The sequence below is a fragment of the Thermohalobaculum xanthum genome (genome assembly GCF_016623495.1).
Lineage (GTDB): Bacteria > Pseudomonadota > Alphaproteobacteria > Rhodobacterales > Rhodobacteraceae > Thermohalobaculum > Thermohalobaculum xanthum.
In genome coordinates this window covers 1-111,147 of sequence record NZ_JAEHHL010000005.1, presented here as the reverse complement: position 1 = coordinate 111,147, position 111,147 = coordinate 1, and the positions used below count along the sequence as shown (strand labels likewise).

The 111,147-nt window shown below is 69.0% G+C and carries 107 protein-coding genes and 1 riboswitch (1 of these 108 only partly in view); of the genes, 43 read left to right on the top strand and 64 right to left on the bottom strand.

Features of this window, described 5'->3' with window-relative positions; genetic code table 11:
- From H0I76_RS09565 to H0I76_RS09535, 7 genes are all read right to left on the bottom strand, one after another.
- Positions 1 to 607, bottom strand: partial view of a PHP domain-containing protein gene (locus tag H0I76_RS09565; protein WP_200609644.1) — the 5' portion only. It extends 317 nt beyond the left edge of the window; only the first 607 of its 924 coding nucleotides appear in the window; the start codon lies at positions 605 to 607; the stop codon falls past the left edge of the window.
- A gap of 109 nt (positions 608 to 716) precedes the next feature.
- Complete coding sequence (locus tag H0I76_RS09560) at positions 717 to 3,809, bottom strand: efflux RND transporter permease subunit (RefSeq protein WP_200609643.1); 3,093 nt, start codon at positions 3,807 to 3,809, stop codon at positions 717 to 719.
- On the bottom strand, positions 3,809 to 4,906 hold the full coding sequence (locus H0I76_RS09555) for an efflux RND transporter periplasmic adaptor subunit (RefSeq protein ID WP_325166428.1): 1,098 nt from the start codon (positions 4,904 to 4,906) through the stop codon (positions 3,809 to 3,811). The genes H0I76_RS09560 and H0I76_RS09555 overlap by 1 nt, the downstream gene beginning before the upstream one ends.
- Positions 4,907 to 5,114: 208 nt before the next feature.
- Positions 5,115 to 7,964, bottom strand: coding sequence for an aminomethyl-transferring glycine dehydrogenase (gene gcvP, locus H0I76_RS09550; protein WP_200609641.1), 2,850 nt, complete (start codon positions 7,962 to 7,964; stop codon positions 5,115 to 5,117).
- Between the two features lie 7 nt (positions 7,965 to 7,971).
- On the bottom strand, positions 7,972 to 8,331 hold the full coding sequence (gene gcvH / locus H0I76_RS09545; RefSeq protein ID WP_200609640.1) for a glycine cleavage system protein GcvH: 360 nt from the start codon (positions 8,329 to 8,331) through the stop codon (positions 7,972 to 7,974).
- 49 nt (positions 8,332 to 8,380) lie between these two features.
- Entirely contained in the window at positions 8,381 to 9,523 is a 1,143-nt protein-coding gene (gcvT, locus tag H0I76_RS09540) for a glycine cleavage system aminomethyltransferase GcvT (RefSeq protein WP_200609639.1), read from the bottom strand.
- 146 nt (positions 9,524 to 9,669) lie between these two features.
- Positions 9,670 to 9,758, bottom strand: a riboswitch (glycine riboswitch).
- A gap of 118 nt (positions 9,759 to 9,876) precedes the next feature.
- On the bottom strand, positions 9,877 to 10,749 hold the full coding sequence (locus tag H0I76_RS09535; RefSeq protein WP_200609638.1) for a MurR/RpiR family transcriptional regulator: 873 nt from the start codon (positions 10,747 to 10,749) through the stop codon (positions 9,877 to 9,879).
- An 88-nt stretch (positions 10,750 to 10,837) separates the two neighbouring features.
- On the opposite strand from H0I76_RS09535, the gene H0I76_RS09530 reads away from it, so the two are divergent.
- The 9 genes from H0I76_RS09530 to H0I76_RS09490 all read left to right on the top strand — a co-directional run bounded on the left by H0I76_RS09530 (position 10,838) and on the right by H0I76_RS09490 (position 24,521).
- On the top strand, positions 10,838 to 11,668 hold the full coding sequence (locus H0I76_RS09530) for an N-formylglutamate amidohydrolase (RefSeq protein ID WP_200609637.1): 831 nt from the start codon (positions 10,838 to 10,840) through the stop codon (positions 11,666 to 11,668).
- Positions 11,668 to 12,204 (top strand): TRAP transporter small permease subunit, encoded by a 537-nt coding sequence (locus H0I76_RS09525; RefSeq protein WP_200609636.1) that lies wholly within the window; start codon positions 11,668 to 11,670, stop codon positions 12,202 to 12,204. Before H0I76_RS09530 ends, H0I76_RS09525 begins: the two co-directional genes overlap by 1 nt.
- Entirely contained in the window at positions 12,204 to 13,526 is a 1,323-nt protein-coding gene (locus H0I76_RS09520) for a TRAP transporter large permease (RefSeq protein WP_200609635.1), read from the top strand. Before H0I76_RS09525 ends, H0I76_RS09520 begins: the two co-directional genes overlap by 1 nt.
- A 90-nt stretch (positions 13,527 to 13,616) precedes the next feature.
- Positions 13,617 to 14,651 carry a TRAP transporter substrate-binding protein gene (locus H0I76_RS09515; protein WP_200609634.1) on the top strand — a complete coding sequence of 345 codons (1,035 nt, stop codon included), beginning with the start codon at positions 13,617 to 13,619 and terminating at the stop codon, positions 14,649 to 14,651.
- Between the two features lie 112 nt (positions 14,652 to 14,763).
- Positions 14,764 to 16,128 carry a glutamine synthetase family protein gene (locus H0I76_RS09510; RefSeq protein ID WP_200609633.1) on the top strand — a complete coding sequence of 455 codons (1,365 nt, stop codon included), beginning with the start codon at positions 14,764 to 14,766 and terminating at the stop codon, positions 16,126 to 16,128.
- Between the two features lie 135 nt (positions 16,129 to 16,263).
- A complete protein-coding gene (locus tag H0I76_RS09505) occupies positions 16,264 to 17,652 on the top strand; it encodes an aldehyde dehydrogenase family protein (protein WP_200609632.1) in 1,389 nt (462 codons plus the stop codon).
- Positions 17,649 to 18,794 carry an iron-containing alcohol dehydrogenase gene (locus tag H0I76_RS09500; RefSeq protein WP_200609631.1) on the top strand — a complete coding sequence of 382 codons (1,146 nt, stop codon included), beginning with the start codon at positions 17,649 to 17,651 and terminating at the stop codon, positions 18,792 to 18,794. Before H0I76_RS09505 ends, H0I76_RS09500 begins: the two co-directional genes overlap by 4 nt.
- 286 nt (positions 18,795 to 19,080) lie before the next feature.
- A complete protein-coding gene (locus tag H0I76_RS09495) occupies positions 19,081 to 20,481 on the top strand; it encodes a hypothetical protein (RefSeq protein WP_234455234.1) in 1,401 nt (466 codons plus the stop codon).
- A gap of 521 nt (positions 20,482 to 21,002) precedes the next feature.
- Complete coding sequence (locus H0I76_RS09490; RefSeq protein ID WP_200609630.1) at positions 21,003 to 24,521, top strand: error-prone DNA polymerase; 3,519 nt, start codon at positions 21,003 to 21,005, stop codon at positions 24,519 to 24,521.
- 24 nt (positions 24,522 to 24,545) lie between these two features.
- On the opposite strand, the gene H0I76_RS09485 is transcribed toward H0I76_RS09490, so the two are convergent.
- Positions 24,546 to 25,472, bottom strand: a complete 927-nt coding sequence (locus H0I76_RS09485) for a DMT family transporter (RefSeq protein ID WP_200609629.1) — start codon at positions 25,470 to 25,472, stop codon at positions 24,546 to 24,548.
- A 166-nt stretch (positions 25,473 to 25,638) separates the two neighbouring features.
- Between H0I76_RS09485 and H0I76_RS09480 the strand changes: the two genes are divergently transcribed.
- From H0I76_RS09480 to H0I76_RS09470, 3 genes are all read left to right on the top strand, one after another.
- Entirely contained in the window at positions 25,639 to 27,267 is a 1,629-nt protein-coding gene (locus H0I76_RS09480; protein WP_200609628.1) for a long-chain-fatty-acid--CoA ligase, read from the top strand.
- A 134-nt stretch (positions 27,268 to 27,401) separates the two neighbouring features.
- Positions 27,402 to 28,802 carry a YjgN family protein gene (locus H0I76_RS09475; RefSeq protein WP_200609627.1) on the top strand — a complete coding sequence of 467 codons (1,401 nt, stop codon included), beginning with the start codon at positions 27,402 to 27,404 and terminating at the stop codon, positions 28,800 to 28,802.
- The gene (locus tag H0I76_RS09470; protein ID WP_200609626.1) at positions 28,802 to 29,932 is read left to right on the top strand and encodes a M48 family metallopeptidase; all 1,131 of its coding nucleotides are present in this window, start codon (positions 28,802 to 28,804) and stop codon (positions 29,930 to 29,932) included. The genes H0I76_RS09475 and H0I76_RS09470 overlap by 1 nt, the downstream gene beginning before the upstream one ends.
- 13 nt (positions 29,933 to 29,945) lie before the next feature.
- Here H0I76_RS09470 and H0I76_RS09465 read toward each other — a convergent pair whose 3' ends face one another.
- Positions 29,946 to 30,878 carry an MBL fold metallo-hydrolase gene (locus H0I76_RS09465; protein ID WP_200609625.1) on the bottom strand — a complete coding sequence of 311 codons (933 nt, stop codon included), beginning with the start codon at positions 30,876 to 30,878 and terminating at the stop codon, positions 29,946 to 29,948.
- Positions 30,879 to 30,939: 61 nt separating this feature from the next.
- Here H0I76_RS09465 and H0I76_RS09460 point away from each other — a divergent pair, with 61 nt between their 5' ends.
- Positions 30,940 to 32,280, top strand: coding sequence for an ATP-binding protein (locus tag H0I76_RS09460; protein WP_200609624.1), 1,341 nt, complete (start codon positions 30,940 to 30,942; stop codon positions 32,278 to 32,280).
- Between the two features lie 15 nt (positions 32,281 to 32,295).
- Here the strand turns inward: H0I76_RS09460 and H0I76_RS09455 are convergent, their stop codons facing one another.
- From H0I76_RS09455 to H0I76_RS09435, 5 genes are all read right to left on the bottom strand, one after another.
- Positions 32,296 to 32,637: a tRNA-binding protein gene (locus tag H0I76_RS09455; RefSeq protein WP_200609623.1), complete on the bottom strand. Its 342-nt coding sequence runs from the start codon at positions 32,635 to 32,637 to the stop codon at positions 32,296 to 32,298.
- Positions 32,638 to 32,722: 85 nt separating this feature from the next.
- Positions 32,723 to 33,187 carry a phasin family protein gene (locus H0I76_RS09450; RefSeq protein ID WP_200609622.1) on the bottom strand — a complete coding sequence of 155 codons (465 nt, stop codon included), beginning with the start codon at positions 33,185 to 33,187 and terminating at the stop codon, positions 32,723 to 32,725.
- A gap of 137 nt (positions 33,188 to 33,324) precedes the next feature.
- On the bottom strand, positions 33,325 to 34,140 hold the full coding sequence (proC, locus tag H0I76_RS09445; RefSeq protein ID WP_200609621.1) for a pyrroline-5-carboxylate reductase: 816 nt from the start codon (positions 34,138 to 34,140) through the stop codon (positions 33,325 to 33,327).
- A gap of 147 nt (positions 34,141 to 34,287) precedes the next feature.
- The gene (locus H0I76_RS09440; protein WP_200609620.1) at positions 34,288 to 34,791 is read right to left on the bottom strand and encodes a type III secretion system chaperone family protein; all 504 of its coding nucleotides are present in this window, start codon (positions 34,789 to 34,791) and stop codon (positions 34,288 to 34,290) included.
- Positions 34,792 to 35,118: 327 nt separating this feature from the next.
- Positions 35,119 to 35,364 (bottom strand): accessory factor UbiK family protein, encoded by a 246-nt coding sequence (locus H0I76_RS09435; RefSeq protein ID WP_200609619.1) that lies wholly within the window; start codon positions 35,362 to 35,364, stop codon positions 35,119 to 35,121.
- 157 nt (positions 35,365 to 35,521) lie between these two features.
- On the opposite strand from H0I76_RS09435, the gene lgt reads away from it, so the two are divergent.
- The 4 genes from lgt to H0I76_RS09415 are packed head-to-tail and all read left to right on the top strand — an operon-like array spanning position 35,522 to position 39,375.
- Positions 35,522 to 36,400 (top strand): prolipoprotein diacylglyceryl transferase, encoded by an 879-nt coding sequence (gene lgt / locus H0I76_RS09430; RefSeq protein WP_200609618.1) that lies wholly within the window; start codon positions 35,522 to 35,524, stop codon positions 36,398 to 36,400.
- Between the two features lie 59 nt (positions 36,401 to 36,459).
- Positions 36,460 to 37,446, top strand: a complete 987-nt coding sequence (locus tag H0I76_RS09425; protein ID WP_200609689.1) for a class I SAM-dependent methyltransferase — start codon at positions 36,460 to 36,462, stop codon at positions 37,444 to 37,446.
- On the top strand, positions 37,443 to 38,195 hold the full coding sequence (pgeF, locus tag H0I76_RS09420; RefSeq protein WP_200609617.1) for a peptidoglycan editing factor PgeF: 753 nt from the start codon (positions 37,443 to 37,445) through the stop codon (positions 38,193 to 38,195). Before H0I76_RS09425 ends, pgeF begins: the two co-directional genes overlap by 4 nt.
- Before the next feature lie 34 nt (positions 38,196 to 38,229).
- A complete protein-coding gene (locus H0I76_RS09415) occupies positions 38,230 to 39,375 on the top strand; it encodes a M24 family metallopeptidase (RefSeq protein WP_200609616.1) in 1,146 nt (381 codons plus the stop codon).
- 61 nt (positions 39,376 to 39,436) lie between these two features.
- Here the strand turns inward: H0I76_RS09415 and H0I76_RS09410 are convergent, their stop codons facing one another.
- Positions 39,437 to 39,937: an Lrp/AsnC family transcriptional regulator gene (locus H0I76_RS09410; protein ID WP_200609615.1), complete on the bottom strand. Its 501-nt coding sequence runs from the start codon at positions 39,935 to 39,937 to the stop codon at positions 39,437 to 39,439.
- Between the two features lie 108 nt (positions 39,938 to 40,045).
- Between H0I76_RS09410 and H0I76_RS09405 the strand changes: the two genes are divergently transcribed.
- From H0I76_RS09405 to H0I76_RS09395, 3 genes are all read left to right on the top strand, one after another.
- Positions 40,046 to 41,065 (top strand): mitochondrial fission ELM1 family protein, encoded by a 1,020-nt coding sequence (locus H0I76_RS09405; protein WP_200609614.1) that lies wholly within the window; start codon positions 40,046 to 40,048, stop codon positions 41,063 to 41,065.
- 70 nt (positions 41,066 to 41,135) lie between these two features.
- Positions 41,136 to 42,104 (top strand): thioredoxin-disulfide reductase, encoded by a 969-nt coding sequence (gene trxB, locus H0I76_RS09400; protein WP_200609613.1) that lies wholly within the window; start codon positions 41,136 to 41,138, stop codon positions 42,102 to 42,104.
- The gene (locus H0I76_RS09395) at positions 42,101 to 42,823 is read left to right on the top strand and encodes a class I SAM-dependent methyltransferase (RefSeq protein WP_200609612.1); all 723 of its coding nucleotides are present in this window, start codon (positions 42,101 to 42,103) and stop codon (positions 42,821 to 42,823) included. The genes trxB and H0I76_RS09395 overlap by 4 nt, the downstream gene beginning before the upstream one ends.
- 588 nt (positions 42,824 to 43,411) lie before the next feature.
- Here H0I76_RS09395 and parC read toward each other — a convergent pair.
- From parC to H0I76_RS09355, 8 genes are all read right to left on the bottom strand, one after another.
- On the bottom strand, positions 43,412 to 45,739 hold the full coding sequence (gene parC, locus H0I76_RS09390; protein WP_200609611.1) for a DNA topoisomerase IV subunit A: 2,328 nt from the start codon (positions 45,737 to 45,739) through the stop codon (positions 43,412 to 43,414).
- Positions 45,740 to 45,820: 81 nt separating this feature from the next.
- The gene (cueR, locus tag H0I76_RS09385; protein WP_200609610.1) at positions 45,821 to 46,225 is read right to left on the bottom strand and encodes a Cu(I)-responsive transcriptional regulator; all 405 of its coding nucleotides are present in this window, start codon (positions 46,223 to 46,225) and stop codon (positions 45,821 to 45,823) included.
- Between the two features lie 23 nt (positions 46,226 to 46,248).
- The gene (fmt, locus tag H0I76_RS09380) at positions 46,249 to 47,163 is read right to left on the bottom strand and encodes a methionyl-tRNA formyltransferase (RefSeq protein ID WP_200609609.1); all 915 of its coding nucleotides are present in this window, start codon (positions 47,161 to 47,163) and stop codon (positions 46,249 to 46,251) included.
- Between the two features lie 6 nt (positions 47,164 to 47,169).
- A complete protein-coding gene (def, locus tag H0I76_RS09375; RefSeq protein ID WP_200609608.1) occupies positions 47,170 to 47,709 on the bottom strand; it encodes a peptide deformylase in 540 nt (179 codons plus the stop codon).
- Positions 47,710 to 47,778: 69 nt separating this feature from the next.
- Positions 47,779 to 48,171 (bottom strand): hypothetical protein, encoded by a 393-nt coding sequence (locus H0I76_RS09370; RefSeq protein WP_200609607.1) that lies wholly within the window; start codon positions 48,169 to 48,171, stop codon positions 47,779 to 47,781.
- Complete coding sequence (locus tag H0I76_RS09365; protein WP_200609606.1) at positions 48,171 to 48,536, bottom strand: hypothetical protein; 366 nt, start codon at positions 48,534 to 48,536, stop codon at positions 48,171 to 48,173. The genes H0I76_RS09370 and H0I76_RS09365 overlap by 1 nt, the downstream gene beginning before the upstream one ends.
- The gene (locus H0I76_RS09360; RefSeq protein WP_200609605.1) at positions 48,533 to 48,922 is read right to left on the bottom strand and encodes a hypothetical protein; all 390 of its coding nucleotides are present in this window, start codon (positions 48,920 to 48,922) and stop codon (positions 48,533 to 48,535) included. The genes H0I76_RS09365 and H0I76_RS09360 overlap by 4 nt, the downstream gene beginning before the upstream one ends.
- Before the next feature lie 45 nt (positions 48,923 to 48,967).
- Positions 48,968 to 49,504 carry a hypothetical protein gene (locus tag H0I76_RS09355; protein ID WP_200609604.1) on the bottom strand — a complete coding sequence of 179 codons (537 nt, stop codon included), beginning with the start codon at positions 49,502 to 49,504 and terminating at the stop codon, positions 48,968 to 48,970.
- 229 nt (positions 49,505 to 49,733) lie between these two features.
- On the opposite strand from H0I76_RS09355, the gene H0I76_RS09350 reads away from it, so the two are divergent.
- Positions 49,734 to 50,714, top strand: a complete 981-nt coding sequence (locus H0I76_RS09350; protein WP_200609603.1) for an HpcH/HpaI aldolase/citrate lyase family protein — start codon at positions 49,734 to 49,736, stop codon at positions 50,712 to 50,714.
- A 60-nt stretch (positions 50,715 to 50,774) separates the two neighbouring features.
- Here the strand turns inward: H0I76_RS09350 and H0I76_RS09345 are convergent, their stop codons facing one another.
- Positions 50,775 to 51,284, bottom strand: a complete 510-nt coding sequence (locus tag H0I76_RS09345; RefSeq protein ID WP_200609602.1) for an OmpA family protein — start codon at positions 51,282 to 51,284, stop codon at positions 50,775 to 50,777.
- Between the two features lie 232 nt (positions 51,285 to 51,516).
- Here H0I76_RS09345 and H0I76_RS09340 point away from each other — a divergent pair, with 232 nt between their 5' ends.
- Complete coding sequence (locus tag H0I76_RS09340) at positions 51,517 to 52,476, top strand: acetyl-CoA carboxylase carboxyltransferase subunit alpha (protein ID WP_200609601.1); 960 nt, start codon at positions 51,517 to 51,519, stop codon at positions 52,474 to 52,476.
- 24 nt (positions 52,477 to 52,500) lie between these two features.
- Here H0I76_RS09340 and H0I76_RS09335 read toward each other — a convergent pair whose 3' ends face one another.
- The 4 genes from H0I76_RS09335 to H0I76_RS09320 all read right to left on the bottom strand — a co-directional run bounded on the left by H0I76_RS09335 (position 52,501) and on the right by H0I76_RS09320 (position 55,786).
- The gene (locus H0I76_RS09335; RefSeq protein ID WP_200609600.1) at positions 52,501 to 53,331 is read right to left on the bottom strand and encodes a methyltransferase domain-containing protein; all 831 of its coding nucleotides are present in this window, start codon (positions 53,329 to 53,331) and stop codon (positions 52,501 to 52,503) included.
- Positions 53,332 to 53,469: 138 nt separating this feature from the next.
- Complete coding sequence (locus tag H0I76_RS09330; protein WP_200609599.1) at positions 53,470 to 54,192, bottom strand: lysophospholipid acyltransferase family protein; 723 nt, start codon at positions 54,190 to 54,192, stop codon at positions 53,470 to 53,472.
- A gap of 8 nt (positions 54,193 to 54,200) precedes the next feature.
- A complete protein-coding gene (locus tag H0I76_RS09325; RefSeq protein ID WP_200609598.1) occupies positions 54,201 to 55,109 on the bottom strand; it encodes a cell division protein FtsX in 909 nt (302 codons plus the stop codon).
- Entirely contained in the window at positions 55,109 to 55,786 is a 678-nt protein-coding gene (locus H0I76_RS09320) for a cell division ATP-binding protein FtsE (protein ID WP_200609597.1), read from the bottom strand. The genes H0I76_RS09325 and H0I76_RS09320 overlap by 1 nt, the downstream gene beginning before the upstream one ends.
- 146 nt (positions 55,787 to 55,932) lie before the next feature.
- Here H0I76_RS09320 and H0I76_RS09315 point away from each other — a divergent pair, with 146 nt between their 5' ends.
- On the top strand, positions 55,933 to 57,255 hold the full coding sequence (locus H0I76_RS09315) for a zinc-ribbon domain-containing protein (protein ID WP_200609596.1): 1,323 nt from the start codon (positions 55,933 to 55,935) through the stop codon (positions 57,253 to 57,255).
- A gap of 105 nt (positions 57,256 to 57,360) precedes the next feature.
- Here H0I76_RS09315 and H0I76_RS09310 read toward each other — a convergent pair whose 3' ends face one another.
- The 4 genes from H0I76_RS09310 to argH all read right to left on the bottom strand — a co-directional run bounded on the left by H0I76_RS09310 (position 57,361) and on the right by argH (position 62,915).
- A complete protein-coding gene (locus tag H0I76_RS09310) occupies positions 57,361 to 59,982 on the bottom strand; it encodes a TIGR02302 family protein (RefSeq protein WP_200609595.1) in 2,622 nt (873 codons plus the stop codon).
- A gap of 87 nt (positions 59,983 to 60,069) precedes the next feature.
- The gene (lysA, locus tag H0I76_RS09305; RefSeq protein WP_200609594.1) at positions 60,070 to 61,338 is read right to left on the bottom strand and encodes a diaminopimelate decarboxylase; all 1,269 of its coding nucleotides are present in this window, start codon (positions 61,336 to 61,338) and stop codon (positions 60,070 to 60,072) included.
- Between the two features lie 45 nt (positions 61,339 to 61,383).
- Positions 61,384 to 61,518 (bottom strand): hypothetical protein, encoded by a 135-nt coding sequence (locus H0I76_RS19590; RefSeq protein ID WP_267913301.1) that lies wholly within the window; start codon positions 61,516 to 61,518, stop codon positions 61,384 to 61,386.
- On the bottom strand, positions 61,515 to 62,915 hold the full coding sequence (gene argH, locus H0I76_RS09300; protein ID WP_200609688.1) for an argininosuccinate lyase: 1,401 nt from the start codon (positions 62,913 to 62,915) through the stop codon (positions 61,515 to 61,517). Before argH ends, H0I76_RS19590 begins: the two co-directional genes overlap by 4 nt.
- Positions 62,916 to 62,975: 60 nt before the next feature.
- Between argH and H0I76_RS09295 the strand changes: the two genes are divergently transcribed.
- Both H0I76_RS09295 and H0I76_RS09290 read left to right on the top strand, forming a co-directional pair.
- Positions 62,976 to 63,665 (top strand): TlpA disulfide reductase family protein, encoded by a 690-nt coding sequence (locus tag H0I76_RS09295; RefSeq protein ID WP_200609593.1) that lies wholly within the window; start codon positions 62,976 to 62,978, stop codon positions 63,663 to 63,665.
- Entirely contained in the window at positions 63,662 to 64,147 is a 486-nt protein-coding gene (locus H0I76_RS09290; RefSeq protein ID WP_200609592.1) for a YbaK/EbsC family protein, read from the top strand. Before H0I76_RS09295 ends, H0I76_RS09290 begins: the two co-directional genes overlap by 4 nt.
- Positions 64,148 to 64,170: 23 nt before the next feature.
- On the opposite strand, the gene H0I76_RS09285 is transcribed toward H0I76_RS09290, so the two are convergent.
- From H0I76_RS09285 to H0I76_RS09275, 3 genes are all read right to left on the bottom strand, one after another.
- On the bottom strand, positions 64,171 to 64,764 hold the full coding sequence (locus H0I76_RS09285; RefSeq protein ID WP_200609591.1) for a cytochrome b: 594 nt from the start codon (positions 64,762 to 64,764) through the stop codon (positions 64,171 to 64,173).
- 91 nt (positions 64,765 to 64,855) lie between these two features.
- On the bottom strand, positions 64,856 to 65,434 hold the full coding sequence (locus H0I76_RS09280) for a YceI family protein (protein WP_200609590.1): 579 nt from the start codon (positions 65,432 to 65,434) through the stop codon (positions 64,856 to 64,858).
- Between the two features lie 148 nt (positions 65,435 to 65,582).
- A complete protein-coding gene (locus H0I76_RS09275) occupies positions 65,583 to 66,458 on the bottom strand; it encodes a 3-hydroxybutyryl-CoA dehydrogenase (RefSeq protein ID WP_200609589.1) in 876 nt (291 codons plus the stop codon).
- Between the two features lie 231 nt (positions 66,459 to 66,689).
- On the opposite strand from H0I76_RS09275, the gene H0I76_RS09270 reads away from it, so the two are divergent.
- On the top strand, positions 66,690 to 67,553 hold the full coding sequence (locus H0I76_RS09270; protein ID WP_200609588.1) for an NYN domain-containing protein: 864 nt from the start codon (positions 66,690 to 66,692) through the stop codon (positions 67,551 to 67,553).
- A 183-nt stretch (positions 67,554 to 67,736) separates the two neighbouring features.
- On the opposite strand, the gene H0I76_RS09265 is transcribed toward H0I76_RS09270, so the two are convergent.
- The 7 genes from H0I76_RS09265 to H0I76_RS19415 form a co-directional block, all read right to left on the bottom strand.
- Complete coding sequence (locus H0I76_RS09265) at positions 67,737 to 68,666, bottom strand: electron transfer flavoprotein subunit alpha/FixB family protein (protein WP_200609587.1); 930 nt, start codon at positions 68,664 to 68,666, stop codon at positions 67,737 to 67,739.
- Between the two features lies 1 nt (position 68,667).
- Complete coding sequence (locus tag H0I76_RS09260; RefSeq protein WP_200609586.1) at positions 68,668 to 69,429, bottom strand: electron transfer flavoprotein subunit beta/FixA family protein; 762 nt, start codon at positions 69,427 to 69,429, stop codon at positions 68,668 to 68,670.
- Between the two features lie 274 nt (positions 69,430 to 69,703).
- The gene (locus H0I76_RS09255) at positions 69,704 to 70,651 is read right to left on the bottom strand and encodes a lytic transglycosylase domain-containing protein (RefSeq protein WP_200609585.1); all 948 of its coding nucleotides are present in this window, start codon (positions 70,649 to 70,651) and stop codon (positions 69,704 to 69,706) included.
- Positions 70,627 to 71,199 carry a cob(I)yrinic acid a,c-diamide adenosyltransferase gene (locus H0I76_RS09250; RefSeq protein WP_200609584.1) on the bottom strand — a complete coding sequence of 191 codons (573 nt, stop codon included), beginning with the start codon at positions 71,197 to 71,199 and terminating at the stop codon, positions 70,627 to 70,629. The genes H0I76_RS09255 and H0I76_RS09250 overlap by 25 nt, the downstream gene beginning before the upstream one ends.
- A 3-nt stretch (positions 71,200 to 71,202) precedes the next feature.
- Positions 71,203 to 71,403 (bottom strand): twin transmembrane helix small protein, encoded by a 201-nt coding sequence (locus H0I76_RS09245; RefSeq protein WP_200609583.1) that lies wholly within the window; start codon positions 71,401 to 71,403, stop codon positions 71,203 to 71,205.
- A 73-nt stretch (positions 71,404 to 71,476) separates the two neighbouring features.
- Positions 71,477 to 72,313, bottom strand: a complete 837-nt coding sequence (locus H0I76_RS09240; protein ID WP_200609582.1) for an SDR family NAD(P)-dependent oxidoreductase — start codon at positions 72,311 to 72,313, stop codon at positions 71,477 to 71,479.
- Between the two features lie 98 nt (positions 72,314 to 72,411).
- Positions 72,412 to 72,717, bottom strand: a complete 306-nt coding sequence (locus H0I76_RS19415; RefSeq protein ID WP_234455231.1) for an HNH endonuclease — start codon at positions 72,715 to 72,717, stop codon at positions 72,412 to 72,414.
- A 122-nt stretch (positions 72,718 to 72,839) separates the two neighbouring features.
- Between H0I76_RS19415 and H0I76_RS09235 the strand changes: the two genes are divergently transcribed.
- The 3 genes from H0I76_RS09235 to H0I76_RS09225 are packed head-to-tail and all read left to right on the top strand — an operon-like array spanning position 72,840 to position 75,585.
- On the top strand, positions 72,840 to 73,892 hold the full coding sequence (locus H0I76_RS09235; RefSeq protein ID WP_200609581.1) for an amidoligase family protein: 1,053 nt from the start codon (positions 72,840 to 72,842) through the stop codon (positions 73,890 to 73,892).
- A gap of 26 nt (positions 73,893 to 73,918) precedes the next feature.
- Complete coding sequence (locus H0I76_RS09230; RefSeq protein WP_200609580.1) at positions 73,919 to 75,199, top strand: TIGR03862 family flavoprotein; 1,281 nt, start codon at positions 73,919 to 73,921, stop codon at positions 75,197 to 75,199.
- Positions 75,196 to 75,585 (top strand): acyl-CoA thioesterase, encoded by a 390-nt coding sequence (locus H0I76_RS09225; protein WP_200609579.1) that lies wholly within the window; start codon positions 75,196 to 75,198, stop codon positions 75,583 to 75,585. Before H0I76_RS09230 ends, H0I76_RS09225 begins: the two co-directional genes overlap by 4 nt.
- Before the next feature lie 6 nt (positions 75,586 to 75,591).
- On the opposite strand, the gene H0I76_RS09220 is transcribed toward H0I76_RS09225, so the two are convergent.
- The 7 genes from H0I76_RS09220 to H0I76_RS09190 all read right to left on the bottom strand — a co-directional run bounded on the left by H0I76_RS09220 (position 75,592) and on the right by H0I76_RS09190 (position 81,959).
- Positions 75,592 to 76,512, bottom strand: coding sequence for an aminotransferase class IV (locus H0I76_RS09220; RefSeq protein WP_200609578.1), 921 nt, complete (start codon positions 76,510 to 76,512; stop codon positions 75,592 to 75,594).
- 72 nt (positions 76,513 to 76,584) lie between these two features.
- Positions 76,585 to 77,685 carry a branched-chain amino acid ABC transporter substrate-binding protein gene (locus tag H0I76_RS09215; protein ID WP_200609577.1) on the bottom strand — a complete coding sequence of 367 codons (1,101 nt, stop codon included), beginning with the start codon at positions 77,683 to 77,685 and terminating at the stop codon, positions 76,585 to 76,587.
- Positions 77,686 to 77,768: 83 nt separating this feature from the next.
- Positions 77,769 to 78,110, bottom strand: a complete 342-nt coding sequence (locus tag H0I76_RS09210; RefSeq protein ID WP_200609576.1) for a DUF6867 family protein — start codon at positions 78,108 to 78,110, stop codon at positions 77,769 to 77,771.
- A gap of 1 nt (position 78,111) precedes the next feature.
- Positions 78,112 to 78,840: an ABC transporter ATP-binding protein gene (locus H0I76_RS09205; protein WP_200609575.1), complete on the bottom strand. Its 729-nt coding sequence runs from the start codon at positions 78,838 to 78,840 to the stop codon at positions 78,112 to 78,114.
- On the bottom strand, positions 78,837 to 79,709 hold the full coding sequence (locus H0I76_RS09200; protein ID WP_200609574.1) for an ABC transporter ATP-binding protein: 873 nt from the start codon (positions 79,707 to 79,709) through the stop codon (positions 78,837 to 78,839). Before H0I76_RS09200 ends, H0I76_RS09205 begins: the two co-directional genes overlap by 4 nt.
- A 1-nt stretch (position 79,710) precedes the next feature.
- Complete coding sequence (gene livM / locus H0I76_RS09195; RefSeq protein WP_234455230.1) at positions 79,711 to 81,024, bottom strand: high-affinity branched-chain amino acid ABC transporter permease LivM; 1,314 nt, start codon at positions 81,022 to 81,024, stop codon at positions 79,711 to 79,713.
- Positions 81,024 to 81,959 carry an ABC transporter permease subunit gene (locus H0I76_RS09190; protein WP_200609573.1) on the bottom strand — a complete coding sequence of 312 codons (936 nt, stop codon included), beginning with the start codon at positions 81,957 to 81,959 and terminating at the stop codon, positions 81,024 to 81,026. Before H0I76_RS09190 ends, livM begins: the two co-directional genes overlap by 1 nt.
- A gap of 216 nt (positions 81,960 to 82,175) precedes the next feature.
- On the opposite strand from H0I76_RS09190, the gene H0I76_RS09185 reads away from it, so the two are divergent.
- The 8 genes from H0I76_RS09185 (at position 82,176) to H0I76_RS09150 (ending at position 90,228) form a co-directional block, all read left to right on the top strand.
- The gene (locus H0I76_RS09185; protein ID WP_200609572.1) at positions 82,176 to 84,113 is read left to right on the top strand and encodes an acyl CoA:acetate/3-ketoacid CoA transferase; all 1,938 of its coding nucleotides are present in this window, start codon (positions 82,176 to 82,178) and stop codon (positions 84,111 to 84,113) included.
- Positions 84,114 to 84,137: 24 nt separating this feature from the next.
- Positions 84,138 to 84,755 carry a peptidylprolyl isomerase gene (locus H0I76_RS09180; RefSeq protein ID WP_407704263.1) on the top strand — a complete coding sequence of 206 codons (618 nt, stop codon included), beginning with the start codon at positions 84,138 to 84,140 and terminating at the stop codon, positions 84,753 to 84,755.
- 141 nt (positions 84,756 to 84,896) lie between these two features.
- Positions 84,897 to 85,958 carry a tRNA preQ1(34) S-adenosylmethionine ribosyltransferase-isomerase QueA gene (gene queA, locus H0I76_RS09175; protein WP_200609571.1) on the top strand — a complete coding sequence of 354 codons (1,062 nt, stop codon included), beginning with the start codon at positions 84,897 to 84,899 and terminating at the stop codon, positions 85,956 to 85,958.
- Positions 85,959 to 86,059: 101 nt separating this feature from the next.
- Positions 86,060 to 87,337, top strand: a complete 1,278-nt coding sequence (locus H0I76_RS09170) for an MFS transporter (protein WP_200609570.1) — start codon at positions 86,060 to 86,062, stop codon at positions 87,335 to 87,337.
- Entirely contained in the window at positions 87,334 to 87,900 is a 567-nt protein-coding gene (locus H0I76_RS09165) for a DUF924 family protein (RefSeq protein ID WP_200609569.1), read from the top strand. The genes H0I76_RS09170 and H0I76_RS09165 overlap by 4 nt, the downstream gene beginning before the upstream one ends.
- A gap of 249 nt (positions 87,901 to 88,149) precedes the next feature.
- The gene (lpdA, locus tag H0I76_RS09160) at positions 88,150 to 89,541 is read left to right on the top strand and encodes a dihydrolipoyl dehydrogenase (protein ID WP_200609568.1); all 1,392 of its coding nucleotides are present in this window, start codon (positions 88,150 to 88,152) and stop codon (positions 89,539 to 89,541) included.
- A 152-nt stretch (positions 89,542 to 89,693) separates the two neighbouring features.
- Positions 89,694 to 89,864: a hypothetical protein gene (locus H0I76_RS09155; protein WP_200609567.1), complete on the top strand. Its 171-nt coding sequence runs from the start codon at positions 89,694 to 89,696 to the stop codon at positions 89,862 to 89,864.
- Positions 89,865 to 90,039: 175 nt separating this feature from the next.
- Positions 90,040 to 90,228 carry a hypothetical protein gene (locus H0I76_RS09150; RefSeq protein ID WP_200609566.1) on the top strand — a complete coding sequence of 63 codons (189 nt, stop codon included), beginning with the start codon at positions 90,040 to 90,042 and terminating at the stop codon, positions 90,226 to 90,228.
- Between the two features lie 130 nt (positions 90,229 to 90,358).
- Here H0I76_RS09150 and ftsH read toward each other — a convergent pair whose 3' ends face one another.
- The 9 genes from ftsH to ybgC form a co-directional block, all read right to left on the bottom strand.
- Entirely contained in the window at positions 90,359 to 92,281 is a 1,923-nt protein-coding gene (gene ftsH, locus H0I76_RS09145) for an ATP-dependent zinc metalloprotease FtsH (RefSeq protein WP_200609565.1), read from the bottom strand.
- Between the two features lie 102 nt (positions 92,282 to 92,383).
- On the bottom strand, positions 92,384 to 93,757 hold the full coding sequence (gene tilS / locus H0I76_RS09140) for a tRNA lysidine(34) synthetase TilS (RefSeq protein ID WP_200609559.1): 1,374 nt from the start codon (positions 93,755 to 93,757) through the stop codon (positions 92,384 to 92,386).
- A gap of 1 nt (position 93,758) precedes the next feature.
- A complete protein-coding gene (gene ybgF / locus H0I76_RS09135; protein ID WP_200609549.1) occupies positions 93,759 to 94,643 on the bottom strand; it encodes a tol-pal system protein YbgF in 885 nt (294 codons plus the stop codon).
- Between the two features lie 68 nt (positions 94,644 to 94,711).
- Complete coding sequence (gene pal, locus H0I76_RS09130) at positions 94,712 to 95,209, bottom strand: peptidoglycan-associated lipoprotein Pal (protein ID WP_200609547.1); 498 nt, start codon at positions 95,207 to 95,209, stop codon at positions 94,712 to 94,714.
- A 118-nt stretch (positions 95,210 to 95,327) separates the two neighbouring features.
- The gene (gene tolB / locus H0I76_RS09125; protein WP_407704262.1) at positions 95,328 to 96,701 is read right to left on the bottom strand and encodes a Tol-Pal system beta propeller repeat protein TolB; all 1,374 of its coding nucleotides are present in this window, start codon (positions 96,699 to 96,701) and stop codon (positions 95,328 to 95,330) included.
- Positions 96,698 to 97,801 (bottom strand): hypothetical protein, encoded by a 1,104-nt coding sequence (locus tag H0I76_RS09120; protein WP_200609545.1) that lies wholly within the window; start codon positions 97,799 to 97,801, stop codon positions 96,698 to 96,700. The genes tolB and H0I76_RS09120 overlap by 4 nt, the downstream gene beginning before the upstream one ends.
- 93 nt (positions 97,802 to 97,894) lie before the next feature.
- Positions 97,895 to 98,347: a protein TolR gene (tolR, locus tag H0I76_RS09115; protein ID WP_200609543.1), complete on the bottom strand. Its 453-nt coding sequence runs from the start codon at positions 98,345 to 98,347 to the stop codon at positions 97,895 to 97,897.
- Between the two features lies 1 nt (position 98,348).
- Entirely contained in the window at positions 98,349 to 99,119 is a 771-nt protein-coding gene (tolQ, locus tag H0I76_RS09110; RefSeq protein ID WP_200609541.1) for a protein TolQ, read from the bottom strand.
- A 219-nt stretch (positions 99,120 to 99,338) separates the two neighbouring features.
- The gene (gene ybgC / locus H0I76_RS09105; protein ID WP_200609539.1) at positions 99,339 to 99,737 is read right to left on the bottom strand and encodes a tol-pal system-associated acyl-CoA thioesterase; all 399 of its coding nucleotides are present in this window, start codon (positions 99,735 to 99,737) and stop codon (positions 99,339 to 99,341) included.
- 91 nt (positions 99,738 to 99,828) lie between these two features.
- Between ybgC and H0I76_RS09100 the strand changes: the two genes are divergently transcribed.
- Positions 99,829 to 100,251 (top strand): cysteine rich repeat-containing protein, encoded by a 423-nt coding sequence (locus tag H0I76_RS09100; RefSeq protein WP_200609537.1) that lies wholly within the window; start codon positions 99,829 to 99,831, stop codon positions 100,249 to 100,251.
- A gap of 7 nt (positions 100,252 to 100,258) precedes the next feature.
- Here H0I76_RS09100 and H0I76_RS09095 read toward each other — a convergent pair whose 3' ends face one another.
- Genes H0I76_RS09095 through ruvC form a run of 4 tightly spaced genes read right to left on the bottom strand, consistent with a single transcriptional unit; the run spans position 100,259 to position 103,178 of the window.
- Entirely contained in the window at positions 100,259 to 100,933 is a 675-nt protein-coding gene (locus H0I76_RS09095; RefSeq protein ID WP_200609535.1) for a hypothetical protein, read from the bottom strand.
- Positions 100,926 to 101,972, bottom strand: coding sequence for a Holliday junction branch migration DNA helicase RuvB (ruvB, locus tag H0I76_RS09090; protein ID WP_200609533.1), 1,047 nt, complete (start codon positions 101,970 to 101,972; stop codon positions 100,926 to 100,928). Before ruvB ends, H0I76_RS09095 begins: the two co-directional genes overlap by 8 nt.
- 10 nt (positions 101,973 to 101,982) lie before the next feature.
- Positions 101,983 to 102,678, bottom strand: coding sequence for a Holliday junction branch migration protein RuvA (gene ruvA / locus H0I76_RS09085; protein ID WP_200609531.1), 696 nt, complete (start codon positions 102,676 to 102,678; stop codon positions 101,983 to 101,985).
- The gene (gene ruvC / locus H0I76_RS09080; protein WP_200609529.1) at positions 102,675 to 103,178 is read right to left on the bottom strand and encodes a crossover junction endodeoxyribonuclease RuvC; all 504 of its coding nucleotides are present in this window, start codon (positions 103,176 to 103,178) and stop codon (positions 102,675 to 102,677) included. Before ruvC ends, ruvA begins: the two co-directional genes overlap by 4 nt.
- 243 nt (positions 103,179 to 103,421) lie before the next feature.
- Between ruvC and H0I76_RS09075 the strand changes: the two genes are divergently transcribed.
- Entirely contained in the window at positions 103,422 to 103,640 is a 219-nt protein-coding gene (locus H0I76_RS09075; protein ID WP_200609527.1) for a DUF1127 domain-containing protein, read from the top strand.
- Positions 103,641 to 103,730: 90 nt separating this feature from the next.
- Here the strand turns inward: H0I76_RS09075 and H0I76_RS09070 are convergent, their stop codons facing one another.
- Positions 103,731 to 104,606, bottom strand: coding sequence for a 50S ribosomal protein L11 methyltransferase (locus H0I76_RS09070; protein ID WP_200609526.1), 876 nt, complete (start codon positions 104,604 to 104,606; stop codon positions 103,731 to 103,733).
- Positions 104,607 to 104,726: 120 nt separating this feature from the next.
- Positions 104,727 to 105,380: a peptide-methionine (S)-S-oxide reductase MsrA gene (gene msrA / locus H0I76_RS09065; protein WP_200609524.1), complete on the bottom strand. Its 654-nt coding sequence runs from the start codon at positions 105,378 to 105,380 to the stop codon at positions 104,727 to 104,729.
- A 194-nt stretch (positions 105,381 to 105,574) separates the two neighbouring features.
- Here msrA and H0I76_RS09060 point away from each other — a divergent pair, with 194 nt between their 5' ends.
- From H0I76_RS09060 to H0I76_RS09045, 4 genes are all read left to right on the top strand, one after another.
- A complete protein-coding gene (locus H0I76_RS09060; RefSeq protein WP_200609522.1) occupies positions 105,575 to 107,959 on the top strand; it encodes an ATP-dependent helicase in 2,385 nt (794 codons plus the stop codon).
- 114 nt (positions 107,960 to 108,073) lie between these two features.
- Positions 108,074 to 109,459: a TrkH family potassium uptake protein gene (locus tag H0I76_RS09055; RefSeq protein WP_325166427.1), complete on the top strand. Its 1,386-nt coding sequence runs from the start codon at positions 108,074 to 108,076 to the stop codon at positions 109,457 to 109,459.
- A gap of 67 nt (positions 109,460 to 109,526) precedes the next feature.
- Complete coding sequence (locus H0I76_RS09050) at positions 109,527 to 110,300, top strand: sterol desaturase family protein (protein WP_200609518.1); 774 nt, start codon at positions 109,527 to 109,529, stop codon at positions 110,298 to 110,300.
- A gap of 14 nt (positions 110,301 to 110,314) precedes the next feature.
- Complete coding sequence (locus tag H0I76_RS09045) at positions 110,315 to 111,088, top strand: class I SAM-dependent DNA methyltransferase (protein WP_200609516.1); 774 nt, start codon at positions 110,315 to 110,317, stop codon at positions 111,086 to 111,088.
- Positions 111,089 to 111,147 lie beyond the last annotated feature (59 nt).

Sequence of the window (111,147 nt, the reverse complement as noted above, 5' to 3'; positions counted from 1 at the left end):
CGCCGAAGTGGTCGGGCTCGGTGAAATGCGCGTCGTCGGTCGCGATCGCGGTCAGCGCCCGCCCCTCGCTCAGCAGAAGATCGAGCATGTGGAACCCGTCGCCGCGGTCGCAGCCCACGGCGCAGCCGTGGTTGTAGATCTCGACCGCGTGGGCGGCGTCGATCGCGCGGGCCTCCGCCTGCGTCAGGCCTGACCACTGCGGATGGGCGATGGCGACGAAGGCGCCGGCCTCGCGGGCGCGCCGCGCCAGGTCGGCCGCGCTCTCCTGCCCCTCGACGGGATGGAAGCCGGGCGCGTGAGGCGGCGCGAAATCGGGCGGCAACCCGACGGCAACAAGATGCCACAGATCGCCATTCGCCATCGCTCCGGAATGGACCTCGGCGCCAAGGAGCGTGGTGAAGCCGTTGGTGCGAAACGGCGTGGTGTCCGCGATGGGGTAGCCGAACGCGCCGATGAAGTGGTCTGTCAGCGCGAGAAAGTCATATCCCTCGGCCCGGTAGCGGCGGCAGACCTCCTCGGGCGGCAGCGCGCCGTCTGACAGGGTCGAATGGGTGTGCAGATTGCCGCGCCAGAAGCGGCCCGGGCGGGAGAAGAGGTTGAGAGGCATGCGTCCCTCGCGTGATGACCGGGCTTCCTCGAACACCCGACCGATGTCGGATCAGTGACACTCCGGGCGCGGGACGACGATCGCGCCGCGCCCGGCCGCAGCGGCCCGATCACTCCCCCGGTGCGGAAACGCCCAGCTCACGCTCGAGCGCGCGCTCGACCGCGCTGCGGGGCGGCGTGAAGCGCGCGAACAGGTCGTAGAGAACCGGCGTCACGAACAGCATCAACGTGGTCGAGAGCATGAGCCCCGCAATGATCACGCTGCCGATCGCGATCCTGCTCTCGGCGCCCGCCCCCGAGGCCAGCACGAGAGGCATGGCCCCGAGCACAGTGGAGACGGCGGTCATGACGATGGGCCGCAGGCGGAGCACCGATGCCTCGATCACGGCGTCGCGCACGGTGCGGCCCTGGTCGCGGAGCTGGTTGGCGAACTCGACGATCAGGATCCCGTTCTTCGCGATGAGCCCGATCAGCAGGATCGCGCCGATCTGGCTGTAGACGTTGATCGAAAGCCCCCCGGCCGCCATGGCATAGACTGCCCCGGCAAGACCGGTCGGCACCGTCAGCATGATCACGGCCGGATGGACGAAGCTCTCGAACTGAGCGGCGAGCACCAGGAAGACGATCAGCAGCGCCATCGCGAAGACCATGCCCGCGCCGGCCGAGGTGTCCTTGAAGGTTCGCGACTGCCCCTCGTAGCCCAGCTTCGCCTCGGGCGGCAGCGTCTCGCGCGCGGCATCCTCGAGAAAGACAAGCGCCGACCCAAGATCGTAGCCGTCCTGCAAGGCCGCCGAGAGCTGGATCGAGGGCAGGCGATCATAGCGCCGCAGGGACGGTGCCGCCGCGTTCTCGGTCAGGGTCACCAGCGCGCCAAGCGGCACCAATGTCTCGCCATCCCCGGCGCGAATGAAGATGTTGGCGATGTCCGACGGGACGCGCCGGTCGTCGTCCTCGGCCTGGACCAGCACCGGGTATTCACGCCCGCGACTGACGAAGCTCGTGACCTCGCGCGAGGCCAGCATGGTCTGGAGCGTCGCCGCGATCACTTCGACCGAGATGCCGAGATCGGCCGCCCGCATCCGGTCGATCGTGATATCGAGTTGCGGAAGGTTCTCCTCGAAATCGATCTCGGGATTGACCAGGCCCGGGTTCTCCTCGGCCTTCGCCAGAAGCGCGTTGGCCCATTCCTTGACGCTCTCGAAATCGGGCCCGCCGATCACGACGCGCACCGGCGTCGAGTTTCCGCGCAGGCCGAGGCCCGCGGGCGTCACCGGGAAGCCGCGTGCGACCGTGACTTCCCCCATGCGGGGGGCGATGTCGCGCACGATCGCGCCCACGTCCCGGCTCCGCTCGTCCCAGGGGGCGAGCCTCAGCACGACGAAGGAGCGGAACGCGCGGCCCCAGCTGCCGCTGAAGGTAAAGACCGTGGCGATCTCGCCCGACTGGCGCAGCGGCTCGACGATGCGCTCGACCTGCCGGGCGGCAATGTCGGTATGCTCGAGCGTCGAGCCCTGCGGCGCCGTGAGCGGCACGAAGGCGACGCCGCGATCCTCGCGCGGGGCGAGCTCGCGCGGGAGCCCGCCATAGAGCGGCCAGGCCCCCGCCGTCACCGCCACGGCAATGGCGATCACCACCAGCGGCATCCGGATCGCGCGGGTCAGCAACCAACGATAGACGCGCTGCACCATCGGCTCGGTGGGCGTCGAGCCGGCCGACGGGAGCGCCCTGTGGGGACGCAACAGCTTCGAGGCCAGCGCCGGGCACGCGGTCAACGCGACGAAGGTCGAGATCGCGACCGCCCCCGCCATGACCCAGCCGAACTCGATGAAGAGGCGGCCGACCTGTCCGGGCAGGAAGGAGAGCGGAACGAAGACGGCGATCAGCGTGACCGAAGTCGCGATCACCGCGAAGGTGACCTGCTCGGCGCCGCGCAAGCTGGCGGCGAGAACACTCTCGCCAAGCTCGATGCGGCGCTGGATGTTCTCGAGCACGACGATGGCGTCGTCCACCACAAGGCCGATCGCCAGCAAGAGTGCCAGCAGCGTGAGCGTGTTGAGCGAGAAGCCCCATGCCCCGATCAGCATGAAGCAGCCGATCAGCGCCACGGGGATCGTGATCGCGGGGATCATCGTCGCGCGCAGGCTGCGCAGGAACAGAAGGATCACGAGAACGACCAGGACAAGGGATATGCAGAGCGCGATTCCGACCTCGCGGATCGAGGCGCCAACGAACAACGCATCGTCCGAGCCGACCTCGATCGCCATCCCCTCGGGCAGGCTGCCGTCGAGGCTTTCGATCTCCGCCCGCACGGCCTTCGAGATCGCCAGCGTGTTCGACTGGCTCTGGCGCAGGATCGCCATGCCGACGGCCTCGACCCCGTTGTTGCGCACGATCGTCGAGTCGTCCGCCACGCCCGGGGCGATCCGCGCGACATCGGCCAGACGCACGGGGTAGCCGGCGACCCGGTCGATGACGATGTCCCGGAAGTCGTCGATCGACTTGATGCGGCTGTTGAGGCGGACCGAGAGCTGCCGGGCCACGGACTTCACGTCGCCCGCGGGAAGCTCGAGATTGTTCCGCAGCAGTGCCGCCTCGACATCGGCGACGGTGAGATTGCGCGCGGCAAGCGCCCGCCGGTCGATCCAGATGCGCACCGCGAAGGGGCGCTCGCCATAGATGTCGACATTGGCGACACCATCCAGCGTGGCGAGACGATCGGCGATGAAACGGTCGATGTAATCGGTGATCTCGGCGGTGGTCATCCGGTCCGAGGTGACCGCAAGCCGCATCACCGGATCGGCGTTCGCGTCGCTCTTGACGACCTGCGGCTGGTCCGCCTCCTCGGGCAGCTCGCCGAGCACGCGGCCGACCGCGTCGCGCACGTCATTCGCCGCCGCGTCGATGTCCTTTCCGGCGACGAACTCGATCGTCGTCTGGCCCCTGCCCTGGCGGCTTTCGGAGCTGATCGTACGAATGCCCGAAATCGAGGCGACCGCGCCTTCGATCACCTCGGTGATGTCGGTGTCGATGACCTCGGGGGCCGCGCCACGGTAGGTGGTGGTCACTGTCACCACCGAGGTGTCGACATCCGGCAGCTCGCGTATCGGCAGGCTTTGCAGCGCGGCGATGCCGAAGACGACGATCAGCAGGTTTGCGACCGCGGCAAGGACCGGGCGGCGGACCGAGATGTCCGAGAGGCGCATCAGCCGCTCCCCGCCGGATCATGTTGCGCGGTGTCGAGCGGATCGCCCAGAACACGGACCTGGGCCCCGTCGCGGATGCGCTGGAGGCCGCGCGTGACCACCGCCTCCTCGCCCGTCAGGCCATCGGTCACGGCGATCAGCCCGTCCTGGCGCTGTCCCGAGACGATCTTGCGCCGAACCGCGCGGCCATCCTCGACGACGAAGACGAAGGTGTCTGCGGCCTGCACGAGCACCGCCTCCTCGGGCACGACAAGCGCCTCGGCTTCAGCAAGCGTGAGCGTGAGCGACATGAACATGCCGGAAGGGAGCACGCCTTCAGGGTTGGGGATGATGGCGCGCACCCGGAACGAGCGGCTGACGGCGTCGATCCGGCTGCCGATCGCGGCGACGCGCCCGTGGAAGATGCGCCTCGGGAACGCCGCGCTGCGCGCGGAAACGAGCTGGGCCGCGGCGATCTCGGAGAAGAGTGTCTCGGGAAGCGAGAATTCGACCTCGACCTCCGAGAGATCGTCCAGCGTGGTCAGGACCGTCTCGTCGTCGACCCGTGCACCGAGATCGACATCCGTGAGGCCGACGACCCCCGAGAACGGCGCGCGGATCACGCGGTCCGAGAGCCGTCTTCGCGTGCGCTCGACCGCGGCCTCGGCAGCGGCGCGCTCGGCCGTCACCTGCTCGAGCGCGGCCAGCGCGACGGCATTCGTGCGCTGCAGGCGGCGCGTGCGCTCGATCGCCTGGTCCTTCTCGACCAGCAAGGCCTCGGCCTCGGCGAGGTTCGCGCGCTCGATGTCCGAGTCGAGGCGCACGAGGACCTGGCCTGCCGCGACTTTCTGGCCCGGCGTGAACGCGATCTCTTCGACGCGGCCAGAGGCGAGGGGCACGATCTCGATGGACTGGCGTGCCCGAGTGCTGCCAACCGCCTCGACCGTGCGGCTCAGGCGCCGGCGCTCGACAAGCGCGACTTCGACCGGCACTTCGCGATTGCCGGCCGAGGTGCTGGCCGCCGTCTCGGATGCAAGATGCGTGCGATATGCCTCGTACCCTCCGGCACCGACGATGCCCAGAAGGACAAGCACGAGGAACTGTTTCCAGATTGGCACGCGCACCCCGCCACATGATGAAGCGCCACCGCGCTCCATGCCAGAACGTCCGCAAAGCCGCGGTCCGTCGCGAGACGGCGAAAATCAAGCTAATCCACCTTCGTCGCGCCGTCGATACATGATGGCAGCATCATGCGACCGGCGTGGTTTGGCCGTTTCTGCGCGGCCGGGCACGGCGACGGGTCGGCCGTGCCCGGCCGGGAAGGCGTCACTCGGCGGCTTCGGCGTAGTTCTCGACCGGCGGGCAGGAGCAGATCAGGTGCCTGTCGCCGTGGACGTTGTCCACCCGGTTGACCGGCGGCCAGTACTTGTCGACGCGAAACGCCCCGGGCGGGAAACAGGCCTGCTCGCGGCTGTAGGGACGATCCCACTCGCCGACCAGGTCCTCGACCGTGTGAGGCGCGTGCTTGAGGGGGTTGTTGTCCTTGTCGATACGCCCTTCCTCGATGTCCCGGGCCTCCTCCCGAATGGCGAGCATCGCCGTGATGAAGCGGTCGATCTCGGCCTTGGTCTCGCTCTCGGTCGGCTCGATCATCAGGGTTCCGGGCACGGGCCAGCTCATGGTCGGCGCGTGGAAGCCGCAGTCCATCAGACGCTTGGCGATGTCGTCGACCGTCACCCACGCTGTCTGGGAAAGCGGTCGGGTATCGACGATGCACTCATGCGCGACGTATCCCTCGGGCGAGTGGTAGAGGATATCGTAGGCACCGGCCAGGCGCTTTGCGATGTAGTTGGCCGATAGGATCGCGACCTTGGTCGCCTGCGTCAGCCCCTCGCCCCCCATCATCAGGCAATAGGCCCACGAGATCGGCAGGATCGAGGCCGAGCCCCAGTTCGCGGCCGAGACCGCGCCCGCGTCGCCGGTTTCGGGCCGGCCGGGGAGATAGGGCTCGAGATGTGACTTCAGCCCGATCGGCCCCATCCCCGGCCCGCCGCCGCCATGCGGAATGCAGAAGGTCTTGTGCAGGTTGAGATGGCTGACATCCGAGCCGATGTCCCCGGGCCGCGCGAGCCCGACCAGCGCGTTGAGGTTCGCGCCGTCGAGGTAGACCTGGCCGCCATGCTCGTGCGTGATGTCGCAGATGTCGCGCACGGTCCGCTCGAACACGCCATGCGTCGACGGATAGGTCACCATGCAGGCGGCCAGATTGGCCGAATGCGCCTCGGCCTTCGCACGGAAATCGTCGACGTCGATGTCGCCGTTGTCGGCAGCTTTGACGACGACGACCTTCATCCCCGCCATCACCGCGGAGGCGGGGTTGGTGCCGTGCGCGGAGGTCGGGATCAGGCAGATGTCGCGGTGCCCCTCGCCCCGGGCCCGGTGGTAGGCTCGGATCGTGAGCAGGCCCGCATACTCGCCCTGCGCGCCCGAATTGGGCTGCATCGAGATCGCGTCGTACCCGGTGATCTGACAGAGCTTGGCGGAAAGATCGGCGATCAGTTCGCGGTAACCGGCAACCTGGTCCTCCGGCACGTAGGGGTGGATGTCCGAGAACTCGCGCCAGGTGATCGGCATCATCTCGGCGGTGGCGTTGAGCTTCATCGTGCATGACCCGAGCGGGATCATGGCCCGGTCGAGGGCCAGGTCGCGATCGGCGAGACGGCGCATGTAACGCGTCATCTCGGATTCGGCCCGGTTCATATGGAAGATCGGATGCTCGAGATACGCCGAGTCCCGCAGCATCGCGCTGGGCAGGCGATACTCGGGCGTCATGTCGGCGTCCCTGAAGTCGCCGCCGAAGGCGCGCCAGACCGCCTCGAGCGTGTCGGGCCGGGTGCGCTCGTCGAGCGAGATGCCGATGCGGGTCGAGCCGATCTTGCGAAGGTTCACGCCCTCGCGGCGCGCCGCCTCGAGCACGACCCCCTGCACGGCACCGACATCGACCGTGATGGTGTCGAAGAAGACCGCGGGCTCGACCGTGTATCCGAGCCGCTCAAGTCCCTTCGCCAGCCGCACGGTCTTGCGGTGAATGCGCTGCGCGATCGCCTTGATGCCCTCGGGACCATGGAAGACCGCGTACATCGATGCCAGAACCGCGGGCAACGCCTGCGCGGTGCAGACATTCGACGTCGCCTTCTCGCGCCGGATATGCTGCTCGCGCGTCTGCAGCGCGAGGCGGTAGGCGCGATTGCCCCTGGCGTCGATCGAGACGCCGACAATGCGGCCGGGCATCGCGCGCTTGTACTCGTCCTTCGTGGCCATGTAGGCGGCATGCGGGCCGCCGAAGCCCATCGGCACGCCGAAACGCTGGGTCGAGCCGACCGCGATGTCGGCGCCCATCTCTCCCGGCGACTTGAGCAGCGCGAGGGCAAGCGGATCCGCCGCCATGCAGGCGATCGCGCCGGCCTCGTGCAATGCGGCGACCGGCGCGCTGAAGTCGTCCACATGGCCCAGGGTCCCGGGATACTGGAAGAGCGCGCCGAAGACGGCGGACGCATCGAGATCGGCGAAGGGGTCGCCGACGATCACCTCGATGCCGAGCGGCTCGGCCCGGGTGCGAACCAGCGCGATGTTCTGCGGATGACAGTGATGATCGACGAAGAAGGCCGTGGCCTTGGACTTCGCGAGCCGATGCGCCATCGTCATCGCCTCGGCCGCGGCGGTGGCCTCGTCGAGGAGCGACGCGTTGGCGACCGCGAGCCCCGTGAGGTCGCTTACCATCGTCTGGAAATTGAGCAGAGCCTCGAGCCGGCCCTGGGCGATCTCGGGCTGGTACGGCGTGTATGCGGTGTACCAGGCGGGGTTCTCGAGAATGTTTCGCTGGATCGCAGGCGGGGTGACGGTGTCGTAATACCCCTGCCCGATCAGCGAGGTGAGAACCTGGTTCTTTTCCGCCACGCGGCGCATGCGGAAGAGCATCTCGCGCTCCGAGAGCGCCTTGCCCCATGCCAGCGGCTTCTCCTGGCGGATCTCGGACGGCACGACCCGGTCGATCAGCGTGTCGAGGCTGTCCGCCCCCACCGCGGCCAGCATCTCGGCCATCTCGGAGGGCGAGGGGCCGATATGCCGCCGGTTCGCGAAGTCATAGGGAAGGTAGTCGGTCAACTCGAAGGTCATTGCGCCCTCACGCGATCATCGCCTTGTAGGCCGCTTCGTCCATGAAACCGTCGATGCTGGCACCCTCCGCGGGCTTGATCCGGAAGAACCAGCCCTTGCCGAGCGGGTCGCTGTTGACCAGCGAGGGATCGTCAGCGATGGCCTGGTTCACCTCGGTAATGGTGCCGTCGATCGGCGCGAGGATGTCAGAGGCGGCTTTCACGGATTCGAGGACGACGATCTCGTCGCCTTTCTTCACCTCGCGGCCCGTCTCGGGCAGCTCGACGAAGACGATGTCGCCAAGCTGCTCGGTTGCGTAGTCCGTAATCCCGACAGTCAGCGCATCACCCTCCGGGCGCAGCCACTCGTGCTCCTCGGTATACTTCATGATCGGCATCTCCTCAGGCTGTGGTTTTTCTCGTTAGATGGTTGGCAGGTCAGCTTTTCTTGTACCCGTTGGGCACGAAGGGCATCGGCGCGACGGAAAGCGCAAGGCGGCGACCTCGCACTTCGGCGAAGACGCGGGTGCCCTCGGCGGCGAGCCCCGCGGGCACGTAGCCCATCGCGACCGGCGCGCCGAGGCTCGGGCCGAAGCCACCGGACGTGACAATCCCGATGCTGTCACCGCCCTCTTCCGCGGCGAAGAGCGGCGCGCCCCCGCGCACCGGCGCGCGTCCCTCGGGCAACAGGCCCACGCGCAGACGTGCCGGTTCCGCATCGAGCTCGGCAAGAATGCGCGCCGCGCCGGGAAAGCCGCCCTCGCGCGCGCCGCCCGTGCGCCTGGCCTTCTGGATCGCCCAGGTCAGGCCCGCCTCGACGGGCGTCGTCCCGCGGTCGATGTCGTTGCCATAGAGACAGAGCCCGGCCTCCAGGCGGAGCGAGTCGCGCGCGCCAAGGCCGATGGGTTCGACCGCGGGGTCGGCGAGCAGCGCCTCGGCCAGCCGCATCGCGCCGTGGTCCGGCACCGAGATCTCGAAGCCGTCCTCGCCGGTATAGCCCGAGCGCGAAACGAGGCAGGGCAGACCAAGGATCTCGACCTCGCGCACGTCCATGAAGCGCATCTGCGCGGTGTCGGGCGCGAGCCCGGCCAGGACATTCCCCGCCTCGGGCCCCTGCAGCGCCACCAGCGCGCGGTCCGTCAGCATCGAGACCTGACAATCGGCGCCGAGCCCCTGTTGCAGATGGGCGAAGTCGGCCGCCTTGCACGCGGCGTTCACCACCAGGACCAGCCGGTCGCCCAGGTTCGCGACCATCAGGTCGTCGAGGATCCCGCCGTTGTCATCGGTGAACAGCGCATAGCGCTGCCGGCCGACGCCAAGGCCGAGGATGTCGACCGGCACCAGCCGCTCGAGGGCGCGCGCCGCATCCGAGGTGTCGCCCGAGCGCGCCGTCACGACGATCTGCCCCATATGGGACACGTCGAACAGGCCCGCCTTCGCCCGGCAGTGCTGATGTTCGGCCATGATGCCGGCGGGATAGTTCAGCGGCATCTGGTACCCGGCAAACGGGACCAGCTTAGCGCCGAGGCGGCGATGCAGCTCGGTCAGCGGTGTCGGCAGGCCTTCGTCGGTGTCAGTCATGGGCGCCCTCTCCACGGTAGAATGCCAGGATGCACCGGGGCGATCGTTCCATCACCCCACGCCCAGCCCCGTCGGCGCCCCCTCTGTCCTTTCGCCTGAGATCGCTATCCCTTCGGCGGACGCTTGCGCGCCTCTCTCCAGAGTCTCGCGTCCCACCGGTCCTTTTGCCTGAGAGTTTCCGAGGCGCGGTTGCTCCTTCGGCACCGGATAATCCGGCTTCTCCCGGGGGGATGTCGCGAAGCCTACCCAGCACATTCCGGCTGATCAAGACGGATCGTGTCCGCGGGACGATCTCGCGGGAATGTGACTCGACCGGGCCGGAACGCGCCATGGCGGCGGCGCCCCGCCGCGCTTCAGACGAATTTCCTGAACAGCCGCGTTTCATCGAAGATCTGCTCCAGCGTCTCCATCCGGGTCTTCGCATCCTGCCAGTCGAGGTCCTGGACGGCCGCGATCAGCGCCTCGACGACCATCAGGATCGCGACGGAACTGTCCCAGGCGGATGGTGCCTCGATATGCGCCGAGAAACGGTGGCGCGCGATCTTCCCGATTGGCGAGCCCCACTGGTCGGTGAACAGCACGACCTCGGCACCGCGCCCATGCGCCATCTCGGCGAGGCGCAGCAATGCGTTCTCGTAGCGACGGATGTCGAAGACGACGACCGCGTCCCCGGGCCGCACGTCAAGCAGGTAATGCGGCCAGACACCGGGTGCGGCGCCCAGCTGGCTGACATCCGGGCGGATCACCTGGAGATGATTGAACATGTAGTCCGCCAGCGAGCGCGTGATACGGCCGCCGGTGATCAGGACCTTGCGGCGGGTATCGGCAAGACAGGCGGCAGCGGCGTCGAAGGTCGCCGGGTCGATCTGCGCGAGGGTCTGGCGAAGGTTGGACTCGACGGCCTCGGCGAAACGGCCCAGGATCGGCGATCCCGGCGCCCCCTCGGTCCAGCTTTCCCGCTTGCGGATCGGATCCGAGATCTTGGCCGCCACCTCGCGGCGCAACGCCTCCTGGAACTCCACGAAACCCTCGAACCCCAGCTTTCGGGCAAGCCGCATCACCGTCGGCCCGGAGACCTGCGCACTGGAAGCCACCTGCGTGATCGATGCGAGGCCGGACACGGGATAGCCGTCCAGCAACGCGTGGGCGACCTGGCGCTCGGCCCGGGTGAGGCTGTCGAGACGGCTGCGCAGCAACTCCTCGATGCTTTGCGGCTTTCGACGCATCCATCGACTCCCCATCGCACGGGCGTCGTTCGGCGGCCCGCTTGAAATAATGTTGACAGACAATTTTGCGGTGAACAATCCTTTTCAAATGCTGACCGATGTCTCGCAAGATTCGCGCCTGCTGAGCCCGGAGGAAGGACCGGCTGTCGAGGTCATCAACCCGGCGGGACGGGGCGCGATCGTGCTGGTCTGCGAACATGCGTCGAACCGGATCCCGCACCGGCTGGGCGATCTCGGCCTCAGCGCGGAGGCGCGCCTCAGCCATATTGCCTGGGACCCCGGCGCACTTCCGGTAGCCATGCGGCTCAGCAAGGAGTTCGATGCGCCCCTCGTCGCAGCCCGCTTCTCGCGCCTCGTGTTCGACTGCAACCGCCCGGCCGAGCGCGCAGACGCCATGCCCGAGCGCAGCGAGATCTTCGATGTGCCGGGCAACCGCGCCCTGACCGCCCCCGACCGTGCGCAGCGCGTGCGCGAGATCGCCGAGCCCTTTTGCGAGACGCTCGCCGGTGTCATCGACGATCGCGTCGCGGCCGGCAGGCCCACGGCCCTTGTGACCATCCACAGCTTCACACCGGTCTATTTCGGCCAGGCGCGCAGCGTCGAGCTGGGAATCCTGCACGACGCGGACAGCCGCCTCGCGGATGCGATGCTGGTGCATGCGGCGTCCGAAACCGGGCTGCGAACCGAGCGCAACGAGCCCTACGGGCCTGCGAGCGGCGTCACCCACACGCTCAAGGCGCATGCCCTGACACGCGGCCTGCCAAATGTGATGATCGAGATCCGCAACGACCTGATCGCCGATGCCGCGGCCCAGGGTCGTGTCGCGGCCGGGCTCGCGCGCGCGCTGCGCCCGGCACTGAGGGAACTCGGCCTGGACGCCGGGACTGCCGCCGGCGCGGCGAAGCAGGGAGAGGCATGATGCCGGGCTGGATGCTCGCCTATGTCCGCCATGTCGAGCGGCTGAACCGCATCGTCGGGCGGTTCGCGATGTATCTGCTCTTCGTGATGATGGGGATCCTGCTCTGGTCCTCGATCTCCAAGACCTTCTTCGTGCCGGCGCACTGGACGCTCCTGATGGCGCAGTTCACGATGACGGCCTATTTCATCCTCGGCGGGCCCTACTCGCTCCAGCTTGGTTCGAACGTGCGGATGGACCTGCTCTACGGCGCATGGTCGCCGCGGACCAAGGCCTGGGCCGACGCGCTGACGGTGGCGACGCTGATCTTCTACCTCGGCGTCCTGCTCTATGGCGGGATCTCCTCGGCCACCTACGCCATCCAGTATGGCGAGGAGAGCCGCGGCCTCTGGCGCGCGCCGATGTGGCCGATCAAGACGATCATGTGCCTTGGCGTCCTCCTGATGATCCTGCAGGCGGTCGCCCTCTTGATCCGCGACATCGCCACGCTCCGAGGCGAGACACTGCCCGACAGCCATGCCATGCAGGAGGCGCGCTGATGTCCTACGACATGATCGCGCTGATGATGTTCGCCTCGATGATGCTGATGCTGATGACGGGGCAGCGCGTCTTCGCGGCCATCGGCTTCGTCGCGGTGGTCGCCTCGCTCGCGCTCTGGGGCACGGGCGGCGGCGAGATCGCCTTCTCGGCGGCGATGAAGCTGATGAAGTGGTATCCGCTGCTGACGCTGCCGATGTTCATCTTCATGGGCTACATCCTGTCCGAGAGCCGGCTGGCCGACGACCTCTACCGCATGTTCCATGTCTGGTTCGGGCCGGTGAACGGAGGGCTGGCAATCGGCACGATCGGGCTGATGGTACTGATCTCGGCCATGAACGGGCTGTCGGTCGCAGGCATGGCGATCGGCGCCACCATCGCGCTGCCCGAGCTTCTGCGCCGCGGCTATGACAAGCGCATGGTGACGGGCGTGATCCAGGCGGGATCGTCGCTCGGCATTCTCGTGCCGCCCTCGGTCGTGCTGGTGCTGTACGCCATGATCGCGCGCCAGCCGGTCGGGCAGCTCTGGCTTGCGGGGGTGTTCCCGGGCCTGCTGATGGCCTCGCTCTTCATCCTCTATATCGTCATCCGCTGCCGGCTGCAGCCGAGCCTCGGGCCCGCCCTGCCGGTGGGAGAGCGCGACGTGCCGATGGCCGAGAAGGTCCGCCTGCTCGGCGCCGGCATCCTGCCGCTGGTCATCTTCGGCGCGATGATGGTGCCCTTCATCAACGGCTGGACCTCGCTGGTCGAGAGCTCGGCCATCGGGGCGCTGACGGCGCTGGCGGCGGCGATCGTAAAGGGCCGCCTGACGCGGCAGGTCTTCGAGACCAGCGTGCGCCAGACGCTCGCCATCTCGTGCATGTTCATGTGGATCATCCTGGCCGCGCTCTGCTTCGGCGCCGTTTTCGACGGTCTGGGGGCTGTGCGCGCGATTGAGGGCTTCTTCCTCGACAGCCTGGGCCTCGGTCCCTGGGAGGTGCTGATCCTGATGCAGCTCAGCTACCTGCTCATGGGCACCTTTCTTGACGACACCGCGATGCTGGTGATCGTCGCACCCCTCTATGTGCCGCTGGTCGGCAGCCTCGGCTTCGACCTGATATGGTATGGCGTGCTCTACACCATCACCTGCCAGATCGCGTATATGACGCCACCCTTCGGCTACAACCTGTTCCTGATGCGCGCCATGGCGCCGCCCGAGATCACGATCATCGACATCTACCGCTCCATCGTGCCCTTTGTCGGGGTGATGCTGCTGGCGCTGGTGCTGGTCATCGTCTTCCCGGAGATCGCGCTCTGGCTGCCCAACCATGTCTACGGAAAGTGACCAGAACTCCGACAGGAGCGCATAACCCGGCACAGACCGGGACGAGGAAACGGGCGAGGGCCCGCAAATGACAGAACGGAGGTTGAGACCATGACCACGAGACGCAAGTTCATCGCCGGCGCAGGCGCCGCCGGGGCCGCGACGCTGGCCGCGCCTGCCGTCCACGGGCAATCGCCGATCCGCTGGCGGCTGCAGACCTATGCCGGGCCGGCGCTGGCCGAGCACGTGATCAAGCCCGCGATCGACAGCTTCAACAAGATCGCAGCCGGCCAGATGGAGATCGAGCTCTATTATGCCGACCAGCTGGTGCCGACGGGCGAGCTGTTCCGCGCCATGCAGACCGGCACCATCGACGCGGTGCAGTCGGACGACGACTCGATGGCCTCGCCGACCGAGGTGACCGTGTTCGGCGGCTATTTCCCCTTCGCCTCGCGCTACTCGCTCGACGTGCCGGTGCTGTTCAACCAGTACGGCCTGGCCGAGATCTGGGACGCCGAATACTCGAAGGTCGGGATCAAGCACATCTCGGCCGGGGCCTGGGACCCCTGCCACTTCGCCACCAAGGACCCGATCAACAGCCTCAAGGACCTCGAGGGCAAGCGCGTCTTCACCTTCCCGACGGCAGGCCGGTTCCTCGCGCAGTTCGGCGTCGTGCCCGTCACCCTGCCCTGGGAGGACATCGAGGTCGCCGTCCAGACGGGCGAGCTCGACGGTATCGCCTGGTCGGGCATCACCGAGGACTACACGGTCGGCTGGGCCGATGTGACCGACTGGTTCCTGACCAACAACATCTCGGGCGCCTGGTGCGGGTCGTTCTTCGCCAACATGGACCGCTGGAACGAACTGCCCGCGAACCTGCAGGAGCTTCTGAAGGTCACCTTCGACAGCTCGCACTACTATCGCCAGTGGTGGTACTGGGGCGGCGAGGCGGCGCTGCGCGTCAACGGCACCAAGATGAAGCTGACCACCATTCCGGACGAGGAATGGGCCGTCGTCGAGGGCAAGGCGCGCGAGTTCTGGGACGAGATCGCGGCCGAGTCCGAGGTCAAGGCCAAGGTCGTGCAGATCCTCAAGGACTACAACGCTGCGATGGAGAAGGCGGGGCGCCCCTACCGCTACACCTGATCCCCGCCCCCTCGCCCGCCACGCGGGCGGGGGCCGATATCCTGCCTTCCCCGCCCGCGGGGAAGGCCACGGCATCACGCCGACCAACCGATCCGATACCCAGGGTGTTCACATGCCAGGCAAGCTGAGCCTCGACGAATTGAAAGCGGCGGTGGCCGCGGGCGAGATCGATACCGTGCTCGCCGCACAGGTCGACATGCAGGGCCGCCTGATGGGCAAGCGCTTCCAGGCCGAGTTCTTCCTGGAGAGCGCCGTCGAGGAGACCCATGCCTGCAACTATCTCCTGACCGTCGACATGGAGATGGAGCCGGTTCCGGGCTACCGGTCGGCGAGCTGGGAGAAGGGCTACGGCGACCACGTCCTCAAGCCCGATCTCGGGACGCTGCGGCGGGTGCCGTGGCTGCCGGGCACCGCCCTGGTGATCTGCGACACGCTCGACCACCACACCCACGAGCTGATCCCCCATGCGCCGCGCTCGGTGCTCAAGCGCCAGGTCGCGCGGCTCGAGGCGATGGGCATGCGGGCGATGGCGGCGACCGAGCTTGAATTCTACCTGTTCCGCGACAGCTTCGAGCAGGCGCATGCCAAGGGCTACCGCGGTCTCGAGCCGGTGTCGCCCTACAACGAGGACTATCACATCTTCCAGACCTCGAAGGAGGAAGAGGTGATGCGGGCGATCCGCCTGGGCCTCAACGGCGCGGATGTGCCGGTCGAGAATTCGAAGGGCGAGGCCTGGGCCGGGCAGGAGGAGATCAACATCCGCTACGCCGACGCCCTGACCATGGCCGACCGCCATGTCGTGGTGAAGAACGGCATCAAGGAGATCGCCTGGTCGAAGGGCCATGCCGCCACCTTCATGGCGAAGTACGATTACGAGGCCGCGGGCAGCTCGAGCCACGTGCACCAGTCGCTCTGGTCACACGAGGGGCAGCCCCTGTTCCATGACCCGTCGGCCGAGCACGGGATGTCGGCCCTGATGCGCAACTATCTCGCCGGCCTGCTCACGCATGCGACCGAGTTCACGCTCTTCCTTGCGCCGAACATCAACTCCTACAAGCGGTTCATGGTCGGGACCTTCGCGCCCACCAAGGCGGTCTGGTCGACCGACAACCGGACCGCGGGCTACCGGATCTGCGGCCTCGACACCAGGGCCGTCAGGGTCGAGTGCCGCGTGGGCGGCGCGGACCTCAACCCGTATCTCGCGATCGCTGCGCAACTCGCGGCAGGGATCGCCGGGATCGAGGCGAAGCTCGACCTCGAAGCCCCGTTCAGCGGCGACGCCTATCACGGGGAGGGCCGCGAGATCCCGCGGACCCTGCGCGACGCGACGGCCGCGCTCGACGGCTCGGCCATGCTGCGCGCGGCCATGGGCGACGACGTGGTCGACCACTACGTCCACGCGGCCAAGTGGGAGCAGTTCGAGTACGACCGACGCGTCACGGACTGGGAGATCGCGCGCGGCTTCGAGCGCTCCTGACACCGCGCGCCCCGCGGGCCGAACGGATCTCGCGGCGCCCTGGCGTCAGAAGGCGGTCTTGACCGGGGACGCCGAGCAGGATTTCAACGCGGCACCGGACCCACGGTGCCAGAACCCCACGGAGCGCGACGCGCCATGACCACCATCCTGAAATGCATCTCTCCCATCGACGGCTCGGTCTACGCCGAACGCCCCGTCGCCGACGTGGCCGCCGCCCGACGTGCCGTGGCTGGCGTCCGATCGGCACAGAAGGCATGGGCCGCCCGACCGCTTGCCGAGCGCATCGCGCTGGTCGAGGCCGGTGTCGAAGCCCTCGTCGCCATGAAGGACGAGGCCGTGCCGGAACTCGCGCACATGATGGGGCGCCCGGTGCGATACGGCGGCGAGTTCGGGGGCGTCGTCGAACGCGCCGCCTACATGGGCTCGATCGCGGCCGAGGCGCTGGCGCCGCTGGTGGTCGAGAACTCCGCCCGTTTCGAGCGCCGCATCGAGCGGGAGCCGCATGGTGTCGTCTTCGTCATCGCCCCCTGGAACTATCCCTATCTGACGGCGATCAACACGGTCGCGCCGGCCCTGATCGCGGGCAATGCCGTGGTGCTCAAGCACGCGACGCAGACCCTGCTGGCGGGCGAGCGCATGGTGCGTGCCTTCACCTCGGCGGGCATTCCGCAAGACGTCTTCATCAACCTCTTCCTCGACCACCTGACCACCGAGGCGCTGATCGCCGAGCGGGCCTTCGACTTCATCAACTTCACCGGCTCGGTGAATGGCGGCAGGGCGATCGAACGCGCCGCGGCCGGCACCTTCACGCCGCTGGGGCTGGAGCTGGGCGGCAAGGACCCCGGCTATGTCATGGAGGACGCCGACATCGACTGGGCGGCCGACGTGCTGATGGACGGGGCGATGTACAATTCGGGCCAGTGCTGCTGCGGCATCGAACGCATCTATGTCCACCGCTCGCGCTTCGACGAGTTCGTCGCCAAGTCGGTCGAGATCGTCTCGCGCCTCAGGCTCGGCAGCCCGCTCGACGCCGAGACGACCCTCGGGCCGATGGCCAACGCCCGCTTCGCATCAGAGGTGCGCGCCCAGACGGCCGAGGCGGTGGCGGCCGGCGCGACCCCCCTGATCGACCCCGCGCGCTTCCCGCAGGATGACGGCGGCACCTATCTGATGCCGCAGATCCTGACCGGCGTGAGCCACCAGATGCGCGTCATGCGCGACGAGAGCTTCGGCCCCGTGGTCGGCGTGATGCCGGTGGCGGACGATGACGAGGCGATCAGCCTGATGAACGACTCGCCCTACGGCCTCACCGCCTCGCTCTGGACGGCCAATGCTGACCGCGCGGCCCGGATCGGAGGGCGGCTCGAGACCGGAACCGTGTTCATGAACCGTGCCGACTATCTCGACCCCGCGCTGTGCTGGACCGGATGCAAGGACACCGGGCGCGGCGGCGCGCTGTCGGTCATCGGCTTCCACAACCTGACGCGTCCCAAGTCCTACCACCTGAGAAAGGCACTGACATGACCCTCCGGGCCAACTGGTCCTATCCGACCGCCATCCGCTTTGGCGCCGGCCGCATCGCCGAACTGCCCGAGGCCTGCGCCGCCGCCGGCATCAAGCGGCCGCTTCTGGTAACCGACCGGGGCCTTGCGACGCTTCCCGTGACGGCGAGAACGCTCGACATCCTCGATGGCGCGGGGCTTGGCCGCGCGATGTTCCCGGAGGTCGACCCGAACCCGACCGACAAGAACCTCGCCGCCGGCATCGAGGCCTTCAAGGCCGGCGGGCATGACGGGGTGATCGCCTTCGGCGGCGGCTCGGGCCTCGATCTCGGCAAGCTCGTGGCCTTCCAGGCCGGGCAGAGCCGGCCGGTCTGGGACTTCGAGGACATCGGCGACTGGTGGACGCGTGCCGATGCCGCGCGCATCGCCCCCAACATCGCCGTCCCGACGACGGCGGGCACGGGATCCGAAGTTGGGCGCGCGGGCGTCGTCACCAATTCCGAGTCCCATGTGAAGAAGGTGATCTTCCACCCGAAGATCCTGCCGTCGGTGGTGATCGCGGATCCCGAGCTTACGGTCGGTATGCCCAAGCCCATCACCGCCGGCACCGGCATGGATGCCTTCGCGCACTGCCTCGAAGCATATTGCAGCCCGTTCTATCACCCGATGAGCCAGGGCATCGCGCTGGAGGGAATGCGGCTCGTGAAGGAATACCTTCCCCGCGCATATGCCGACGGCACCGACATCGAGGCGCGCGCGCAGATGATGTCGGCTGCCGCGATGGGGGCGGTCGCCTTCCAGAAGGGTCTCGGCGCGATCCACTCGCTGAGCCATCCGCTCGGCGCCCTCTACAACACCCATCACGGCACGACCAACGCGGTGGTGATGCCGCCGGTGCTCCGCTTCAATCGACCCGCGATCGAGGAGAAGATCGAGCGGGCGGCCGCCTATCTCGGGATCACCGGTGGTTTCGACGGGTTCTACGACTGGGTGATGCAGGCCCGGGCGCAGCTCGGCATCCCGGCCAACCTGACCGCCATGGGCATCGGGTCCGAGAAGTTCGACCAGATGGCGCAGATGGCGATCGTCGACCCCACCGCCGGAGGAAACCCGGTCGAGCTCACGCTCGAAGCAGCCCGCCGGCTCTACGACGAGTGCAAGTGAGCGATCCGGGACGGGCACCCGCGAGGGCCCGTCCCGACCCCCACGCCCGACCCCTCGTGCTCGGGCGGCATGGCGCCGGCGGCGCACCCGGCAGAGCGCTCCCGGCGCGCCGGCCGGGTCGGGAACGGAAAGCTGCTTTTCGTCATTCTTGCTTGCCTGCGCCGGCACAATCCGAAAAGTGGGGTGGATCCTCGACCCGGCGCCGGAGACGCTGCGTGATGCGGCCCCCATCTTCTTGCAATGCTGACGGCGCCCGGCGCGGCCACGCCTTCGCGCTGCCGGCGAAATGACCTCGGGCCCGTCCCACCGCACCGACGCCATTGTCGGCGCCATGCTCGCGGTGCTGCTTGGCCTGATGATGGCCACCGAGTGGCATGGTCCCGCATTGTTCGGCCGCGCCGCCGAGGTGATGGTGCTGCCGGTCGTCGCCCTGCTGTGCCTGAATGTCGGTTGGACGCGGCGGATCTTCGTCGGGGTGGCGCTCGCGCTTGCCGGCATCGCCGCCGCCACACGGGACGACTGGCTCGCGATGGTGGCGACGGCGCTGCACACGGCGGCCTTCATCGCCGCGTTCTTCACGGCACTGGCCTCGCTCAGGAACGCCTCGGCCAGCTCGGCATCGATCCAGACCTGCGGGCGGTTCCTGTCCGATCAGCCGCCCGGCCGGCGCTATGCGGCGCTGACAATGGGTGGGCATCTCTTCGGCATGCTGCTGAACTATGGCGCGCTGGTCTTGCTGGGAACCCTGGCCGAGGCGAACGCCGCGCGCGAGCGCGATGCCGAGATCCGCGGCCACCGGATCCGGCGCATGCTGCTCGCAATCCAGCGGGGCTTCGTCTCTACCCTGAGCTGGTCGCCACTCGCCTTCGCCATGGCCATCTCGACCAAGCTGGTGCCCGGCGCCTCCTGGGCCGCGGCGGTCGGCCCCTGCCTTGTCAGCGCGGCGATCCTCGCGGGCACCGGATGGGCGCTCGACACGATCTTCAAGCCGCGCCTGAGCCACCCACCCCCGCCACGCACGCGCCCGGAAGGCAGCTGGGCGAGCCTCTGGCCGCTGCTCGCGCTCCTTGCTGTGATCGCGGTCACGGTGGGCAGCCTTCACCTCGCCACCGGAATCCGCGCGACGGGGGTCGTGATGGTCGTGGTGCCGCTGCTCTCGCTCGGCTGGGTCGTGATCCAGAACCTCGATCACCGGCCTTTCGCGACCGCCGCGCGACGGGCGCTCGACTACTCGCGGCGCGATCTTCCCGCCTATCGCGGCGAGCTGGTGCTTCTCTTGATGGCGGGCTTCATCGGCACGCTGGGCTCGCAGCTGGTCGCGCCGCTCGTCAGCGAGGCGGGCGTGAACCTTGACGCCGTGGCGGGCTGGCAGATCCTCGTGGCCCTGGTCTGGCTGATCCCGCTGACAGGCCAGCTTGGCATGAACCCGATCCTCTCGGTCTCGCTGGTCGCGCCGATCCTGCCGCCCGCGGCGCAGATGGGGCTCACGCCGGCCGATGTGATCGTGGCGATCACGGCCGGCTGGGCGCTGAGCGGTGCAAGCTCGCCCTACACGGCAACGACGCTGCTGATCGGGGCGCTGGGCAAGGTGAGCGCGCGCACGGTCGGGCTGAGATGGAACGGCGGCTACACGCTGGTCTGCGGTGTCCTGCTCTCGATCTGGGTCGGGCTGCAGGCCGTGCTCTGAGGCGCGCCCACCCCGGCCGGATTCTTGACGGGGGTCAAAGACTCGGGCGGCGGGACGGGTAATCTTCAAGACACGGTATCGGCACGGTACGAGGGCGCAGGCGCCCCGGTCTCCCGCCCGCCGGAACGCCCGAGGCGCCGCCCCCCGCGGTGCGCAGGGTGGCTGTCGGGACAAGGGGTTGCGCCCGATGTGGTCCACCGGCCTTCCGGGCACATTACGGCCCGGACACCGCCGGGCGGCGATGCCGATTGCGCCCCGCCGGATCCCCCTCTTGGCGGGGCGCAATTCCCTCCCGCAGACGTCACCTCGCCACGCGCCCGGCGCCGGGACTGCTTTCACGCGTGAAACTGTACTTAAATAATTGATATATAAATGTTTTACGGAGAGCAGCTTCGCCTTTCTCCATGCAACAACCATGCATGTGGGTCCACCACCATGAGCTGGTAGGGGCTTTCGCCCCTTGGCAGCCGCCACGACAACCGGCCGTTGCCGACTCGGCGGGAATAGAACATATCAAGAACATGTCCGATTTCGCCGAGCTGGTCACCACCACCAACTTCACCTTCCTCACCGGGGCGAGCCATCCCGAGGAGATGGTCGAGCGTGCGGCCGAGCTGGGTCTTTCGGCCATCGCCATCACCGACCGCAACTCGGTCGCGGGGGTGGTGCGCGCGCATGTGCGGCTGCGCGAGCTGGCGCGCGAGGCGGCTGCCGCGAACACACCCCCGGGCACGCCGGAACACCCTCCCGCGCGCAAGCCCTCCGGCGTCACCCCCGCGGATGTGCAGGCCCATGCCGTCCGGATCCGCTCGCAGCACCGGGTCGACCCGTCCTCGCGCCTGCCCGAGGGCCGCCTGCCGGCACAAGGGACGACGCGCTCGGCACAGGCCGCCGGGTCGGGACCCGTGACGGAACCAGGGGCGGGGCCGAAGGCGGAACCAGAGACGGGGCCGGTGATCCGCTCGGTCCCGCGGCTGATCACCGGCGCGCGCCTGAGCTTCACCGACACCGGCCACGAGGTCGTGGCACTGGTGCGCGACCGCGCGGCCTGGGCGCGGCTGTGCCGGCTGCTGACGCTGGGCAAGCGGCGGGCGGTCAAGGGGGAGTGCCAGCTCTCGCTCGCCGATCTCGAGACCTGGGGCGAGGGGCTTTTCCTGCTGATCCTGCCCCCCGACCCGCTGGGCCGCGGGGCGGACGCGGACGAAACGGTCGGCCTGGCGCGGCGCCTGGCGCGCCGGTTCGCGGGCGCGGTCCACCTGGGTGCGCATCCCCGCTATGACGGGCGCGACATGGCGCGCTTCGACGCGCTCGCGCAGCTTGCCGCCGAGGCCGGCGTCGCGCTAGCCGCCACCGCCTTTCCGCTGATGCACCGCGCCAGGCGCCGGCGCCTGGCCGACGTGCTGACCTGCATCCGCGAGCGCCTGACGGTCGAGACGCTGGGCTTCAAGGCCCTGCCCAACGCCGAGCGCCGCCTGCGCGCGGCCGACGAGATGACCCGATTCTTCTGCCGCCACCCCGACGCCGTTGCCGCCGCCGGGCGCATCGCCGCGGCCTGCCGCTTCTCGCTCGACGAGCTCAGCTACGACTATCCCGACGAGGGCGATGGCGAGTCCCCGCAGGCCCGTCTCGAGCGGCTGGCCCGCGCCGGGCTTGAATGGCGCTATCCCGACGGCGTGCCCGCCCATGCCCGCGACCTGGTCGAGCGCGAGCTCGCGCTGATCGGCAAGCTGGGCTACGCGCCCTATTTCCTGACCGTGCACGACATCGTCACCTTTGCCCGCGGCCGCGGCATCCTGTGCCAGGGCCGGGGCTCGGCGGCGAATTCCGTGACCTGCTATGCGCTGGGCATCACCGAGATCTCGCCCGAGACCATCACCATGGTGTTCGAGCGCTTCGTCTCGGAGGCACGCAACGAGCCGCCCGACATCGACGTCGATTTCGAGCACGAGCGCCGCGAGGAGGTGATCCAGCACATCTACGAGCGCTATGGCCGCCACCGCGCCGGGCTCTGCGCCACCGTCATCCATTTCCGCGCCCGCGCCGCCATCCGCGAGGTGGGCCGCGCCATGGGACTGTCCGAGGACGTGACCGCCGCGCTGGCCGGGCAGGTCTGGGGCTGGTCGCGCGAGAGCATAACCCCTGCCCGCCTGGCCGAGATCGGGCTCGACGCCGCCGACCGGCGGCTGATGCAGACCCTGGGGCTGGTCGAGGAGATCATCGGCTTCCCTCGCCACCTGAGCCAGCATGTCGGCGGCTTCGTCATCACCGCGGGACGCCTGGACGAGCTGGTGCCGGTCGAGAACGCGGCGATGGAGGAGCGCACCGTCATCGGATGGGACAAGGACGACATCGACGCGCTGGGCATCCTCAAGGTCGACGTGCTGTCGCTGGGCATGCTGACCTGCATCCGCAAGGCCTTCGACCTGCTGCGCAGCCATGTCGGCATCGACCACCGTCTTGCGACCCTGCCGCCCGACTGCCCGAAGGTCTACGAGATGCTGTGCCGGGCGGATTCCCTGGGCGTCTTCCAGGTCGAGAGCCGGGCGCAGATGAACTTCCTGCCCCGGATGCAGCCGCGCAGCTTCTATGACCTGGTGATCGAGGTCGCGATCATCCGTCCCGGCCCGATCCAGGGCGACATGGTGCATCCCTACCTGCGCCGCCGCGCAGGGGAGGAAGCGGTCGAGTTCCCCTCGGAGGAGCTGCGCGAGGTGCTGGGCAAGACGCTGGGCGTGCCGCTGTTCCAGGAGCAGGCGATGCGCATCGCCATCGTCGCCGCCGGCTTTTCCGCCGACGAGGCCGACCGGCTCAGGCGGTCGCTGGCCACCTTCCGCCGGACCGGGACGGTCGGCAGCTTTCGCGAGCGCTTCGTCGGCGGGATGCTGGCGCGCGGCTACGAGCCCGACTTCGCCGAGCGCTGCTTCAACCAGATCGAGGGCTTCGGCGAGTACGGCTTTCCCGAGAGCCACGCGGCCTCGTTCGCGCTCCTGGTCTATGCCTCGGCCTGGCTCAAGTGCCACCACCCGGCGATCTTCGCCTGCGCCCTGCTGAACGCGCAGCCGATGGGGTTCTACGCGCCCGCCCAGATCGTGCGCGACGCGCGCGAGCACGGGGTCGAGGTGCGGCCCGTCTCGGTCAACCACTCGCACTGGGACTGCACGCTGGAACCCACCGCGCGCGGCGGCTTCGCGCTGCGGCTGGGCTTTCGCCAGATCAAGGGCCTGCCCGAGGAGGACGGCCGCTGGATCCCGGCGGCGCGCGGCAACGGCTATCCGGATGTCGAGAGCCTGTGGCGCCGCGCCGGGATCGGGCGGCGATCGATCGAGCGGCTGGCCCGCGCCGACGCCTTCGCCGCGGGCGGTGTCGATCCGCCGCTATCCCGGCGCGAGGCGCTGTGGGAGGCGCGGGCGCTGTCGGGCGACAAGCCGCTGCCGCTGTTCCCCGAGGGCGAGGGCCTGCGCGAGCCGGCCGCGCGGCTGCCGGCCGAGGCGCCGGGCGAGGCGGTGGTCGAGGATTACCGCGCCCTGCGCCTGAGCCTCAGGGCGCACCCGCTGGCGCTGCTGCGCGAGGGCCTGAAGGGATCGGCCCGGGCGGAGGACCTGCGGATGGTCTCGGCCCGCTCGCGGGTAACGGTCACGGGCCTCGTGATCACGCGCCAGCGGCCGGGCACCGCCTCGGGCGTGATCTTCGTGACGCTGGAGGACGAGACCGGGGTCGCCAATGTCATCGTCTGGCCGCGGGTCTACCAGCGCTTCCGCCGGGCGGTGATCGCGGGTCGGCTTTTGCGAGTGAGCGGGCGGCTCGAGCGCGAGGGGGCCGTGATGCACCTGATCGCCTGGCGCATCGAGGACCTCTCGGCGCGGCTCGACGAGCTCGGCCTGGCGGGGCCGGTATCGGACGGGCGCGGCGACGAGGCGCGCCGCCCCGTGCCGGGAGGGCCCACGGCCCCGGGCGCCGGCCTGCCCGCCCGTGCCACGCCGCGCCCGCGCCACCCGCGCGAACAGGCCAAGGCGCTGTTCCCCAGCCGCGATTTCCACTGAGCGCGCGGCGGCGCGACGCGGCGATCAGGCAGGGGCCGGACGCCGCAGACCGGACCACATCGCCATGATCCCGGCGAAGACGATCAGCCCCATGCCGAAGGCCACGCGCAGCGACAGCACCTCGCCCCACAGCAGCCACGAGATCAGCGGCGCCCAGACCAGGAAGCTGAAGTCGAAGATGCCGATGAAGCTCGACTCGGCACTGCGGTAGCCCACCGCGATGCAGGTGGTGGCGGCGATCCCGCTGGCGCCGATCAGCAGCGCCAGCGCAAAGGCCGTGGCATCGGGCGCAATCCAGGGCCGAAGCGCGAAGTCCGCGCCCTCGACCCCGCCGAAGGCCGCCTCGAGCACCGGCAGCCCGGCAAGGCCGCAGCCCCCCAGCAGGATGAAGCCCACGAACTGCCAGAACGACATGCAAAGCGCGCTCTCGCCAGCGCACTGACGCCGGGTCCAGATCACGCTGAGCGCATAGAACGCGCCGCCCGCCAGCGCCACCATCGCCATCGGCCGGATCGGCTGGGTCCCAACCCCCAGCACGATGCATACCCCGACGAAGCCCAGCGCCGCCCCCATGATCCGCCGCGGACCGACCCGCTCGCCCAGGAGCGCCGCGGTGAAGAACGCGACCCAGAGCGGCGAGGTGAAGAGCCCCGCAGCCGCGATCGAGATCGACACCGACGGCACCGCCGCGAAATACATCATCAGTGCCACGATCGACAGCAGGCTGCGAACCGCGATTCGCCATGCCGAGACCGGCATGATCAGCCGCAGCCGCCCGAAGGCCAGCACCGCGAGCAAGACCGCGGGCAGCACCATGCCCGCGCGCATCACCTGGAACTGCCAAAGCCCCATGCGGTCGGCCACAAGCGGTATGAAGTTGTCGCTGAACGCGATCAGCGCCATGCCGCCCGCAACCCACATCGCGGCCCCGGCGGCCGTTCTTTCCTGCATCGCCTGGCACCCCCGCCTGTGCGCACCGGCCATTGACCGGCCCGCACGCTCCACGCCCCCACGCGGCCTTTTTTGGGCGTCCGCCCGCCCGCGCGCAAGCACGGACTTGAGGGCAACGGTCCGCCTGCTAGAGTTCCGAAAAAACACGAGGCTGGAGAGGAACGCCATGCAGGGTCTGATGCAGGACTGGCCGTTGCGCGTCACCGCGATCATCGATCACGCGGCGCGCTACCACGGCGGGCGTGCCGTCGTCAGCCGCTCGATCGAGGGGCCGGTCACCCGCACCACCTGGGCGGGCGTCCGCCGCCGCGCGCTGCAGGTGGTGCAGGCGTTCAGGCGCCTCGGCATCCGGCCCGGCGAGGTGGTCGGCTGCATGGCCTGGAACACCGCGCGCCACATGGAGGTCTGGTACGGCGTGCCGGGCATGGGCGCGGTGCTGCATTCGCTCAACCCGCGCCTGGCGCAGGAGCAGCTGGCATACATCGCCGACCATGCCGAGGACCGCTGGCTGATCTGCGACCCCGACCTCGCGCCCGTCGTGGCGGCGCTGGCGCCGAAGCTTCCCAAGCTGCGCGGCGTGATCGTCCTGACCGACCGCGCCCACATGCCCGAGGAGCTGCCCGACGCGCTGTGCTACGAGGAGCTGCTGGCGGCCGAGGACGGCGACGCCGGCTGGCACCGGGGCGACGAGCGCGACGCCTGCGGCATCTGCTACACCTCGGGCACGACCGGGCACCCCAAGGGGGTGGTCTACGCGCATCGCTCGAACGTGCTGCACGCCATGGCGATGATCCAGCCGGACATGCTGGCGCTGAGCTCGCGCGACGTGATGATGCCGGTCGTGCCCCTGTTCCACGCGAATGGCTGGTCCACCGGCTTCTCGGTGCCGATGGCGGGCGCGGGCATGGTGCTGCCGGGGCGGATGATGGACCCCGCCAGCCTCTACGGGATGCTCGAGCAGGACGTGACCATCACCGCCGCGGTGCCGACGGTCTGGCTGCCGCTGCTGGCCTATCTGCGCGAGCAGAAGCTCGACCTGCCGCATCTCGACCGCGTGGTGATCGGCGGATCGTCCTGCCCGCGCGCCGTCATCGAGGCCTTCCAGCACGACTACGGGGTGCAGGTGCTGCACGCCTGGGGCATGACCGAGACCTCGCCGCTGGGCACTTTCGCCTCGTTCAAGCCCGAGGTCGTCGCCATGCCCGAGGACGAGCGCATCAACGTCCAGATGAAAGTGGGCCACCCGCCCTTCACGGTCGAACTGTGCATCCGCGACGATGCCGGCGACGACCTGCCTTGGGACGGCGAGACCCAGGGGCGGCTGCAGATCCGCGGCCCCGGCGTGCTGCGGCGCTATCTCAAGCAGGACGCGGATACGATCGATGCCGATGGCTGGTTCGATACCGGCGACGCGGCCACCATCGACGCGCTGGGCTACGTGCGGATCACCGATCGCTTCAAGGATGTGATCAAGTCAGGCGGCGAATGGATCAGCTCGATCGAGATGGAGAATGCCGCCGTCAGCCATCCCGACGTCGCCGAGGCGGCGGCGGTGGGTGTGCCCCATCCGAAATGGGACGAGCGCCCGGTTCTTTGCATCGTGGCCAAGCCCGGCCGCGATCCCGGCGTCGAGGAGATCCTCGATCGCCTGCGCCCGCATTTCGCGAAATGGCAGATGCCTGACGACGTCCTGTTCGTCGACGAGATCCCGCACACGGCGACGGGCAAGATCTCGAAACTGACGCTGCGCCGGCAGCTCGAGGAGGCGGGCTATCGCCTGCCCGACCAGCGCTGAGCGCCGGGTCGGCGGCACCACATGGGGCGCGTGCCGCGGGCGCCGGGATGCAATTCGCGCGCGGCTGACCCGATTTCCGCCACAGTGATGCGGCACGAATGACGCCATAATTCGCGGCCCTGAAGGAGGCAGCCTTGGGCGAGGATAAGGAGCAACCCCGCCGCAGGTCCTGGGACCTCGACCAGTATCACACGTCTCGCGGGCAGCAGGAGACGCCGTCCGATCCGTTCGGGCGTCGCACCCGCGAGGAAGAAGTCGACGAGAAGGCGTTGCTCGCGGCGCTCTACGGCGACAAGAGCATCCGCGCGCGCTATCGCGATGATGGCTCGTTGCTCCTGCTGGCCCTGAAGACCGCGCTTCTGTCGGTGCTGACGCTGGGCATCTACCGCTTCTGGATGGTGACGCATCTGCGGCGCTATTTCGCCAGCGCGATCCGGGTCGACGGCGATGCGATCGAATACACCGGCACCGGCATCGAGAAACTGCTGGGCTTCCTGCTGGCGCTGGTGGTGCTGGCCGTCTATCTGGGGCTGATCAACACCGGCCTCGCCTTTCTCAACCTCAGCTTCTTCCAGGGCAACCCGCTCGCGCTGAACGTATCGCTGCTGGCGCTGGTGCCGTTCTGGTTCTGGGCGAGCTATCGCGCGCGGCGCTACATGCTGTCGCGCCTGAGGTGGCGCGGCATCCGCTTCGGCGTCGAGCCGGGGGCGTGGGGCTACACCTGGCGCTCGCTGCTGTGGGGGCTGCTGACCATCGTCACCGCCGGCCTGGCCCTGCCCTACATGCATTTCAAGCAGGCGAAATACGTGACCGACCGGACCTGGTTCGGCGACCAGAGGTTCGAGCAGGAGGGCTCGTGGCTGGGGCTGATGGTCTGGTGGTCGTGGATCTACGTGACCGCCCTGATCTTCGCGCTGGTGACCTGGGGCATGGTGATCGAGGCCGAATACAGCGAAGACTTCACCGAGGGCGCCGTCAGTATCATGATGATGCTCTGGTTCGTGGTCGCGTCCTTCATCGTCTTCGCCTACCAGATCAGCAGCTTCCGCTACCTGTGGGACAACCGCGTGCTGGGCGAGTCGACGCTCGGCAACGACGTCTCGATCCTCAGGGTCTTCGGCATCACCGTCGGCGGCTACATCGCGACCTCGCTTGCGACCCTGGTCGCGGTCGCGATCGTCGGGGCGGCCGTCGCGGGCCTGTGGATCGTCCTTGGCGGGCCGTCGGCCGCAGCCCTTCTTGCCATGGCCGAGAGTCGGGCTGGTGCCGGGGCCGAGGCGTCCGGGTTCTCGCTGGGCGCGGCAACAGTGCCTCTTGTCGCGATCGTCGTGATCGGGTTTCTGACCATCAATGCGATTGTCTACGCGCTGACCCAGCTGTTCCTGGTGCAGCCCGTGCTGCGGCGGAAGGTCGAGGCCATGCAGATCGAGAACCCCCACGCTCTGCGCAGCGTGGCCCAGCGCTCGCACGACGAGGCGACCGAGGCGGGCGGCTTCGCCGACGCGCTCGGCCTCGACGTCGGCGCGGGCGTCTGATGGCGGAATCCACGCGCTACGCGCTGCTCGAATCGGACGGGCGGTATTTCGACGGCCTGTCCTCGCGCCCGCGCGAGGTGATCCTGGGCTTTCGCGAGCGCTCGCTGATCATCCGCACCATGCGCGACGAGGTGCTGACCCACTGGCCGCTCGCCAGCCTCAGGGCGGTCTCGGCCCGCCACGACCGCCCCGTGCAGATCGTGCCAAACCTCGAGAGCGACGAGCGGCTCGTCGTCTCGGACGAAACCATGATCGAGGCGATCACCACGGTCTGCCCCGACCTCTACCATCGCCCCGTCGATCATCGCGGCATGCGCCGCGCGATCGTCTGGGGCCTGGGCGCGGTCGGCGCGGTGCTGGCGATGGTCTTCGTGCTGATCCCGGCGCTGGCGGGCCAGCTTGCGCTGATGATCCCGCCCGAGCGCGAGCGCGCGTTGGGCGATGCGCTGGTGGGGCAGCTCACGCAGATCCTCGACCTGGGAGGAAGCACGTCGCGCTTCTGCATCGAGGCCGAGGGACGCGAGGCGCTCGACCGGATGGCGGCGCGGCTGGGCGGCGGCGCCAGGCTGCCCTACCCGCTGCGGCTCGACGTGCTCGACCACGGCATGATCAACGCCGTGGCGCTGCCCGGCGGTCGGATCCTGGTCTTCCGAGGCCTGATCGATTCGGCCGCGACACCCGAGGAAGTGGCGGGCGTGCTGGCCCACGAGATCGGCCACGCGATCCATCGCGACCCGACGGTGGTGACGCTTCGCGCGGCGGGCACGGCGGGCCTGCTGGGCCTGCTGATCGGCGACATCTTCGGCGCCAGCGCCATCGCCGCGGCAAGCGACGCGGCGCTGAACGCGAGCTACCAGCGCGAGGCCGAGGCCCGCGCCGACGAGGTCGCCCTGCAGCTGCTGGCCGAGGCCGGGCTGCCGAGCCGGCCATTCGCGCAGTTCTTCGAGCGGCTCGAGGCGCAGCACGGCAGCACGCCGCTGGCGCTGCGCTACTTCGCGTCGCATCCCGAGCTGGCCGAGCGCGCCGGGCGGGCTGCGGCGGCCGACACCATCGGCGACGGCGCCTTCACGCCAGCGCTGAGCGACCGCGACTGGATCGCGCTCAAGGGCATCTGCAGCACGCGCGGCTGAGGCCGCCACCCGGTCAGGCGGGGCGGAACTCGGCATCGGCCGAGAGCGGCCCGGCGACATCCACGCGCCCCTCGGCAAGAAGACCCAGCAAGGTCGCCAGGACATTACGCGCGGCCGCTGGCAGCAGCTTCGGATCGGTGTCGTGGTAGACCGCAGCGGCGAGGCTTTTCGCCGTGCCACCGCCAGCGGCGCCGAGAGCCGCCAGGATCGCCTCCTCGCGCGCCGCGCGATGCGCGATCAGATGCGCAAGAAGCGGCGCGGGCGCCGTTACCTCGTGGCCGTGCCCCGGCAGGTAGAGACGGTCGCCCCCGCGCGCGGCCAGCCGCCGCAGGGTCGCCATCTGCGCAGCCATGTCGCCCTCGGGCGGCGAGACCAGCGTCGTCGTCCAGCCCATCACCGCATCGCCGGTGAACAGCGTGCCCGTGCCCTCGAGCGCGAAGGCCAGGTGGTTCGACAGGTGCCCGGGCGTGTGCAGCGCGGTGAGCCGCCAGCCCGGCCCGGTGACGCTCTCGCCCTCGGCCAGCAGCCGGTCGGGCGCGAAGCCGCGATCGGCCCCCTCGCCGCCACCGAGGTCGAAGCCCGCGGCCTGCAGCTCGCGCATCGCCGCGCTCATCCCCGCCCCGTGCGGGCCGAAGGCGCAGACCGGCGCCCCCGTGCGCGCTGCAAGGCGCCGCGCGCCCGGGCTGTGGTCGACATGGCTGTGGGTCACGAGGATCGCCGCCACCGCCTCGCCCGGCTCGAGCGCGCCGAGGATCGCGTCGAGATGCGCCGGATCGTCGGGCCCGGGGTCGATCACAGCGACCTCGCCGCGGCCGACGATGTAGCTGCGCGTGCCCGTGAAGGTCATCGGCGAGGGATTGGCGCAGGTCACGCGCCGCACCCCCGGCGCGACCGGCTCGGCAAGGCCATGGACCACATCGGGCCGCAGGTCGAAAATCGCGCTCATCGCGGCCGTACCCTTTCCGCCTCTTGCCCCGGGCGCCCGCCGCGCCCTAGCGTCGGGCAAGATGAAGCGCATCTCGGCCACACTCAAGAAGTTCACCCCGCGCAGCCTGTTCCGCCGCGCGCTGATGATCCTCGTGCTGCCCATCCTGCTGCTGCAGGTGGTGGTGGCGGTGCTGTTCATCCAGCGCCACTACGACGGCGTGACCGGCCAGATGGCCACCGCGGTCGCGCGCGAGATCAGGTTCGTGATCAGCCAGATCGAGAACCTGCCCGATGTCGATGCCGCCAACGAGATGCTGGCGACCATCGCAATCCCCCTGGGCTTCGACTTCAGCCTGCGTCCCGACGACCGGGTCGAGCCCGACGCGGTGCGCGCCCTCTATGACGTCACCGGCGGGGTCATCGAGGAGACGCTGAAGGACGAGTTGCGCCGGCCGATGGCGCTGGACCTGGTGACCTATCCCAAACACGTGGACGCGCGCATCTCGACCACCAAGGGCGTGCTGCAGGTGCTGATCCCGCGCCGGCGGATGAACGCCTCGAACCCGCACCTGCTGCTGGTCTGGATGACCACGATCTCGGTCGTGCTGACCACGGTGGCGGTGATCTTCCTGCGCAACCAGGTGCGCCCGATCCGCGAGCTTGCCACCGTGGCGAGCGCCTTCGGGCGGGGGCGCAGCCTGCCGTTCCGCCCCTCGGGCGCCGAGGAGGTGCGCCGCGCCGGCATCGCCTTCGTCGACATGCGCAACCGCATCGAGCGCCAGATGCAGCAGCGCACGCGGATGCTGTCGGGCGTGAGCCACGATCTGCGCACGCCTCTCACGCGCATGAAGCTGGCGCTGGCCGTGATCGACCCCTCGCCCGAGACGGCCGAGCTGTCACGCGACGTGTCCGAGATGGAGCACATGCTGGACGCGTTCCTGGCCTTCGCGCGCGGCGAGGCGGGCGAGCTTTCGTCGGACACCGACCCGGTCGAGCTGGCCGAGGAGATCGCCGAGGACGCGCGCCGCCGCGGGCGCGAGCTTGCCCTCGTGGCCGAGGTCGAGACCCCGGGCGAGCGCGCCGTGTCGCTGCGCCGGCAGGCGGTGAAACGCTGCGTGGTGAACCTGGTCGAGAACGCGCTGGCCTATGGTGACACGGTCTCGCTGGGGGTGCGGCTGGGCCCGAAAAGCGTCGAGTTCACGGTCGAGGACGACGGCCCCGGCATCCCGCCCGACAAGCGCGAGGAGGTGCTGCGCCCCTTCACGCGGCTCGACGAGGCGCGCGGGCAGAACATCGCCTCGGGCGTTGGGCTCGGCCTGTCGATCGCGCTCGACATCGCGCGCAGCCATGGCGGCAGCCTCTCGCTCGACGAAAGCCGCCGTCTCGGGGGCTTGCGCGCCTGCGTGCGCCTGCCGCGCTGAACGCCCGCGGGCGGATCAGTACATCCGCGCGCCCGGCGCAACCTCGAGATCGGGGGCGAGCAGGACGACCTCGCCGTCGCCGTCGGGGACGCCCAGGGTCAGAACCTCGGACATGAAGGGGCCGATCTGGCGCGGCGGGAAGTTGACCACCGCCATGACCATGCGGCCGACGAGAGCCTCGGGGGTGTAGTGCACGGTGACCTGCGCCGAGGACTTCTTCACGCCGATCTCGGGGCCGAAATCGATGCGCAGCTTGAACGCGGGCTTGCGCGCCTCGGGAAACGGTTGGGCCTCGATCACGCGCCCGGCGCGGATATCGACCTTCAGGAAATCGTCAAAGGAAATCTTGTCGCTCATGCATGCCCCCGATTACTGCGGGCGCGAAATATGAAGGCCGCCTGCGCGGAGCGCAAGCGGCCCTTGGATCGGTCGTGCTGCCGGATCAGGCGGCGAGCTTGGACGCGGCGTCCTTGAACTCGGCAACGGCCTCCTCGAAGCGGGCCTTGACGATCTCGAAAGCCTCGGTGTTGGCCTTCTGGGCGAGCTCGGAGAGCTCCTTCACGTTGGCCACGGCCTTCTCCATCGCGACCTTCGCCGTCTCGATGTTCTTGGCGGTCTGGTCGGCGGTCACCGGCTGGCCCTGCAGATCGGCCATCTGGTCCTTGATCGCGGCGATCGTTTCCTCGACGAGGGCGACCTGGCGCTTGTAGATCTCCTGGTAGCCGGCGATCGCGACCTTGTTGGCCTCGACCATCGCGGCAACGTTCTTCTGCTGGGCGGCAATCACCGCCTCGACGTCAACGGCGGGCATCTTGCTCGTGTCGAAGAACTTGTCGAACTCGGGCAGCTTGAAGAACTCGCCCATCTTCTCGGCGTCGAAGGTGAAGGGGAACTTCTCGATAGCCATCGGTAAACTCCTTGGGTGCTGTGTGATGGCCGGGGCCTTCCCCGCGCCGTTCTGAAAAGGAATATTGTGCACCGCACAAAAAAAGTCAACGGCGAAAATTGTGCGCTGCACAAAGTTTCACATTAAAACTGTATCGCTCAGCCGCGAAGCTCGCGCGATCGCTCGGCCGCGGCCGCCACGGTGCGGGTCATCAGATCCGGCAGCTCGGCCATCAGAACCCCAAGCCCGGCCGCGGTGGTGCCGCCCGGGCTGGTCACGTTGACCCTGAGCTGGGCCGCGCTTTCCTCGGACGCCCGCGCCAGCGCGCCGGCGCCACAGACCGTCGCGCGCGCGAGCCGCATCGCGAGCCCCGGGGCAAGCCCCGCCGCGACGCCGGCCTCGGCCATCGCCTCGATCATGTGGAAGACATAGGCCGGGCCCGAGCCCGAGAGCCCGGTGACCGCGTCCATCTGGTCCTCGCTGTCGAGCCTGACGGTCTGGCCGATGGCGGCCAGAAGCACCTCGCTCATGCGCAGCACGGTCTCGTCCGCCGCGGCGTTGCCGATGATCGCGGTGATGCCCTGCCCGACCGCCGCGGGCGTGTTGGGCATGGCGCGCACGATGGGGGTCGCGGGCCCGAACATCTCCTCGAACGCCGCGATCGGCGTGCCGGCCGCGATCGAGACGAAGACGGTGCCCTGCCCCGCCAGCGGGCGCAGCACCGGGGCGGCGTCGCCCATCATCTGCGGCTTGACCGCGATGATCGCGACCGAGGCGGGGGCGAGCGCGGAAGGGTTGAGGACAAGGCCCTGGCCCGCGAGTTCCGTGACCCGCGCCGAAGGATGCGGGTCGAGCACCGTGACCGACGAGGGCGCGAGCCCGCCCGCGAGCCAGCCCTCGAGCATCGCGCCGCCCATCTTGCCGCATCCCAGCAGCACCAGATTCTCGACACCCGCCTCGCCAAGCGCAGCCATGTCCGCTTTTCTCCGTTCAGGATTCGATGACAGGTTCCAGAAAAGACCCGGGCGCCCACCCCGCGTCAACCGCGGAGCGGACGCCCCCGCACGCCGGCATGTCAACCGCCGCCTTCCCCCCGGCAGAGGCGGCGTGCGCCGCGCGCGTCAGGCCGTGCCGTAATGTTCCTCGATCGCGACCCTGAGCGCCGTCTCCGGCGCCTCGTCGCCCCAGCCGACAAGCTGGAAGGCGGGATAGAACCGCTCGCTCAGCGCGACCGCCGAAAGCACCATCGCCTCGATCTGCTCGGGCGTCGCGGTCGCGCCGCCGGCCAGCGTGAGCCCGTAGCGGAAGGCCAGCATGCCCTGATCGGCCCAGTGAACGAAGCTGCCGTTCCAGATCTTGTCGTTGATCATGTGGATGAGGCGCACGACCTCGGGCCGCCGCGCCTGCGCCGGGTCGAGCTCGAAGGAACACACCAGCCGCAGCATGTCGTCATAGCCCGACCAGGCGAGCGAGAGCGAGTAAGTGCGCCACGACCCTTCGATCGCCATGGCGATCTGGTCCTCGCCCAGACGGTCGAAATCCCAGCGGCACTGCTCTGCCAGGGTCTCGACCATGTCGATGGGATGAACGTCGGCTGCGATAAAGTCCTGCTCGACTGCGGTCATTGCCTCGATACCCCCTCCTGTCTGGTGGTCCCGTGAGGCCTGTCCCACAGGATGCACCCAGGGTTGCCATGGATCGTGTAACGAACTCTCCCGATCCACGAGATATGGTGGCACCGACCACCGGGGGCGTAAAGCGATTTCCGGGCCGACAGGAAAGTTTCACGGATCGCGGCCACACGCGTGGCGCGTCTGCCTCAGAACGGGACAGACCTTGCCTGCCGATCGGGCACTCGGGGGGCGACGGCGGCCCGGGCAGGGACGCAGAGGGATTCGCTTTGGGCGCGACCGGCCGCGTGTTCCTCCGCGTATCGCGGCGCCGGGGCGGGATTACTTGAGCTTCGCCTCGAGCGCCTCGATCCGCGCCCTGAGCTCGTCGTTCTCGGCGCGCGCCTTCGCCGCCATCTCGCGCACGGCCTCGAACTCCTCGCGCGTGACCAGGTTGGCGTCGGCGATCCAGCGCTCCATGAAGCTGCGCATCGCGGTCTCGGCCTCGGTCTTCACGCCTTGGGCCATGCCGGCGGCATTGGTCATCAGCTGGCTGAGATCGTCGAACAGCTTGCCGCGGGTCTGCATGGTGCCTCTCTCGTGATCGGGCCGGCCAGACGCCGGCATGTCCCGTTATATGCGCGTGCGGGCGCGCGCGGGCAAGCCGTTCGGCCGACGCGCGCTTGACAGGGGCCTGCGCCTCGACCACCCATGACGCGCCCTTTGCCCCGCATCCGGAGGCCCGATGCCCCCTTTCGTCCTGCCCTTCCCGCAGATCGATCCGGCGATCTTCACGCTCGATCTGGGCGGGTTCAGCTTCTCGCTGCGCTGGTACGCGCTCGCCTATATCGCGGGGCTGGTGCTGGGCTGGCGGATGATCGTCGCCCTGATGCGCCGGCCGCGGCTGTGGCCCGCGCAGACCCCGCCGATGACGCCCGACCAGCCGGAGGAGCTGCTGACCTGGATGACGCTGGGCGTGATCCTGGGTGGGCGGATCGGCTATGTGCTGTTCTACAACCCCGCGCAGTTCCTGGCGAACCCGGCCGAGATCTTCGCGATCTGGGAAGGGGGCATGTCGTTCCACGGCGGCTTCCTTGGCGTCATCCTGGGCGTCGTGGGTTTCGCGTGGCGCAAGGGCGCGCCGCTTCTGTCGGTGGGCGATGCGGTCGCCCTGGCCGCGCCGCTGGGGATTCTGTTCGGCAGGCTCGCGAACTTCATCAACGGCGAGCTGTGGGGCCGGCCGACGGACGTGCCCTGGGCGATGGTCTTTCCCCATGCGGGCCCCGAGCCGCGCCATCCGAGCCAGCTTTACGAGGCGGGGCTCGAGGGGCTGGTGCTGGGCCTGGTGATGTGGTGGCTCGCGCTGCGCGCCGGCTGGCTCAGACGGCCCGGCGCGCTGATCGGGGTGTTCTTCCTCGGCTACGGCCTCGCGCGCAGCTTCGTCGAGAACTTCCGCCTGGCGGACGAGCAGTTCCGCAGCGCCGCGAACCCGCTGGGACACGTCATTCGTTTCGGCTCGCAGCCGGATGCCTGGGGGCTGACCATGGGCCAGATCCTGTCGCTGCCGATGGTGGCGATCGGGCTCGGCTTCCTCGCCTTCGCGATGACGCGGCGGCAGGCGTGACGCCAGCCGCGACCCCTCTGGGCCGGATCGCCGCGCGCCAGATCGCGGCGCAGGGGCCGATGAGCGTGGCGGATTTCATGGCGCTCTGCCTCGGCCACCCCGAGCATGGCTATTACACCACGCGCGACCCGCTTGGCGCGGCGGGCGATTTCACCACCGCGCCCGAGATCAGCCAGATGTTCGGCGAGATGATCGGCCTGTGGCTGCGCTCGGCCTGGGAGGCGATGGGCGCGCCCGCCGACCTGCGCGTGATCGAGCTCGGCCCCGGCCGCGGCACGCTGATGCAGGATGCGCGCCGCGCCATGGGGCCTCTGGCGCAGGCCGAGACATGGCTGGTCGAGACCTCGCCGCGACTTCGCGCCGAACAGGCGCGGCGCCTGCCCGGCGCGTGCTGGGCCGACCGGCTCGACGAGGTGCCGGAGGGTCCGGCGCTGATCGTCGCCAACGAGTTTCTCGACGCGCTGCCCGTGCGCCAGTTCATCGCGACACCGGAAGGGTGGCGCGAGCGGCAGGTCGGGCTGAAGGGCGAGCGGCTGGCCTGGGGCCTGTCGGGCGTGCTGCCGGGCTTCGACCCGGCACCGCCGGGCGCATGGGCGGAGAGCTCGCCCGCCGCTCGGGCAACCGCCGCCGGGATCGCGCGCCGGATCGCGGCGCATGGTGGCGCCGCGCTGCTGATCGATTACGGCTATCGCGCCGCCGACCGGCCCGCGGGGTGGACCCTACAGGCGCTTCGCCGCCATGCGCCGGCCGACCCGCTGGAGGCGCCGGGCGAGGCCGACCTGACATGGCTGGTGGATTTCGACGCGCTGGCCGCCGACCTCGCCCCGCTGGCCTGCCGCGTCACGTCCCAGGGCCGGTTCCTCGCGCAGATGGGCATCGGCCATCGCGCGGCGGCACTGGCCGAGGCCCGGCCCGACCAGGCCGGCACGATCGCCGATGCGCTCGAGCGCTTGACGGCGCCGGCGGCGATGGGAACGCTCTTCAAGGTGCTCGCGGCGCTGCCTCCGGGCGCGCCCACCCCGGCCGGATTTGACGAGGACGCATGACCCTTTCGCCCATCACCGCCCCCGAGATGCGCGGCATCGCGCATGGCTTCTTCACCCGCAAGGGCGGCGTGTCGCAGGGCATCTATGCCGGCCTCAATTGCGGCCCCGGCTCGGGCGACGATGCCGGCGCGGTGGCCGAGAACCGCGAGCGCGTGACCGCGCATTTCGGGGCGGCGACGCTGGTCTCGCTGCACCAGATCCACTCGGCCGACGTCGTCACCGTCGCCGCCCCCTGGGGAAGCGAGCGGCCCAGGGCAGACGCCATGGTCACCGACCGCCCCGGCATCGCGCTGGGGGTGCTGACCGCCGACTGCGCCCCGGTCCTGTTCGCGGACCGCGAGGCCGGCGTGATCGGCGCGGCCCATGCCGGCTGGAAGGGCGCGATCGGGGGCGTGGCCGAGGCCACCCTCGAGGCGATGGAGCGCCTCGGGGCACAGCGCCAACGCGTGGTCGCGGTGATCGGCCCGACCATCTCGCTGCGCGCCTACGAGGTCGGCCCCGAATTCGTCGAGCGCTTCATCGACGAGGACCCCGACCACGCCCGCTTCTTCGCGGGCGGCGCGGGCGACCGGGCGATGTTCGACCTGCCGGGCTTCCTGCTGGCGCGGCTGCGCGAGGCCGGCGTCGCCGACGCCGCCTGGACCGGGCACTGCACCTATTCCGACGAGGCCTCGTTCTACAGCTATCGCCGGGCCATCCACCGCGACGAGCCGGATTACGGCCGCCTCGTCGCCGCCATCATGCTTTGATCCCAACCCTGCCCCCGACACGCGCGAGGCCGCCATGCTGCATTTCACCGAAGCCGAGTTCGACGCGCGCATGACGCGCACCCGCGCAGCGATGGCCGAGCGCGGGCTCGACGCCATGTTGCTGTTCGCCCCGGAGAGCCAGTACTGGCTGACCGGCTACGACACCTTCGGGTTCTGCTTCTTCCAGTGCCTGATCGTGAGTGCAGACGCGCCGGTGCTGCTGACCCGCTCGGCCGACCTGCGCCAGGCGCAGCTGACCTCGACCGTCCGCGACATCCGCATCTGGAAGGACCGCGCCGGCGCCGACCCCACCGAGGACCTCGCCGCGATCCTCGCCGAGCTCGGCCTCACCGGCGCGCGCATCGGCTGGGAGACCGCGACCCAGGGCCTGACGCATTCCAATGGCCGCCGCGTCGAGGCGCGCATCGGCGAGATGGCGCACCTGGTCGAGGCCTCGGACCTGATGGGCAAGCTGCGGCTGGTCAAGTCGGCGGCCGAGATCGCCTATGTCCGCCGCGCGGCCGAGCTGGGCGACGCGGCCTTCGACGCGGCTGTCGCGGTCACGCGCCCGGGCGCCAACGAGGGCGACGTGCTCGCGGCGATGCACGACGTGATCTTCCGCGGCGGCGGCGACTACCCGGCCAACGAGTTCATCGTGGGCTCGGGCGAGCACGCGCTGCTGTGCCGCTACCAGGCCGGTCGCCGGACATTCGAGGCCGACGACCAGCTCAACCTGGAATGGGCGGGGACCTACCGCCACTACCACGCGGCCAATTTCAAGACGATCGTGATCGGCACGCCGCGCCCGCAGCATGTCGCGATGCACGCGGCGGCGCGCGACGCGCTGATGGCCTGCGAGGCGGCGCTGCGCCCGGGCCGGCCCATGGCCGAGGTGTTCGACGCCCATGCAAGGGTGCTCGACGCGGCGGGCTTCGGCGCGCACCGGCTGCATGCCTGCGGCTATTCCCTGGGGCCGCGCTTCGCGCCGTCGTGGATGGAGGACCAGATGTTCTACGAGGGCGCGCCAACGATCATGGAGCCCGGCATGGTCTTCTTCCTGCACATGATCCTGATGGATTCCGAGAGCCGCACGGCGATGTGCCTCGGGCGCACCTCGCTGGTGACCGACGGCGCGGCCGAGCCGCTGAGCCGGATGCCGCTCGACATGGTGGTGGTCTGAGCCGGTCACCGCAGATTGGCCGCAGCCCGCGCCGCGTCATGGCCGCGTCAGGGCCGGGCTCTCAGCTGCCCTCGGGGAACAGGTGATCCGACAGCTCGAAGGGCACGCCCGGCTCGTTCTTGGCCGCGCGGATCACCAGCGAGGTCTTGACGCTGGCCACGTTCGGCGCGGCGGTCAGCTGGCCGGTCAGGAAGTTCTGGAAGCTCAGCAGGTTCGGTGCCACGCATTTCAGCAGGAAGTCGATTTCGCCATTCAGCATGTGGCACTCGCGCACGATCGGCCAGCCGCGCACCAGCGCCTCGAAGGCGCTGAGGTCGGGTTCGGCCTGGCTCTTGAGGCTGACCATGGCGAAGACCATCACCTCGTAGCCCAGCGCGCGGGCATTCACGCGGGCATGATAGCCCTCGATATAGCCCGCCTCCTCCAGCGCGCGGACGCGGCGCAGGCAGGGCGGGGCCGAGATGCCGACCCGGCGCGAGAGCTCGACATTGGTCATTCGCCCGTCGCCCTGAAGCTCGAGCAGAATGCGACGGTCGATAGGGTCGAGCTTGTTGGCCGACATGTAGGCTTTACCTCTTGCTTGTCTCGTCGCTCTGGCCAGAGCGCATGCGGGTCGATATGTATGCGGCAGTCATCCCGAAAGCAATAAAATTGCAGGCCCAAGCAACAAATGGAAACTTCTCGCGCCGACCCCGGAACACTTGCCATCTGGACGATGACCGATGGCCGGGCCGGAAACCAGGCGCAGGCGCTGGGTCTGGCCGAGGCCGTGGCGCGATGTAGCCCCGCGACCATCGTTGCGCAAGAGGTGCGTCCGGCGCGATTGGCCGCATGGCTGCCGGCGCGCCTGTGGCACCTGCTCGGCCGTCTGCCGGGCTGGCCCGAGACCGGGCTCGCACGCGACTGCCCGCCGCCCGCGCCGCCGTGGCCCGATCTCGTCATCGGCGCGGGGCGGCGCGCCGCGCCCTTCGTCGCCGCGCTGGGCCGGCGCCACGGCGTGAGGACCGTGCAGATCCTCGACCCCCAGATGGACCCCGCGGCCTTCGACCTGATCGTCGCCCCCGAGCATGACCGGCTGCGCGCGCCGAACGCCATCTCGACGCTGGGCGCGGTCGGGCGCATCACCCCGGACACGGTCGAGGCGGCCGCGGCCCGCCTCGCACCGCGCCTCGCCTACCTGCCGTCGCGCCGCGTCGCGGTGCTGGTCGGCGGCCCCGGCAAGGCGGCGCGCTGGGCCGAGGGCGACGCCGAGCGCCTGCTCGATGCGCTGGCCGCGCTCGACGCGGAAGGCGTGGGGCTGATGGTGACCACCTCGCGCCGCACCGACCCCGCGCTGGCCCGTGCACTCAGCCAGCGGCTCGACCCCGCGCGCGCCTTCGTCTTCACCGGGTCGGGCGAGAATCCCTACCCCGGGATGCTCGGGCTCGCCACGGCCGTGATCGTGACCGCCGACTCGGTCAACATGGCCTCCGAGGCCGCGTCGACGGGCCTGCCGCTCCATGTCTTCGGCGTGGGAGGGATGTCGGCCAAGGCCAGCGCCTTTCTCGATGCGCTGGCCGCGCGGGGCATCGCGCGCGATTTCGACGGTGCGATCGGACAGTGGAGCTACCCGCCGCTTGCCGAGGCCGACCGCGTGGCCCGGCAGGTCGTGGCGCGATTGTTCCCGGGGCGTCCGGTCGCGGGGGCGTGAGGCCACTCCCCCCTTGGCGCACCGCTCCCCAGACCGTATCTAGGGGCGACCGCGCACGGAGGACCGACACATGGCAGAACCCCGCAAGACCCGCGTGCTGATCATCGGCTCGGGACCGGCAGGCTACACGGCCGCCGTCTACGCCGCGCGCGCGCTGCTCGAACCGGTGCTGATCCAGGGGATCCAGCCGGGCGGCCAGCTGACGATCACCACCGAGGTCGAGAACTGGCCGGGGCTGATCATGACCCAGGGCCCCGAGCTGATGCAGCAGATGGAGGCGCATGCCCGCGCCGTCGGCACCGAGATCGTGGCCGACCACGTGACGCGGCTCGACCTCTCGTCACGGCCCTTCGTGGCCGAATGCGACTCGGGCGCGGTCTGGCATGCAGACGCGGTGATCCTGGCGACCGGCGCCCAGGCCCGCTGGCTGGGTCTTCCGTCAGAGGAGAAGTACAAGGGCATGGGCGTGTCGGCCTGCGCCACCTGCGACGGCTTCTTCTACCGAGGCAAGGAGGTCATGGTCGTTGGCGGCGGCAACACCGCGGTCGAGGAGGCGCTCTATCTCGCCAACCTCGCCTCGAAGGTCACGCTGGTCCACCGGCGCGACAGCCTTCGGGCCGAGGCGATCCTGCAACAGCGGCTGTTCAAGCATCCAAAGATCGACGTGATCTGGGACCATGTCGTCGACGAGATCCTGGGCACCCCCGCCGATGGCGTGACCGGCGTGCGCCTGGCCCATGCCGCGACCGGCGAGACCCGCGAGGTCGCGGTCCAGGGCGTGTTCATCGCCATCGGCCACGCGCCCGCCTCGGAACTGGTCAGGGACCAGGTCGAGACCCATTACGGCGGCTACGTCGTCACCAGGGGCGATTCGACCGCGACCTCGGTGCCGGGGCTGTTCGCGGCCGGCGACGTGACCGACCATGTCTACCGCCAGGCCGTCACCTCGGCCGGCATGGGCTGCATGGCCGCCCTCGAGGCCGAGCGCCTGCTCACGGCCGAGGCCGACGCCAGCACGGAAGTGGCGGCGGCCGAGTGAGCACGCGCGCCACGAGCGACGCCGCGCCGACCGTCGACGCCCTGCCCTACAAGGCCGAGCTCGACGCGATCGCCGCGGCGATGCCGGGGCCGATCCTGCAGATCGGCGCGCGCAGGCAGGTGATCGACCGCAGCGCCGAGAACCGTCGCACATGGCGCGAGCGTGCCGCGGACAAAGGCTTCGTCGGGGCCGATCTCGAGCACGGCGAGAATGTCGACGCAGTCTTCGACATCTGCTGGCCACTCGATCGTATCGCGGCGGCGCTGCTGCCCAGCGGCCAGCGCGAATTCGGCGGCATCGTCTGCGCCCATCTGCTGGAGCATGTGAAGGACCCCTTCGGCGCCGCGCGCAACATCGCCGCGCTGCTTGCTCCCGGCGGGCGGGTGTTCATCCAGGTGCCCTGGGTCCAGGCGTTCCACGCCTTTCCCGACGACTACTGGCGGATCTCGCTTTCGGGGCTCGAGCTCCTTTTCGAGGGCCTCGTGCCCGTCGACGCCTTCTATTCCGGCGGATCGAGCGACGTCGCCTACCGCATCACGCGTGGCGGGAGGACCGACTTCTCGCGCCGGACGCGCGAGGCCGAGGCCGAGCTCTTCCAGGTTCTCCTCCCGCGCGAGGCGAGCCAGAGGCTGCTTGCCCAGGCAGGCAAGCGGCTGCACCTCTCGCGCGGCTATCTGCCTGTCACCGTGATCAATTTCGTCGCCGAGAAGCCCGCCTGACCCGACGCGGCGCGCCGGCGCGCGCCAAGCGGCACGCTCGGGCAGTCATGTCCTGGACCAGGAAAGACAGGGCAGGCGAGCAGCACCCGGAAGTCTGCGCGCCGCTCCGAGGCGCGCGGGCCAGTGTCTCCTTCCACCCGTGGAGAACCGGCCGGTTACCGGGCGCTGCCGCCCCCCTTCTGCGCGGCGGCCGGCCAATGGCCGCACCGTCGCCCGCGCTGCAAGGCAGATCGCCATTAATCGTGGCGAGAAAGACGCTGACGCAGCCGTATCCCGTCGATGCCTCGACCCAGCGGACCGGTACCTCGGCCTCCGCCCGGCGAAACCGCCGCCGGAAACCGGAACGCCACTCCACCACCTGAGCCGCAACTCCCCGGGCCAACCTGGCCCGGGTGCACGAGCGACGGGGGTGATCAGAACTGCACGCGACCCCCCCGTCGCACGGCACGCAAAGCGGACACACCTACACAGAGCTTTACGCCACGAGTGTGTTTGTAGGCATGGAACGGGGCTGTTTTTGGGCCGGAACGAGGCTTTTGCGATCCCCCGCCGCGGCGCGTCACCTGTCCCGTATCGAGACAGGTGATCCTAAGTGAAGCGGTTGTCGCGCGGGAAACCGCGCGGCGCCATGCGGCCCGCGCTGGCGCGGCGGGCGATGTATTCGCCCAGCTCGCGCTCGGTTCGCGTGCGCCCGGCAGGATCGAGCCAGGCCAGCCCGTGCTCGAGCGCGAAGGTCGTGGCGTCGGAAAGTCCGCCATCCTTGTACTTCTGCAGGCGGACACCCTTGCCACGGGTCATTTCCGGCAGTTCTTCCAAGGGGAAGACGAGAAGCTTGCGGTTGTCGCCGACTACGGCGACGTGGTCCCCGGTCACCGGGACGCAGACCCGCGCCTTGCCGCCGCCGCGCAGGTTCAGCACCTGCCGCCCGGTCCGCGTCTGCGCCAGGACGTCCGACTCGGCGACGATGAAGCCATCGCCGTCACTCGAGGCGACCAGGCGGCGTGTCCCGGGCTGATGCACGAACAGCGCCACAATCTCGTCATCGTTGCCGAGATCCATCATCAGGCGCACCGGCTCGCCCATGCCGCGGCCGCCCGGAAGCCGGTCGCAGGCCAGCGTAAAGAATCGCCCGTCACTGGCGAAGGCAAGGATCCGGTCGGTGGTCTGAGCGTGGAAAATGAACCGCCCTTCGTCGCCGTCCTTGTACTTGAGCTCCGAGTCGAGCGCGATATGGCCCTTCATCGCCCGGATCCAGCCCATCTTCGAGCAGACCACGGTGACCGGCTCGCGCTCGATCAGCGCCTCGGCCGGGACATCCTCGACGGCGGGCGCGTCGGCAAGACCGGTGCGCCGCGCGCCCTCGGGCCAGGGCGTGGTCGCGCGCCGCGCCTCGGCAATGTCCTCGGCCAGCCGCAGCTGCCTCAGCGCGCGGGGCGCGCCGAACTTGTCGCGCATGGCGCGGATCTCGTCGCCGATCCGGCCCCACTGCAGCGCCTCGTCGCCCACCAGCGCCTCGAGATCCGCCCGCTCGGCCAGGAGCTCGTCACGCTCGGCGCGCAGCTGCATCTCCTCGAGCCTGCGAAGGCTGCGCAGGCGCATGTTGAGGATCGCCTCGGCCTGCACATCACTGAGGAATACGCCATCGGGCGCGTCGCCGTTCGACCAGTCCTCGGCCATCATCACGGCCTTGGGGTCGTCCTCGGTGCGGATGATCTCGATGATCCGGTCGAGGTTGAGGAAGGCGATGATATAGCCCTCGAGCACCTCGAGCCGATGCGCGATCTTGCCCAGCCGGTAGCGCGAGCGGCGCAGCAGCACCTCGCGCCGGTGGTCGAGGAAGGCGCGCAGCACCTCCGCCAGGCCGCAGACCTTCGGCGTGCGCCCGTCGATCAGCACGTTCATGTTGAGCGGCACCCGCACCTCGAGGTCCGAGTTGCGGAACAGCGTCTCCATCAGCATCGCCGGATCGACCGTCCGCGCCCGCGGCTCGAGCACCAGTCGCACATCCTCGGCCGACTCGTCGCGCACATCGGCCAGGATCGCCACCTTCTTCGAGGTGATGAGCTCGGCCAGCCGCTCGACCAGCTTGGACTTCTGCACCTGGTAGGGGATCTCGGTGACGATGATCTGCCAGGTGCCGCGGCCAAGGTCCTCGACCTCCCACCGCGCGCGCAGGCGGAACGAGCCGCGCCCGGTGCGGTAGGAAGACAGGATGCTCTCGCGCGGCTCGACCAGCACGCCGCCGGTCGGGAAATCCGGGCCGGGGATCATGTCGACCAGCGTCTCGGTCCGCGCCTCGGGATGGCGGATCAGGTGCAGGAGCGCCTCGGCGATCTCGCCCACATTGTGCGGCGGGATCGAGGTCGCCATGCCCACCGCGATGCCGGTGGCACCGTTCGCCAGCAGGTTGGGAAACGCCGCGGGCAGGACCTCGGGCTCCTCCTCCTCGCCGTCATAGGTCGGCTTGAGGTCGACCGCATCCTCGTCGAGCCCATCGAGCAGCGCCTGCGCCACGGCGGTGAGACGGCTCTCGGTGTAGCGCATCGCCGCCGCGCCATCGCCGTCGATGTTGCCGAAGTTCCCCTGCCCGTCGATCAGCGGATAGCGCAGCGAGAAATCCTGCGCCGCGCGCACCAGCGCGTCATAGACCGCCTGGTCACCATGGGGGTGGAACTTGCCGATCACGTCACCGACGACGCGAGCCGATTTCTTGTAGCCCGAGGCGGGATCGAGCTTGAGCTGCCGCATCGCCCACAGAAGGCGGCGATGCACAGGCTTGAGCCCGTCGCGCGCATCCGGAAGCGCGCGATGCATGATGGTCGAAAGCGCGTAGGTCAGATACCGCTCGCCCAATGCACGGGCCAGCGGCTCGGCGATTTCGCGCTGCATGTCGTCGTCGGGGGGCGCACTGCTCATAGATCTTGTGTAACTCGCACCTTCAGCGCCGTCCAGAGCGATGCACCCCGCGCGCGGCCGCGGCCGGGTTCGCGATGCGTCTCAGCCACGCCGCGCGGCACCCCCCGCCAGGCCGTTCAGGATCGGGCAATCGGGGCGCCCGTCGCCGGCGCAAGCGTCGGCAAGCCGCTGCAGGTCGGCGCGCAGGGCCGCCAGTTCGGTCATCTGCCGGTCGAGATCCTCGATGCGGGACTCGGCCATGCGCTTGACATCGGCGCTGGCCCGGTCGCGGTCGGAATAGAGGCCCAGAAGCTCGCGGCAGTCGTCGATCGAGAAGCCGAAGGCGCGCGCGCGGCGCACGAAGCCCAGCCGCTGCACGTCGCTCTGGGCATAGTCGCGGTAGCCGTTGCCGGCCCGGCCCGAGGGCGCGACGAGACCGATATCCGCGTAGTAGCGGACCGTCTTGACCGGGAGCCCGGAAGCCCGGGCAGCGTCGCCGATGCGCATGTCTCTCTCCGTGACGCGGCAGTCTACCCCAGCCGTGCGCCCCGCGCGAGCGGCAGCCCGTTGAGGAACTGCGCGGCCGGCATGGCGGCGCGGCCCGCGCGCTGCAGCGTCTCCAGACGCAGCGCGCCCTGGCCGCAGGCGACCAGCAGCCGGTCGTCCAGCACCTCGCCCGGCGCGCCGGTGCCGTCCTCGGACAAGGCCATGAGGATCTTGATCCGCTCGCCCGCGATCTCGCACCACGCCCCCGGGAAGGGCGAGAGGCCGCGAATATGGGCCGAGAGCGCGGCGGCATCCCGCGTCCAGTCGATCCGCGCCTCGGCCTTCTCGATCTTCGCGGCATAGGTGACGCCCTGATCGGGCTGCGGGCGCGCGCTCAGGCGGCCCTGCGCGATCGCGTCGAGCGCGCGCACCATCAGCGCCGCCCCCATCCCGGCCAGCCGGTCATGCAGGCTCGCGGCGGTGTCGCCCGGCGCAATCGGGGTTGCCTCGCAGGTCAGGACCGGCCCGGTGTCGAGCCCTTCCTCCATCCGCATTACGCAGACGCCCGTCTCGGCATCGCCCGCCATGATCGCGCGTTGGATGGGCGCGGCCCCCCGCCATCGCGGCAGCAACGAGGCATGGATGTTGAAGCAGCCCAGCCGGGGCGCATCGAGCGCCCTCCGCGGCAGGATCTGGCCATAGGCGACCACCACCGCGGCATCGACCGCCATCGCCTCGAAGCCGGCCAGCACGTCAGGGTCGCGAAAGCTTGCGGGCGTCAGCACCGGCAGCCCCAGCGCCCCGGCCGCGACGGCCACGGCCGAGGGGCGGGGCTGCTTGCCGCGGCCCGCGGGGCGCGGCGGCTGGGTGTAGACGGCCGCGATGTCGTGCCCGGCATCGGCCAGCGCACGCAGCACCGGCACGGCGAAATCGGGCGTGCCCATGAAGGCAAGGCGCATCGCGCCTCAGCCCTCGACGCGCTCGGCGCCGGCCTTGGCCCGCTCGCGCTTGAGCTTCTTCATCTTGTCGGTGATCATCCGGCGCCGCATCGGGCCCAGGTAATCGATGAACAGCTTGCCGTTCAGATGGTCGATCTCGTGCTGCACGCAGGTCGCCCAGATGCCGGAATAGCTCTCCTCGCGCTCGGCCCCCTGGGGGTCGAGGAAGCGCACGCGCACCTCGGCCGGCCGGGTCACCATGGCGTAGATCTCGGGGATCGAGAGGCAGCCCTCCTCGTAGTCCGAGGTCTCCTCCGAGCTCCAGACCACCTCCGGGTTGATCAGCGCCTGCGGCGCCGGCGGCTCGTCCTCGCGGCGCGCGCAGTCCATCACGATCACGCGGGCGTTCACCCCCACCTGCGGCGCGGCGAGCCCGATGCCCGGCGCGTCATACATGGTGGCGAACATGTCCTCGACCAGCTGTGCTTCGGCCGGGCCGATGTCCGAGACGGCCTCGCAGACCTTCTTCAGGCGCGGATCGGGATGGATGAGGATGGGTCGCAGCATGGTGACGACGTAAGCGATGCCCCCAAGCCGGTCAAGCTGGAGACAGCCGCCCGGTCCCGCGGGCCGCGCTCAGACCTCCGGCAGGCTCGAGAACCACATGTGCCCGCCATAGCGCCCGTCGTCGACGAACACCCACAGGAAGGTCCGCCGGTTGTCCTCGAGATCGCCGCGCTCGTAGTAATAGGCAAGCACGTCGCGCGGCGTCTCGTGGAACGGGAACATCGCGCGCCCCTCGCCGAAGGGCTCGCCCAGCGCCGCGAGGACATCGGCCCGTGTCGAGGTGCCGGCGACCAGCCGTCCGTCCAGCGCCGCGAGATCGACCTCGCGCCCGACCTCCATGTTGAACTCGCACCCAGCCAGAAGCAGTGCCGCCGCCCCCGCAAGGCAGCCCCGCACGATCGCGGGCCCACGCATCGCGTGCAGCCGGTTCCGCGTCTTGGCATTCTTGACCCGGTCCGCCATTACACGCCTCCCTCGTCCACCAGCTGGCTGCTCGCGAACCAGAAATGCCCGTCGTACCGGTCGCCATCGAGCAGGATGAGCAGGAATTTCAGATCCACCGCCTGGGTATCGGTGGTCACCAGTTCGTAGAACATCATGTCGCGCCGCGCGGCGTAGCGCGGCACATAGGTCTCGCCGCGCCCGCGGGGCATGCCCAGCACGCGGATCACGTCGGCTCGCGTGGTCTTGCCGACCTCGAAACCGGTGACAGCCGTCTCGTCAAAGTCGTTGCCGAAACGGATATCGGTCGCGCAACCCGCCAGACCGAGGGAAAGGACCAGCGCAATGGCGCGGGCGGGGCGCAACGCGCGCACGATCGGGCTCATTTCACATCTCCCGGCAGCGTGCTCGAACTCCAAGCGAAGCCGTCGAAGCGACCATCGTGGAAGAACACGAGAAGGATCTGCTGTCGGACGCCCACCTTGGTGATCTCGCCCTCGGTGGTCATGCCCAGCAGCTCGATATCCTCGTAGAACCAGACGTCGTGGCGGCGGTAGTCGGGCGGGAAGACCGAGTTGCCGATCCCGTCGGGCACGCCCAGCAGGGCCTGCACCTCGCGTTGGGTCGACACGCCGCGCGACAGCGAGGTCTCGATGCGGCCGACCTCGGGGAACTCGTCGGCGGCCGATGGCGTCGGCGCGGTGCCGAGCACCGCGGCGGCAAGGCCCGCCAGCCCCGCGCGCGCCATCCTGGTTCGGGTCGGTGCGGTCATCGCGCGCCTCCTCTGCTTCGCCTGGGACGGGACGCGGGCGCCAACTCAGACGCCGCGGGCCCAGGCCTCCATCTGCCGGACGATGTCGCGCGCCGCGACATCGAGGATGTAGTCGTCGGCCCCGAGGGTATAGAGCCCGCCGCTGGAGACCTGGCCGCGGCTCTCGAAGACGCCCAGCATCGCGTCCCCGCCGTCGCCGGTGCGCCAGACGGCCGCGCGCAGCGTTCCCTTGGTCGCGCCCCAGCCGGGCATGACCCAACGCTTGACGGCGCTGCCCTCGATGAACCCCTCGACATCGCAGCTCACGCGCAGCGGCGCCCCGGTGCCGGTGCGGAAGACCTCGCTTTCACGGATCGCCTTTGCCATCGCCGCCGTGGCCTCGCCCGCGAGATCGCGGCTGATCTGAAGCCCCGTGCGGTCCTCGCAAGGCTCGAGGATCACCACGCGCTCGACCTCTCCGCCCAGCGGCGCGACCGTGGTGCTGGCCGACCGGGTCTCGCAGCCCGCAACCGCGAGAAGGCCGATCACCGCCAGCACGGCCATGCCAGTCGTCAGGGTCGGTCGTTGCGCGGTGTCGGTCATCGTCCCGGGCATCCCTCCTGCGTGTCGTCAAAATGTAACAATGATGCCGCGGCGCGACCTTGAGCAGGATCAACATCCGGCACTTTCGGCGCGGGGCGCCGGAGACGCACCCGAACGGATGCGTCGCTGGGCGACGCCGTGAATTGACGCATTCGCCTGTCGGGGATAAACCCGCGCAATAATATTATGTTGCACTGCGGAATCAGCGCCGCACCAGAGGAGTCGCCCGATGAGCTTCACCGTCCAGCCCGCGCCCGTCGCCCGCCCCAACCGCTGCCAGCTGTTCGGGCCCGGCTCGCGCCCGGCGATCTTCCCGAAGATGGCGGCGTCCGCGGCCGACGTGGTCAATCTCGACCTCGAGGACGCGGTCGCGCCTTCGGACAAGGAATCGGCGCGCGCCAACATCATCCGCGCGATCGACGAGATCGACTGGGGCCGCAAGACGCTCTCGGTGCGGATCAACGGCCTCGACACGCCCTACTGGTATCGCGACATCGTCGATCTGCTCGAGCAGGCGGGCGAGCGGCTCGACCTGATCATGATCCCCAAGGTCGGCAACGCCCGCGACCTCTACGCCGTCGAGGCGCTGGTGGCGGCGGTCGAGGCCGCGAAGGGACGCAAGAAGAAGCTGGGCTTCGAGGTGATCATCGAGACCGCGGCAGGGCTTGCGCATATCGAGGAGATCGCGGCCGCGACGCCGCGGCTGCAGGCGATGAGCTTCGGACCGGCCGACTACGCCGCCTCGATGGGCATGCAGACCACCGCGATCGGCGGCACCCAGCCCGGCTATTACATGATCGAGGACGCGCGCGAGGATGGCGGGCCGCGGGCGGTCCACTATCCCGACCCCTGGCACCATGTCTCGGTCGCCATGGTCGCCGCTTGCCGAACTCATGGCGTGCTGCCGGTGGACGGCCCCTTCGGCGACTTCTCGGACCCCGAGGGCTTCCGCGCCCAGGCGCGCCGCTCGGCCACGCTGGGGATGGTCGGCAAATGGGCAATCCATCCCAGCCAGGTCGCGCTGGCGAACGAGGTCTTCACCCCCTCGGACGCCGCCATCGCCCAGGCCCAGCGCGTGCTCGAGGCGATGGAGGCCGCCAAGAAGGCGGGCTCGGGGGCGGTCACGCTCGACGGCAAGCTGATCGACCTGGCCTCGATCCGCCAGGCCGAGGTGATCGTCAAGCAGGCCGAACTGATCGCCGCGGGCTGAGGCGCTTACGGAAGGAAGAACGGCGCCCCCGGCTTCGGCCGAGGGCGCCCGGGCACGTCGCTACTGGATCAGCACCGCCTCGACCCGGCGGTTCTGGGCACGGCCATCGGGCGTCTCGTTCGACGCGACCGGCGCCAGCGGCCCCACGCCGACAGGGGCGAGGCGGTCCTGCGCGATCCCGTGGACGCGGATCAACTCGTTGACCATCGCCTCGGCGCGGCGGCGCGACAGGTCGAGGTTGTAAGTGAAGGCGCCCGTGTTGTCGGTGTGGCCGACCACCGCCACCTTCAGCTCGGGGTCATTGATCAGCACGTTGGCGAGGCGCGCGGTCAGATCCTTGCCCTCGGCGCTCAGGCGGGCGCTGTCGGTCTCGAACAGCACGCCGGTCATCGCGACCTTGCCGTCGCGGCGCAGCGCCTTGCCGATGTCGTCGGGCGAAGCCTGGCTGATGTCAAAGGTCGAGGTCTCGGCGATCTTGCCCGGCGTCTCGCAGCCCGAAAGCGCGAGCGCCGCGCAGGCGGCGAGAACGAGGCCGAGGCCGCGCAGACCCGGCAGGGAAAGTGACGTCATGATTGGACCCTCGTTTTTGGATGGCCACGCGAAAATGTCGCGACACAACTAATGCGTGCATACGCTAGCATTTTTCGTGTCATTTTGATGCATTTTCCTGCTGCGGCATTTCCATGCAGTCCATCCGCGCCGTGCCGCGGGGCGGCCTTGGATTGCATTTCGCGCGCGGATGGTCCATCTGACCGGGACGCCGCGACAGGACGCGGCGCGAGGGTCAGGCACGGGCAGGATCATGCGCAACTATCTCGATTTCGAGAAGGGGATCGCCGAGCTTCAAGGCAAGGCCGAGGAGCTGCGCGCGATGGCGCGCCAGAACCCCAACCTCAAGGTCGAGGCCGAGGCCGACCAGCTCGAGTCCCGCGCGGCCGAGATGCTGCGCGACCTCTATCACGGCCTCAGCGCGTGGCAGAAATGCCAGGTGGCGCGCCACCCGGACCGGCCCCATGCGCTCGATTTCATCCGCGCGCTGTTCACCGAGTACACGCCCCTGGCCGGCGACCGCAACTTCGCCGAGGACCACGCCATCGTGGGCGGCCTCGCGCGGTTCCGCGACCGGCCCGTGGTGGTGATGGGCAACGAGAAGGGCCACGACACGCAGACCCGGCTCGAGCGGAACTTCGGCATGGCCCGGCCCGAGGGCTACCGCAAGGCGATCCGCCTGATGCAGATGGCCGACCGGTTCCAGCTGCCGGTGATCACGCTGATCGACACGCCGGGCGCCTATCCCGGCAAGGGCGCTGAGGAGCGCGGCCAGGCCGAGGCCATCGCCCGCTCGACCGAGGCATGCCTCGCCCTGCGCGCACCCATCGTCTCGGTGGTGATCGGCGAGGGCGGCTCGGGCGGCGCGGTCGCGCTGGCCACTGCAAACCGGATCGCCATGCTCGAACACGCGGTCTATTCGGTGATCTCGCCCGAGGGCTGCGCCTCGATCCTCTGGAAGAACGCCGAGAAGATGAAGGAAGCAGCCCAGGCGCTGCGGCTCACCGCGCAGGACCTCAAGGCGCTGGGCGTCGTCGACCGCGTGATCGAGGAGCCGCTGGGCGGCGCGCAGCGCGACAGATCGCTTGCCATCGCCCGCACAGGCGACGCGATCGCCGCCATGCTGAGCGAGCTCGATGGCCAGAGCGCCTCGGACCTTAAGGCCGGGCGCCGACGCAAGTTCCTCCAGATGGGCACCAAGGCACTCGCCTGATCGCGGCCGGGTCCGCGGCGGGCGTCATCGCGCCGCGGGCGCGCGCGACGCGTCCTTCGGTTTCTCGGCGATCATGCTCACGAACAGGATGGCACCGTAGAACGAGCCGTCCTTCACACGGCGCTCGGCCTCGCTCTTGAACCCCGTCGCCAGGTCGTCGCCGCACTCGCCGGTCGACGCCGCCGCGTCGACGCCACGCGCGATCAGGCTGAGCAGGTAATCGGGCTTCTCGGTCTGCATGTAGCCATGCGCCCGCGTCTTGCGCAGCCGGAACCCCGCCTCGGACAAAAGCGCGGGCAGTCGGCGCATGACATAGGGGTCGTGGATCAGGTTTCGCTGTACCGCCGCCATCGCGGCCTGCAGCGGGTCGCCCGGGTAGAGCTCGACCGTGTTGGTCGCGTAGTCGCCGTCGAAGATCGCGAGCACCCCGCCCGGCTCGAGCACCCGGTACGCCTCGGCCAGCGCGCCGGCGGGATCGGGAAGATGCGAATAGACCGTGTGCGCGACCACCGCCTGGCAGGACGCGCCGTCCTGCCCGGTGTTGACCGCGTCGCCGGGAAGGAAGCGTACCCCGTCCTCGCCGGCGAACCTCTGGCGGGCGCGCGCGATCAGGCCGTAGGACGGGTCGACGCCTGTCATTGCCTTTGGCGCCAGGTTCTCGCGCAAAAGCGCGCTGGTCGCGCCGTTGCCGCAACCGACCTCGAGCAGATGGCCGGTCCCGCGCGGCAGCCCGGCCATGTAATCGGCGCAGATCTCCTGCATCGCCGGCTCGGCCGCCCGCTTGTCCATCGCGGCCGCGACCGCGTCGAGAACCTCGTCAGGCTGATCGGCAATGCGCAGGTAGAGATCGGGCATCGTCCCCCTCCGTATCGCCCCCCGCGCACATCGAGCCTAGCCGAGGGCGCCTCGAATCGCCAATGCGCGACCGGGAGAGCGCCGCGTGCGTCGATCGGATGGCATGGTCGGCGGGGCGTGAACCGCGAACCCGAGTGTTCAGGCGCGCGCCATCTCGTGCATCGCGGTCTCGGCCAGGCGGGCCGAGGCGGGCTCGATCACTGCCTCCATGCGCTCCATCGCCTTTGCGCCCGGCAGGCCCGGCGGCAGGGTCTCGATGAACTCGACGACCAGCGTCCCGGGGCCGCGGATGACGCCGTGCTTGGGCCAGAACACGCCCGCATTGGTCGCGGCCAGCACCATTGGCAGGTCGAGCTGGCGGTAGAGCATCGCCGCGCCGCGCCGGTAGGGCGCGCTGACGCCGGGCGGCACGCGGGTGCCCTGGGGATAGATCACCACCTGCCCGGCCTCGTGGTTCTGGGCCGAGACCTCGCGCAGCACCTTGGCCCCCTGCCCGCGCGACTCGCGGTCGATCGCGACGGTGCCGATGCGCCAGCTGTAGAGCCCGAAGAAAGGCACATAGAGCAGCGAGCGCTTCATCACGAACTTGGCCCGCGGCAGGCATTCGAACAGGACCAGCACGTCAAGCAGCGACTGGTGCTTGGCCGCGACGATCACCGCGCCCCTGGGCACGGCGCCGCGGATCTCGACCCGGATGCCGCACATCAGCCGCGCCAGGCGGATCACGCCGCGCGCATAGGCCCGCATCCAGCCATAGCAAAGGTCGCGCGACCAGATCACGACCGGCAGGCCGAGGATCCCCATCAGCCCCAGCAGGCCATAGACGGCGACCACGAACAGGACATGGCGCAGAATTGCCATCGTGGGGCTCACTGCATCTCGCGCAAGGTGACGCGCAGGGTCGCGCGCGCCGCGCCCCAGCCGACGGCCACGAACCCCAGCGCGACCACGGCCGCGAGCGCCGCAAGACCCCCCGGCCCCGGCAGCAGGACCGGCGCCAGCGCCGTGCTCAGCCCGCCCACGGGCAGGGCCGCCAACGCGCCCGCACCCAGCGCCGCGCCGGCGATGGCGCCCAGCGCCGTGCGGCGCACGATGCGGCCGACGAAGGCGCGGGTGATGAAGGCGTCCTCGCCGCCGATCAGCCGGACGATGCGCACCAGCTCGGCATTGGCCGCGAGGCTCGCGCGCGCCGCCAGCGCCACCATGCCCGCAGCCGCCAGCACCACCAGCACGGTGCCGGCCAGCGCGATCCGGCGCACCTCTTCCGCCGCGCGCCCCAGCGGCGCACGCACGCCGGCATGGTCGTCATAGACCGCCCCCGGCGTAACCAGCCCGAGATTGGCCTCGAGCGCGGGGACGTCGGGACCGCTCCCCTCGATCCTCAGATCGACCAGCACCGGCAGGGGCAGGTCCGCGAGCCGCGCGCCGCGCCCGAGCCAGGGCTCGAGCAGGGCCGCCTGCTCGCCGGGATCGAGCGCCCGGGCCGAGGCGATCCCGGGCGTGGCCGACAGCTGGTCGATGACGCGCTCGAGCGTTGCCGCATCCGTGCTCGCCGGCAGGCGCAGGGTTGCGGCCTCGGCCAGATCGGCTTGCCAGTCCTCGGCCAGCCCGCCCGCCGCCAGGCCTGCCGCGATCGTCAGCAGTGCGAGGAAGGCCATCGCGCAGGCGGTCAGGGTCGTCAGCCAGGCCGACCATCCGCTGGGCGGCACGATCGGCGGGCCGCCATCGACATCCGCGACCAGCCCCAGCCGGACCGCCATGGCGCGCAGAGCCGCCATCACAGATCGCTCGCCGCTTGCATCAGCCGCCCCTCGCTCAGGCGCAGCGTCCGCGCCGAGACCAGCGACTTCGCCGCGCGGATGAGGCCTAGGTCATGGGTCGCCACCATCACCGTCTTGCCCAGCCGGTTGAGCTCGACCAGCAGGCGCAGGATGCGCATTCCCATCTCGGCGTCGATGTTGCCTGTGGGCTCGTCGGCGATGATCAGCTCGGGCGAGGTAATGACCGCGCGCGCGATCGCGGCGCGCTGCTTCTCGCCCGCCGACAGGGTGCGCGGCAGCGCATCTGCCCGCTCGGTCAGGCCGACCCACTGGACCAGCTCGATCACGTCGTCGCCATGGGTCGCCATCGGCTTGCCCTGCAGCCTCAGGGGCAAGGCGATGTTGTCCGAAACGCTCATGTGCTCGATCAGACGGAAGTCCTGGAAGACGACGCCGATGCGCCGCCGAAGCCGCGTGCGCTGCCGCGGATCCGCGGGCTGGATGTCCTCGCCGAACAGGCCGATGCGACCCGTGTCCGGCCGGTGCTCGAGGTGGAGAAGCTTGAGAAGCGTGGTTTTTCCGGCGCCTGACGGTCCGGTAAGGAAATGGAACGAGCCCGCCGGGACCTCGAGATCGAGTTCCTTCAGCGTCGTGCGGCCGTCATATCCAAAACTGATTTTCTCGAGCGAAATCACCGCCACGATCCCGTTGGCACGTCCGTGAGAACCAACACATTTGCAGAGGTTTGACAACTCATATTAAGATGGGGCCAAATCTGCTGGCTGCATTGCGTGCCCGCGGCTTCGGTCGGGGTGCTGATCTCCGAAGGGGGGAGCCCGAGGTGAGCGAGATCATTTGTCCGTCCTGCGAGGCGAAATACCGGGTGCCTGATTCGGCAATCGGGCCCGAGGGACGTCGCGTACATTGTTCCAAGTGCGGCGAAGTCTGGCTCGCCCGACCCGTGCCGCAAGCCGCACCCGTCCATGACACCGGGCCGCAGCGAAGCCTGCCCGACGCGGCGCCCAAACCCGAGCAGCCCGAGCCCGAATGGGCGCCGGAGCCCGAGGTGGCGCCAGAGCCCGAGGTGGCGGCGGCGCCCGAACCGACGCCCGAACCGACGCCGGAGCCAGCGCCAGAGCCCGAGGTGGCGGCCGCGCCTGAGCCCGCGCCCGAACCGACGCCGGAGCCAGAGCCCGAGTCCCAGCCCGAACCCGAGACGGTCGCCAAACAGGCAACCGAGCCCGAGACCGCGACGGAACCGGAGCCGGAGCCCGAGCCCGCGGCGGAGCCGGAACCCGCAGCCGAGCCGCTGCGCGCCACCGGGCCCAAGCCCGAGCGCAAGCCGACACCGCTCTTTGCCACCGCCTCTGCGGGCGCGCCTTCGGACGAGCTGGCCGCAGCTACGGCCGAACCCGAGAAGGCCGAGCAGCCCAAGGAAGATGACGAGCCGACCTGGCGGCGCATCCTCGCGGCCGAGCGCGCGGGCGGCGAGAAGCCCGATGCCGCGCCGGCGGCGCCGACGGTTGCGACCGGTGACGATGACAAGCCCGACGCCGGTGGCGACGACGAGCCTGGTGACGACGCGCGGTCCGAGCGCGACGCTCAGATGGCCGAGATCCGCCGCATGCTCGACGAGTTGCAGGGCCCCCGCGCCGCGGAAGGCGCCGCTGCCGCTGCCACCGCCGCCGCCGCGGCGTCGGCAGGTGCGGGCTTCGCCGCGGAACCGGCCGCGCCGCCCGCGCCCGAGCCGAGACCCGCGCCACGCAAGCCGGCGCCCGCGCCGGTGGTCGAGGACAGCTATCACGACCCGCTGCGCGAGAAGCTGCTGAAGCACGACAACAAGGCCAAGACCAGCCAGCGAGGCAACTACGACACCACGCGCCTGGCCAAGCGCCACGCACGGCGCCACCGCCGCCGCATGGTCGCCGAACACGAGCGCAACTCGTCAAGCGCCTTCTCGACCGGCCTGAGCCTCGTCGCGATGGTGGTCGGCGGCATGACGCTGATCTACGCCTTCAGCGCCGACATCGTCGCCCGGGTACCCGGCAGCGGACCGGCGATGGACGAATATGTCACCGTGATCGACGGCTGGCGTGCGAAGGCGTCCGAGGAATACGCGAAAGTTCGCGCCAAGGTCGACGAGGCGATCGAGGAAGCGCTCTGACGCAACCTCCCCCGGCTCCCCGGGGGAGCCGCGTTGGAGCTGAGCTCCCTCGCGCGCGTATGCGGGTGCGCACGCAAACGCCGCGCCTCGGGCCATTCGCCCCGATCAGAATCGATCGATCAGCCGGTCGAGATAATCGAGTTCGATCTGCGGGCGCATCGGCTCGCCCGCCCGTCGCCGCAGCTCTTCGAGCAGCTCGCGCGCCCGGTCGATCGCCGAGCGGTCCGGCACGCCGGTATCGCGTCCGTCGATCGCGCCATAACTGCCGGCCGGCCGGTCGAACGGGTCGGCCTCGCGATTGTCGGCGGCCTCGCCCCGGCCACGCCGTCCGGTGGTGTTCACGTCGCCCTGACCCTGCTGGCGCAGCGCCTCGGCCAACGCGCTTGCACCCTCGTTGAGCCGGTCGAGCGCCTCCATCTGGTCGTCGACCGCGGCGCCCGGCTCGCCGTCCTGCAGGTCGTCGCGCGCGTCGCCCATCGCCCGGCCGGCGTCCTCGAGCGCGCGCCGCAGCTCGTCGCCACCGGTGCCGCCGGGCACCCCGCGCGACAGCTCGTCCAGCAACTGGCGCAGCGCCTCCTGCTCGCCCGCGAGGCCCTGCTGGCCACGCCCGCCGTCGCGCTGGCCGCCGCCGGGCTCGCGGCCCTGGCCCTGCTCGCCCGAGCCGCGGCCGTCGCCGAACTGGCCCTCGCCCTCGCGCCCGCTCTCGCCCTGGCGCGGCTGCTGGCCGCCCTGCTGGTTCTGGCCGCTGCCCTCGCGCCGCTCGCGCCGGGCCTCGCCGAAAGTGCGGTCGGCGAGGTCGCGCTGGCGCTCGATCAGTTCCTGCAGCTGCTGCAGGGCCTGCTGGCCCTGGCTGCCCTGCTGCCCGGGCTGCATCCGCCCGGCCTGCAGGTTCTCGAGCATGCGCTGCAGCTGGCTCAGCATGTCGCGCGCCTGGTCGCGCAGGCCGCCCTCGGCGCGGCGCTGCAGCTCGTCGAGCATCTCGTCGAGGTCCTGCTGGGTCATCTCGTTGCCCTGCTGGCCCTGTTGCTGCTGCTGACTCGGGTCGAGCCCGTTCTCGAGCGCCTGGCGCACCATCTCCTCGAGATATTGCTGGATCGCCTCGCGCAGCTCCTCGATCGCCGCGGCGACCTGCTCATCGGTGCCGTTCTCCAGCGCGTCGCGCAGCCGCTCCTGCGCCTGGCGCAGCCGCTCGAGCGCATTGGCAAGGTCGCCGCCCTCGAGATCGAGCGCCGCGAGCCACAGGTATTCCATGACCGCCGGCGCTTCCGCGGCCAGCGTCTCGTCCACCATCGCCAGAGCCAGCCTGCGGATCGCCGCGTTCGTGCCAAGGAAGGCCGCGTATTTCTCCTCGAACACCTCGTCGGGCCGGCGCGTCACCGCCTGCAGCACGTCGAGCACCCGCCCGGCCTGGCCGAAGTCCAGTGCCAGCTCGCGGCGCTGCTCGACCAGGGCGCGCGCCAACGGATGGCGGAAGTTGCGCCCCGGCAGCATGATCCGGACCGGCCCGTAGGTGCCGACCTGGCCGGCCCCGTCCTCGGCATGGAGCGTCAATTCGACCGGGCCGCCGGCCCAGGGGTGCTCGCCGAAATCATGCATCGTCGAATCCGACACCTCGCGCGGATCGCCTGTGATCGGCAGCGGCAACGCGAAGGTGAGCGGCTCGAGCGAGACGCCGCGGTTCTCGGACATGCCGCCCGGCGGCACGATCTCGCCCCAGGCCGAGACGACGCCATAGTCGTCGCGCGCCGTAAAGAAAACCTCGAGCGCGCCGGTCAGCGCGGCGACCGGGGTCTGCGGCATCTCGATCTCGGGCGGCGTATCGGGCGTCACCACGATGTTCCACGAGGCAAGGGTCTCGCCGCCGCCCTCGATCTCGATGCGGCCCGAGCGCTCGAGCACGCCGCTCAGCTCGGACAGGCCCGCGCCGGGCGAGACGAAGCCCGCGGTCGTCATGCCGGCATCGCCGCCCAGCACCGGCGGCTCGTCGAGATCGGTCACCCTCAGCGTGATCTCGGTGCCCGCGGGAAGCACGAAATCGCCCCGGGGGGCGCCGTCGGTCGCAAGATAGACGGTCTTGAGGCCGGTATAGGCGGGCGGGGTCGCCCAGGCCTCGGCCATCGGGCCGCGGGCCGCGGCCGCGCCTTCGGACTGCGCCTTGGCCGCCGGCGGCGCCGAGAGCGAGGCGAGCCGGTCGGCCCAGCGCCCGTCCGCCGCCATGATCCCGGCCATCAGCATCACGGGCGCGGCCAGCCGGACCGCCCAGCGGTCATAGCGCGCAAGCCGCAGGTCGGGGGGCGCGGCCGCGAGGCGCTCGGCCGCGGCCTCGGCGCGGCGCTGATGCTCGAGCCAGACGGCCCGAGCCCGGTCGTCCCCGGCACCGGCCGCAAGCCGGTCCGCCAGCGTCGCCAGCGGCCGCTCGGGCGCGTCCGCGTCGAGCCGGGCCCGCGCCTCGGCCTCGCCGGGCGCGCGGAAGCGCCAGATCCCGTGCACCAGCGCGGCCGCCAGACCCAGGCCCATCGCCGCCAGCCCGGCCGTGTGCCACGGCGCCGGAAGGCGCTCGAAGAGCCCCAGCAGCACCAGCGCCACCGAGACCATCAGCGTCGAGGTGAAGGGCCAGAAGGCGCGCGCGAGCCGCTCGGCCGCCAGCGCACGGCGGCTCGCGGCAATCAGGCGCCGCAGCCGCAGGCTGGTCGCCCGTGTCCCGTCCCGGAAGGTGAATCGTGCCATCCGTGCCTTTCCGCCCGTCGCCGCGCCGGCGCTGCGGGCCGCTCGGGTCAGGCTAGCGGCACGGGGAGCACCTCTCAACCGCTCCGATCACCCGACCCAGGGGGGCAGCCTATCACGGGCCAGCATCTCGTCATATGTGGGTCGCGGCCGGACGACGGCAAATTCGGCGCCGTTCACGAGAACTTCAGGCACCAGCGGCCGGCTGTTGTATTCGGACGACATCACCGCGCCGTAAGCGCCGGCCGAGCGGAAGGCCACCATCTCGCCCGCCGCGACAGGGGGCAGGCTGCGCCCCTTCGCGAAGGTGTCACCCGATTCGCAGACCGGGCCGACCACGTCGACCGGGGTGAGCGGCGCACCCGGCGCGGGCTCGGTCAGCGGCACGATATCGTGCCAGGCATCGTACATCGCGGGCCGGATCAGGTCGTTCATCGCGGCGTCGAGGATCAGGAAATCCCGCCCCTCGCCCGACTTGCGGTAGATGCAGCGCGAGACCAGAACGCCGGCATTGCCCGCGATCAATCGACCGGGCTCGATCACCACCTGGCAGCCCAGGTCGCCCACCGTGCGCCGGATCAGCGCGCCATAGTCGAACGGCAGCGGCGGTGCCGCGTTCGAGGCCTGGTAGGGAATGCCGAGGCCGCCACCCAGATCCAGCCGGCGGATGTCGTGGCCCTCGGCGCGCAGGCGCCGGGTCAGCTCCGCGACCTTGGCAAACGCCGCCTCGAACGGCGCGAGGTCGGTCAGCTGGCTGCCGATATGGACGTCGACACCGATCACCTCGATGCCCGGCAGGGCGCCCGCGCGGGCGTAGAAGTCCGGCGCGCGGTCGATCGGCACGCCGAACTTGTTCTCGTAGCGCCCGGTCGAGATCTTGGCATGGGTCTTGGCGTCGACGTCCGGGTTCACCCGCAGCGCGATGCGCGCGGTCACGCCCATGGCCGACGCCACGGCCGACAGCGCCTCGAGCTCGGGCTCGCTCTCGATGTTGAAATGGGCGATGCCGGCGTCCAGCGCATGGCGCATCTCGGCCTCGGTCTTGCCGACGCCCGAGAACACGATCTTCCCCGGCTCGACGCCCGCCGCCAGCGCGCGGCGCAGCTCGCCCTCCGACACGACGTCAGCGCCCGCGCCCATGCGCGCCAGCGTCGCCACCACGCCCAGGTTCGAGTTGGCCTTCAGCGCATAGGCGATGACGTGATCCATGCCCGCCAGCGCCTCGTCGAAGACGCGGAAATGGCGCGCCAGCGTCGCCGTCGAGTAGACATAGACGGGCGTGCCCACGGCCTCGGCGATGCGCTCGAGCGGCACGTCCTCGGCATGGAGGCGCCCGCCGCGATAGGTGAAGTGATCCATGCGGTCTCCGGGGTAAGCGCGGGACGTGCGCGAACGGGTGCGCGGTCAGCTCGTGGACTGCTCGGTCTTCTCTTCCTTCGGCGGCGGCGGTTTGGGCATGTTCTTCCGCCCGCAGGCCGAGAGCGGCGCCGCAAGAACCGCTGCCGCGGCCACGACCATGACCAAGCGCGATAGCGTCATCCCAGCATCTCCTTCCACCGCGCGATCTGCTCGCGCACCCGGGCGGGCGCGGTGCCGCCATAGGACAGGCGCGAGGCGGTTGACGCCGCGGGGGTCAGCACCTCGAAGACCGCCCGCGTGATCCGCGGCTCGACCTCCTGCATCGCCGCAAGCTCGAGCCCCGAAAGGTCGACGCCCTGCGCCTCGGCCAGCGCCACGATCCGCCCGGTGACATGGTGGGCGTCGCGGAACGGCATGCCAAGCACCCGCACCAGCCAGTCGGCCAGGTCGGTCGCGGTCGAGAAGCCCGAGCCCGCCGCCGCGGCCAGCCGCTCGGGATCGGGCGCGAGGTCGCGGACCATCCCCTCCATCGCCGCGATCGCCAGGATCAGCGCCTCGGCGGCGTCGAACAGCGGCTCCTTGTCCTCCTGCATGTCCTTGGAATAGGTCAGCGGCAGGCCCTTCATCACCGTGGTCAGCGCCACCAGCGCGCCCATGATCCGGCCAACCTTGGCGCGGATCAGTTCGGCCGCGTCGGGGTTGCGCTTTTGCGGCATGATCGACGATCCGGTCGAGAACCGGTCCGACAGCCGCGCGAAGCGGAACTGGGCGGAAGACCAGATCACCAGCTCCTCGGCAAAGCGGCTCAGATGCATGGCGCAGATCGAGGCTGCCGACAGGAACTCGAGCGCGAAATCGCGGTCGGCCACGCTGTCCAGCGAGTTCGCCGTCGGCCGGTCGAAGCCCAGCGCGGCCGCCGTCGCGTGGCGGTCGATCGGGAACGAGGTGCCCGCCAGCGCCGCGGCGCCCAGCGGGCACTCGTTCATCCGCGCCCGCGCGTCGGCAAAGCGCGACCGGTCGCGCCCGAACATCTCGACATAGGCCATCATGTGATGGCCCCAGGTGACCGGCTGGGCCACCTGCAGATGGGTGAAGCCCGGCATCACGAGGTCGGCCCCCGCCTCGGCCTGCGCGATCAGCCCGCGGATCAGCGCAGCCAGCCCGGCATCCACCTGGTCGATGGTCTTGCGCACCCACAGCCGAAAATCGGTCGCCACTTGGTCGTTGCGCGAGCGCGCGGTGTGCAGCCGCCCGGCGGGCTCGCCGATGATCTCCTTGAGCCGCGCCTCGACATTCATGTGGATGTCCTCGAGCGCGCGCGAGAAGGTGAAGCGTCCCTTCCCGATCTCGTCGAGCACCTGCGCAAGGCCGCGGTCGATCTCGGCCGCGTCCGCCTGCGTGATGATCCCCTGCGCCGCCAGCATCGCCGCATGCGCGCGGCTGCCGGCGATATCCTCGGCCGCCATGCGCTTGTCGAAGCCGATCGAGGCGTTGATCTCCTCCATGATCGCCGCCGGTCCGGCCGCGAAGCGACCTCCCCACATTTTGTTCGATGTGTCGGTGGGCGCGGGCTTCATTCCCGCGACATTCGGCTTATCTTCGCTCATGGCTTCCCGCGCTGATCGGAGGATTAAGGCATGACATTTCCGAGACCTTTCGCCCTCGGGGTTGCGGCCATCCTATACGGCGCGATGGCGTTGACTGCAAACTCGGCGCGCGCCGGCACGCTCGATGCCTCCGAGCGCGCGGCGCTCGAGGCCATGCGCGCAGACGACATGCAGAAGCTCGTGTTCCACGACGCGCCCCGTCCGCGCATCGCCGAGGGCTTCGAGGACGGCGAGGGCCGCAGCCTCGGCCTCGCGGATTTCGCCGGCAAGGTGGTGGTGCTGAACCTGTGGGCCACCTGGTGCCCCCCCTGCCGGGCCGAGATGCCCTCGCTCGACCGTCTCGCGGCCAAGGTGGGCGGCGACGGGATCGCGGTGGTCGCGCTCTCGACCGATCGCGGCGGCGCGCCCAAGGTGCGTGCCTTCTTCGACGAGATCGGGGTGAAGAACCTGCGGATCTATACCGACAAGAGCAACCGCTTCGCCCGCCAGGCGGCGGTGATGGGCCTGCCGGTGACGCTGATCCTCGACCCGCAGGGGCGCGAGATCGCGCGGCTCACCGGCGATGCCCACTGGGACAGCGAGGCGGCGCTGGCCCTCCTGCGAGGCATCGCCGCGGCGACGCGCGACAGCGCGACGCGCGGTGCCTCGGGTGCGGCGCCCGAGGGCCATTCACAGCGGCTCGCACGGGCGGCCGCCGTATCTTCCGAGGTGATCCGATGAAGGACGAGGCCGTGCTGCCCCCGGCGGCCCAGCGGGTTCAGGCGGCACTCGCCGCACTGGGCAGCGACGCGCGCGTGCGCGAGATGCCGGGCTCGACCCGGACCGCGGCGGACGCCGCCGATGCCTGCGGCTGCGAGCTTGGCGCGATCGTGAAATCGCTGGTGTTCCGCGACGCCGCGACAGGTGCGCCGATCCTGGTGCTGACCTCGGGGACGAACCGCGTGCACGAGAAGCGGCTCGGCCGGCAGCTCGGGGTCAAGCTCGAGCGCGCCGACGCCGATTTCGCGCGCGAGGCCACGGGCTTCGCCATCGGCGGCGTGCCGCCGCTGGGCCACCCCGCGCCCCTGCGCACCGTGTTCGACCCCGCGCTTCACGCCTTCGAGACGGTCTGGGCTGCGGCCGGCACGCCCTTTGCGGTCTTTCCGATCGCGCCGGCCGACCTGCTGCGCTTCACTGGCGCCGAGGAGATCGACGTCACCTGAGGCGGGCGCAACCGCGCGCCGCTTCAGCGCCCCAGCAGCATCCTCATCAACACCCGGTCGCGGTCGACGACCTGGTGCTTGAGCGCTGCCAGCACATGCACCGCCAGCAGCACCGCCAGCCCGAAGGCGGCATAGGCATGCACCGCCCCGAAGGTTTCCGACAGCGCCTTGTCGCCCTTCGGATAGGGGTCGGGCATTTCGAACAGCCCGAAGACCATGTTCCTGATCTGCGGCATGTAGCCCCCCGCGTCGTTGAGCGGCGAGGAACTGGCCATCAGCCAGCCGCTCAGCGGCAGGGCGAATATCAGCGCGTAAAGTGCGAGATGCGCGCCCTCGGCAAGCAGGTTCTCGAGCGGCGTCGCCCCGGCCGGCGGCTCGGGCCGGCGGTTCGCAAGCCGCCAGCTGACGCGCACCAACGCCAGGACGAAGACGACGAAGCCCCAGCTCTTGTGGGTCTGCGTCAGCCCGGTGCGCGCCGCGATGCCGTCGACGGTCATCTCGATCGCGTTGACCATGTAGAAGCCGACGCCCAGCTGGAACAGGATGATGGCGGCGATCGACCAGTGCAGCAGCCTCGCCGGCCAGCCCCAGCCCTCGCGCGTGTTCCAAAGGGTCATCTCAGCCCTCCTGAGCGGAGCCGTCGGCCCCGGTGCGGCGCGCAGCCGGCGCGGACGAGACCGGCCGCGCAACAGCGCGGCCGGGAAGGGATCAGTTCGCGGGGCTCATCTCAAGGTCGATCCGGACCGGAATGACCGCGCTCACCGCCGGCGCGGCATAGTCCATGCCGAACTTGGTGCGGTCGATCTCGCCGGTCGCGGTGAAGCCCGCGATCGTCTTGCTGGGATCGAAGGGCGAGGGCCCCAGCTTGTTGAGCTTGGCCATGAAGGTGACCGGATGGCTCGCGCCCTTCATGGTCAGCGTGCCCGCCACGTCGGCGGTGTCGCTGCCCGTCGGGGTGACCGAGGTCGACTCGAACACGATCTCGGGGTTCTCGGCGGCGGCGAAGAAGTCGCCGGTCTTCAGATGATCATCACGCGGGCCCCAGCCCGTGTCGATGCTGTCGGCCATGACGACGAAGCGCAGGCGGGTATCCTCGACCTTCTCGGGGTCGAACTCGATCTGCGCGTCGAACTCGCGGAACTTGCCATGCACGGTCGAGAAACCGAGATGGTCCACCTGGAAGGTGATGCTCGCATGGCTCTTGTCGAGGACATGCGGCTCGGCGGCGGCGGGAAGAACGGCGCCGAGGGCGAAGGCCGCGGCGAGGGCAAGGCTCTGGAATTTCATGCTCTGTATCCGGTGTCGTTGGTCCAACTGCCGTCACTCATACCGGCACGCTGCCGGAATGCGCGCTCAACATAAGTGTGATGGCAGTTTTCTCCAGACGGATCACCGGAATTTAATATTGCCGAGACAGCAATAATCCGGCCCGAGCCTAGCGCGTCGGCACCGGCTTCTCGCCGCGGTAATCGTAGAAGCCCCGCTTGGTCTTGCGCCCCAGCCAGCCGGCCTCGACATATTTCACCAGCAGCGGACAGGGCCGGTACTTGGTGTCCGCCAGCCCGTCATGCAGCACGTTCATGATCGCGAGGCAGACATCGAGGCCGATGAAATCGGCAAGCTCGAGCGGGCCCATCGGGTGGTTGGTGCCCAGCTTCATCGCGGTGTCGATCGATTCGACCGTGCCCACCCCCTCGTAGAGCGTGTAGATCGCCTCGTTGATCATCGGCAGCAGGATGCGGTTGACGATGAAGGCGGGAAAATCCTCGGCATTCGCCGCCGTCTTGCCGATCTTCTCGACCACGCCCTTCAGAAGCTGGAAGGTCTCCTCGTCGGTGGCGATGCCGCGGATAAGCTCGACGAGCTGCATCACCGGCACGGGGTTCATGAAGTGGAAGCCCATGAAGCGCTCGGGCCGGTCGGTGGCCGAGGCGAGCCGGGTGATCGAGATCGACGAGGTGTTGGTCGTCAGGATGGTCTGCGGGCCCAGGTGCGGCCTGAGCTCGGCAAAGATCTTGTTCTTGATCCGCTCGTCCTCGGTCGCCGCCTCGATGATCAGGTCGAGCGGGCCCATGTCGGTCAGCACCTCGGCCACCTTGATGCGCGCCATCGCCGCCTTGGCCTCGGCCGGATCAAGCCGCTCCTTCGAGACCAGCCGCTCGTAGCCTTCCTCGATCTTCCCGAGCGCGGCCTGCACCTGCTCGGCATTGATGTCGAAAAGGCTGACCTCGTAGCCCGCCTGCGCAAAGACCTGGGCGATGCCTGCGCCCATCTGACCGGCGCCGACCACGCCAACCGTGCGGATCTCCATGATCCTGACCCCCGAATTCTTGTGCCGCACCTCTGATTGTGCGTTGCAGCGGACAAGTATGAGGTTCACACCGCCCGGCGCAAGCGCGTGTGACGGAAAATGGCGCATCCCGAGGCTTTTTTGCCAACCAAGTGTGCAGGCCACCGCCTCGCCATGTGACGAGGGTCGCCGGTTGACAGCATCGCCGCAGGCCGGCGAGATCGGAGCAGGAGATTTCCAGGAGATACATTCATGGCAACCGAAGCCGGGGCGCTGAGCCTCGCCGTTCTCATCGACGCAGACAACGCCAACCAAAAATACGCGAAGGCGATTTTCGACGAGATCGCAAAGCTGGGCGAAGCGAACGTCCGGCGCATCTACGGCGACTTCTCGGGCCAGCACCTCGCCGGCTGGAACGAGCCGGTGCAGGCGCTCGCGATCCTGCAGCATCAGCAGCGCAACAACATCAAGGGGAAGAACGCCTCGGATATCGCGCTCGTCATCGATGCGATGGACCTCATGCACAAGGGCAAGCTCGATGGCGTCTGCCTGGTCAGTTCCGACAGCGACTTTACCCGATTATCGCAGCGCCTGCGCGAGGAGGGGCTAAAGGTCTACGGCTTTGGGGAGCGCAAGACGCCGGTCGCCTTCCGCAACGCGTGCTCGCAGTTCATCTATGTCGAGAACCTGGTCGCCGACGCGGCCGACGACCCGCAAGCATCCGCCGAACCACCCCGCGCCGAGGCCGAGCGCATCGAAACGCGCCAGAGGCCCGCCCCCGTTTCGCCGGATCCCGGCGCAGGCTCACCCTCCGCGAAATCTGATCCGGCCACCGCCGTGCCCCCGACCGCATCGGCGAAGGAGCCCGCGTCGAAGGCCGTGCCGATCATCATGAAAGCCATGACCGGACTTGACGACGATGATGGCTGGGCAACGCTTTCCAGCGTCGGCAGCCAGATCACCAAGATCGCGCCGGATTTCGATACGCGCAGCTACGGTCAGACCAAGCTCAAGGATCTCGTCGAGAAAGGCGGCGGGTTCGACATGCGTCGGCACGAGGTCAAGGGGTGGCTCCTGCGGCCGAAGAACGCGAAGCGGAAGCCTAAATCGACCTGAATCCAGCGCGCCCGAATCCCGCCCTGACGCGGGCGCCGCACATGGCTTTCACGCAGACACCTCTACGCAAATCAATTATTTCAATAACTTGACGATGATTTCACGCGTGAAAATCTTGTCCGAAAAGGCGAAAGCCCGCGCCTTTCAGCGCGGGCTTTCGTGTTTCGGCCGGCAGCGCGGGGCTCAGCCCAGCGCCTTCTCCAGCTCGGGCAGCACGTCGAACAGGTCGCCCACCAGCCCGTAATCCGCCACCTGGAAGATCGGGGCCTCGTCGTCCTTGTTGATGGCGACGATGACCTTCGAGTCCTTCATGCCCGCGAGGTGCTGGATCGCGCCCGAGATGCCAACGGCGATGTAGAGGTCGGGGGCCACCACCTTGCCGGTCTGGCCGACCTGCCAGTCGTTGGGGGCGTAGCCCGAGTCCACCGCCGCGCGGCTGGCGCCGGTCGCGGCGCCCAGCTTGTCGGCCACCTTCTCGATCAGGGCGAAGTTTTCCTTCGAGCCCATGCCGCGGCCGCCCGAGATGACGATCTTGGCCGAGGTCAGCTCGGGCCGGTCGGACGACACCACCTTGTCCTCGACCCATTCCGACAGCGCGGGATTGGCACCCGTCGCGATGGTCTCGACCGCGACCGCGCCCTGCTCGCCGGCCGCGTCGAAGGTCGCGGTGCGGATCGTCATGACCTTGGTCGCGTCGGCCGACTTCACCGTCTGGATCGCATTGCCGGCATAGATCGGCCGCACGAAGGTGTCGGCGTCCACCACCTCCTGCACGTCCGAGAGCACCATGACATCGAGCAGCGCGGCCACGCGCGGCATGATGTTCTTGGCGTCGGTCGTGGCGGGCGCGACGACGTGGCTGTAGTCGCCCGCGAGGCTCGCGATCAGCGCCGCCGCCGGCTCGGCCAGGCGGTGGCCGTAGAGCGGATCCTCGGCGCAGAGCACCTTCTTGACGCCGGCGATCTTGGCCGCCGACTCGGCCGCGGCCGCCGCCTTGGCGCCGCAGCACAGCACGGTGATGTCGCCGAGGCCCGAGACCGCGGTCACGGCCTTGCCGGTCGCATCCAGCGACAGGACGCCATCGGTGATTTCAGCGAGAAGAAGAACAGCCATCTCAGATCACCCCTGCTTCGTTCTTCAGCTTTTCGACGAGCTCCGCGACCGAGCCCACCTTGACGCCGGCCTTGCGCGCCGGCGGCTCCTCGACCTTCAGGACCGCGAGGCGCGGGGACACGTCGACGCCGTAATCCGCGGGCGTCTTGGTGTCGAGCGGCTTCTTCTTGGCCTTCATGATGTTGGGCAGCGACGCGTAGCGCGGCTCGTTGAGGCGCAGGTCGACCGAGACGATCGCCGGCATCTTGACCTTGATCACCTGCAGCCCGCCATCGACCTCGCGGGTCACCTTGGCGCTGCCGTCCTCGATCTCGAGCTTCGAGGCGAAGGTCGCCTGGCTCCAGCCGAGCAGCGCGGCCAGCATCTGGCCGGTCGCGTTCATGTCGTTGTCGATCGCCTGCTTGCCGCAGAGCACGAGGCCGGGCTGCTCCTCGTCGATCACGGCCTTGAGGAGCTTCGCCACCGCCAGCGGCTCGATATCGGTTCCGACATCGTCGGCCGCCTCGATCAGGATGGCGCGGTCGGCGCCCATCGCGAGCGCGGTCCGCAGCGTCTCCTGCGCCTGCTTGACGCCGATCGAGACCGCGACGATCTCCTCGGCCTTGCCGGCTTCCTTGAGACGGATGGCCTCCTCGACGGCGATCTCGTCGAAGGGGTTCATCGACATCTTCACGTTGGCGAGATCGACGCCCGTGTTGTCCGCCTTCACACGGACCTTCACGTTGTAGTCGATCACGCGCTTTACGGGCACCAGCACCTTCATATGCGCTCTCTCCTCCAGGCGGCTCGGGGGGCGGGACCGCGCAGGGTCCACTCATCCTGTTCCTATCCGGCGCATCCCTTAGCGCACTCGCGACGGCAAACGTAGGAAAAAAGCGACGCGCATTGACGGGGAATCGCCAGAAACCCGTCTGACCTACGCCAGCCGCGAGGCCACGGGCAACCCGCGCAAAGGGGGGCGATCTGACGCAGGCGGCGATCCCCTCCCGCATGCCACCAGACATCGGCCGCGCGCCCGCACGGTCAGGCGAGGAGCCTCAGTTGCGGCGGACAAGACAGGGCGCCCCGGCCGCGCGCAGCCGCGCGCAAAGCTTTGCCGCCTCGGACCGCGTGTCGGCGCCAAGGCGGACCGACCAAATGCGGCGCGGCCCCGTCGCGGCCCGCGCCCGCACCAGCATCGGCATTCGCGTGCCGATGATCGACGCATAGCGCGCCTGCACGCGGGAAAAATGCCTCAGCGCGACCGAGCGCCGCAAATGCCCCGCAACCTGCACACCCCATGGCTGCCAGTCCGCCCCCTCGAACAGCGCGGCGCGCGTGGGGACAACCGGCAGCATCGCGCAGGCCTCGCGGAAGGAGCGTTCGGGATCGAGCGGGCGTGGCTCGAGCTCGCGTCCCGGCGTCCTGAACCACTCGGCCGGCCGGAAGGTGATCGACAGCACGTAGTCATGCGTCTCGGCTGGCAGGCCGGACCTCCGCGCGACGTAGCGGCCCACCCGATCCTCGCCTGCGTTGTAGGCTGCGGCGGCGAGGCCGAGATTGCCGAAGAGCACCTTGAGGTCCGACAGGTAGCGCGCCGATGCGGAGATCGCCTGTTGCGGGTCGAAGGGGTCGTCGAGTCCCCGCAGGCGGGCGGTCGCGGGCATGAACTGTGCAACGCCAAGCGCGCCCTTCGGACTGACCGCGCGCACATCGAAGCGGCTTTCCTTCCAGATCAGCCGGGCGAGGAACTCGGGCGGCAGATCGTGTTCATGCGCCGCATTCTCGATGGTGTGGCAAAGCCCTTCCGGGCTCTCGGGCGCGACGGAGGGGGCTGGCGGCGGCTCGGGCGGGCGGGCGGATGCCGCGAGCGGCGCGCCGATCATGGCCAGCGCGACAAGCCCCGCCAGCCTCGCCCATGCGCGCCGGGCGCGCGGAAGGCATCGCGAGACGCCCCCCGCGTCGGTGCGGCGCGCCGCGATCAGCGGTTCGCGCCGGGCACCCAAAGCACGTCGGCGCGCCCGTCATCATTGGCGATGCGCGATGCCACGAAGAACCAGTCCGACAGGCGGTTGAGATAGCGGATCGCCGACTCGTTGACCCCTTCGGTCGTCGCAAGCTCGACGGTAAGGCGCTCGGCCCTGCGGCAGACCGTGCGGCACATGTGCAGATGCGCCGACAGCGCCGATCCGCCCGGAAGCACGAAGCTCCGCAGGGGCTGAAGGCGGGTGTTCATCGCATCGATCTCGCGCTCAAGCCTCTCGACCTGCGCGGCCGCGACCCTCAGCGGCGGGTACTCGGCCTCGGCGTCGCGGTCCATGTTGGGCCGGCAGAGATCCGCGCCGAGGTCGAAGAGATCGTTCTGGATGCGCGCGAGGCTCACGTCCATCTCGCCCTCGGCATGAAGCCGCGCGAGACCCGCGACCGAGTTGAGCTCGTCGACCGTGCCGTAAGCCGCGACGCGCGCCGAATGCTTGGCCACGCGGCTGCCGTCACCAAGCGCCGTCTCGCCCGCGTCACCCGTCCGCGTGTAGATCCGGTTGAGCACCACCATCCGTCACATTCCCTGCTTGGCAAACCAGACCATCATCAGAAGCAGCACGATCGCAATCGCCTGCGCGATGACGCGGTAGCGCATCATGCGGTTCGAGAAGCGCGGCGAGGCCTTGCCCGACCCGAAGCCGCCGATGCCGATCAAGAGGACGGCAAGCGTCGCGAGACAGGCCGCCGCCGCGAGATAGAAGAAGATACCTGACATGGACAGCATACCTAGCGCGCCCCGATGTGAACGGACAGGGTGAGTTTGCGTCGCAGCGGCGTCGCGTCCCTTGTCATTGCACCCCCATGATCGCATCCATCCAGCGCGTGGGCAAAAGCCGTTTCATCGCACCCACCAGATGCGTGGGCCGCGTGACGTAGTAGCGGGGGCGCGGCCGGGCCGCCTCGAGCGCCACGAGCACCTTTTCCGTCGTGGCCCGGCAGGACAGCTCGCCGACGTCCGGCGGCGGGTTCTTCTTGTAGAGCCGAGGCTCGAGCGTGCTTCGGTAGAACTCAGCCCAGTGCGTGTTCTCGCGGTCGATCCAGCGCTCGTAATGGGCCTGGGCGTTCTCGCGCATGCGGGTCTTGATCGGACCCGGCTCGAGCAGCACGACATGGATCCCGCTGCCCCTCAACTCGAGGCGCAGGGTATCGGTATATCCTTCGATCGCGTGCTTGGTCGCGATATAGGCGCCACGCATCCTCAGCGCCGAGAAACCCAGCACGCTCGAGCACTGGATCAGTCGCCCCTGCCCCTGGCGGCGCATCACCGGCAGCACCAGCCGGGTAAGCTCGTGCCATCCGAAGAAATTCGCCTCGAAGCTCGCGCGCAGCGCGTCGGTCGGCAGGTCCTCGACGGCGCCGGGCTGGGCGAAGGCACCGTTGTTGAACAGCGCGTCGAGCCGGCCGCCGCTGCGCTCCATCGCGGTCCCGAAGGCGGCGTGGATCGAGGCGTTGTCCTGGTAGTCGAGCCGAAAGCTTTCGAGCCCCTCGTCGCGCAGGCGCGCGCAGTCTTCCTCCTTGCGGCAGGTCGCGAGCACCTGCCAGCCGCGTCGCGCGAGTTCGTGTGCCGCGTGATGACCGATGCCCGACGAGCAGCCGGTGATCAGGATCGTTCTCGGCCCGGCCATTTCAACTCCCCGCCTTCGCTCGTTCCGGTGTCGAGATAGCAGAGCCCGCCGCCCGCGCCCAGAGCGCGCGTGCGACCTGCGCGCCGGTGCCGCCGGGATCACCGTCGCCGTCTTCCGCGCCCGTCGCTGCGGCTGTGGAAGGCCGGGTTACGCCGGGCCACCCAGGAAACGAATCGCGCGATGCGGGGGTGGGCGCGCAATGCCTCGATGCTGTCGTAGCCGCGGGCAAGTTCGGCCTCGCTCAGGGTCGCGTGGATCTCGTTATGGCAGATCTGGTGGAGCAGGACGACGGGACCGCCGGCCCCGCCCTTAAGCCGCGGAACCAGATGGTGCAGCGATCGTTTCGCCCTTGGAGGGATGGGCCGCTTGCAGAGCGGACAGATCGGATCCTCGCCCGGTGTCATGGCCCAGAAGCTAGCGCTGCGGGTGATCCTCGGCCAGTCCCCATTGCGGCGCGCCCGAGCGGACGCCACATTGTCTTACGAGGCACGGGCCGGCCACCCGGCGACGACGCGGAGCATCAGGCATGATGAACAGCGAGGAGTCCCGCCGCGGGTCCCACGAGCGTTTCCATGACGCGGTCGAGGTGGTGGCGCCGCCGGTCGCGGAGGGCGCAGACGGTCGCCCGCGCGGGGTCGGGGTCGAGCTCGAGTTCGGGCAACTGACCGCCTTCGACGCGGCACGAGCCGTGACCCGGGCGCTCGGTCCGGGCTCGGCACTGCACGAGGAAGACCCCCATCGCTTCCGGATCACCCCTCCGGCAGGCAGCCCGTGGCGCGGCAGCTTTCGCGTCGAGCTCGACACGCGGTGGGCGCATCCCGAACATCTGCGCCGCCATGTCGGCAACCCGGATGAGAGCGAGGAGGATAACGAGCTTCCGCGCCTCGCCGCGGCGTTTCTGGGGGACGTTGCGGGCCTGGTCATGCCGGTCGAGCTGGTCGCCCCACCGGTCGGCTGGCCCGATCTGCCGGCGCTGATGCCGCTGATCACAGGGCTCCGCGCGGCCGGCGCAACCGGGACCGAGCATTCCACCTTTGCCGGCTTCGGCATGCATCTCAACGTCGAGGCCGCCGCATACGATGCCGAGTACCTGCTTTCGGTGCTGCGGGCCTATGTGCTGATCGCCCCGCGGCTGCGCCGGGACAGCAGGCTCGCGACGATCCGGCGGATGCAGAATTACATCAACCCCTTCGCCGTCGACTACGCGCGGCACATCCTCGACGCCGGCTACGCGCCGGAACTGGGCCGGCTGATCGACGACTACATCGCGTTCAATCCCACGCGGAACATGGAGCTCGACATGTTGCCGCTGTTTGCGCATCTCGACGCGCCGCGCGTCCGTCGCCGTCTGCCGGACGAGAAGATCTCGGCCCGGCCCACCTTCCACTGGCGGCTGCCTGATTGCCGGATCGATGCGCCGGGATGGCGGCCGATGGACGACTGGACCCGCTGGGTCGAGGTCGAACGGCTCGCGACGCAGCCGCTCGAGATCCGGGCGTTGAGCCGGACATTCCTGTCCAAGGGCCCGCGTTGGGAGATCGAGGCCCGCCTCGCCCGCATCGCCGAGAGCTTCGAGTGAGTCCAGTCGGATCGCGACCGCCGGCGATGGAAGAACCCTGCCCCGTCGAGCCTGTCACAGCCGCGGTCATCGGTGCGGGGCCGGCGGGCCTCGCGGCGGCCGAGGCGCTCCTTTCAGCGGGGCTGCGCCCGGTGGTTTTCGAAGCCAAGCCGAGCGTCGCCCGCAAGTTCCTGATGGCCGGGAAGTCCGGCCTCAACCTGACGAAGGACGAAAGCGCCGAGGCGTTTCTCGCGGCATTCGGCGACGATGGGGCCCGGCTCGCGCCCATGCTCGCCGCATTCGGGCCCCGCGCGGCGATGGATTGGGCGCGCGGGCTGGGCGAGGAGATCTTTACCGGCTCGTCGGGCCGCGTCTTTCCGACGGCCATGAAGGGCTCGCCCCTTCTTCGGCGCTGGCTGCAGCGGCTGAGTGGCGTCGAGTTCCGGACCCGCTGGCGCTGGCAGGGCTGGAACGGGGAGGCACTGGTCTTCGAGACGGCGCACGGGCCACGACGGGTCCGCGCGCAGGTCGCGGTTCTGGCGCTGGGGGGCGCATCCTGGCCCCGGCTCGGCTCGGACGCCGCCTGGGTGCCATGGCTGGAGGCACGAGGCGTGGGCGTGCGCCCCTTCCGGCCCGCGAACATGGGCTTCGATGTTGCATGGTCAGCGCATTTCGCCGCGCAGCACGCCGGGGCGCCGGTGAAGAATGTCGCGCTTCGCGTTGGTACGCGACAGGCGCGGGGTGAGTTGGTGGTCACCCGGCAGGGCATCGAGGGCAGCCTCGTCTATGCCGTGTCCGCCGCACTTCGCGATGCGCTCGGACAGGGCGAGGCCGAACTCCTCCTCGACCTCGCCCCTGACGTGACCCGCGACACGCTGATCCGGCGTTTGTCGAAACCGCGGGGTCGGGCCTCGCTCGCGAACCACCTGCGCAAGGCCGCCGGGATCGCTGGGGTGCGTGCGGGACTGTTGCGCGAGTTGGCCCCGGACGCACTGGGCGACCCGGTTTCGATTGCAGGCGCGATCAAGTCGCTGCCGGTTCCGGTCTTACGATCGCGCCCGCTGGCCGAGGCGATTTCCTCGGCGGGCGGGATCTGCTGGAGCGACCTTGACGAGGGCCTGATGCTCAAGCGCCTGCCCGGCGTGTTTGCCGCGGGCGAGATGCTCGACTGGGAAGCCCCGACCGGCGGCTACCTTCTGACCGCATCGCTTGCCACGGGGTTTCATGCAGGACGTGCCGCCGCGAAATGGTGCACCGAAAGCGCCGGCTTGCATGCTGCAGCCGGGGTGGGCCAGTCTCGTCCCATTGCGCGAAAGGAGCCCGAATGACCGAGACGACGACCGGCTCGGCACCGCAGGGCGAGGTCACGCTCCAGACCATCGCCATGCCGGCCGACACCAACGCCAATGGCGACATCTTCGGCGGGTGGCTCATGGCCCAGATGGACCTTGGCGCCAGCGTTCTGGCACGACGCCGCGCACGCGGACGCGTGGCAACCGTGGCGGTCGAGCGCATGACGTTCCATCGGCCCGTATGGGTCGGCGACGTGGTGTCGATCCACAGCCGCATCGAGGCCGAGGGACGAACATCCATGCGGATCGAGGTCGAGGTCTGGATCACCCGCATGCCGGCGGCCGAGCATGTGAAGGTGACCGAGGCCGTCTTCACCTTCGTCGCGATCGACGACGGCGGCAAGCCGCGCCCGCTGCCCTGAACCCGCTCAGGCGGCTCTGACGTCGCGGGCCACGAGGTCGGCATAGAGCGCGCGGATGCGCGCCGTCACGGGGCCCAGCCCGCCATCGCCGATGCGCCGGCCGTCGATCTCGGCGACAGGGGTTTGCGCGCCGAATGTGCCGGTGAGGAAGGCCTCCTCGGCGGAGTAGGTCTCGACCAGCGAGAAGTTGCGCTCGAAGACCGGGATGCCGTTCTCGCGGCAAAGCTCGATCACGTGGCCGCGGGTAATGCCGTTGAGGCAGTAGTCGCCGGTCGAGGTCCAGACCTCGCCGCGGCGGACGATGAAGAAGTTGCAGGAATTCGTGGTGTTCACGAAGCCGAAGGGGTCAAGCATCAGGGCCTCGTCGGCGCCCGCTTTCTCGGCGTGGATGCAGGCGAGGATGCAGTTCAGCTTGGAATGCGAATTGAGCTTGGGGTCCTGCGTCAGCGGCAAGCCGCGATGCTGGGGCACGGTCATCAACCGGATCCCGCGGGGCAGTGTCGGACGGCTGTGCTCGGCGATGATCACGATCGTGGGGCCCGAACGGGACAGCCCGGGATGCTGGAAGGGTCGCGCCTTGACCCCGCGGGTCACCATCAGCCGCGCATGCGCGTCGTCAGTCATGCCGTTCGCTTCCGCGATCTCGTCGAGCGCCGCGGCGAGGTCCTCGCGCGTGCGGACGATGTCGAGGTCGATCGCCCTGGCCGCCTCGAAAAGCCGGTCGAGATGGGCGTCGCGGAATGCCCAGCGCCCGTGGTGCAGGCGCAGTCCTTCCCAGACGCCGTCGCCCAGCATGAACCCGCTGTCATAAACCGAGACCATCGCCTCGGCGCGTGGCACGAGACGACCATTGACGTGGATGAGGAGCTTCGCGTTGCGCGGATCCTCGGCGGCGTCATGGGCGCTCATGTGCTCGATATCGGTCATGGCAGCGGCCCTCCCGGTCGAAAAAAGGGCTGCGCGCGGTCCCGCGCGCAGCCCGTTCAGTCGGATGAACGATCAGCGGTAGTCGTAGCTGCCGTCCTTCCACTCGTACCAGACATAGCCCGGCAGGGTGACGTCGCCCTTGTCGTCGAAGGAGAGACTACCCAGCACGGTGTCGAACTCGCCCGAGTGCAGCGCCGCCGCAACGGCCTCCATGTCGGTGGCGCCCGCCGCGGCGGCCGCCTGCGCCCATGCCTGGATCGCGGCATAGGTGTAGAGCACATAGCCCTCGGGCTCGATGCCCTGGTCCTTGAACTTCTGCACCACTTCCGCCGCCTCGGGGTTCTTGCGCGGATCGGGCGAGAAGGACATCAGCGTCCCCTGGCCGGCGTCACCGGTGATCGACCAGTACTCGTTGGTCACGAGGGCGTCGCCCGAGATCAGCTGCGTGCTCATGCCCTGATCGCGCATCTGGCGCACGATCAGACCGGCCTCGGTGTGGTAGCCGCCCAGGTAAACGACGTCGATGTTCTCCTGCTTCAGCTTCGAGACCAGCGCGGTGTAGTCCTTCTCGCCGGCCGTGATCGCCTCGTACATCGCGGGCTTGCCGCCCAGGGCTTCGTAGGATGCGAGGGTCTGGTCCGCGAGCCCCTTGCCGTAGGCGGTCTTGTCGTGAAGGATCGCGACCCGCTTGCCGGCGAACTCCTCGGCGAGAAGCGCCCCGGCGACCTGGCCCTGCTGGTCGTCGCGGCCGCAGACACGGAACACGTTCGGACCACCTTCATCGGTGAACTTGGGGTTGGTCGAGGCGGGCGAGATCTGGATGATCCCTTCCTCCTCGTAGACCTGCGACGCCGGGATCGACGAGCCCGAGCAGAAGTGCCCGGCCATGAAGACGACGCCCTTCGACACCATCTGGTTCGCGACCGCCACGGCCTGCTTCGGGTCGCAGGCATCGTCGCCGATGCTCAGGACCAGCTGCTCGCCGTTCACACCGCCGGCGGCGTTGATATCCGCGACCGCCTGCTCGGCACCGGCCTTCATCTGGGCACCGAAGCTCGCATACTGCCCCGTCATCGGGCCCGCAGTCGCGATCTGGATGTCGGCCAGCGCGACGCCCTGCCCGACCATCAGACCGAGCGAGAGCGCGGTCCCCATCAAAAGGAACTTCTTCATTTCGGATCGTCTCCCCTTTTTACGAAGCGCCGTGTCGGCACGCTGCCGCAGCGGCGTTCCCAGTTGTCAACCTTCTTGCGCCATCAGCCCCGCTCACGCCACCCGAATGGGCCGGCGCGCTCGTAGAGCCACTCGTATTGCGTCACCATCTGGTTCACACGTTTGAGCCGATATCCGAGCAGCGCAAGCGCAATCACCGAGGCCGCGTCGACCAGATAGTAATGTACCGACAGAAGCGTCCCGCTGAAGAGCGCGAAGTGGAAGAACCTGATCGCGGCCGCCAGCAGCACCATGTAGAAGATCAGGCGCCAGATCGGCTGCCATGTCGAGGCGAGTGCCCGGCCGGACATGAAGGCCGCGCCCCCGCCGATCACCAGCGTGACGAAGAAGAAGGTGACGAAATCGGTCTCCCAGATCACGCCCATGTCAGTGCGCGCCCCCTTCCAGATAGGCCGCCCGGATCTCGTCGCGTGCCAGCAGTTCAGTACCGGTGCCGCTCATGGTGATCTGGCCGTTCACCATCACATAGCCCCGGTGCGCCAGCTTGAGCGCGTGATAGGCGTTCTGCTCGACCAGGAACACGGTGAGGCCGTCGGCGCGATTGAGCTCGCCGATGGCACCGAAGATCTGCTTGACCACCAGCGGCGCCAGCCCGAGCGACGGCTCGTCGAGCAGCAGGAGCCGCGGGCGTGCCATCAGCGCGCGGGCGATTGCCAGCATCTGCTGCTCGCCGCCCGACAGCGTGCCGCCGCGCTGGTCGCGCCGGTCCTTGAGGCGCGGGAACAGCGCAAAGGCGCGCTCGAGATCCTCGTCGAAGAACTTCTGATCGGCGACCGAGGCGCCGATCATCAGGTTCTCCATCACCGTCATGCGGCCGAAGATGCGCCGGCCCTCGGGCGACTGGGCGATGCCCATATGCATGATCTGGTGGGTCGGGAACGTCGTGATGTCCTGCCCGTCATAGAGGACGCGGCCCGAGCGGGCCTGGGGCGAGCCGCAGATGGTCATCATGAGGGTCGACTTGCCCGCGCCGTTCGCGCCAATCAGCGTGACGATCTCGCCCTGATGCACGTCGAGCGAGACGCCGCGCAGCGCCTGGATGCGGCCATAGAACGTCTCGACCTCCGAGACGGCGAGCAGCGGGTGCGCGCTCATTGCGATCCCTCCTCGCCACTCACCGCAGCCGCGGTTTCCTCGATCTCGTGCTCGACCTCCTCGACCTCCTCGTCCTCGACGCCGAGATAGGCGGCAATGACCTTGGGATCGTTTCGGATCTCCTCGGGCGCCGCGTCGGCGATCTTTGCGCCGTAGTCGAGCACCACGATGTGGTCCGAGATACCCATCACGACGCTCATGTCATGCTCGATCAGCAGGATGCCCACGCCCCGCTCCTTGCGGATGAACAGGAGCAGGCGATTGAGCTCGTCCGACTCGCGGGGATTGAGGCCGGCTGCGGGCTCGTCGAGACACAGCAGCCGCGGGCCCGTGCACATGGCCCGCGCGATCTCGAGCCGTCGCTGGTCGCCATAGGGCAGATCCCCGGCCGCATCGTCGGCGCGCGCCAGCAGGCCGGTCTGCTCGAGCCAGTACTTCGCAAGCTCGACCGCCTCGCGCTCGGCATGCCGGTAGCCGCCGATCCCCAGCACGCCGCCGAAGGTGTAGCCCGAGGCCCGCATCAGGGGATTGTGCTGCGCGACCATCAGGTTCTCGAGCACGGTCATCCCACCGAACAGACGGATGTTCTGGAAGGTGCGCGCAACCTTCGCGGTGCGCGGGATCTGGAAGTCGGGCAGCCGCTCGAGCAGGAAACGCTCCCCGTTGTCGTGGTGCATGGTAATGCGCCCGACAGTCGGCTTGTAGAAGCCGGTGATACAGTTGAAGACGGTGGTCTTGCCCGCGCCGTTCGGGCCGATCAGGGCGGTGATCTCGCCGCGTCGCGCGGTGAACGACAGGTCGTCGACGGCCGTCAGGCCACCGAAGCGCATGGTCAGGCGCTCGACCTCGAGCAGGGCGTCACCAGCCATCTCAGTGCCCCTCGCCCTGCGCCACCAGACTGCCCGATACCGCCTTCTTCTCGCGCAGGAAGATCGACGGAGCACGGGTCGCGATCAGTCCGCGCGGGCGCCAGATCATGATCAGCACCATCGCGAGGCCAAAGATCAGCATGCGATAGTCCTCGGCCTCGCGGAACACCTCGAAGCCGCCGATCAGCGCAACCGAGGCGATCACGACGCCGATCTGCGAACCCATCCCGCCCAGGACGACGATCGCGAGGATGAGCGCCGACTCGATGAAGGTGAAGCTCTCGGGCGAGATGAAGCCCTGCCGCGTGGCGAAGAAGGCGCCGGCGAAGCCGCCGAACATCGCCCCGGTCGCGAAAGCCGTGAGCTTGACCGAGGTGGTGTTGAGCCCCAGCGACCGGCAGGCGATCTCGTCCTCGCGCAGCGCCTCCCAGGCGCGGCCGATGGGCAGCCGGCGCAGGCGCATCGTCACGTAGTTGGTGAGCAGCGCGAGCGCCAGGATCAGGAAATAGAGGAAGATGATCCGGTGCAGCGATGAGTATTCGAGCCCGAAGGCGTCGGCGAACCCGCCCTCGCCGCGGCTGAACTCGATGCCGAAGAAGCTCGGCCGCGGGATGCCGGAAAGGCCGTCGGGGCCTCCCGTGAACCAGTACCAGTTCAGCAGGACCACGCGGATGATCTCGCCGAACGCCAGCGTCACGATGGCCAGGTAATCGCCCCGGAGCCTGAGCACGGGAAACCCGAGAATGATGCCCCAGAACGCCGCGAGAATGCCGGCGACCGGCAGGCAGAGCCAGAACGACCAGCCGAAGTGCAGCGCCAGCAGCGCGTAGGAATAAGCCCCGACCGCGTAGAACGCCACGTAGCCAAGGTCGAGCAGGCCGGCGAGGCCGACGACGATGTTGAGACCCCAGCCAAGCATCACGTAGGTCAGCACGAGGATCGACAGATCGAGGATGTAGCGGTCGGTGAACGGCAGGAAGGGCAGGAGCAGCGCAAAGACGAGTAGCGCCGGGCCGAATACCTTGCCGACCCGCGATATCGCGCTGCCCGCGCCTTCCCGCACCGCCGCGGGGATGAGGGACGGTGCGCCCTCGGGGCGATTCCAGACGGTGAGGAGCAGGATCGCGCGCCCGCCGACGGCCGCCGCGACAAGGAGAAGGGCCGACATCCATTGCGGCTGAAGCTCGAGGCCGCCGGGCACCGTTTCCGTCCGCAGGCCGACCATGACGCCGAAGATCGCCAGGGCGAGGAAGCTGGTAACCGCAAGATCGATGAGAATCGAGCGGGGCGAGCGTTTCAGGGCCATGGATGCCATCAGACCTTCTCGACCTCGGGTTTGCCCAGCAGACCCTGCGGCAGGAAGATCAGCACCAGCGCCAGCATCGCGAAGGCGGCCACGTCCTTGTACTCGATCGAGAAATAGGCCGACCAGAAGGTCTCGATCAGGCCGATCACGAGGCCGCCGAGCATCGCGCCCGGCAACGAGCCGATGCCGCCCAGCACCGCGGCGGTGAAGGCCTTCACGCCGGCGACGAAGCCGATGAAGAAGTCGATCACGCCGTAATAGAGCAGGAACATCAGGCCCGCGACGGCGGCGAGAGCGGCACCCATGACGAAGGTCAGCGAGATCGTGCGATCGACATTGATGCCCGACAGTGCCGCCATCTTGCGGTCCTGCTCGCAGGCGCGCTGCGCACGTCCGAGCGGCGTCTTGGCGATGATCATCGAGAAGGTGACCATCAGCGCCGTGGTCAGCAGGATGATGAAGATCTGCATGTTCGAGATCTGCACGACGAACTCGCCCTGCTCGTCGACGCGCCGCATGATCGTGTATCCGTCCTGGATGATCGGCTGGAGCGGCTTGACGCGCGCGCCCTGGGCGATCTGCACGTAGTTCTGGAGCACGATCGACATGCCGATCGCGGTGATCAGTGGCGCGAGGCGGAACGATCCGCGCAGCGGGCGGTAGGCGATGCGCTCGACCGTCCAGCCATAGACCGACGCGATCAGCATCGCGAAGATCAGGACCAGGATCAGCGCGATGATCGTCAGCCCAAGGCCGGTCGAGGCGGTGAGTCCGAGCGCGGTGATGGCGATCAGCGATACGAAGGCGCCGACCATGAAGATATCGCCATGGGCGAAGTTGATCATCCCGACGATGCCGTAGACCATCGTGTAGCCGATGGCGATCAGCCCGTAGATCGAACCCAGCGTCACGCCGTTGATGAGCTGCTGAACGAAGTATTCCATCCGGACCCCTCTCACGCATCCGCCGCGACTTGCGCGGAACCGATGCCGCCCGGTGGCTCCCCCAACCACCGCATGCCTCGCAGCTAAATCCAACTGCATGGAACTTACAAGCCCCCGTAAGAGGCGCGCGGCCGGACCGCTCGAACCGAGCGTCTTGCCCGTCCACACGGCATCGGGGCATGGTCGGGAATGTGCCTCAACCAGCGGGTCTGACAGATGCGAAACAAGATCGTCTCGGCCTCGGAGGCCGCCCGCCTCGTGCGCGACGGCGACTGGCTCACGACTTCCGGCTTTGTCGGCATCGGCGTGCCAGACGAACTCCTCGCCGCGATCGAGGCGCGCTTCGTCGAGACGGGCGAGCCGCGGGGCCTGGGGCTCCTGTTCGCTGCCGGCCAGGGCGACGGCAAGACGCGCGGGCTCAACCGCCTCGGGCATGACGGCCTTCTGGCTCGGGTGATTGGCGGCCACTGGGGGTTGATCCCGAAGATCGGGAAGCTCGCGATCGAAGGCAAGATCCAGGGCTGGAACCTGCCGCAGGGCGTGATCAGCCAGCTCTATCGCGAGATCGCCGCGGGCCGACCCGGCGCGATTTCCAAGATCGGACTCGAGACGTTCGTCGATCCGCGCCTCGGCGGCGGCCGGATAAACGAGCAGTCGCGCGACGTCGTGGTGGAACTGATCAGGATCGGCGGCGATGACTGGCTCTTCTATCGTCGCCAGAAGCTCGACGTGGCGCTGCTGCGCGGAACCACCGCCGACGAGACGGGCAACGTCACGATGGAGCGCGAGGCCCTGATCCTCGACAACCTCGCCCAGGCGATGGCGGTGAGGAATTCCGGCGGCCTCGTGATCGTTCAGGTCGAACGCATCGCTGCCTCGCACACGCTCAATCCGCGCGACGTCGTGATCCCCGGCACGCTGGTCGATGCCGTGGTGGTCGCGCGCCCCGAGAACCACCTGCAAACCTATGCCACCGCCTATTCGCACTACTTCTCGGGCCGCTTTCGCGCCCCGGCGAACGCCGTCAAGTCGATGCCGCTTGATGCGCGCAAGGTGATCGCCCGGCGCTGCGCCTTCGAGCTGCCCGTCAACGGCGTCGTCAATCTCGGCATCGGCATGCCCGAGGGGGTCGCCGCGGTCGCGGGCGAGGAAGGACTCACCCAGCACATGACCCTGACGGCCGAGCCCGGCGTGGTCGGCGGCCAGCCCGCCTCGGGCCTCGATTTCGGCGCGGCGATCAACACCGACGCGATCATCGCGCAGAACGCCCAGTTCGACTTCTACGACGGGGGCGGGCTCGACATGGCCTGCCTTGGCCTGGCCGAGGCCGACGCGACGGGCAACGTGAACGTTTCGCGCTTCGGACCCAAGCTCGCGGGCGCCGGCGGGTTCATCAACATCTCGCAATCGGCCAAGCGCGTGGTGTTTGCCGGAACCTTCACCGCAGGCGGGCTCGACGTCGCCATCGAGGACGGCCAGCTGGCGATCAGGACCGAGGGCCGTGCCCAGAAGTTCCGAGAGGCCGTCGAACAGATCACCTTCTCGGGCTCTCGGGCCGCGCGGCTTGGGCAGCCGGTTCTCTATGTCACCGAGCGGTGCGTGTTCGAGCTCGCGCCGGATGGCCTGCGGCTTGCCGAGGTGGCGCCGGGCGTCGACATCGAGCGCGACATCCTCGCGCAGATGGCCTTCCAGCCGGTCATCGACGAGATCATCACGATGGACGCGCGTATCTTCCACGACCAGCCGATGGGGCTGAAGACCGACCTCTTGCACCTCGATCTCGCGGACCGCATTGCCCTCGATCCCGCCACGGGACAGCTCTTCGTGAACTTCGAGAAGCTGCGCGTGCGCAGCCTCGACGAGATCGAACGGATCCGCGCGCGCGTGGCCGAGGTCTGCGCGCCGCTCGGCCGGCGCGTCGACGTGGTGGTCAACTACGATGGCGCGCGCATCGACGAGGACATCGCGGAGGCATACACCGCGATGGTCGCGGACGTGACCGAGCGCTTCTACGCGCGCGTGAGCCGTTACTCCGGCTCGGCCTTCATGCGGCTCAAGCTGGGCCACGCCCTGGCCGACCGGGCGCTCTCGCCGCATATCTTCGAATCGGCGGCCGAGGCGCGCGCCTTTCTCGACGCCGGAGAGGGTATTTGACCGCTGCCGCCGCGCGGGCTAGGCATGATCCCCGACAACAACCCCGAGCGGAGGGATTTCATGCTCAGGAAGCTCTGCCTTCTGGCCGCCCTGCTCTTCACATTCGCGACACCGGAGGCACGCGCCGTGGACATCAAGGACCCCGAGAACACCCTGATCATCGAACTGCGCTCCGGCGAGGTGGTGATCGAGATGCTGCCCGACGTCGCCCCCGGGCATGTCGATCGGATCAAGAAGCTCACCCGCGACGGCGAGTATGACAACGTCGCCTTCCACCGCGTGATCGAAGGCTTCATGGCGCAGACCGGCGATGTGCAGTTCGGCGACATGGAGGACGGCTACAATCCATCTCGCACCGGCACGGGCGGCTCGGATCTCGCCGACCTGAAGGCCGAGTTCTCGTCGGTTCCCTTCGACCGCGGCGTGGTTGGCATGGCGCGCGCGCAGAACCCCAATTCGGGGAACTCGCAGTTCTTCATCATGTTCGATGACGGCCATTTCCTGAACAACCAGTACACGGTCTGGGGCCGCGTCATCGACGGCATGGAGCATGTCGACAACATCAAGCGCGGCGCACCCGGCTCGGGCGCGGTCACGGACCCCGACCGCATGATCAAGGTCACCGTCGCCGCCGACCGGTAACACGCGGGCCCAATCCGACGACGGGGCGCGGTGCCATGGCTCCGCGCCCTTTTTCGTGTCATCCGACGCAGCGGGGTTTCTGGCGGTTCGCGGTTGCAAAGACCCTTTACCGGGCCGGCCCCCTCGCCTATCTGCGCGCCCATGCAGCTTTCCGACTTCGACTTCGAGCTTCCCGATGCGCTGATCGCGCTCCGACCGGTGCGGCCCCGCCCAGCGTCGCGGCTGCTCGTCGCCGCAGAAGGCCGGATCAGCGACAGCCATGTTCGCGATCTGACCGACTGGCTTCGCCCGGGCGATCTGCTGGTCTTCAACGACACGCGCGTGATCCCCGCCCGCCTTTTCGGCGAGCGGCGGCGCGAGACGCAAGACGGCGCGGGCGTCGCGAAGATCGAGGTGACGCTCATCCATCGTGATGGCCCGGATCTGTGGTCGGCCCTGGTCCGGCCGGCGCGCCGGCTGCGTGCCGGCGACCTGATCCGGTTCGGCGAGGGCCTCGCGGCCGAGGTGATACGAGATCCGGGCGAGGGCGAGACGGCGCTGCGTTTCGATCAGGCAGGCGATGCGCTCGACGCTGCCATCGGACGCGCGGGAGTGATGCCCCTGCCACCTTACATCGCGCAGAAGCGGCCCGCGGACGCGCGCGACATCGAGGATTACCAGACAATCTTTGCCCGCCGCCCCGGTTCGGTCGCCGCCCCGACCGCGTCACTGCATTTCGACGAGGCGCTTGTCGAGCGTCTCGCCGCCAGCGGGATCGGGTCGACCCGCGTCACGCTCCATGTCGGGGCGGGAACCTTCCTGCCGGTGAAGGTGGAAGATATCTCGGCGCACCGCATGCATGCCGAGTGGGGCGAGATCGGCGCCGATGCGGCCGAGACGATCAACGCGACGCGCGAAGCCGGCGGAAGGGTAATCCCGGTCGGCACCACTGCGCTCAGGCTCATCGAGAGTGCTGCCGACGAGGATGGGCGAATTGTGCCGTGGGTCGGAGAGACCGCGATCTTCATCACCCCGGGCTACCGCTTTCGCATCACGGACGCGCTGATGACCAATTTTCACTTGCCAAAATCCACGCTCTTCATGCTGGTGTCGGCGCTGATGGGCCTCGAGCGGATGCAGGCGATCTACGCGCATGCCATCGAAAGGGGCTATCGATTCTTCTCCTACGGCGACAGTTCGCTGCTCGTGCCCGAGCGCCGCTGATCGCCGGATCCGCGACATCTTCTGCCGCACATGGGGTGGCATGACTTAGCAAATGGCATCAGGATGCCCGCAAGCCTGACCGCCGAGCCGAAGGATTACCGATGCGCGCCGTCCTGAAGACCTCCTGGCCGCTGTTGATCGGGATGTTCCTGCTCATGATCGGCAACGGCATGCAGGGCACCGTCCTGGGTATCCGTGGCGGGCTCGAGGGATTCGACGCGACCACGATGGGTCTCGTCATGTCGGGGTACTTCCTCGGCTTCCTCGGCGGCGCACGGCTCACACCGGTGATGCTGCGCCGGGTCGGCCATGTGCGCGTCTTCGCGGCCCTGGGGTCGATGATCTCGGCGGCGCTGGTCATCTACGGCGCGATCGTCGATCCCATCGCCTGGACGCTGATGCGCGTTCTCGTCGGTTTCTGCTATTCCGGCGTCTACGTCGTGGCCGAGAGCTGGCTGAACAACCAGGCGACGAACGAAACCCGGGGGCGCGCCCTCTCGGCATACCTGATCGTGCAGATGCTGGGCATCATCGCCGCGCAGGGCCTGCTCAACACCGCCGATGCGGCGGGCTACGAGCTCTTCGTGATCATGTCCGTGGCGGTTTCGATCTCGTTTGCGCCGATGCTCCTCTCGGCGGGGCCGACGCCGGTGTTCGAGACGACACGCACCATGTCGCTCGGGCGGCTCTACCAAAGCTCCCCGCTCGGCTGCGTCGGGACCTTCCTTCTGGGCGCGATCTTCGCCTGCCAGTTCGGCATGGCGCCCGTCTACGCCACGCTGCGCGGGATGACGACGGCCGAGATCTCGATCTTCGTCGGTGCCTTCTATGTCGGCGGGCTGGTGCTGCAGTACCCGATCGGCTGGCTCTCGGACCGGATGGACCGGCGGCATCTCATCGCCGTGGTCACCGCGATCGGGGCTGCCGCCGCCTTCCTCGCGCTGGTCGCGGGGGGCAGCTTCATCTGGCTGGTGATTGCGGCGACGCTGATCGGCGGCACCTCGAACCCGCTCTACTCGCTGCTGATCGCGCACACGAACGACTTTCTCGCGCCCGAGGACATGGCGGCCGCATCTGGCGGCCTGATCGTTCTCAATGGTATCGGCGCCGCCGGGACGCCGATCTTGGTCGGCTATCTCATGCGTGATTTTGGCGAGACCGCCTTTCCGCTGTTCCTCGGGGCGGTGATGTCGACCATGACCGTCTACGCGCTCTACCGCATGACCAAGCGCCGCGCGAAGCCGGCGACCGAAACCGTGCCGATCTCGCCGATCACGCTGGCCGCTACCCCGGTCGCGGGCGAGATCGCGCAGGAAGCGGCCGTCGAACAGATCGAGGCCGCCGGCGAGGGCGATCAGGCCCAGGTGGGCGCGACATGATCCCGGACCGCCGCGCCGCGATCGCCGATATCCTCGGCTACTGGATCGACGAGGTCGGGGTCGCGCGCTGGTATGTCGCCGACCCAGCGATCGATACCGAGATCACCACCCGTTTCGGTGCGCTCTGGCGCGAGGCCCGGAACGATCCGGCCCAGGCCTGGGCGGCGACGGCGCAGGGCGCGCTCGCCAACCTGATCCTGCTCGACCAGTTCCCGAGGAACATGTTCCGCGGAACGGCTGATGCATTTGCCTCCGATCTCGCGGCGCGCGCCCGGGCCAAGACGGCGATCGCGCATGGCCTCGACCGGCAGGTTCCCGAACCTGAGCGCCAGTTCTTCTACCTGCCCCTGATGCATTCCGAGTCGCTGAGCGATCAGGAACTCTGCGTCGCGCTCCTCGTCATGCGGATGCCGGACACGGGTGCCGAGAACATCTCGCATGCCGTCCGCCACCGCGGCGTCATCCGGCGCTTCGGCCGGTTTCCAAGCCGCAACGCCGCGCTCGGTCGCATCGACTCGGCATCGGAACTCGCCTACCGGGCGGCCGGCGGCTACATGAGCTGAGCGTTGCCGATTCGCGACTGCTGATCGCGCTCGAACAAGGCGTCGCCGCGGGGCTTGGGCCCGGACGGCGCCGTCGGGGCAGACCCCGCCTCGCCGAATGATCTCGCCGCAACGGATCACCGTGTGCGCTGGCCCCTTCGTTCAGAAAGTTTCGCGCGCGATCTGCCGCAAGCTCCTGCGGTGCCATGGCGTTTGCCCTGTCTGCCATTCCTGCCTTAGGGTTCCCGAAACCGTCCCAGGGAGGCCCAGATGTCCAAAAGCTTCGATGTCGTCGTGATCGGCGCCGGACCAGGCGGCTATGTCGCCGCAATTCGCGCCGCACAGCTCGGTCTGAAGACTGCGATTGTCGAACGCGAACATCTTGGCGGCATCTGCCTCAACTGGGGCTGCATCCCGACGAAGGCGTTGCTCCGGTCGGCCGAGGTATTTCACCTGATGCATCGCGCAAAGGATTTCGGGCTCAAGGCGGACGGCATCGGGTTCGATCTCGACGCAGTGATCAAACGCTCGCGCGGTGTCGCGAAGCAGCTCAACTCCGGGGTCGGCCACCTGCTCAAGAAGAACAAGGTCGAGACGATCATGGGCGAGGCCACGATCCCCGCCAAAGGCAAGGTTTCGGTCAAGACCGACAAGGGCACTGAAATACTCGCCGCGAAATCGATCATCGTCGCGACCGGGGCGCGAGCGCGCGAACTGCCGGGCCTCGAGGCCGACGGCGACCTCGTCTGGACCTACAAGCACGCGCTGGTGCCGCCACGCATGCCCAAGAAGCTGCTCGTCATCGGGTCGGGGGCGATCGGGATCGAGTTCGCGAGCTTCTTCAACACGCTGGGCGCCGAGACCACCGTGGTCGAGGTGATGGATCGCATCCTGCCGGTCGAGGATGCCGAGATCTCGACCTTCGCCAAGAAGCAGTTCGAGAAGCAGGGCATGAAGATCATGGAGAAGGCCATGGTCAAGCAGCTCGACCGGGCCAAGGGCAAGGTGACGGCGCATATCGAGAAGGGCGGAAAGGTCGAGAAGCTCGACTTCGACACGGTGATCTCGGCGGTCGGCATCGTCGGGAACACCGAGGGGCTCGGCCTCGAGGCGCTGGGCGTCAAGATCGATCGCACCCATGTGGTGACGGACGAGTACTGCCGCACCGGCGTCGATGGCATCTTCGCCATCGGCGACATCGCCGGCGCGCCCTGGCTGGCGCACAAGGCGAGCCACGAGGGCGTGATGGTCGCCGAGCTGATTGCCGGCCGCCACGTCCATCCCGTCAAGCCCGCCTCGATCGCGGGCTGCACCTACTGCCATCCCCAGGTGGCCTCGGTCGGACTGACCGAAGCCAAGGCCAAGGAGGAAGGCTACGCGGTGAAGGTCGGCCGCTTCCCGTTCATCGGCAACGGCAAGGCGATCGCGCTGGGCGAGCCGGAAGGCATGGTGAAGACGATCTTCGACGCCAAGACCGGCGAGTTGCTGGGGGCGCATATGGTCGGCGCGGAAGTCACCGAGCTGATCCAGGGATACGTCGTGGGCCGTCAGCTCGAGACGACCGAGGAGGACCTGATGCACACGGTCTTCCCGCACCCGACCCTTTCCGAGATGATGCACGAGAGCGTGCTCGACGCATATGGGCGAGCGATCCATTTCTGAGCATGGGCAGGGAACCAACGCGGCCGTGCCGCGTTGACGAATGCGCCGATCTCGGGATCGGCAGCCCCCACATCCAGTCAGGGCCCGGTGTCATCCGGGCCCTTGGCCTGTTGGCCGCACAGCCGGGCCTTGGGCCCTTCGGGAGAGAGTTAATGACGCGCGTGACCCTTGCCTTGTTCCTGGCCTGTATGCTTCTTCCAGGCTGTGTCGCGATCCTCGCCGGCACCGCGGGCGGACTGATCGTCGATGAAGGCATGGTCGAGAACGACGGAACCTTCGATCCGCTGGAGAACACCGAGATCGGGCGCCAGATCTACCATTGAGACGTGGCCCGGCGCGCCCCGACGACGTTGGCAAGCGATCCGCCATGGACCGGCTCGCCGAACCTTCATCATTGCTTATAATGGAAAATTTCGGAACTCCGGCCACAGGTCTCGCGTTTCTCCCCTAGCCGCGGCGCAACTTCATGCGCTGCACAAGCAGGAACGGAGAGACCCTATGAACGGATCGAACCGCCCCGGCCTGGCACCGATTGCGGCCCTTCTCGGATGCATGCTTCTGGGCGCCTGTGCCGCCGTCGCCGCCGGCACGGCCGGTGGCCTGATCGTCGACGAGGGCATCAACGAGAACGATGGCACCTTCGACCCCGGCGAGAACACCGAAGCCGGCCGCAAGATCTACGACTGAGCAGACGGCGCATCCCGATCGCGGGATTTCGGCAGGCTCGATCATCCGAGATGCAGCCCGAGATGCAGGAGGCCCGCCGCGGTCAGCGGCGGGCCTCGCAATTCAAGACATCGCAACCGGCAGGTGACGATCAGTTCGGCTGAGGCTCCATACCGCCGTCGCCGAGCCCGCCGCCCCGCTTGGGCTTGCCGGCCTTGGGCACGGCCGTGCGACCACCATCGCCGGGCGCCGCCGGGGGCAGCCCGGAATCGTCCGACCGGTCGAGCTTCTCGCCCGCGATCACCTTGCGGATCTCGTCACCGGTAAGGGTCTCGTATTCGAGCAGACCCTCGGCCAGACGAACGAACTCGTCGTGCTTCTCGGTCAGGATCCGCTTGGCGGTCTCGTAACCCTCGTCGATCAGAGACTTCACCTCTTCCTCGATCGCGCGCTGGGTGTCGGTCGAGATCGACACCTGCCCGCCATAGACACCGAGGAAGCTGTCCCGCTGGTCCGCGTAATCGACGTTGCCCAGCTTCTCGGACATGCCGAACTGGGTCACCATGGCGCGCGCGATCTTCGAGACCTGCTGGATATCCGACGTTGCACCCGAGGTGACGTTGTCGGGGCCGAAGGTGAGCTCCTCGGCGACCTTGCCGCCCATCGCCATCGCGATCTTGGACTTGTACTTGCGATAACTGATCGAGAGGTGATCGCGCTCGGGCAGGCTCAGAACCAGGCCCAGGGCGCGGCCGCGGGGAATGATCGTCGCCTTGTGGATCGGATCGTGGTCGGGGACGTTCATGCCGACGATGGCATGTCCCGCCTCGTGATAGGCGGTCAGCTTCTTCTCGTCCTCGGTCATGATGAGCGAGCGGCGCTCGGCACCCATCATCACCTTGTCCTTGGCGCGCTCGAAATCCTCCATGGTCACGAGGCGCTTGTCGGCGCGCGCCGCCGTCAGCGCGGCCTCGTTCACGAGGTTCGCGAGATCCGCGCCCGAGAAGCCTGGGGTGCCGCGCGCAATCACCTTGAGGTCGACGTTCGGCGCCAGCGGAACCTTGCGGGCGTGGACCGCGAGGATCTTCTCGCGCCCGCCCACATCCGGGTTCGGCACCGTCACCTGCCGGTCGAAGCGTCCGGGACGAAGCAGGGCGGGGTCGAGGACATCCGGACGGTTGGTGGCCGCGATCAGGATCACGCCCTCGTTCGCCTCGAAGCCGTCCATCTCGACCAGGAGCTGGTTCAGCGTCTGCTCGCGCTCGTCGTTGCCGCCGCCATAGCCGACGCCACGGTGGCGTCCGACGGCGTCGATCTCGTCGATGAAGACGATGCAGGGCGCGTTCTTCTTGGCCTGTTCGAACATGTCGCGCACGCGGCTGGCGCCGACGCCCACGAACATCTCGACGAAGTCCGAGCCCGAGATGGTGAAGAACGGCACGCCGGCCTCGCCCGCGATGGCGCGCGCGAGCAGCGTCTTACCGGTGCCCGGAGGGCCAACCAGCAGCGCGCCCTTCGGGATCTTGCCGCCGAGGCGCGAATACTTCTGCGGGTCGCGCAGGAACTCGACGATCTCCTCGAGCTCCTCCTTCGCCTCGTCGATGCCCGCGACATCGTCGAAGGTGACCTTGCCCGTGCGTTCGGTCAGCAGCTTGGCGCGGCTCTTGCCGAAGCCCATGGCGCCACGCCCGCCGCCCTGCATGCGGTTGAGGAAGAAGATCCAGATACCGAAGATGATCAGCATCGGCAGCCAGAAGCCAAGCGTGGACAAAAGTCCCCCCCGCTCCTGCGGCTCGACCCGAACATCGACGCCGGCGGCGCGCAGCGCCTCCATCAGCGTCCCGTCATTCGGCTGGATGGTCTGGAAGCGCTCGCCATTGCTTGCGCGACCACTCACCGTTTCGCCGTCGATCACGACGCTCGAGATGTCGCCCTGCTCGACGCGATCGAGGAACTGCGTGTAGGACATCGAGGCGCCACCGCCTGCCGGGGACCCGTCCTGGAACACGCTGAAAAGCGTGACGAGAAGGAGGATCAGGATCGCCCAGAAGGCGAGGTTCTTGGCATTTCCCACAGAAGAGAGCTCCCGCAAGTTGGTCCACTGCAGCCGCGACTGCGGCACGATGCCATTAACATAGGGCGCGTGGGCGCAAGGTTAAGGCCATGAAACCCTCACTTAGCGCCTGTCTTGCGTGAAGGGCAACCGCTCGCGAACCAGATTGCGCGCGAGCACCGCGAAACCGGGCGTTTCGGCCAGCGGCATGTCGCCACGCGGCTGGGGAACGCCCACCAGGTTGCCCCGGTGACGGATCGCCGGAAGGGTCAGCCGCACGACATGGGCCATGTCGTCCCATCCAGCGGGGCGCAGCGCCGGCGGCAGGTCACGCACGCCCGCAGAGCCCAGCGCCCCCAGCGTGACATCCGCCCCATCGAAGGGGTCGACCTGCCAGCGCGCGTCCCATGTCGCGCCGCGAGGCCCGATTGCGACCTCGGGAGCGACCGCTGCAGGCTCGCGGCAGAGCAAAACCCTGCCACGGCGCGCGGGGCGCGCAATCACCCCGCCCAGCGTGGCGCCCCGTGGCCGCGCAAGGCTGAGCCCGGCGATCAGCGCCGCCAGCGCCGCGCCGCGCGGCGCATAGTCGGCGCCGGTGATTGCCATGATGCACGCAGCGATCATGCGGCCAGCGATCTCGGGATCTGCGGCGGCGAGGCGGGCACGGTCGACCAGAAGCGCGCCACCAGGGCCGAGTTCGAGCGCATCTGCCGCGAGATCCGCCGTCACGCCGTCGAGCACGCGACGCTGAGCGCGCAGCCTCGACGCGCTCGCGGCAATCATCTCGGGGTGGATTCCGGCCTCTTCAAGCACGGTGAGCGCGCGCCGCACGCGGACCCGTTGGTGAGCGACATCCTCGTTCGTGGGATCCTCGATCCAGGCGACGCCGCGCGCCTCGAGCCAGCGCCGCAGATCGGCGCGCCGCAAGGACAGCGCCGGGCGCAGCCAGGACAGGCCCAGGCGCTGCGTCGCCTCGGCCATCGCCGAAAGCCCATCCGCGCCCGAACCGCGACCGAGCCGCATCAGGACCGTCTCGGCCTGGTCATCGAGCGTGTGGCCAAGAAGCACCGCCGCGAGTCCCTCGGCGCGCGCCCAGTCGGCAAGCAGCCGGTGGCGCGCGTCGCGCGCACGGGCATTGACGTTGCCGGGCGGAAGGGACGCGACCTTCAGCGTCGCGTGAGAAAGCCCCATCCCTTGCGCAAGCCGCGCTACCTGCAGCGCTTCCGCAGCAGCCTCGGGTCGCAATCCGTGATCGATGGTAGCAACGGAAAGGCCTCGCCCGCGCGCGGCCGCCCAATCGTGCGCAGCCACCAGCAGCGCCATGGAATCACCGCCGCCCGAAACCGCGACACCCAAGCGCCCGCTCGGTGCGAGCCGGTCGAGCGCCGCGGCGATCGCCTCGCCCGCATCCGACAGGACACGAGCGGCCGCGTCGTCCGCGGCATGGCCTACGGAGTCCCCGCGCGCACTCCCCTGTGCGCGGGGGCGCCTTGGCATCTTAGCTGCAGCCGAGCCGCTGCGCCTCGGCCTGGGCCTCGCCGACCGCGCGGCTGTCGCTTGAGAACTGGTTGCTCACCTCGTTGAGCGTCAGGCAGGCCTCGCGGACCTGCCCAAGGCGTCCCAGCGTGACGCCCAGTTTCACGAGGTTGCGCGCCGCCAGCGGGCCCTGGCGGTCGACTTCGTAGCCGCCCAGATAGCTGCGTGCAGCCTCCTGGAACGCGCCACGGACGAACTGGCTTTCACCCATCCAGAACTGAGCCTCGCTCTCGAGCGGGCTTCTGGGATAATCGTTGAGGAAGCGGCGCAGCCTGTCCTCGGCCTGGTCGAAGCGTCCCTGCTGGACATCACGGATTGCCCGGTCGAGGTCGCTGCGCTCGGACACCGATACCTCGGGACCGGTCGTGGCGAGCTGCGTGCCCGGGTCGCTGGTCCCGACGGTCGCAGGCGCGCCGCCAACGGGCGGCGTCTGACCCAGGGCCGAGATATCGCCACCTTCAAGCTCGGTCAGGCGGAACTCGATGTCACCAAAGCGGCGCGTCGAATCATTCGAGACCTGGTCGATGCGGAAGCGGAGTTCCTCGACCTGGCCCGTGAGGCGGCTGATCTCGGCCTCGAGCCTCTGGATCCGCACGAGCGCGTCGCCACTTGCCGGCACGGTACCGCCGCCACTCGATACGCCTGCGCCCCCGATCTGCGCCTTGAGCTGCTGCACCTCGGCGTCGATCACGCTCAGGCGGTAGCGCAGATCGTCGGCAGAAGGCTGAGCGGCCGACCAGGACTGCGCCACCGCCACCCCGCCGAGAGACGTCGTCAGTATCAAGGCGGCAAGCGCGGAGAACCTCACGGCGCTGCGTGCGGGCCGGGCGGAGTTCGTCGGACGCATTCTGTCGTCTCCCTTTCGATACGTTCGGGCGGAGGCCATCACCCCCGCCCGAACCTGCCGGATCCGGCTCAGCTGGTGGGCGCACCCACGACGACGCTGACCGCACGGCGGTTCTGCGCCCAGCAGCTCTCGTCCGAGCACAGCGCAACCGGCCGCTCCTTGCCATAGCTCACGGTGCGAAGACGGTCCGCCTGCACGCCCTGCGAGATCAGGAATGCGCGGGCCGCGTTGGCACGGCGGGCGCCGAGCGCAAGGTTGTAGTCACGCGTGCCGCGCTCGTCGGTGTGACCCTCGATGGTCGCCGTGGCGGCCGGGTTGTTCCGGAACCACTGGGCCTGCTGCGCCAGCGTCGCCTGTGCCTGGGAATCGATCTCGGAGCTGTCGAACGCGAAGAATACCCGGTCACCCACGACCTGGTTGAAATAGGCGATCGTGCTGGGGTCAGGCTGACCCGCGACGCCGGCACCGCCCGCGCCTGCACCGGCCGAGGCATCGACCGCATCATCGCCCGCACAGGCCGCGAGCAGGGCCACAAGGCCGAGGGCCGCGACTGCTTTGATCTTCATCTGGCTTATCTCCTTTTCGAAGCCGGATTTGCGCCGTGGCAACCACGCCCCGGCGCGCACTATCGCCCGCACCCCGACGCCCCGCAACCCGGGCGCGACGTGGCGCGGAAGAATTCCCCTATCGCCTGAGTGGCGACCACGCGGGATCTGACGCCGCGTTCGGCGTCGGGACGACGCGAAGGTTTCGCCCCGTGATGTCGATCGACATCATCTGGGCGCTACCGGACTGGCCAGGGCTCTCGCGGAAGAACATCAGCACCCGGCCGTTCGGCGACCAGGTCGGCCCCTCATCGAGGAAGCTCGACGTGAGCAACCGCTCGTCCGAACCATCGGTGCGCATCACGCCGATATGGAACCGGCCGCCGAGGATCTTGGTGAAGGCGATAAGATCGCCCCGCGGCGACCAGACCGGGGTGCCGTAGCTGCCGCGGCCGAAGCTGATCCGGCGCGGCTCGCCGCCCGCGTTCGACATGATGTAGAGTTGCTGGCTCCCGCCGCGGTCGGACTCGAACACGATCTGCGTCCCGTCGGGCGAGAACGAGGGCCCGGTGTCGATGCCCGGATGCGACGTCAACCTGCGCATCTGGCGGCCCGCCAGGGTCATCGCGTAGATGTCCGTGTTGCCGTCCTGCGCCAGCGAGAGCACGACCTGCGACCCGTCAGGCGAGAACCGCGGGGCAAAGGTCATGCCGGGGAAGTTCCCCAACCGCTCGCGCTGACCGCCGTCGAGGCTCATCAGGTAGACCTGCGGCTCGCCCGTGTCATATGAGATGTAAAGGATGGCGCGGTCCGAGGGCGCAAAGCGCGGCGTCAGGACCAGCCCCTCTGCCGGCAGGTAGCGCAGGTTGGCGCCGTCCTGGTCCATGATGGCAATCCGCTTGCGGCGGTCGCCCTTGGGGCCCGTCTCGTCGACGAAGACGACGCGGCTGTCGAAATACGGCCCCTCGCCCGTCAGGCGCGAATAGATGCCGTCCGCGACCTTGTGCGCGACGCGGCGCCAGTCCTCGGGCGCCGACAGAAGCTGCAGCCCCTCGACCTGCTCTTCGCCCTGGGTGTCGAAGACCCTGAACTGCACGCGCAGCCGCCCGTCTTCGGCCCGCGCCAGGAGCCCCGTCACCAGGGCATCGGCATTGATCACGCGCCAGTCGGCGAAGGCCGGCATGCTGTCGAACGGAACCGCGCGGCTGACATGCGCCTCGCGCGGAACGATCCTGAAGAGGCCCGAGCGCTCGAGGTCGTCCGAGATCACCTGCACGATGTCGGCCGCGACCGACGTGAGCGAAGGATCCGCGCTCTGGAACGGCTGGATCGCGATCGGCATCGGCTCGAACTCGGCTCCCGCCACGGTGATCTCGAGCGGCGTCCCCTGCGCTCGCGCAAGGGGCGCCGTGATCAGCACGCTGAGCGCGAGCACCGCACCGAGCGCGAACAGGCGCCGGATGTGCGTCAGGGAGAAGGGCCGCCACGAGGCGGGCGATACCAACGAGATCATGAGGAAAACCCGATTTCTTCCGGTGTGAAGGTCACGTGGATGAGGCGCCAGACCTCGTACTTGTCGGCCGGGAGCTTCCCGAACTCGCCCGCGTTCATGGCACGCAGGAGCGCACGCCGGCCCGCCTGGTAAAGCGCGCTCTGGGTCGCGTCGTCGCCGCCCTGGGCACGCAGAAGCTCGGGCCCCGACGTGATGCGGCCAGTGGCGTCGAGCCCGATCGCCAGCGTCACGCGAAGGCTGCGATCGGCGCGATTGCCGTTGTAGGTGAAGTACTTGCGCAGCGCGAGCGACAGCGCGTCCTTCTCCCCCTGGCTGAAGGTCGCGGCAAAGCGCGAATTCGAGCCGCCCGAGGGCTTGGGGTCGGTCGCCGCCGGCTTCTCGGCAGTCTTCTCCGCAGGTTTCGCCTCGGCCGGCTTCGGCTTCTCGGCCACCTTCTCGGCGGGCGCCTCGGCGGGGCCCGTGGCGGGCGCCGCGCGCGCGACGTCCGCCGGACGCGCGACCGGAAGGCGCGCCTCGCGCGGCGCGGGCGCAAGCGGCGCGTCGGGCTGCGAGGCCTCGGCCACGGCGGTCGGGTCGGGCTTGTCCTCGGGCTTCTCCTCGGCCGCGTCGGGCGAGGGCTCGGGCGTCACCGGACGCGGCGCCACGGGTGCGGGCGTCAGGATCTTCGACGGCACCGAGGCGAGGGCCGACACGGGCTCGGTCGACGGCTTGCTCTCGGGCTCGCGAGCCTGCGGAATTGGCAGCGAGTCCGGGATGGGAATATCCGCGATCGTCATGCGCGGCGCCTCGGACGGCACCACCCGCACGCGGGGCGGCGGCGTGATCTCGGGCCGCTCGGCCGCGCCTTCCGGAACATCGGTCTTGCTCGCCAGCGTTGGCGTCTCGGGCGGGGTGATCGCCAGGTCCTGCTTGTCGGCCTCGACCTCGGCGGCTCGGTCGGCCTCCGGCTGGTTCAGGTCGTTCGGCTTGTCGTCCGGTCGATTGGGCTCGGTCGAGAGCATGGCATCGAACTGCGCCACGTCGATCACCTCGACATCCGCCATCACCAGAGTGACGGGATCGCGCGACGGGAACAAATTGGCCCCGAACACGATGAGCATGAGCGCTCCCGCGTGCAGTGTCCCCGAAATGATCGTCCCGGTTCGCATCTTTTCCACCGTGGCGGCACCCGAGAGGGGCCTGCCAACACTCCCTTACCGATCGCCGCGGTCGGCTTGATCCGTCACGAGGGCCACCCGCGCGAAACCGCCGGCCGACAACGCACCCATCACCTGCATCACCCGGCCGTAGTCGAGCGACCGGTCGGCGCGCAGGTAGATCTTGTCCGACGTCCGCTCGGCCTGGATCGCCGCCAGGCGCACGATCAGCTCCTCGGGCAAAACCTCGGTCTTCTGGATGTAAACGCGCCCCTCGCCGTCAAGGTTCACTGTCAGCGGCGGCTCGTTCTCGGAGGGCAGGCTCTGCGCCTGCGTCTTGGGCAGGTCGAGTGGCACCCCGACAGTGAGCAGCGGCGCCGCCACCATGAAGATGATGAGCAGAACCAGCATCACGTCGACGAAGGGCGTGACGTTGATCTCGGACATCGGCGCCGTGCGTGCGCGGCCCCTGCGGCTCACGCGTCCCGACTTCTGAACTGCTGCACCCATCTCAGGCCTCCCCGCCGCTCTGCCGGTCGAGCTGCCGGCCCAGGATGGTCGAGAACTCGTCCGCGAAGTTCTCGAGCCCGCCGGTCAGCCGGTCGGCGTCCGCCTGAAGACGGTTGTAGGCCACCACCGCCGGGATCGCCGCCAGCAGGCCAAGCGCGGTCGCGAACAACGCCTCGGCAATGCCGGGCGCCACGACGGCGAGGTTTGTCGACTGCTGCATCGCGATCGATTCGAAGCTGTGCTTGATGCCCCAGACCGTGCCGAAAAGCCCGACGAAAGGCGAGACCGAACCGACGGTCGCAAGGAACGGCAGGCGTTTCGTGATTTCCTCGGACTCGCGCGCGATTGCGACATCCATCGCCCGCTCGACCCGCTGCTGCGTGCCGGGCATCATCCCGCCGACCTTGCGGACCGACCGGTTCCACTCCGTCATTCCGGCAACGAAGACGCGCTCGATCGGCGAGCGCGCGCGCTGACCGATGCGGTCGAACAGCTCCTCGAGCGGCTGGCCGGACCAGAAGTCGCCCTCGAACTGCGCCACCATCCGGCGCAGCCGGCCGAACTGGATGGTCTTGTCGAAGATGATTGCCCACGACCAGAACGACACGAGCACGAGGAGGATCATCACCACCTGCACGACGACGGTCGCGCGCAGGAAGAGGCTCCACGCCGAGAAATCGACTTCCCCCGCCGCCGGAAGACCCAACGGCGCCTCTGTGGCCGCCGACTGCACCAGGCCAATGGCCGCAGTGCTGAGGCCAAGTACATCCATGATTTTCTCTGCCCTGCTCTCGATCCGCGCGCGCGCGGCTGCCTTGTTTGCGGTCGACCCCCGCCTCCGTGGCGGTGGCCTTGCCATCTCTTTTTTGTCTCACGCATTTATGCGCGAATCTGGCCGAAATTTCGAGGGATTTAGGGGGCGACCCACCATATTGGCAAGAGCACGCATGCAATGCGTCCCAACCTTGAACGGTTACGCGTTCCCCGGCCTTCAGCCGTGCGGTGCGAGCGCCTCTCGAACCACCCCCGGCAAACGTCTCGGGCGCCCATCGGTTCCCATGCATGCGATCACAACCCGCGCGCGGAAGAGAATCACGCCGTCGCGCGCCACCTCCTGCGCCATGGTCACGGTGGCGCCGGTCATCGCCTCGACCCGCGTCGCGACCGCAAGCATGTCGTCGAACTTCGCTGGCGCGAGATAGTCCGCCTCGATCCGGCGCACCACGAAAACGGCGCCATCCTCGGCCTTGAGGCGCCCCTGATCGACGCCGGCTGCACGCAATGCCTCGGTCCGGCCACGCTCGATGAAACGCAGGTAATTCGCGTAATAGACGACACCGGCAAGGTCGGTGTCCTCGTAGTAGACGCGGACGGTCATGCTGTGGGGCATCGCAACGGGCCTCCTCGGGGTCGGCCGGCATCTTGCGGGCGCGCGCCCGACTTGTCATCCTCCGCCAACGAAACGGACGGGGGAGGAGAGAATGGCGGGGTATGGCCGTATCGCGGGCGCGGCGACGCTGGTTCTGGTGGCGGCATTGTCGGCCCGGGCCGACGACAGCGCCGGCGACAGCATCGTCGAGGTGCTCAACAGCTGCAGCACCGACATTACCACCCATTGCGCCGGGGTCGCACCCGGCGGGGGGCGGCTCCTTGGTTGCCTCGCGCAGAACGAGGCGGCGCTCAGCCCGCGCTGCGGCTCCGCGCTTGCCATCGCGCCGCGGCCGCTCGAGGCGCTCTCGAACAGCTTCGCCATTGTCGAGCGCGCCTGCGGCGACGAGATCGCCCTCGCCTGCGGGGCGGTCGAGCCGGGTGACGGCCGCGTCATGGCCTGCGTCGACGAGAAGGCGGCTGGCATGACGCCAGGCTGCCGCGAGGCTCTACAGGGGCTCGGCATCGCGCGGTGAGGCGTGCTCAACTCGCGCCGCTGCCCTCCGCCTGCTCGATCAGCATAACCCGCGCCGCGAGACGCAGCGCAAGCGCCGCGTCGGCCGAGGCGGCGGGCACGGCGGCGTCATAGGCCGCGCGCATCAGCGCCTGGAACCAGGGCTTGACCACGCAGCGCCCGGTGTCCTGGATGAGCGCGATCGGGCTCTCGGCCGCGAAGGCGCGGTCGGACCAGAGCAGGAGCCCCATCAGGCACTGGCTCACCGCAAGCGTCTGCGCCGAGACCTGCTGAAGATCGTCGTCATAGCGGATCAGCGTGATGCAGATCCGGATTGCACCGGTCCCGTCGAAGCCGAAGATGCGATACTGGTTCGCGCCCGCGCCGCTCAGCGTCGGGACGAGACGGTCGAGATCGGGGATGAGCTTGGCGAGGTTCGGCACCTCGGTCAGTTCGTCCCAGTCGCGGCAGAAGAAGACAAGGAAGTTCGCGCCAAGCTCGGGGTCGAGTTCGGCGGTCGCGAGCCCGGTCAAGCCGGCGAGCGAGGCGAGTGCCTCCTCGACAATGCGGATGCCCTCGTCGTTCGTGCCGTAGACCATGGGGGCGAGCGGCCTGCCCCACCGGGCAAAGCGGAACGAGCCGTCCGAGCGGGTGAAAAGCGCCTCGATCCGGCCGGCACTGTCCGGCGGCGTGGCCTCAGCCATCTGCATCCCCGAACAGCCCCGCCTGCTCGGCTGACTTGGGCGGCGTCAGGCCAAGATGCCGCCAGGCGCCGCGGGTGAGCATGCGCCCGCGCGGGGTCCGCGCGACAAGGCCCGCCTGCATCAGGAAGGGTTCGATCACCTCCTCGATCGCGTCGCGCGCCTCGGAAAGGGCGGCCGCCATGGTCTCGACCCCGACGGGCCCGCCCCCGTAGTGCTCGGCAATCGTGCCGAGGTAGCGCCGATCGGCGCCGTCCAGCCCCAGGTGATCGACGCCGAGGCGCTCGAGAGCGCGGTCCGCAAGCGCCCGTGTGAGCCGGCCCTCGGTCTCGACCAGCGCAAAATCGGCCACGCGGCGCAGCAGGCGCCCGGCAATCCGCGGCGTTCCGCGGGCGCGCCGCGCGATCTCGGTGACGCCGTCGGCCTCGGCGGTCAGGCCCATCATGCGTGCGGCACGGCCGACGATCAGCGCAAGCTCGTCATGCGTGTAGAACTCGAGCCGGGTCGGAATGCCGAACCGGTCGCGCAGCGGTGTCGTCAGCAGCCCGAGACGCGTCGTCGCACCGATCAGCGTGAAGGGTGCAAGGTCGATGCGCACGGTTCGGGCGGCAGGCCCCTCGCCGATGACAAGGTCGAGTTCGAAATCCTCCATCGCGGGGTACAGAATTTCCTCGACCACGGGGCTGAGGCGGTGGATCTCGTCGATGAACAGCACGTCGCGCGGCTCGAGATTGGTCAGCACCGCCGCAAGATCCCCGGCCTTGGCGATCACGGGGCCCGAGGTCATGCGGAAATTCACGCCCAGCTCGCGCGCCACGATCTGCGCCAGCGTGGTCTTGCCGAGGCCCGGCGGCCCGTAGAGCAGCAGGTGATCCATCGCCTGCCCGCGCCGGCGCGCCGCCTCGATGAAGACACGCAAGTTGGCGCGCGCTTCGGCCTGGCCGGTGAAGTCGTCGAGCGATTGGGGCCGCAGTGCTCGCGCCTCGGCCTCGGCATCGTCGGGCTGCGGATCGGCGCGCAGGATCGGATCGGGGTTCGCCATCGCGCCGAGCCTATGCGGTAGGAGCAAGGCGCTTCAAGGCCGCCTTGATCAGGTGCGCGGCACCGGCGCCGCTTTCTTCCGATGCCTCTGCAACCGCACGGGCGGCCTCGCCCCGTTCGTAGCCAAGGTTAACCAGTGCGGAAAGCGCATCGGCCACGGCATTGGCGTCGGCCGCGACCTCGACCGGCGCCGGGCCGACGGCATGCGCGCCGCCCGGATCATCAGCCATGGCCGCCGACGGAGGCGCCGATGCCCCCGACACCGGGCCAGCCACGGCGCGCTGGCCTGCACCCAGCGCCATCACGGCGGGCGCCTTGTCCTTGAGCTCGTTCACGACGCGGGCCGCCAGCTTCGGCCCGACCCCCGGCGCGCGGCGGATCGCGCCCGCATCGCCAAGCGCCAATGCACGGCTCACCCCGTCGGGACCGAGGGTACCCAGGATCGCGAGCGACACTTTTGCGCCCACCCCCTGAACGGACGTGAGCAGCCGATGCCACTCGCGCTCGACCACCGACCGGAAGCCGTAGAGCTGCATCAGGTCCTCGCGCACCACCAGTTCTGTATAGAGTGCAGCCACTTCGCCGGGCGCGGGCAGGCTCGCCAGGGTGTTGGGCGCACAGAAGATGATGTATCCCACGCCCGCTGCCTCGATCAGGGCGTGATCCTCGGCGACGTAATCAACCCTTCCCGTGATCTTGCCGATCATGCCCGCCGCTCCAGCGCAGCGCCGAGCCGGGCGCCCGCCCCGGCGCTCCATGCGTGGCAGATGGCGATCGCGAGCGCGTCCGCGGCATCCGCGCTCCCGAAATGCACGCCCGGCAAGAGCATCCGCACCATGTGCTGGATCTGCGCCTTTTCGGCATGGCCGACCCCGACGACCGCCTTCTTGACGGCGTTCGGCGCGTATTCCGCAACGGGGATGCCACGCTGAGCGGGCACCAGCAGCGAGATGGCCCGCGCCTGGCCAAGCTTGAGCGTTCCCGCCGCGTCCTTGTTGACGAAGGTATGCTCGACGGCCGCACAGTCCGGCGCAAAGGTCTCGATCACGCGCTCGATCTCGCGATGCAGCCGCGCGAGCCGAAGCGCGAGATCGCCCTCGCCGGACTCGCAACAGCCATTTGCGACATGGGCCAGCTTGCTGCCGGTCACATCCACGACGCCCCAGCCCGTGCGCCTGAGCCCCGGATCGAAGCCAATCACCCGCATTCTTTTTCCCCCGCCGCGGCAATTCGGCAACGACTAGCACGAAACGGGAACGCCCGCCAGCACGGAGATGCCGGAAAGCGACTTTTGCGGCCGCGAAGAAGTCGCTTTTGTGCGCCGCACAAGATCCGGCAAAACCGCAACTCAGCCATGCGTTTATGGCAATTGTTCAAGTTCGTCGGAAGCCCTATCTGCGGTCGACCAACGGGCAAGGCCCAGTGCAGTTTCTTTCGAGGAGGCGCCGCCATGGCGATCACCACAAACAACCAGACCACGCTGCCCCTCGGCGCGATCACCCTGTACCGCGCCGTGTCGGTGGCGTCCGACATCATCTCCCGCGCTCAGGCGTGGCGCGATGCACGCCGTACCGCGCGGATCCTGAACGGGCTCAGCTCGCGTCAGCTCGAGGACATCGGCCTCACCCGCGCCGATATCGAGACGCTGATCAGCAAGGGCCGCGTCTGACGGCATCGTCGACCCGGATCGGTCAATCAAGAAATGCGTAGGCCGCCCACCGGGCGGCCTTTTCGCATTCCGGGCCGGGCAACTCGGCGATCAACCGCCGCGGCGCATCAAGAGCGTCGACCACGCGTCCAGCCTGACCCTCTTCTCGGGCGTGAAGCCGTGACCGCGGAACACCGCCTCGACGCCCGGCACCTGCGCATGCAGAAGCCCCGAGAGCACCGCGCGCCCGCCGGGGACCAGGTGCCGTGCGATCTGCGGCGCGAGCCGCTTCAGGGGCGCTGCCAGGATGTTCGCGAAGACCAGGTCGTAGGGCGCACGAGACGGCGCGAGCGTCCCGCGAAACCCTGCCGCCGTGCCCGTCCTGACCCAAGGGTGGAGATGGTTCGCGACGGCGTTCGCCCGCGCCGTCGCACTGGCCACGGGATCGATATCGGCGCAGATGACCGGAACGCGCCATACCCGCGCGGCCGCCATGCCCAGAACGCCGGTGCCGCAACCGATATCCGCCACGCGCCGCGCCTTGAGCCCGTGGCGGAGCAGATGGTCCAGCATGACAAGGCAGCCCTGCGTCGTGCCGTGATGCCCGGTGCCGAAGGCCATCGCGGCCTCGATCATCAATCCCGGCCGGTTGGGCGGGATGCTGGCCGCGTCATGCGGCCCGTAGACGATGAAGCGTCCAGCCTCGATCGGGTGAAGCTCGCGCCGAACCTGCGCGACCCAGTCACGATCCTCGACACGGCTGACGGAGAAATCGCGCGCGCCGTGGACGGTCGCGAGAACCGTAAGCGCTGCCGTATCAGGGCGTTCCAGGAAGTAGCCGCCGACCTCCCAGCGACCCGAGCCGTCCTCGATCTCGAAGACGCCGATGCCTGTCGGCGCGGGGTCGAGCAGCTCCTCCATCGCCGCGCCAAGCGCCGTGGCCGAAGGCTCGCCGTCGGTGGTGGTCAATGCCGTCCAGGTTGGCATGTGGCGCAATCCCCTTCTCCGATCTTGCGGGCCCGGGCATACGCGCAATCGCGAGCCGAGAGAAGGGGCATCAGTGCCTGTTGGCGACCGCGTCGGAGACGATCGGACCGTCGCGAGAGATCAGACGCCGGTGCCGACCGGGCAGCTCACGCCTACGCCGCCCACGCCGCAGTAGCCGCCGGGATTCTTGGCAAGGTATTGTTGGTGGTAGTCCTCGGCATAATAGAACTCGTCGGCCGGAAGGATCTCGGTCGTGATCGCACCGAAGCCCGCAGCCGCAAGCTGCTCCTGGTAGACGGCCATCGAGGCCTCGGCCGCAGCGGCCTGCTCGGCCGAGTAGGTGTAGATGCCCGAGCGGTACTGGGTGCCGACATCGTTGCCCTGCCGCATGCCCTGCGTCGGATCGTGCCCCTCCCAGAACACTCGGAGAAGATCGTCATAGCGCACCAGCGTGGGATCGAAGACCACGCGCACGACCTCGTTGTGCCCGGTCTGGCCGCTGCAGACCTCGCGGTAGGTGGCGTTCGGCGTCTGGCCGGCTGAATAGCCCACCATCGTCACCCAGACACCGGGGATCTTCCAGAACATGCGTTCGACCCCCCAGAAGCACCCCATCCCGAACATCGCCATCTCGGTGCCCTCGGGATAAGGGCCCATGAGCGGGCGGCCGTTGATGAAATGGTTCGCGGCCGTGGCGATGGGCTCCGCGCGGCCTGCGAGGGCCTTCCCGGCTTCCGGCATCAGCGTCTTCTTTGCTCCGAAAATCCCGAACATCGGTGCGCTCCATCGTATCTGGTATCGCTCAACTATGGCTCGCGGGGGACACGCGGCAAGACCTGCAACGGACTCGTGATCGTTGCGCGCGCCTGCCCGGGGCGCCGAGGCGGCTGCAAACTCGGCGGCCAATTTGCGAACATGTCGCGAACAGGCACTTTCCCATCTGCGTGCCCAACGCTATCCTCCGCCGCATGACAAATGCCCATCCGAGCGAGATCGACGACTTCGACGCATGGGAGAGCCGACCGCTTTCCGAGCGCGCGCGCCCTCAGCCGCCATACCTTCCGGGATTGAACGAAGCACAGCGCGAAGCCGTCGAACTGCTTGACGGCCCGGTGCTGGTGCTCGCCGGCGCCGGCACAGGGAAGACGCGGGTGCTGACCACGCGGCTCGCGCACCTGATCAACCAGCAGCGCGCGTTTCCCAGCCAGATCCTCGCTGTGACCTTCACAAACAAGGCCGCGCGCGAGATGAAGGAGCGGGTGGCTCAGCTTCTGGGCAACGCGGTCGAAGGGATGCCCTGGCTGGGAACGTTCCACTCGATCTGCGTCAAGATCCTGCGCCGCCACGCCGAACTCGTCGAGCTCAAGCCCAATTTCACGATCCTCGACAGCGACGACCAGTTGCGCCTGATCCGCCAGTTGCTCGATGCCGAGGGCGTCGACGACAAGCGCTGGCCCGCACGGATGTTCGCGGCACAGCTCGACCGATGGAAGAACCGCGCCCAGGGCCCCGGGCAAGTGCCCGCCGACGAGACCGGCTTTGGCGAGGGCCGCGGGGTCGAGTTCTACCGCATGTACCAAGAACGTCTGCGGACGCTGAACGCGGTCGACTTCGGCGACCTGCTGCTGCATGTCGTCACGATCTTTCAGCACCATCCCGACGTGCTGGCCGACTACCAGCGGCGCTTTCGCTACATCCTTGTCGACGAGTACCAGGACACGAACGTTGCGCAGTACCTCTGGCTGAGACTGCTCGCGGCGCAGCACCGCAACATCTGCTGCGTGGGCGATGATGACCAGTCGATCTACGGCTGGCGGGGCGCCGAGGTCGGGAACATCCTGCGCTTCGAGCGCGATTTCCCGAGCGCGCAGGTCATCCGGCTCGAACAGAACTACCGCTCGACGCCGCATATTCTCGCCGCGGCCTCCGGGGTGATCGCCGCGAACCGCGAGCGCCTTGGAAAGACGCTCTGGACCGATGCCGACGCGGGCGAGCGGGTGCGGCTGATCGGGCATTGGGATGGCGAGGAGGAGGCCCGCTGGATCGGCGAGGAGATCGAGGCGTTGGCCCGTGGCACCCGGGGTCACGACGCGCTCAGCCTCGACGAGATCGCGATCCTGGTGCGGGCTTCGTTCCAGATGCGCGCTTTCGAGGACCGCTTTCTTGCCATTGGCCTGCCCTATCGCGTCATCGGCGGCCCCCGCTTCTACGAGCGCATGGAGATCCGCGATGCGATGGCCTATTTCCGCATCGTGGTCAGCCCCGACGACGGCCTCGCCTTCGAGCGGATCGTCAACACGCCCAAGCGCGGGCTCGGCGACAAGGCGATCCAGCGTCTCAACCAACTGGCGCGCGAGCGAGGGACAAACCTGCTTGAAGCGGCACGCATCGCCGCAGGCGGCGGCGAGGGCATCACCCGCAAGGGCGCGTCGGCGCTTGGCCAACTCGTCGGTCAGATCGACCGATGGGCCGAGATGCTGCGCGGCACCGAGGTGAGCCATGTCGAGCTTGCCGAGATCATTCTCGACGAGTCGGGCTACACCGCGATGTGGCAGGCCGACCGCAGCGCCGAGGCGCCCGGGCGCCTCGAGAACCTCAAGGAACTGGTTCAGGCGCTCGAGGAGTTCGAGAACCTCCAGGGCTTCCTCGAGCATGTCAGCCTGGTGATGGACAACGAGCGCGACGATGCCGGCGCGAAGGTCTCGATCATGACCCTGCACGGCGCCAAGGGGCTCGAGTTCCCGGCGGTGTTCCTTCCGGGCTGGGAGGACGGCCTCTTTCCCTCGCAGCGCTCGATGGACGAGAACGGCGTGAAGGGCCTAGAGGAGGAGCGCCGCCTCGCCTATGTGGGCCTGACGCGGGCTCGGCGGCATCTGACGATCAGCTTCGCCGCCAACCGGCACATCTACGGGCGCTGGCAGTCCTCGCTGCCCTCGCGTTTCATCGATGAGCTGCCCCCCGAGACGGTCGAGGTGCTGACGCCCCCGGGCCTCTATGGCGGCGGCTACGGCGCAGCGGCGGCACAGGAAATGACCGGCTCGACGCTTGAGCGCGCCGCGGCCGAAGCCTCGACCTACAACTCGCCCGGCTGGAAGCGCATGGCCGAGCGCAGGGCGTCCGCCGGCGCGGGCCAGGGCCGGGGGGCGCATTCACCCGTCGTGAACGCCACCGCATCCGCCCGCTTCGAGACCGGCACCCGCGTGTTTCACCAGAAGTTCGGCTACGGCAGGATCACGGGCATCGAGGGCGACAAGCTGTCCATCGCCTTCGAGAAGGCGGGCGAGAAGAAAGTCGTTGCCTCCTACGTCACACCGGCGGAAAACCAAGGTGGCAGCGAGGATATCCCGTTCTGATCCGCGGGCACGCCGCCAACTGGCCGGCCCGCGTGAAGGTTTCCTGCACAGATGCACGACTTCCAACCTGTAGGGCGGCTGATCGGGCAACTCAGTGCGTTGCTTGGGGCCAGTATGATGGTGCCCGCCGGGCTCGACTGGTGGGACAACAACCCGAACTGGCACGGCGTCCTTCTGGCGGGCTTCCTCGCCATTGCATGCGGCGTATCGATCTCGACTGCCACGCGCGGAAGCGATCTGCATGGCCTCACGCGGCGGCAGGCCTTCATGTTGACCGTCCTCGTCTGGGCCGTGCTGCCGGTGTTCGGCGCCCTTCCCTTCGTGTTCGGTGCCCCCCGGGTGTCGTTTACCGACGGCTATTTCGAGGCGATGTCCGCACTCACGACGACCGGGGCGACCGTCTTCACCGGCCTGGCCGACGCGCCACGCGGGATGTTGCTGTGGCGCGGCATGATGCAGTGGTTCGGTGGTGTCGGCATCGTCGTGGTGGCAATCGTGTTCATGCCCGCACTGCGGATCGGCGGGATGCAGTTCTTCCGGTCGGAAAGCTTCGACCTCTCGGGCGACATCGTGCCGCGCGCGACCGAGATCGCCGGGTCGCTTGCCTGGATCTATGTGGGCCTCACCGCGGCCTGCGGGCTGGGCTACTCGCTCACGGGCATGTCCGGCTTCGACGCGCTGGTGCATTCGATGACCACGCTCTCGACCGGGGGGATGGGAAACTACGACACCGGTTTCGAGCATTTCTCGGAAGGGGCGCATTACGTCGGCGTCCTGTTCATGATCCTCGCGGCGGTGCCGTTCATCCGCTTCATCCAGATCATGCGTGGCGCCCCGATGGCTCTGTGGCGCGACTCCCAGGCGCGTGCCTTCGTCGCGATCCTCGGCGTGGGCATCGGCGTCGTCACTGCCTGGCTCGTGTGGCATGGCCATCATCTGCCGCGCGACGCATTGCGCGAGGCGTCGTTCAACCTGACTTCCGTGATGACCGGCACGGGTTACGCCTCGGACGCGTATGACCGCTGGGGCGGGTTCGCCGTCACGATCTTCTTCGTCTGGGCACTGATCGGCGGATGCTCGGGATCGACCACCTGCTCGGGCAAGGTGTTCCGCTACCAGATCCTCTATGCGGCGCTCGTCGTGCAGATCAAGCGCATCCACAGCCCCAACGGCGTGTTCCCGCTGCACTACCAGGGCCGCCCGGTCGAGCCGGAGGTTGTCTCCTCGATCATGGGCTTCTTCTTCGTCTTCGTCGTATGCCTCTCGATCTGGTCGATCCTGCTCTCGCTCATGGGCTACGACACGCTCACGGCGATCTCCGGCTCGGTCGCGACGCTCGGCAACGTCGGGCCGGGCCTCGGCCCCGTGATCGGGCCTTCGGGCAACTTCGCTCCGCTCGGCGAGGCCACGAAATGGCTGCTCAGCTTCGGCATGCTGCTTGGTCGCCTCGAATTCCTCAGCGTGCTGGTGCTCTTCACACCACTTTTCTGGCGCAAGTGATTGACCCGGGCGGCCCGAGAGCATTGACTGGCGCCATGCCGCTTGCAGCCTCCGGGATGATCGACCGATGACCGAGACGCTCCTCGCCGAGTTCGCCGCAACATGGGCGCTTGTCTTCGCGGCAAGCGTGGCGGTGTTCCTGTCGCTCGGCTTGACACTCGAGGCGATCAACCGGCGTCACCCCGAGCGCAAGATCCAGCAGCGGGAAGCAAGCTCGGATCGGATCAGCGACATGCTGGCCTCGATCCGTCAGCTCGTCGTGACCTGCACCTGCATTGCGCTCGGCATCACGCTTCAGCGCGCGGGCTGGGGCGTGGGGCCGCTCGAGCCGACGTGGTGGTCCGTGCCGCTGATGGCGGGCCTGGGCATCGTCCTGCTCGACGCCTGGTTCTACGCGGTGCACCGCCTGCTCCACACCCGGCCGCTCTACCGTTTTCACAAACCGCATCATCTCAACGTGACGCCGACGGTCTGGAGCAACGACTCGGGACATGCGGTCGACACGGCGATGACCCACAGCTTCTACGTGCTGCTGCCGCTCCTGCTCCCGGTGCCTCTCTTGTCGATCGTCCTTGTGCGCCTCTTCGACCAGATCACGGCGATCATCGGGCATTCGGGCTACGAGCACTTCGCGGGTGCGACCATGCGCTGGCCATGGCTCGGCATCTGCACGGTCTATCACGACCAGCATCATTCGGCCTTCCGCTACAACTACGCCAATTTCTTCTCGCTCTGGGATCGCGTCTTCGGAACCATCCATCCGGACTACGACACCGAGGTCACGAAGTGGGAGGGGCGCTTCGACGCGACCGAGGCGGCGCGGCGCAGCCCCGCCAAGTGACCCGGGCATCCCGATTGGAAAAGGAAAGCGCAGAGCGCCCCGAAGCGATCGGCGATGCGCTCTACGATGATCCGGCGCTCGCTGCCTTCTACGATCTTGAAAACGGGTGGGCCGAAGACACGCGCTGCTGCCTGCGCCTCGCGCAGGATGCGGCACGCGTGCTCGACCTCGGATGTGGCACCGGTCTTCTGGCCGCGGCGATCGCCGAGCGTGGAGGCGAGGTGGTGGGCGTGGACCGCGCCGGCGCGATGCTCGATCTTGCCCGAGCCCGGCACGGCGGCGGCCGCGTCGAGTGGATCGCGGGCGACGCGCGCGACCTCCGACTTGGGCGCCGATTCGATCTCGTCGTGATGACCGGCCATGCCTTCCAGGTATTCCTGACGGAGGCCGACATGCGCGCCGCCTGTCGCACGATCGCGGCGCATCTCGCGCCGGGTGGCCGCTTCGTCTTCGACACGCGCAACCCCGGCGCCGCCGAATGGCAGGAATGGGTGCCGTCGCTGTCGCGGCGCACCCTGCGCCACCCGGCACTTGGCGAATTCGATGCGTGGAACGATGTCGACGGGCCGTCGGCAGAGGGGATCGTGACCTACACCACCGTGTACCGAAGCCACGTCACGGGCCACGAGCTGAGCGCGCATTCGCGCATCCGCTTTTCCCGGCGCGAGACTGTCGCTGCCTGCATCGGGGATGCGGGCCTTTCCGTCGACGCGTGGTGGGGCGACTGGAGCGGCACGCCCTGGACGCCGGCCGCGCCCGAGATCATTCCTCTCGGCGGCCGGGCATGACGCCCGCGCGCACCACTGGCGCGGAGCAGGTCGCAGGGGACATTCATTTCTGGGAGGGA

Bases quoted from the DNA above. Each gene is read 5' to 3' on its own strand.
- H0I76_RS09350 (WP_200609603.1), top strand. From the start codon at position 49,734: ATGAGCTTCACCGTCCAGCCCGCGCCCGTCGCCCGCCCCAACCGCTGC.
- H0I76_RS09230 (WP_200609580.1), top strand. From the start codon at position 73,919: ATGGAAGAACCCTGCCCCGTCGAGCCTGTCACAGCCGCGGTCATCGGT.
- cueR (WP_200609610.1), bottom strand. From the start codon at position 46,225: ATGCGCATCGGCGACGCTGCCCGGGCTTCCGGGCTCCCGGTCAAGACG.
- tilS (WP_200609559.1), bottom strand. From the start codon at position 93,757: ATGCCAAGGCGCCCCCGCGCACAGGGGAGTGCGCGCGGGGACTCCGTA.
- queA (WP_200609571.1), top strand. From the start codon at position 84,897: ATGCAGCTTTCCGACTTCGACTTCGAGCTTCCCGATGCGCTGATCGCG.
- H0I76_RS09100 (WP_200609537.1), top strand. From the start codon at position 99,829: ATGGCGGGGTATGGCCGTATCGCGGGCGCGGCGACGCTGGTTCTGGTG.
- H0I76_RS09520 (WP_200609635.1), top strand. From the start codon at position 12,204: ATGTCCTACGACATGATCGCGCTGATGATGTTCGCCTCGATGATGCTG.
- H0I76_RS09370 (WP_200609607.1), bottom strand. From the start codon at position 48,171: ATGGCGGACCGGGTCAAGAATGCCAAGACGCGGAACCGGCTGCACGCG.
- tolB (WP_407704262.1), bottom strand. From the start codon at position 96,701: ATGATCTCGTTGGTATCGCCCGCCTCGTGGCGGCCCTTCTCCCTGACG.
- H0I76_RS09505 (WP_200609632.1), top strand. From the start codon at position 16,264: ATGACCACCATCCTGAAATGCATCTCTCCCATCGACGGCTCGGTCTAC.
- H0I76_RS09225 (WP_200609579.1), top strand. From the start codon at position 75,196: ATGACCGAGACGACGACCGGCTCGGCACCGCAGGGCGAGGTCACGCTC.
- parC (WP_200609611.1), bottom strand. From the start codon at position 45,739: ATGAGCAGTGCGCCCCCCGACGACGACATGCAGCGCGAAATCGCCGAG.
- H0I76_RS09560 (WP_200609643.1), bottom strand. From the start codon at position 3,809: ATGCGCCTCTCGGACATCTCGGTCCGCCGCCCGGTCCTTGCCGCGGTC.
- H0I76_RS09075 (WP_200609527.1), top strand. From the start codon at position 103,422: ATGGCGATCACCACAAACAACCAGACCACGCTGCCCCTCGGCGCGATC.
- H0I76_RS09050 (WP_200609518.1), top strand. From the start codon at position 109,527: ATGACCGAGACGCTCCTCGCCGAGTTCGCCGCAACATGGGCGCTTGTC.
- H0I76_RS09205 (WP_200609575.1), bottom strand. From the start codon at position 78,840: ATGAGCGCGCACCCGCTGCTCGCCGTCTCGGAGGTCGAGACGTTCTAT.
- H0I76_RS09235 (WP_200609581.1), top strand. From the start codon at position 72,840: ATGATGAACAGCGAGGAGTCCCGCCGCGGGTCCCACGAGCGTTTCCAT.
- H0I76_RS09435 (WP_200609619.1), bottom strand. From the start codon at position 35,364: ATGCAGACCCGCGGCAAGCTGTTCGACGATCTCAGCCAGCTGATGACC.
- gcvH (WP_200609640.1), bottom strand. From the start codon at position 8,331: ATGAAGTATACCGAGGAGCACGAGTGGCTGCGCCCGGAGGGTGATGCG.
- H0I76_RS09365 (WP_200609606.1), bottom strand. From the start codon at position 48,536: ATGAGCCCGATCGTGCGCGCGTTGCGCCCCGCCCGCGCCATTGCGCTG.
- H0I76_RS09290 (WP_200609592.1), top strand. From the start codon at position 63,662: ATGAAGGACGAGGCCGTGCTGCCCCCGGCGGCCCAGCGGGTTCAGGCG.
- H0I76_RS09340 (WP_200609601.1), top strand. From the start codon at position 51,517: ATGCGCAACTATCTCGATTTCGAGAAGGGGATCGCCGAGCTTCAAGGC.
- H0I76_RS09450 (WP_200609622.1), bottom strand. From the start codon at position 33,187: ATGGCTATCGAGAAGTTCCCCTTCACCTTCGACGCCGAGAAGATGGGC.
- pal (WP_200609547.1), bottom strand. From the start codon at position 95,209: ATGAAGATCAAAGCAGTCGCGGCCCTCGGCCTTGTGGCCCTGCTCGCG.
- H0I76_RS09150 (WP_200609566.1), top strand. From the start codon at position 90,040: ATGAACGGATCGAACCGCCCCGGCCTGGCACCGATTGCGGCCCTTCTC.
- H0I76_RS09525 (WP_200609636.1), top strand. From the start codon at position 11,668: ATGCCGGGCTGGATGCTCGCCTATGTCCGCCATGTCGAGCGGCTGAAC.
- H0I76_RS09060 (WP_200609522.1), top strand. From the start codon at position 105,575: ATGACAAATGCCCATCCGAGCGAGATCGACGACTTCGACGCATGGGAG.
- H0I76_RS09425 (WP_200609689.1), top strand. From the start codon at position 36,460: ATGAGCGTGGCGGATTTCATGGCGCTCTGCCTCGGCCACCCCGAGCAT.
- H0I76_RS09275 (WP_200609589.1), bottom strand. From the start codon at position 66,458: ATGGAGATCCGCACGGTTGGCGTGGTCGGCGCCGGTCAGATGGGCGCA.
- H0I76_RS19415 (WP_234455231.1), bottom strand. From the start codon at position 72,717: ATGACACCGGGCGAGGATCCGATCTGTCCGCTCTGCAAGCGGCCCATC.
- H0I76_RS09515 (WP_200609634.1), top strand. From the start codon at position 13,617: ATGACCACGAGACGCAAGTTCATCGCCGGCGCAGGCGCCGCCGGGGCC.
- gcvP (WP_200609641.1), bottom strand. From the start codon at position 7,964: ATGACCTTCGAGTTGACCGACTACCTTCCCTATGACTTCGCGAACCGG.
- def (WP_200609608.1), bottom strand. From the start codon at position 47,709: ATGCTGCGACCCATCCTCATCCATCCCGATCCGCGCCTGAAGAAGGTC.
- H0I76_RS09415 (WP_200609616.1), top strand. From the start codon at position 38,230: ATGCTGCATTTCACCGAAGCCGAGTTCGACGCGCGCATGACGCGCACC.
- argH (WP_200609688.1), bottom strand. From the start codon at position 62,915: ATGAAGCCCGCGCCCACCGACACATCGAACAAAATGTGGGGAGGTCGC.
- H0I76_RS09280 (WP_200609590.1), bottom strand. From the start codon at position 65,434: ATGAAATTCCAGAGCCTTGCCCTCGCCGCGGCCTTCGCCCTCGGCGCC.
- pgeF (WP_200609617.1), top strand. From the start codon at position 37,443: ATGACCCTTTCGCCCATCACCGCCCCCGAGATGCGCGGCATCGCGCAT.
- H0I76_RS09535 (WP_200609638.1), bottom strand. From the start codon at position 10,749: ATGCGTCGAAAGCCGCAAAGCATCGAGGAGTTGCTGCGCAGCCGTCTC.
- H0I76_RS09410 (WP_200609615.1), bottom strand. From the start codon at position 39,937: ATGTCGGCCAACAAGCTCGACCCTATCGACCGTCGCATTCTGCTCGAG.
- H0I76_RS09465 (WP_200609625.1), bottom strand. From the start codon at position 30,878: ATGAGCGCGATTTTCGACCTGCGGCCCGATGTGGTCCATGGCCTTGCC.
- tolQ (WP_200609541.1), bottom strand. From the start codon at position 99,119: ATGGATGTACTTGGCCTCAGCACTGCGGCCATTGGCCTGGTGCAGTCG.
- H0I76_RS09165 (WP_200609569.1), top strand. From the start codon at position 87,334: ATGATCCCGGACCGCCGCGCCGCGATCGCCGATATCCTCGGCTACTGG.
- H0I76_RS09455 (WP_200609623.1), bottom strand. From the start codon at position 32,637: ATGAGCGACAAGATTTCCTTTGACGATTTCCTGAAGGTCGATATCCGC.
- H0I76_RS09240 (WP_200609582.1), bottom strand. From the start codon at position 72,313: ATGGCCGGGCCGAGAACGATCCTGATCACCGGCTGCTCGTCGGGCATC.
- H0I76_RS09325 (WP_200609598.1), bottom strand. From the start codon at position 55,109: ATGGCGGCTCTGCGCGCCATGGCGGTCCGGCTGGGGCTGGTCGCGGAT.
- H0I76_RS09490 (WP_200609630.1), top strand. From the start codon at position 21,003: ATGTCCGATTTCGCCGAGCTGGTCACCACCACCAACTTCACCTTCCTC.
- msrA (WP_200609524.1), bottom strand. From the start codon at position 105,380: ATGTTCGGGATTTTCGGAGCAAAGAAGACGCTGATGCCGGAAGCCGGG.
- H0I76_RS09190 (WP_200609573.1), bottom strand. From the start codon at position 81,959: ATGGAATACTTCGTTCAGCAGCTCATCAACGGCGTGACGCTGGGTTCG.
- H0I76_RS09155 (WP_200609567.1), top strand. From the start codon at position 89,694: ATGACGCGCGTGACCCTTGCCTTGTTCCTGGCCTGTATGCTTCTTCCA.
- H0I76_RS09460 (WP_200609624.1), top strand. From the start codon at position 30,940: ATGAAGCGCATCTCGGCCACACTCAAGAAGTTCACCCCGCGCAGCCTG.
- ruvB (WP_200609533.1), bottom strand. From the start codon at position 101,972: ATGGCGAACCCCGATCCGATCCTGCGCGCCGATCCGCAGCCCGACGAT.
- lgt (WP_200609618.1), top strand. From the start codon at position 35,522: ATGCCCCCTTTCGTCCTGCCCTTCCCGCAGATCGATCCGGCGATCTTC.
- H0I76_RS09185 (WP_200609572.1), top strand. From the start codon at position 82,176: ATGCGAAACAAGATCGTCTCGGCCTCGGAGGCCGCCCGCCTCGTGCGC.
- H0I76_RS09120 (WP_200609545.1), bottom strand. From the start codon at position 97,801: ATGCTCATCGTGTTCGGGGCCAATTTGTTCCCGTCGCGCGATCCCGTC.
- H0I76_RS09200 (WP_200609574.1), bottom strand. From the start codon at position 79,709: ATGGCTGGTGACGCCCTGCTCGAGGTCGAGCGCCTGACCATGCGCTTC.
- trxB (WP_200609613.1), top strand. From the start codon at position 41,136: ATGGCAGAACCCCGCAAGACCCGCGTGCTGATCATCGGCTCGGGACCG.
- H0I76_RS09180 (WP_407704263.1), top strand. From the start codon at position 84,138: ATGATCCCCGACAACAACCCCGAGCGGAGGGATTTCATGCTCAGGAAG.
- H0I76_RS09220 (WP_200609578.1), bottom strand. From the start codon at position 76,512: ATGACCGATATCGAGCACATGAGCGCCCATGACGCCGCCGAGGATCCG.
- H0I76_RS09440 (WP_200609620.1), bottom strand. From the start codon at position 34,791: ATGACCGCAGTCGAGCAGGACTTTATCGCAGCCGACGTTCATCCCATC.
- ybgC (WP_200609539.1), bottom strand. From the start codon at position 99,737: ATGCCCCACAGCATGACCGTCCGCGTCTACTACGAGGACACCGACCTT.
- H0I76_RS09405 (WP_200609614.1), top strand. From the start codon at position 40,046: ATGGAAACTTCTCGCGCCGACCCCGGAACACTTGCCATCTGGACGATG.
- H0I76_RS09345 (WP_200609602.1), bottom strand. From the start codon at position 51,284: ATGACGTCACTTTCCCTGCCGGGTCTGCGCGGCCTCGGCCTCGTTCTC.
- H0I76_RS09095 (WP_200609535.1), bottom strand. From the start codon at position 100,933: ATGGCTGAGGCCACGCCGCCGGACAGTGCCGGCCGGATCGAGGCGCTT.
- fmt (WP_200609609.1), bottom strand. From the start codon at position 47,163: ATGCGCCTTGCCTTCATGGGCACGCCCGATTTCGCCGTGCCGGTGCTG.
- H0I76_RS09355 (WP_200609604.1), bottom strand. From the start codon at position 49,504: ATGACCGACACCGCGCAACGACCGACCCTGACGACTGGCATGGCCGTG.
- proC (WP_200609621.1), bottom strand. From the start codon at position 34,140: ATGGCTGCGCTTGGCGAGGCGGGTGTCGAGAATCTGGTGCTGCTGGGA.
- H0I76_RS19590 (WP_267913301.1), bottom strand. From the start codon at position 61,518: ATGACGCTATCGCGCTTGGTCATGGTCGTGGCCGCGGCAGCGGTTCTT.
- H0I76_RS09480 (WP_200609628.1), top strand. From the start codon at position 25,639: ATGCAGGGTCTGATGCAGGACTGGCCGTTGCGCGTCACCGCGATCATC.
- H0I76_RS09270 (WP_200609588.1), top strand. From the start codon at position 66,690: ATGGCAACCGAAGCCGGGGCGCTGAGCCTCGCCGTTCTCATCGACGCA.
- tolR (WP_200609543.1), bottom strand. From the start codon at position 98,347: ATGGGTGCAGCAGTTCAGAAGTCGGGACGCGTGAGCCGCAGGGGCCGC.
- lpdA (WP_200609568.1), top strand. From the start codon at position 88,150: ATGTCCAAAAGCTTCGATGTCGTCGTGATCGGCGCCGGACCAGGCGGC.
- H0I76_RS09335 (WP_200609600.1), bottom strand. From the start codon at position 53,331: ATGCCCGATCTCTACCTGCGCATTGCCGATCAGCCTGACGAGGTTCTC.
- livM (WP_234455230.1), bottom strand. From the start codon at position 81,024: ATGGCATCCATGGCCCTGAAACGCTCGCCCCGCTCGATTCTCATCGAT.
- H0I76_RS09245 (WP_200609583.1), bottom strand. From the start codon at position 71,403: ATGTCAGGTATCTTCTTCTATCTCGCGGCGGCGGCCTGTCTCGCGACG.
- lysA (WP_200609594.1), bottom strand. From the start codon at position 61,338: ATGGATCACTTCACCTATCGCGGCGGGCGCCTCCATGCCGAGGACGTG.
- H0I76_RS09495 (WP_234455234.1), top strand. From the start codon at position 19,081: ATGACCTCGGGCCCGTCCCACCGCACCGACGCCATTGTCGGCGCCATG.
- H0I76_RS09470 (WP_200609626.1), top strand. From the start codon at position 28,802: ATGGCGGAATCCACGCGCTACGCGCTGCTCGAATCGGACGGGCGGTAT.
- ruvA (WP_200609531.1), bottom strand. From the start codon at position 102,678: ATGATCGGCAAGATCACGGGAAGGGTTGATTACGTCGCCGAGGATCAC.
- H0I76_RS09530 (WP_200609637.1), top strand. From the start codon at position 10,838: ATGCTGACCGATGTCTCGCAAGATTCGCGCCTGCTGAGCCCGGAGGAA.
- H0I76_RS09070 (WP_200609526.1), bottom strand. From the start codon at position 104,606: ATGCCAACCTGGACGGCATTGACCACCACCGACGGCGAGCCTTCGGCC.
- H0I76_RS09265 (WP_200609587.1), bottom strand. From the start codon at position 68,666: ATGGCTGTTCTTCTTCTCGCTGAAATCACCGATGGCGTCCTGTCGCTG.
- H0I76_RS09330 (WP_200609599.1), bottom strand. From the start codon at position 54,192: ATGGCAATTCTGCGCCATGTCCTGTTCGTGGTCGCCGTCTATGGCCTG.
- H0I76_RS09055 (WP_325166427.1), top strand. From the start codon at position 108,074: ATGATGGTGCCCGCCGGGCTCGACTGGTGGGACAACAACCCGAACTGG.
- H0I76_RS09170 (WP_200609570.1), top strand. From the start codon at position 86,060: ATGCGCGCCGTCCTGAAGACCTCCTGGCCGCTGTTGATCGGGATGTTC.
- H0I76_RS09215 (WP_200609577.1), bottom strand. From the start codon at position 77,685: ATGAAGAAGTTCCTTTTGATGGGGACCGCGCTCTCGCTCGGTCTGATG.
- ruvC (WP_200609529.1), bottom strand. From the start codon at position 103,178: ATGCGGGTGATTGGCTTCGATCCGGGGCTCAGGCGCACGGGCTGGGGC.
- H0I76_RS09210 (WP_200609576.1), bottom strand. From the start codon at position 78,110: ATGGGCGTGATCTGGGAGACCGATTTCGTCACCTTCTTCTTCGTCACG.
- H0I76_RS09500 (WP_200609631.1), top strand. From the start codon at position 17,649: ATGACCCTCCGGGCCAACTGGTCCTATCCGACCGCCATCCGCTTTGGC.
- H0I76_RS09310 (WP_200609595.1), bottom strand. From the start codon at position 59,982: ATGGCACGATTCACCTTCCGGGACGGGACACGGGCGACCAGCCTGCGG.
- gcvT (WP_200609639.1), bottom strand. From the start codon at position 9,523: ATGACTGACACCGACGAAGGCCTGCCGACACCGCTGACCGAGCTGCAT.
- H0I76_RS09295 (WP_200609593.1), top strand. From the start codon at position 62,976: ATGACATTTCCGAGACCTTTCGCCCTCGGGGTTGCGGCCATCCTATAC.
- H0I76_RS09510 (WP_200609633.1), top strand. From the start codon at position 14,764: ATGCCAGGCAAGCTGAGCCTCGACGAATTGAAAGCGGCGGTGGCCGCG.
- H0I76_RS09360 (WP_200609605.1), bottom strand. From the start codon at position 48,922: ATGACCGCACCGACCCGAACCAGGATGGCGCGCGCGGGGCTGGCGGGC.
- H0I76_RS09260 (WP_200609586.1), bottom strand. From the start codon at position 69,429: ATGAAGGTGCTGGTGCCCGTAAAGCGCGTGATCGACTACAACGTGAAG.
- H0I76_RS09285 (WP_200609591.1), bottom strand. From the start codon at position 64,764: ATGACCCTTTGGAACACGCGCGAGGGCTGGGGCTGGCCGGCGAGGCTG.
- ybgF (WP_200609549.1), bottom strand. From the start codon at position 94,643: ATGCGTCCGACGAACTCCGCCCGGCCCGCACGCAGCGCCGTGAGGTTC.
- H0I76_RS09250 (WP_200609584.1), bottom strand. From the start codon at position 71,199: ATGGTGGTGCTCAACCGGATCTACACGCGGACGGGTGACGCGGGCGAG.
- H0I76_RS09485 (WP_200609629.1), bottom strand. From the start codon at position 25,472: ATGCAGGAAAGAACGGCCGCCGGGGCCGCGATGTGGGTTGCGGGCGGC.